This window comes from Microbulbifer harenosus (assembly GCF_005771435.1).
Classification (GTDB): Bacteria; Pseudomonadota; Gammaproteobacteria; order Pseudomonadales; family Cellvibrionaceae; genus Microbulbifer; species Microbulbifer harenosus.
This window is the reverse complement of sequence record NZ_VANI01000006.1, coordinates 1-115,343: the sequence shown is the minus strand read 5'-3', so window position 1 is coordinate 115,343 and position 115,343 is coordinate 1. Positions and strand designations below refer to the sequence as shown.

Below are 115,343 nucleotides of genomic sequence, written 5' to 3'. Positions count from 1 at the left end.
TTCACGGTTTGTTGCTGTGGATCACCTGTTGTTTTTCGCTGGGGGCACTGGCTCAGGATACGGCAGCGGGCGATCACGTCAGCGTGCGCTGGCTGGCGCCGGAGCAATTCGGCCAGGGCCGCGATACTGTCGGGCTCTACTTTGACGTCGATCCGGGGTGGCATGTGTACTGGCGCAATGCCGGGGATTCAGGGGCAGCGCCGAAGTTTGACCGCTCTTCTGCCAGTGCGGAGATCAGCGAGATCCTGTGGCCTTTTCCGGTGCGATTGCCGATCGAGCACCTGACCAATCTGGGCTACGAGGGTGACGTCGCCTATCTGTTTGACGTTGTGCCGACATCCGCGCCGCTGAAGTTGCATGTAAACCTGGAGTGGCTCGTATGCAAGGTGGACTGCATCCCCGGCTTTGGCACCATGAGCCTCGAACGCCCTGTGGGAGACATCGCCCGCTGGTCGCCACAGGACCTGGCTGCCCGGGACCGTTTTCTGTCGCGGGTGCCAAAGAATTCGGCCGAGAGCCCGTGGCAGGTCGACACACTGCAGCGCGACAGCGACCAGTTGAGACTGACACTGCGTCACCATTCCGATGAGTATTTTACTCCGCATGTGTTTCCGTTGGACGGGGCTTTGCTGGTGGCGTCGGCACCCGATGTTCAACGCGATGCTGAACGCATCACGTACTCCTTCGCCCTGATGCCGGGAGCACCAGCCACGGACAGCACCGGCTTTGTGGTGGCCACGACATCGGAAGCCTGGCAATTTGATGATATTCCCATCGACGGGGCGTCGACCCGGAATCCATCGCCGAAATCCGCACCGGCGCAGCCTTTGTGGCTGCTGATTCTTGCCGCCATTGCCGGAGGGGGCATTCTTAACCTGATGCCCTGTGTCTTTCCGGTGCTGTCGATCAAACTATTCGGGTTGATGGGCGGCCGCACGCCGGCACCGGAACGTATTAAAACGGGATTACTTTACAGCGCTGGGGTACTGGCTACCTTCGCCTTGCTCGGCGGATTATTGCTGGCGTTGCGCGCCGGTGGCGCCGCCATCGGCTGGGGGTTTCAACTGCAGTCGGCGCCGGTGGTTCTGGCATTGATTCTGCTGTTCTGGCTGATGGCACTGTCTTTCAGCGGGGTGTATGAATTCGGCCACCGCTTGATGAACCTCGCCGGGCGCAGCCGTGGTGGCAGCTTTGCCACTGGCGTACTGGCTGTATTCGTCGCCGCGCCCTGCACAGGCCCATTCATGGGCGCGGCGCTCGGTGCGGCCACCCTTTTGCCGACCCCATCGGCGATGGCAATTTTTATCGGACTCGGTGTTGGCCTGGCTTTGCCCTTTGCGTTGTTGTGTCTTTTTCCCAGGCTGCTGCGACGTTTGCCGCAGCCCGGTCCCTGGATGGAAACCCTGCGCCAGTTTCTTGCCTTCCCGCTCTACATCACGGTGATCTGGCTGCTGTGGGTGCTGGGGCGTCTCGTCGGGGAAGATGGCTGGCTCTTGGGCAGTCTGGTGCTGCTGGCAGTGGTGTTCGCTCTGTGGCTGTCGCAACACCTGCACCGGATTGGCAAACTTTTCGCGTGGCTGTCGGTGTTCGTGGTGGTTGCTCTCGGGTTGATTGCAGCCGACCATCTGCAGGGGGAGCGTGGGCCGGCGATAACCGTGGGGAATTCCGTGCCGCGGGGTTGGCAGCCCTACGACAGGCCGGCCATTGACGCGGCGTTGGCGCGGGGGCAGGGTGTTTTTATCGATTACACCGCTGCGTGGTGTATCACCTGCCAGGTCAACAAAAAGCTGGTGCTCGATACCGATGAGACTGCTGCGTTGTTTGCAAAAAATAATGTCTATCTTGTACGGGCGGATTGGACGGATCAGGACCCGGCTATTACCGCCGCGCTGGCCGAGCTGGGACGGAACTCGGTTCCGGTATATGCCTGGTATGCTCCGGGAGAAAAGTCGCCGGTGCTGCTGCCACAGATTTTGCAGGCGAGCATGATTGAGGCGCTGTTTGCCGAATCGTCACGCTCAGACAATGAGTAGTTTGATAACAGGTAAATAGATAACAGGTAAGTAAAAGAGAAGAGGAATTCACTATGATCATGAAAAACAATCGTGCACGGCACCTGTTCAACATTGTGTGTGCCCTTATGCTTGCGGTACCGGTGTTGGCGATGGCCGCCGCAACACCCGGCGCCAAGGCTCCGGAATTTTCCGAAGTAGACGCCGCCGGAAAAACCCACAGCCTTGAGAATTACAAGGGCCGGTGGCTGGTGTTGGAGTGGTTCAACAAAGACTGCCCTTATGTGAAAAAACACTACGGCAGCGGCAACATGCAGGCGCTGCAGAAAAAGTACACCGGCCAGGATATCAATTGGCTGACGGTCATCTCGTCGGCCAAGGGCAAGCAGGGTTACCTGGAGCCGGCACAGGCAGCAGAAGTGGCCGCGAGTCACAACCTCAATGCCAGCGCGCCGTTCCTACTGGATGCCGATGGCAGCATGGGTCGCGCCTATGGCGCCAAGACAACACCGCATATGTTCATCATCAATCCGGAAGGGCTGGTGGTTTATGCGGGAGCAATCGACGATAACGACTCAGCCAATCCCGCGGTGATTCCCAGCTCTGCCAATTATGTGGCGGCTGCGCTGGATGCTTCATTGACGGGCGGCGCAGTAGAAGTGGCGTCGTCCCGCGCATACGGTTGCAGTATCAAATACTGAATATTCACTTAGTCGGCGGTACCAGGTACCGCCGAACTGTTCTGCCCGCCGCCTTTTCCTGGTTGCGGTGTTCACTACTTGTCCAGGGCTTGCCCCTTCTGGTGACCATCAAAATTCGATGGTCGCCCGGTTTACATTTGTGGTCAGGCCAAATATAGTGATTCGCCGACAAGAGAGCTGAATTGCCTGTCTTTGTTGTCAATTTGACAATAAGGTGTGTGCCGGCACCTTCCTTTTCACCTTGAGCAAACCAATCCCAAAAACAATAAGTTCACAGGCGCAGAAGTATGATCAGAAATGTAAACGTTTTCATTGTGGGTGTGATGATCGTGGCCGCAGCCCTGGTGGCGACGACGGCTGCCGCCGTCCCGCGCTCCGAGGATATGAGTTGGGCCGAGCGCATGGCCCTGTCCGATATGCAGCGCAATCCGCAGTCCTGGCAAATCGACTTCCGCGAAACGCCCAAATGGAACTACACCCACGGCCTGATGATGATCGCCTATCAGCGGTTATATGAAAAAACCGGGGATAAGCGTTACCTAGACTACATCCGCGACTACGCCGATACCCTGCTCGACAAAGAAGGCAATATCGCGACCTACTCACTCAAAAACTACAACATCGACCACCTGACGCCAGGCCGGATGCTGTTGTTTCTGGAGCAGCAGCACCCCAGCCCCCGTTACCGCAAGGCATTGCAAACGCTGAAAACGCAGCTCGAAGGCCAGCCCCGTACCAGTGAGGGCGGCTTTTGGCACAAGCAACGCTATCCCCATCAGATGTGGCTGGACGGCTTGTATATGGGGGCGCCGTTCTACGCCCAGTACCTGCAGGCAAGCAGCGCTGGATCTGCCGCCTTCGACGATGTTCAGCGTCAGTTCGATCTGGTGATGCGGCACCACATAGACCCTGAAACCGGCCTGCCGTACCACGCCTGGGACGAGCGCCGCGAGCAGAAATGGGCAAACCCGGACAGTGGCGTATCGCCCAACTTCTGGTCCCGCGCCATCGGTTGGTATGTGATGGCACTGGTGGATGCGATCGAGTATTTCCCGGAGCAACACGCGGGGCGGGAGGTCCTTTCCGGTTACCTGCAACAGGTGCTGGACGCCACCCTGAAGTTTCGCGATGACAAAACCAAGCTCTGGTACCAGGTGACGGATCAGGGCGACCGGGAGGGCAACTATCTGGAAGCCACTGGTAGCGTGATGTTTGTCTACGCCATGGCCAAGGGCGCAAATCGCGGTTATCTGCCGGCGCGCTACCGGGCCCTGGCCGAGGAGAGTTACCAGGGCATGCTGGACAACCTGATCCGCATTGACGCGGATGATAGCGAAGTGCACTTGATGCAGAACTGCGCTGTGGCGGGCCTCGGTGGTGACCCCTATCGCGACGGTTCTTTCGAGTATTACATCAGTGAGCCGGTACGGGATAACGACCCCAAAGGTGTGGGTCCGTTCATTCTCGCAAGCCTGGAGCTGGAAAAATAAAGAGCAATAAAAACTGGAGTGAGACAGATGATGAAACCCGTTAGAAACTCTCTCGGCCTTTTGGCCTGTGCAATGAGTGTATTCGTTACTGGCTGCGATAAACCGTCGCCGTCGGATGAGCGAGCTGAGACTCAGGTCTCGCGACCGGCCGCCGCCAATCGTCTGTGGCAGGCCGACCTCGGCAACGGCCACTATCAGAACCCGATTCTGTACGCAGATTATTCCGATCCGGATGTGGTAGCAGTGGGGGATGATTTCTATATGACGGCATCGAGCTTTAATGCCTCCCCCGGCTTGCCGATTCTGCACTCAACGGATCTGGTGAACTGGGAGCTGACGGGCTACGCGGTTGACAAGAACAGCCCAGCGGAACTGTTTGCGAAGCCCCAACACGGCAACGGCATCTGGGCGCCGAATATTCGTTACCACGATGACAAGCTCTGGATTTTTTTCCCAGACCCGGATCACGGTATCTACATGACCAACACTTCCGATCCCAAGCGCGGTTGGAGCGAACCGAAACTGATACTGCCGGGCAAGGGCATCATCGATCCCACACCTCTGTGGGATGATGACGGCCAGGCCTACCTGTTACACGGCTGGGCCAAGAGTCGTTCGGGTAAAAACAATATCCTGACTTTGCACAAAATGTCCGCCGATGGCACCGAGGTGGAAGTGGAGGGTGAAGTTGTCATCAATGGTCACGAGCTGGAAGGCTACCGTACCCTGGAGGGGCCAAAGTTCTACAAGCGCGGTGAGTACTACTATGTGTTCGCCCCCGCCGGTGGCGTACCTGTGGGTTGGCAGTCGGTTTTTCGCTCTAAAAATATCTACGGCCCCTATGAAGACCGCATCGTGATGGAGCAGGGCGACAGTATCACCAACGGCCCGCATCAGGGAGCCTGGGTGCACACGCCGGCGGGTGAAGACTGGTTCATCCACTTCCAGGCGCGCGGTCCCTACGGCCGCATTGTGCATCTGCAGCCGATGCAGTGGAAAGACGGCTGGCCGGTGATCGGTGTCGACGAAGACGGTGACGGCGTGGGCAACCCGGTCACCAGCTACCGCAAGCCTGAAGTGAGCAAACCGAGCCCGGTGAAAACTCTGCCGTTTGTGGACGAGTTTTCCGGTGATGAACTGGCGCTGCAGTGGCAGTGGAATGCCAACTACGACAAAAACTGGTACAGCCTGGAAGAGCGCAAAGGTTACCTGCGGTTGTTCGCGCAACAAAGTGTAGATCCGGAAGGTGACAACCTGTGGATGCAGCCTTCATTGCTATTGCAGAAACTGCCGGCTCCGGAGTTTATTGTGCAAACCACGTTCGATATTCCCGAGACGCTCGGTGAAGCGGATGGCGGCCTGTTGATGTTCGGCGAGGATTACGCCTGGATTGGCTTCCGCAATCTGCCGGGCACCGGTGAGGTGGAAATTGGGGAGGTGAGCTGCCGCGATGCGCGCAAAGATTGTACCGAACACTTTGAGCCGCATGCCCGGGTGAAAGCCGGCGAACTGACCCTGCGTATGACCGTCAGTCACGGCGGGCAGACGGTGTTCAGTTACCAGATGGAAAATGGTCGTTTCCGTGCGCTGGCGGAGCTGTTCCAGGCCCGCCGCGGGCGCTGGGTCGGCGCCAAGGTCGGGTTGTTTGTGCGCACCGACGACGCGGCGCAGGTGAACGCGGAAAACTATATTGATGTAAAAGACTTCCGCTTTATCCAGCCCGCAGGCTGACTGTCGAACAGTAACACAACTTTCCGTATGGACCACTAGTGCCGGCGCTGAGCGGCAAGAGCGCTGGCACTGTAGAGAAACGGTCGGAATCAAGCCAAATTGGGAGAGCGGGGTGCGTCGAGCACCATCAAAACATGCTGTACGCGTTGTTCGACATTACCCTGCAAAAGAGTGTAGGGAGTGCCTCGTGCCGCGAGCTGTTGCTGATACCAACGCTGCTGGGTGAGCCTGAACTCATTGTTGCGCCGTGTCCCATCCTGGACAAATTCAAAATCGGCGGCACATAGGAATACCTGTGCGTAGGGGCGTTCAGCGAGTTGAACCAGCTCCGGTTCGGCACGCTCAAACATGACGAGCGAGTAGAAATACGTGGTGAGTGGGCTGCTGTCGCAAACTAAGAAGCGCCTGGCAGATGCCGCTAGCGTTTCTTCACGGGCAATCTGCTTCTGCGCTATATGTAGCATATCGGAATATTGGAGGTGGCCATTTTGGGCCTCCCACAGCTCGCGACCGTATTCGGCCGCCCAGTGAGTATTAAGTACCTTTGCCAGTGCTGCAGCTAGCGTGGTTTTTCCTGTTGATTCACCCCCCAGAAGCACGATGCGCTCAACGAAGTCGGCATAGACTTCGGGTGCGAGAAACGCGCTCAGTGTATGAGGGTCCTGGCGAAGAGCTGTACCGGAAATGGGTACGATCTGGCGGGCTTTATCAACGCAGCGGTGCACAATTTTAGGGGTATCATTCTCCCGCTCGAGAAAATATCGTGTCAGTTCTTCAGCGAAGCCATCACCGTAATCTTCGCTGGTGAATATCACATCGGGACGATAGTGCAGGAGCTTTTCGCACACCCAGCCCACAAAGTGGCGTGATTCAGTGTCGGGTGCGTCGTTGTCAGGCAGTCGTGGTGCATTGATGCTGTGGTCTTGGGCAAGCTGCTGCAGTGCATGATCGTCCAATACCAATGCCGGCAAATGGGCAAAGCGTTTTTGCAGCCAGTTTCGGCGGCGATTGCTCTCGCAACCAGGAAGTTCAGGCTTGCTCCAGCTGAGTAGAACCAGCTCGTCACATTCTGCTTCCGCCTGGCTGATCAGGTGTTCATGGCCCAGGTGTAGGGGGCTGAATTTGCCAACAACCAGGCCGCGCTTGAATATCTTAGTGTCAGGTAGCATTGGCAACTGCAGACGTTATTTTTTCTGTTGAGGTGATTTGGTTTCGCCAGTAGTAGTAGGCAAGGATCGCGTTAATCCAATAGGCACTGTATAAGAATGCGGTGAGGTAGAGCTCGCGGCTGGCATACAGAGGTACGGCAATGGTGTTGACCAGTAGCCAGAATAGCCAACACTCCAGCTGTCGTTGCATTAGCAGACATTGGCCAATGACACTGAAAACCAGAATTCCGGAATCGAGAAAGGGCCCGTAGGCGTCAGTGAACGTGTGAAGCAGAATCCCATAGGCGGTGGCAACGACTACACCGGTGGGCGCCAATACCGCGACCCTCTTGAAACCTGCCCGACGTATTGATTTTTCCTGCCCTCCTTCACCATACAGCCATTGCCACCAGCCGAATATACTGGTGCCAATAAAAAACAGCTGCAAAACCACGTCGGCGTATAACTTGGCCTGATAAAACAGCATGCCAAATAATACGCAGCCGATGATTCCTGTCCACCAGGTGTGCACGCTGTTGCGCCCAGCGAGAAGAATGGAAATACTTGTTGTTACGCTTGCGGCGATTTCCAGCGTTGTCATTAGTCTGGGACACCTTTGAGGTCGGTTGTGTACTGTAATACTTTGTCTTCGCTATCAATGGCACTGATGGTAATGGCTACTGTACCTAACAATGCTTGTAATGCGCGACGCGCGGCTTCGGCAAAGATCATGGAAGCGGGTGCCAATCTCAGATGCAATGTTGCGTCGCTGTTCTGGTGCAAAGCGAATTGCGCTAAAGGTAATAACCGCAGCGCATGGGTGACATCAATGTTATTTAACCAACGGCCGTTGGTTGCGCGAAAGCTGACGGGTTTCCGGCCGGCCAGGTCGGCCAGTAATGGCCCTTCGGGGTGGTATCTCAATGTGGCGAAATCACCGGTGCGATAGCGTAATAGCGGAAGACAGAAATTGAAACCGCCGCTGAGTGTGATTTCGCCGCGCCCGCCCACGGCGACGGGCTGACCCTGTGGGTCGAGGATTTCCACGTAGAGATCCGGCTGTAACAGCAGGTGGCCATTGAGCGCTTCATCGTACACACCGATTGGGCCAGCCTCGTTCATGGAATAGATATCGAGCACTGGCGCGGAAAAATGATTCTCAAGCTTTTTTTTCATTCCTTCAGACAGCATCATGCCTACGGAAATGAGTGCGCGCGGCCGCGTCTTTAAAGGTAATTTCAATAGTTCCGCAAAGGACAGCGGGTCACCGGTGTAGACTTCGGGGTTCAGTGCGTCTAGATAGGCGGCACGATCTGCAGGGTCTCGCCAGTCGTTGGGGTGCAAATTGATCTTGGCGAGCCCGGATTCACCCAGCTGCGGGGTAACCGACACGTAGGTGAAGCACTGTTGCTGAAAACCGACCAGTACTACACCGACCCGTTGTGGCCCGGGTGTCAACTCGATACCAAAGCGGCGCAGTGCCCGCCGGTGAAAACTCAGATAGCTGGCGGCAACACGGGGGTGTGAGGCGAGCACCAGGGGGTTGCCGCTGGTACCGGTTGTTTGGAAGTTGATCATGCGTTCGGTAGGTACGCTGTCGGGTACGAAGGCTGCAATATCTCGGCTGAAGTCGGCGCGGCTGACGGGCGCAATATCAACAAAGTGTGGATTTCTCCCCTGTGCCCGATAGTAGGGCACTTCGCGCCAGACCCGCGCGACGAAGCCGTCCAACCATAGCGGGCGCTGTTGTGGAGTCCAATCCGGGCGGCGCGTCGACATCTCCTGTTCAAAGGCCTCGAGGGCAATCAAATCCTGGGGCAGCAGGCGATTGCCACTTTGATTGCGATAGTGGGGGGCCTGTGGGTGCTCGCGCAGAAATTTGAGCATTTGGGCACCGGCATCACTCAGAGTGGGATAACGCTCTGGGTCGGTATAGGTGGTCATTCTCGCGTCCACTTATCGGCAGATTCTGCGGCTGCTTTTCGGGCGAGGGCTTCGCGAATCTCGCGGGCGCGGCGTTCGGCCTCTTGGCTTTCTTTTAACAGACGCTGACGTTCGATACTAGACAGTGCACTTAAGCGGTCGCTGGCCTGGGATTCACTTTCGCCTTCCGGGCGAAAGCCCAGGCGCGCCAGTACATAACGGGAAAACTCTTCGCGCCGCTCGGCGTCATGCAGGCACTTGTCTACATGGCTGGATTGAGCGAACTCTGCCATGTCTTGCTGCAGTAAGTTCAGTAAACTAAATCCTTCAAGCTGGGCTTGGCGAAACCACTTGGCGTCGAGCAGCCATACGCACAGCGCTACAAATTGCAGGTGTTTTCGATCTGCGTTTTTGCACCTACTGCCGAAGCCTTTCAATTCCATGGCGCTGGCGCGATAGCCAGCGAGGCGCAAACAATCGCCAACCAGAGAGGCGACCTCGAGCCGCCCCTGGCTACCAATACGCGGTTCGTCGAGAAAATCTGCGGGGCATTCAGTGACTCGCTGCAGGATCGTTTGCAACGGCGGTCCGATCAGTTTCATGGACGGGCTCCATGTTTGGCGAAAGCCCGAGGGAATGGGCCATCGCGACTGGCATCAAGGCGCTCCTGCTTGCGGTCCCCGTAGTGGCGTCGGCTGAACTCACGTGCAAAGTCGAGCAGTTGTGGCAGGTCGTTGACCATGTGAATCTGCCAGCCTTGCTCGATCCGGGCCCGACGCAGATCCTGGCTGACTTTTGTATTGCTCGTCTGCCAGTCTTGCCAGAGGTTGAGTGCCATAGTACCTCCAGCCCGACCACGTTGGAGCGCCTGTGCAGCGACCTCCCAACCGCTGTTGCCGCGCTCGTCGTCGTCGAACATGGTGGTGATGCCGTCATCGGAAATATGCAGGATGTGGCAGTCGCGTTCGTGTTCGGCACGTGTGCTGAAGGTTTCGCGCAGTTTGTGAATCGGAAATGCTGTGGCACCGCCGAGGTGGCCTGTAAGAATACGCAGAATGGCTTCTTCGTCACGTACAAATCCCGGTGTACTGGTGAACTGATTTTTGCCACTCCACAGCGTCGCCTGCACGCGCGAGCCGCCGCGAAGGGCGGACAGGCAGATCACCGCACCGGCGAGTGCCATGTAAGATATGCGTTGCTGCGGGTTTGGCATTGAGCCGGAGCTGTCCACATAGATGTCGAGGTCTATAGGTTTGCTGGCTGGCTCGTTGCCAGGAGCCAATCCATAGTGCCGCTTCATTGTCGTGACACCTGGCACCGCGTGAGGCGAAAGGCTGAGGCTGGCGAGCCAGTCAATGTCATCCAGCGCATCGCCGAGCTCCCAGGCTTCTAGTCCCTCCATCTGCGCTTCCTGGCGCTGAGGTACCTTGGACTTTGGAAAAGGAATCAGGTACGGCAATGCCGCCTCGCGGTAATAGCGTACCGCCATATCAGCATCGCTGAGTTTGAGGCCGGCGGCGCGCAGTATTTCTCCGTATTCGAAGGGTTCACGGCGCTGGCCACGGCCGGGCGTGTTGGCATCGGTCGTTTGGGGAGTTGGGACCTCGGGACTTTTATCGAGGTTGTCGTTGATCAAAGGGTCTTCCACCGGGTGAATCGGGTCTTGCAATTCGCCATCACCATAGTCAACCAAGCCGCAGGGTTCGCAATCGAGGCCGGCTTCCCGGGTGTCGTGCAGACGCTCCAGAGCCGCGGCCTCTTCTTCTGCCGCTTCGTGGAGATAGGGCAGTAGCAAGGCTGCGAAGCGGGCGCCGCCGGTGAGCCAGTCATTGGCGTAAACCCGTACCAGGCGCGCGCCGAGCCAGGAGTGGGATTCAAACAGCGGATCGTCTACCGCGACACCGAGGCTGCCGGATTCTAGTGTCCACAAGCGCTCGTAAATCCGCATATACAGGGCCCAAACGCCCGCTTTGGTCATAGCTGGCTGGCCGGCGAGGAGCTTCTGGTAAATCGTGTGCATCTGCAGGCGGCCCTGGCGTTGCAATCGGTCGTTGATCAGGAGATCTGTATAAAGGTTGGCGACCATCGCCGCATGTTTTTCCAGGGTTGGCAGGCCTTTGCGAATAGTGGCGAGCAGTCGGAAATGATCGCTTGCGTTCGCTGGGGCTAACACATGGTGACCAACTTCATGTGCCAATATTTCCATTGCATAGTCGTCGAGGCCGAGCTTTTGTACTGCTTCGAGATCGATCACCACGCTCTGGTCTGCGAGGCGGATCATGGCAAACGACGTGGTCAAACCTTCCTCGGCTGCCGCCACAGTAGATGCGCATAGCCGCGGATCGGACAAGCGCGTGAACTGGCTCCATACCGCCAGTGCCCGGGGCCAGGCTTCTTGCCATCGAGTCAGCAATTGTTCTGAAACGTCGGGCTTCATCGCCAGGGCACCACATAAATTGAAAAACTGTAGGGTGAATACAGTGCGGCACTATGCTCGTTCCAGGCCAGTTGCAAGTCGTCCCGGCAGAAGCTGTGCTCGACCCGTCCGCGCAGGGTGTGCAGGCCGCCGTCAATCAGGCCTGGGGCAGGTGATGCCGGTGCCTGATAGTCCGTTGCGGCAAGGTATTCGTTCGCACTGGCGGGCAGCAGTAGCGCCCCGAAACTGTCGGCAAGCAACAGGAAATAGCGGTCTTCACTTTTCACCATAAATCCCGCAGCACAAGCGCGCACGCTCGGGGGGGTGGGAAAATGACCGCCATAGCCTGTGAATCTACCCACCTCATGTCCTAAGACATTGGCGTTGCCCGGATTGAGAAGCCATGGGTCGCGTTCCAGCAGGGGCAACTGTTTGGTCAGCTCCCCCTGTTCCGGCAGTCCGAGAATCGCGCTTGCTGCTTGCGGGTGCGCACTGGCCAGGCGCAATGCAGCGAAGCGAAACTGCACGGCTCCGGCGCGCCATGCCGCCAAAACACCGATGTCGGGTAATACATCTCCTCTGATTTGGGGAGCCTGCTCCAGCAACAGCTGCAGCCATTGCTCGGCGCGGGCGCCCTGTGCGTGCAGATTCAACAGTGCATTGCAGAGAGCGCACAGCATCGGAGCCGGTTGAGCGGGCAATATTCCGACCAGCGCAGGCAGCACTTCCTGCCACAATCGGTCCAGCAACCGGCCCCGTGTGTGGCCACCGGCAAGCTCACGCCCCACGAGCTCGAGTGCTACATCGTAAGCGGCACTGGCGACAATACCGCGGCACTCGGGCGCGGCAGCTGCTACAAATGGATCGACGCTGTGCGTCAGAAACTGGCCCAAAAGCTCGCTGTTGAAGGATGGATAGCGGTGACGGGCTTCCGCAGCCCGGGCATTGAAGTCGGGCCGGCCAGCGCGCAGGACCTCTTGAAACTCGGAGCTGATGGTCATTTCTGTGATCGAAGCCAGTGCAGATAATTTGTATAACGCTGATGCAGGTATTTGAGCTTGAGCAGATCGTCGTAGAGGTGGCCATAGAGTTTGCGCCCTTTGCACCACTCGGCAACCAGACGCTCGATTCTGTTGATTCGGGTGCGCGTTTCGCTTTCGCTGACGGACTCCAGGCCGAGGCTGAATTCCTGTTCAAGTTGTGTGATCGGATCTTCCTGGTCAAGCCCCAGCCTTTCGTATTCTGCGTTCGAAAGGTCAAAGAGATGGCGCAACCAGCTGATACTGTCGCAACGGTAAGCGGCATTCTGTGGCAGTGAAAAGAAGGGCGCATCCAGATCGGCGCGGAGTTTGTCGTTGAGGACGAAGGGTAGAATCTGGCGCAGGTCTTCCAGTTCCACTGAATTGTTACCACGGAAATAGGCCAGCGCCTTGGCGTAGACGAGCAGCGTCATAAGGTTGCGCACGGATAGGCCATTCAGGGTCTGACAGCCCAGATCCTTAAGACGGTCGCGCCCGTTGTCGGCAGCGACCAGCTGTGCCCAGTCGACCGCCGACAAACGCGCGGTGTCCTTGGTCATGTATTCAAACTGGGCACCAGCGGTCTCGGAAAGTTCGAACTGGCTGGTAAAAAATTCGAGACGCCGGCGCAGGGGGGCAGGCAGCTCCACCTGCAGTATTTCGCCGTGCATCTGATCGATTTCTGCTTCGCTGAACACGATCTCCTTGGGTACCACTTCCTCCGGGCGGATACCTTCCTCAATACGCACCAGCAGGTCGCTCAGAAAACGTGGATTGAATGCCAGAGCCTGCACGATAACGTCGATGCGATCGCGTAGTGCTTCAATCACCTGATACGTGCCTCCGCCCTGATCGTCATTGGCAGTCAGGTACCAGGCCGATTCGGGGCATTCATAAATGTGGTTCAGTACCTCGGCGTAGTTGTCCCCCATAACCGTCAATAGCGCGCTTTGCGTGCGGGTTGGAATGCGGTTGTACTCGTCGATGATTTTGACCCGCATACCGAGCCAGTTCCGCCATGCGATGCGGATGTCTTCCATACGCTGGGCACCCACCAGATCGGCGGGCAAGGGGTTGCCGAGCAGGTCGGCAATGGTCATCTGTGGATGGCCGTGCTGCATGGCCCGGCGCACTTCCTTAACCGGGTAGCCCGCCAGCACGCCCATGAGAATGGCGCTGGCGGTTTTGCCGCGCCCTGGGCCGCCCACAAAAAGGCATTTTCGCCGGGTTGCGAAGGTCAGCAGTGGCAAAAGTACATAGCTGGAGTAGCTCTGGGCGGAGGGCAGCGTCAGGCGGCGTTTGCTATCGCCCACCACAAAACTTTGCGGTGGGGTGTCGTTGTATTCGATGTCGTAGTGGGGACTGATAATGGCACTGTTGACGACCCAGAAGTAGGCCTGACGAAGCTTTTCATCGAGTGCAACCGCCGTATCAGTGGTATCAAATTCGCTTTGTAGCGGCCCCTGATAGAGGTCGGCAACATCAAAGGTCCGCGAGCGCGGTGTGTCTTTGGGGTTGGTGGGCGCCCGTGAAACGCGCTTGAATATATCGAACGGCATTGACTCTCCCTGTTAGTCATTACTGCATTTCCTGAATATGATTGCGCGAACATTTTTACGTGCTCAAGTTCAAGCCCAGGCCCGCAGGCATCCGATAATAACAACACTGGCTTCCTACCACATCAATTTATGGCGCATTTTGGGGGGGAGGTATCCGGGTGAATAAAAGGTGTTCGGAGTGGTGTTGGCGCTGTTGACTCTTGGGGGCGAGCCTTCCATAGCCACGTTCCCCCGGAAAGTAGAAAGCTAGTTCAAAAATATCAGGAAAGAACGCGGATATTTTTCAACATGGGCTTTCCCTGCAGAGTCATTTAGAAATAGTTTTTCTGGCTTATCTTGAGGTGTGGATGTCCGGCCAAGGATAAGTCTGAACGTCACTGCCAATATAAAAACTCGGATGTGGTGGTTGATTGTAGCCGGTGTTCTGCCAGGCGATGGCAGCGCGGTATTGCGGGTTGTGCATCAGGGTTGGGATACGTAGATCCGTTACATGGGAGGTGGCATAGATGCGCAGGGCGGAGCTGTCGCTCGTGGCCCAGATCACTTCCTCCCGCCAGTCGCCGAACAGGTCCGCGGACAGCGATGGTGTGGCCTTGGTGCCGTTGTTGGAGACCACGTTGGAACCGGTCAGCAGACGTGCGGATGGATCGTAATTGTCGATATGGGTTCCGTCCAACAGCTCCCGTTCACCGTCTCCATCCCACCAGATCAGAAAATTGGTGGAGCCGGGTTTGGAAGCAATGCTAGTGCCATTGGCGTTTAGCAGGCCACTCACCCGCGACGACCAGAACTCACCACCGGGATTACCCGCCCACACATTGCCGGCTACGGCGCGGCCGTTATCGCCGCCGGCGGTGGTCTGAAAGATCACCGAGCCGTTGCTGCCGTCGATCAACCGTGAAGAGGGCTGGTCGCTGTGTTCACCTGGCATGAACACTTCCTGGCCGGGGCGGCTGGGTACAAAGTCGCTCACATGCAGCGCGTCGCCGTGATACAGACGGGTATTCCACAGAGGTTGTCCGTTGGCGCCGATGGCCATGGCACCGAACACGATGTCTTGGCGACCATCGCCGTTCAGATCCGCGATAGACAGGCTGTGGGCGCCCTGGCCCTCATACTGGCTGCCGGCTTGATTCGAATCGAAAATCCAGCGGGTGGCGAGGTTCTGGCCATCGAAGTCCACTGCCCAGATTACCGTGCGGGTGTAGTAGCCGCGGGAGAAAATCAGGCTTGGTGTTTCGCCGTCCAGCCAGGCGGTGCCGGCGAGGAAACGGTCGACGCGGTTGCCATAGCTGTCGCCCCAGCTGCTCACACTGCCGCGTGCAGGTTGGTAGTTGACCGTGTCGATGGCGGCCCCGGTCGCGCCGTTGAAAATGGTGAGGAATTCCGGGCCGGAGAGAATATAGCCGGAGGAATTGCGGTAGTCCGCAGCGGCATTGCCGATCACATTCCCGGTTCCATCCACGGTGCCATCGGCCGTTTTCATGGCCACTTCCGCGCGCCCGTCGCCGTCGTAGTCGAAGGCTTGGAACTGGGTGTAGTGAGCGCCGGCCCGGATGTTGCGACCGAGGTCGATGCGCCACAGACGTTCGCCATTCAGCCGGTAGGCATCAACGTAAACGTTACCGGTGACGCCGCTTTGGGAATTGTCGCGGGAGTTGCTTGGGTCCCATTTCACGATCAGCTCATACTGTCCGTCACCGGTGAGATCCGCGGCGCTGGCGTCGTTGGCGGAATAGGTGTAACCGGAACCACCCGGCGGGCGTTGTAACGGTACATCGAAATAGCCACTGCTATTAAACACCAGCTCTGCGGGGGCGGGCGCGCCCTCGCTGCCATTGGTGATCGCACGCACGGAATACTGTGCACCGGGCGAGGCACCGCTATCAAGAAAGTTGCTCGCGCCGCTAATGACTGCGCTGTTGACCTTCTGGCCATCGCGGTAGAGATTGAAGGCCACCCCGGGATCATCGGTGCCGAGAATGCGCCAGCTCACCAAATTACCGCCACCGGTGGGCACCACCGTAACGCCGCGGGTCAGGCGTTCCATTCGGTAATTGCCGGCGCCGCTGGAGATACATGCACCCGCTGCGGGGCTGTCGCCGGTAACCGTAAGCGAGTCGATATTGGCGAGCCCGTCGCTGCCGTCGGCCACCAGTTCCACACTGTTTTCCCCCGCCTCAAGTGAGACGACCGCACTCGCCTGACTCCAGCTGGTCCAGCCACCGGTGGTGGGGAAATCCACGTTCGCGAGGTTCGTACCGTTGATCCGCACGCTGGCGGGGCGCGCAATACCACCATTGGCGAAGCGCCAGTCCAGAAGGTAATCACTAGCGGAGGTCGCGTTCACACTCCAGCGAATACGCGTGCCGATCAGGTTTTCCGTATTGGCAAAACCGCTGCCGGTAAAGCCGGCGTTGTTGCTGTCGATTGTGCCGTCCACCCCGCAGAAGCCAGCGGCGTTTTCCTGCAGGGTAACTGCGGAGGCGCCGCTCGAAGAACTGCTGCCCGACGAGGAACTTGAGGAAGAACTGGATGAGCTGCCGCCGGAGGAGCTGCTGGATGAGCTCCCTGTATCGCCGCCGTTACACGGTGTGCCGTTTAGCGTAAATGCACCCGGCACCTGCGCCGGTGGCGTTGTGTCGGTTACCTGGATACCGAAGCGTTGGGTGGCGCCGGGAGCGATGGTGCCGTTCCAGTGGCTTGCGGTATTGGACGCGGTGATATGGGTGCCGCTTTGCACAATGCTGGCGTTCCAACCGCCGCTGTGATTTTCGCCTGTACCAATCTCCCATTCCAGGGTCCAGCCGGCAATGGGCGCGCTGCCGGTATTGGTGATGCCGACATCTACCTGGTAGGCGCCGTTCCAGTCGCTGATGGGGTACTCCACGTCGCAGGAGACGGCCTGCTGCGATAGCGCTGGTATTGGCAGCAGCAGGCTACCGGTGGTAACCACGCCCCATACACAGGGATGGAAGCCGGCGCGGAAAAAATTGGGTATCCGGTTCATCGTTTATTTCTCTTGTTATTTTTGTTTCCGCTTTTTTTCTTTTATTTCTGCCGAGTTGGAACCACTGTGAACCTCATTTGATGTTCACAGTGGTTCCGAGTGCGAGTTCTACTCAGTGAAATATTCAGTCGCCACTGCACGCCGGCAGGCTGAAGTTCCCATTGTGGCCACCCTGGAACCCGACGGTTGTGGAACCACCTGGCGCCAAACCGCCGTTCCATGGGGCATTGGAAATGGTCACCACGCGGCCGTCGGGAGAGAGGCTGAACTCACCGCTCCAGCCGTTCACCAGAGTGATCGGCTCGGCAAAGGTAAGCTGGATTTCCCATCCCTGGATTGCCTCACTGCCATCGTTGGTGATCGTGACATTGTTCAGCACGAATCCGTTATTCCAGGTATCTGCGCTGACCGCTTCACAGATGACGCCATCACCACCGCCGGTGGATTCCGCTTCCACGGTGATAGTGATGCTGTCGCTGACTGCGAGTTCTTCCGCGTCCTCTACCGCGCGCACTTCAATCTGATGGTCGCCAAGGCTCGGCGCTGGGATCACCAGGTCGACAGCTCCGTTTGCGCTGGATGTCAGTACACCGTCGACATACAGATTTACCCCGTCCGCATACTGCAGGGTGTATTGCACGGTAATGTCTTCACCTTCCTCGAATGTACTGCCATTGGCGGGAGAGGTGATGCTGACCGCGGGCACAGGAGGGGACTCCACGTCGATGGTAACCGTGGCCGCCGGCGATACAGCGCCCCCGTTGTCGGTGACGGTATAGGTGAATGAGTCCTCGCCGAAGAAGCCGGCATCCGGGGTGTAGAGCAACTCCGCCCCACTGCCGCTCAGGCTGCCGTTGGCCGGTCCTGTTTCCACGGTGTAGGCGGTAATGCTGCCGTCGCTGTCCGCGCCCGAGAGGCTAACCATCACCTGGGATTCAAAACCGGTTTGCACGCTCACATCCTGCGCAGTCGGCGCGCAGTTAACTCCGGAATCACCGCCGCAACCTTCACCAGGTTCCTGGCCCCAGACCAGTTCGCCGTTATCGTACAGTGCGATCAGCGGTGCAGGTGTGCGCTCGCTGTTGTAGTTGTCCCAGGACGGGTCGTTGCTCGGGTCCCAGGGCAGGCCCTCACCGACGGCGACACGGAACTGCGTTTCCTTCTTGGTTTGTGACTGACCACCGGGATAGATATCCACGCCTGCGAAGGAAACTTCCACATAGTAGATGTTGTCTGCCGGGTCGCCCCAGGGGTGCGGGCCGCTGAAACCGCTGGCCTGGCTGTAAGCGCTGGAGAGTTGCAGATCGCTGGCGGAGTGACCCGCGTTTACCAGTTCGGAAATATCTATCCAGTAACGCATGCTGAGGTTGTCAGTCAGGCGTGCCGGCCAGGCACTGCGGTTATGTGGCCGCGCGCTGATCTCCGTGTGACGGGGGCCGCTGGAATTCAGTTTTGCGTCCACAAAAAACTCAGTGTCGCGGTTTTCCGGCGCCGGAAAACTGCCTTCCGCAATCGGGTTGCCGCCGAAATCCAGCCACAGTCGCGCCAGTGCACCGGTAAAGCCGGCGTTATAATCCGTGGCTACTTCGTTCAACACGTAATCGCCGCGATCGTTCTCGAAGTTGTCAGACGTATCCGGGCCACCGACCAGAGCGCCGACTAAGGTGTGCCGGTTGTCTATCGGGTCGGCCAGGCTGTCATTCCAGGAGCCGTGGGCGGTGCGATGGTGTGGGGAGGTGGGATACACGGAGCCATACCCGATCTGGTAGCTCATGTTCATCGGGTTATCGCCGAGCAGGTACTCCATCTGCCCCGCGGCGAAATCGTAGTAGGTCTGTGCCCTGGGATTGCCAGGATCCACTTCGTTCAGATAGTCCGCATAAACGAGCGCGATAAACGAGGTGTTGGAGGTATAGCGCGCCGCGCCCCACTGATCCAGATGCGCCAGGCCACCGGGCGTGTAGGTGACGCGGCTGCCGTTGTAACCGGTGGTCCAGTAATCCAGCCAGCGCTCCGCATCGGCGCGGTACTGTGGATTGTCAGTGAGTTGCGACATGAGCACGTAACTGCCGTAGCTCTTGTCGTCCCAGGCGTGGGTCCATTTGTAAGATTTGATGGTGGACTGTGGCTCGGTGGAAAGGTTGGCGTAGTAGCTGTTGGCCTTATCCAGATAAGACTGCTCTCCAGTAGCGCGATACAGCCACGCCGCGCCCCATACCAGCTCGTCGTTGTATCCGCTCCAGGAATTGTAATAACTGCCGGCGTCGGTGATGCAATCACTGTACTTGCCACGGTAGTTGTCGGCGAAGCTGTACAGCTGCTCCGCGTGCTGCAACAGGTTTGCCGCATAACTGGCATCAGTGGACTCGAACACCATGGAAATCGCAGCCAGCGCCGCCGCGGTCTCCCCCGCCAGGTCCGAGCCGGGGCAGCTGGCATCCACTTTGTAGGAAGGCCGCGCCATTGGCATCACTTCGGCGGAGCCCCACCAGGCGTGGTCGGTTCCGCCATTGCCCACCTGGCCCCAGAGTTCGTTGGGTGCAGTGTGCGCTTTGAGGAAGTAATCCGCGACAAAGCGCAGGTTATTCAGCATATGCGGCAGTTGCCCCGTTTGGGCGTAGGCCCCGCGATTTTCCACCACGCCCCAGGCCAGCATGGTGGCACTCGCTGCCATCGGGAAACCGAACTTTACGTGGTCACCGGCATCGTACCAGCCACCGGTCAGATCCACATTCTGGTCCGCGCCGTCCTGCAACGCGGAATCACCGCGCCACTCGTTGCGGTTCCAGCTGGGGATAGGGCCGGACTGCTGGGCCTCATAGAAATAGATGGACTTCTGCAGGGCTTCGCCGTAGTTGGCGGCATAGGCACCGGAAGAAACAAGTGCGGAACCGGCCAGCGTCGCTGCAATGGCGGCGCTGAGCGGCTTGGTGGCTCTGATCAATCGCATTGTGAGGATTCCTTCTTGTAAATTATTTTTTCGGGCAGGCAGGCTGCCCGGCGAGGCTTTGGCTCGCACAAGAAGGACGTCTTTCGACTTACAACGGGAAAGGTTTCCCCGCCAGCTTTTACATTTTGTGATGCATTACAGCTATCAAACTACGCACAGCGCTTCGTTCATTGCCTTTGTCAGATCAGCCAGGTCTGAAGAGTTGATGATGTATGGAGGCATGGTGTACACCAGTTTGCCGAATGGCCGCAGCCACACGCCCCGCTCAATGAGGCTTTCCTGCAGGGTTCTGTTGTTCACTGGCTGTTTCATTTCCACCACACCGATGGCGCCGAGCACACGCACATCGGCCACACTTTCGGCATTTTTCAATGGTGCCAGTTCCTGCCTCAGCTGCTGCTCTATGTCGCTCACCTGCTGTTGCCAGTCACGTTGCAACAATAAATCAATGCTGGCGTTGGCCACGGCGCAGGCCATTGGGTTTCCCATAAATGTCGGGCCGTGCATGAATACGCCGGCTTCGCCATTGCAGATGCCCTGTGCTACTTCGTCTGTACATAGTGTTGCGGCAAGTGTCATGGTGCCGCCAGTTAGTGCCTTGCCCAGAGTGAGGATATCGGGTGAGATCCCCGCGTGTTCGCAGGCAAACAGTTTGCCACTGCGACCAAAACCGGTGGCGATTTCATCGGCGATCAGCAGCAGGTTGTATGTGTCGCAGAGTTCGCGCACGCGTTTGAGATATTCCGGGGAATAGAAACGCATGCCGCCGGCGCCCTGCACGATGGGTTCGAGGATCACGGCAGCCAGTTGCTGATGGTTCCGTTCGACCAGTTGTTGCAGTTCAGCAATATCTTCTTCCGTACAGGATTCGTCGAACTTTGGTGCCGGTGCCGGGGCAAATATATGCTGGGTGAGCTGGCTGGCGAACAGATGGTGCATACCGTTGACGGGGTCGCAGGTGGCCATGGCGCCGAAGGTGTCGCCATGGTAACCATTGCGGAGTGCGAGTAAGCGGTTTTTTTCCGGTCTGCCCTGGGATTGCCAATACTGCAGAGCCATTTTGATAGCGACTTCGACGGAGACGGAGCCGGAGTCGGCGAGGAAGACCTTCTGCAGTGGCTCGGGGGTGAGTGCGACGAGTTTTTTGCACAGTTCGATGGCGGGCTCGTGGGTGAGGCCACCGAACATGACGTGACTCATTTTTTCCATCTGCGCCTGCATGGCGGCATTCAGCTCGGGGACGTTGTAGCCGTGCAGGGTGCTCCACCAGGAACTCATGCCGTCGATCAATCCGCGGCCGTCTTCCAGATAAATCCTTACGCCTTCTGCTCTGGTGATTGGGTAGACGGGGGGCGGGTTGATCAGGGAGGAGTAGGGGTGCCAGATATGTTTTTTGTCGAATTCCAGATCGATCATTTGTAATTGGTACTTTGGTCTTGTTTGGTGGCGGCAAGGCACCGGGGATGGGGTTTCAGGACCGGGCTAGGCGCCCCCTTCAACCCATCCATGGGCGCTGCGGTGCAAACATCCTGTTTGCGACGCTCCTGAAACCCCATCCCCGGCACCTTGCCTTCGCGTTGTAGAGTTGTGCTTCGTAAAAAGGCCTTTAATTCGCTCTGCCGTCATTCCGGCGAAGGCCGGAATCCAGCGTTGCGAAGTCGTATCAGGCCAGTTCCCGCAGGACTTTCAAGGGTGGTTGGCTTACAGCGCTTCTACACGCCAATGTGCCCGCAGTCCCTACCAGCAGTGCACCAACAAGCGGCCCTAGCAGCCAAAGTCCCGGGTGGAAGTGGAACGGCATATCAAACACCCGCTGCGTAAGCACAGCCAGTGTCGCTTCTGTTCCAAAGGCCGCAAGCAATCCCGCGGCAATCCCGAGCAATCCAAATTCAATCATCAGGCTGCGAACCAGCAATTGCCGGCGGCCGCCCAGCGTACGGATGACGGCGGCTTCCTGCAAACGTTCGGCGATGCTGGCGCGCACACCGGCGATGAGGACCAGTACACCGGCGACGAGCATGAGGGCGAGTACGGATTCCACTGCGATGGCGACCTGGCCGATGGTATCGCGGATGTTCTCGAGGATTTTATCCAGTTCGATGATGCTGACACTGGGGAATTCTCTTACCAGTTCGTTGACGAACAGCTTGTCTGCCGGCGGCAGGTAGAAGCTCTGAATGTAGGTGGCCGGGAAGCTGTCGAGGCTGCCGGGGGCAAACAGCATGAAGAAGTTGGGGCGCATGCTGTTCCAGTCGAGGGTGCGCAAGCTGGTGACGGTGGCTTCGGTTTCGAGGCCGCCGATCGAGAAGCGCAATACATCGCCGAGGCTGAGGCCGAGGCGCGCGGCCACTTCGACTTCCACGGATACGCCTTCTTTCAGGTTTTCGTTCCACCAATCGCCGGCGACGATTTTGTTGTCGGCGGGAAGGGTGTCGGTCCAACTGAGGTTGAGTTCGCGGCGGATGGCGCCGTCTTTCTCGTCCCGCTCGGTGACCGGGGTACCGTTCACGGCAATTAGGCGTCCGCGCACCATGGGGTAGAACTCGGTGCCTTCGAGGTTTTTGCCGGCAATTTTTTGTTTGACGCCGTCCAGTTCATAGGGGGCGATGTTGACCAGAAAGTGGTTGGGCGCATTTTCCGGCAACTGCATTTTCCACTCGTCGATCAACGCCGTGCGGGCGTAGAACATGGCGAGCATGGCCAGCAGGCCGGTGCCAAAGGCGGCAATTAGCAGAGTGTTGAAGCCGGCGCGGCGCTGCAGGCTGCCGAGGGCAATGCGCCAGCTGCCGCCAAGTGCGGCGAGCCGTCCGCGCACCAGCAGACGGTTGATGGCGGCAGCACCGGCCACCAGCAGGCCGAGGCCCGTAAGCAGGGCGAGGGTGATAGCCATGCTGCCGGAGAGCCACCAGATCAGCAGTAGCATGGAGAGTGGGCCGGGGATCAGGCCGAACCACTCGCGTTTGTCCGGGTTGCTCCAGTCCTGGCGCAGGGTCTGCATGGGGTCGGTCTGGGCCAGACGGAACAGGGGCGGCAGGGCGAAACCGATAACGCAGGCGAGGCCGGTCGCGAGCCCCACCAGTAATGGCCGCAACCCGCTGGGCGGTGGCGTGACCGGAAAAAAGCCGGCCAGCAGATTGACCGCCTGGGCCTGGATCAGTGAGCCGATAGCGAGACCGACGGCGGTGGCGATGAAGGCAAGCGCGGTCATCTGGCCGATGTAGATGCCGAGTATCTTGTTCTTGCCGGCGCCGAGACTTTTCATGACTGCCACATAGTTGGCGTGGCGCAGGCCGTAGCGACGGGCCGCAAGGCCGACGGCGACACTGGCGAGCAGCACCGCCAGACTGGCGGCGAGGAACAGGAAGCTCTCGGCGCGATCCAGGGTGCGTGCCACCCGCGGCTGTCCCTCTTCCAGGTCGGTAATGTGTTCGTGCAGGGTGAGCTGCGGGCGCAGCCATTTGACGTAGTTTTCCAGTGCTTTGTCATCGCCGGCGAACAGGTAGCGGTAGTCGACGCGGCTGCCGGGTTGCAGAATGTTGGTGGCGGCGAGATCGTCGCTGTGCATCATCAGACGCGCGCCCATGGAGAAGAGATTGGCGCCGCGATCCGGTTCGTGGTCGATGATGCCGCTGACGGTAAAGCTGCGGTCACCCAGCTGCAGTTGGTCACCAATATCGAGCTGCATCAGCGGCAGCAGGCGCGCTTCCAGCCATACATGGCCGGGCTGAGGGCCCTGCTGCACGACGCGCGATTCGCCATCGACGGTTTGCCGCATTTCGAGGTGGCCCACCAGGGGATAGCCGTCGCTCACGGCCTTGACCGAGGCAAACTGAAATTCATCCCCCGCGGCGAGCATGGAGGCAAAGGTGACCGTGCGGGCCTGCCGCAGGCCCAGTTCGTCGGCCTTGTGCAGCCATTCTGCGCGCACCTCCCGGCTGCTTTTCAGTACCCGCTCGGCGGCCAGAAAGCTCTGGGACTGAATGTGCATGGCGCGGGTGAGCCGATCGGAGAAGTGGGCGATGGCGGTGACGCTGCTCACCGCCAGTATCAGGGCGGTGGCGATCAGGGCCAGCTCGCCGCCGCGCCAATCGCGGCTCAGCAGTTTCAGCGGTAGCATCAGGCAGACACCTCTGCCAGTGAACCGGGCTGGTCGCCGGCGGTGATCTCCCCCGCGTCCATGCGCAGGTGCGCACCGCAGCGCGCGGCGAGACGCTGTTCGTGAGTCACCAGCACCAGGGTAGTGCCGGTCTCGGCATTGAGATTGAACAGCAGGTCGATGACCTTCTCGCCATTGTGAGCATCGAGACTGCCGGTGGGTTCGTCGGCGAACAAAATGCCGTTGCTTGAGGACACATCGTTGTCTGCGATACTGCAAAACGCCCGCGCGATTGCTACGCGCTGCTGCTCGCCGCCGGAAAGCTGGCGAGGGTAGTGGTGCAGCCGGTGGCCGAGGCCGACCCGTTCCAGGAACTCCTGCGCACGCCTGCCGGCATTGCGCTCACCGCGCAGCTCGCTGGGCAGCATGACGTTTTCCCGGGCGGTGAGGCCGGGTAGCAGTTGAAAGGTCTGAAAGACAAAGCCGACGCAGCGGGCGCGGAGGGCTGCACGCTGCTCTTCGTCCATCGCGGTTATTTCCTCGCCGGCGAGCCAGATGCGGCCGTCGGAGGGGCGGTCGAGGCCGGCGAGGAGGCCGAGCAGGGTGGACTTGCCGGAGCCCGATGCGCCGGTAATGGCGAGGCTTTGGCCGGCCTGGAGCTGCAGGGAGATGTCGTTCAACAGAGTGAGCTGGCCTTCACTGGTGGTAACCCGATGGTGGAGGTTTTCGGCTTGGAGCATCACTGACATGGCAAGTCCCTGTAAATTCTGCAAAATGTGCGTATTCAGAAGTGGAGAGTATGACATGGCGGCAGTTTTTTTCCGGCACCTGACCACCGGTTTTATCTCGCGCAGTCTGCTGTTGATCGTTTTGTTATACGCATCGGCAGCCAGTGCGGATGAACAGGGCGAGGTTCGGGATGTCGTCCGAGGGACTTTACTGGTACTGGGGGACAGTATCAGTGCGGCCTACGGGATCGATGAGCGGGAGGGCTGGGTGCAGTTGTTGCGCAACCGGCTGGCGGAGCGGGAGCTGGCGGTGAAGGTGGTGAACGCGAGTGTAAGTGGGGAGACGTCCGCCGGCGGGCTGGCGCGCTTGCCGCGCTTATTGAGCGAGCACAGGCCTGACTGGCTGGTGGTGGAGCTTGGCGGTAATGATGGCCTGCGGGGCTATCCGCCGCGGGCGCTGCAGCAGAATCTGGCGCGAATGGTGCAGCTGGCGCGGGAGCAGGGGGCGGATGTGTTGCTGCTGGGTATGCAGATGCCGCCGAACTATGGCAAGGCGTATACCCAGGCGTTTGCGGCCGTGTATCCAAAGGTGGCGGCGTCTGAGCAGGTGCCGCTGGTACCCTTTTTCCTGGAGACGGTGGCACTGGAGGACGGGGCGATGCAGACGGATGGTATTCATCCCACCGCCAAGGCCCAGCCGGCGTTGCTGGACCATGTGTGGCCCTGCCTGGAAACCATATTGAAAGGCAATGGGAATACACAGTCCGATAGCCTGTGCACTTCCTGATCGGAAAGCGTACAATCGCCGCCTGATTTTTCGGATCACCCGGGGAAAACTCCGTAGTCGGGTCCGTGGCGGTACTGCCGCCGATACAGCTTTGCGAGACACGCCGTGAACCCATCCATGGGGGCTCTTCCGCGAGGTCCCTCTCGCGGAAGGTCTCGCAAAGCTGTATCGGCGTCAGCACCTTCGTATTCCAATGAATTACTTCGTAGCAAATGACGTTTATCGTCGTTTGTGAGATTGAGATTTACCCATGTCTGATCTGGAAAACCGCCGCGAGCGGCTGGAATTCAACAAGCTGCAGAAGCGCCTGCGCCGCAATGTGGGCAAGGCGATCGCCGACTTCAACATGATTGAAGAGGGCGACAAGGTGATGGTGTGCCTGTCCGGCGGCAAGGATTCCTACGCGATGCTGGATATCCTGATGAACCTGCAGAAGACCGCACCGGTGCACTTTGAACTGGTGGCGGTGAATATGGACCAGAAGCAACCGGGTTTCCCGGAGCATATTCTGCCGGAATATCTGCAGTCCATCGGCGTGCCCTACCACATCGTGAACAAGGATACGTACAGTGTGGTGAAGGAGGTGGTGCCGGAGGGAAGGACAACCTGTGGGCTTTGCTCCCGCCTTCGCCGCGGAACTCTGTACGGTTTTGCCGAGGAGATTGGGGCGACCAAGGTGGCGCTTGGGCACCACAAGGACGATATCGTCGAGACGCTGTTTCTCAACATGTTTTACGGCGGCCGCCTGAAGGCGATGCCTCCGAAGTTGCGTGCGGACGACGGGCGCAATATTGTTATTCGCCCGCTGGCATACTGTCGCGAGTCGGATCTGATCGCGTTTGCGGAGCACAAGCAGTTCCCCATAATTCCATGCAACCTGTGCGGCAGTCAGGAAAACTTACAGCGGCAGGCGATCAAAGGGATGCTGAATGACTGGGACAAGAAGTTTCCCGGCCGCAGTGACAACATTTTTGCTGCGCTTACGCGCGTGTCGCCTTCGCAGCTGGCAGACCGGGATCTTTACGATTTCGAGAGCCTGGAGCTGGACCGCTCTAAACCCGCGCCGATGGTGGACGCGCGTTCGATTGAGCAGTATGTGGATTCCTGGATTCCGGAAGATGCTCGCGAAGAGGATCTGGAGACGGAGCGTGGAGAGAGGCCGGCTGAGGCTTCCCAGCCGTTGTACATTGAGGCGCGCAATCTGTAGTGTCGTCTTCGGTCAACAGCGTGTCGGTTTTATTGGCAGCCGCGGTATCTACCGCGGCTGCTTCGTTTTGCAGCGTGGGATTTTCCATGACGTTAATCAGCTTGCGGTAACTGTCGACAAAATCTCGCAGGCTGGCGCTGGGGCCGTGATGGAAGTGTTTCTTCCACAGTTTTGCCATCCGCGGAAGGTCACTGTACTCCACGTTTTCCACCCCCGCAGAGCGATACACGAGCCAGGCGATAGCCGTGGCATAGCGGAGATTAGTGGCGAGCTCGGCGTGGGGGTGCTGCAGGAAGTCCCGTTGGCTGGCCAGTCCGCGGACTTTGGACGCGAGCGCGGGAAAGTTGATCAGGTATTTGTCCCATATCTGACGGTGCGTGCTGGGCGAAATCTGAAAGATACCCATGCCGTGGCGGGAACCCTGCTTGAGATGAAACCCGAGTTCAGACTCCTGGGCCGCGGTGCCGAGCAGCAGGGCCTCCATTCCCGGAGACCAGGCGCGCAGTTGCTTGAGTGTGGGACGAACGACGAGCAAGCGGAGTTCGTCAATGCATATACCCATATCGCTTGGCAATTTCCTTACTTCTCAGCCTGAAAGCACCATCCATGGTGGATTTCGAACACTGGAAATATATCGTCTTTACCACCTTGGTTTAGTTTGCCGATTGAGTAAACGCCAGCGAATAGGTAGATTTGCGCGCAATAAAGACCAATAACGATGGATTCAGCCTATTCTTTCGCCAAAGAAGGCAGGATCTGCCAATTCTGACGGGGAATCTCACATGTCTGGACAGTGGCTTGTCGCCTTAACCTTCGTCGCGTACCTGGCCCTGATCCTGGTCATTGGCGTCTACGCGTATCTGCGTACCAAAGACGCCAGTGATTATTTTCTGGGTGGACGCTCGCTGCCGCCGGCGGTGGCTGCGCTCAGTGCCGGTGCGTCGGATATGAGCGGCTGGCTGTTGCTTGGTTTGCCAGGCGCTGCCTATGCGAGTGGCCTGTCTTCCGGCTGGATCGCCATCGGCCTGTTCAGCGGTATTGTTTTGAGTTGGACAACCATGGCGCGGCGGCTGCGGATTTATACCTATGCGCTCGACGATTCGCTCACGGTACCGGCCTATCTGCATCGCCGGTTCAACATGGGGCATCCCTACCTGCGCATCATCTGTGCCTTCTTCATTTTGCTGTTTTTCCTGTTTTACGTGGCTTCCGGTCTGATTGCGGGGGGCAAGCTGTTTGAAACGGTGTTTGGTTGGGATTATCAGTGGGCGGTGGTGATCGGCGCCGTGGCAGTGATCTCCTATACGCTGTTTGGCGGATTTCTCGCCGTGTCATGGACAGATGTATTTCAGGGACTGTTGATGAGCCTGGCGCTGGTGATCGTGCCAGTGGTAGTGATTTCCGACGAAGGTGGATTGGGCGCAGCCTGGGGAACCATGAAGACACAGTATCCGGAGTTGACGCACTGGATGAGCGATTCCACCGGCAAATCCCTCGGTATGGCGGCGGTTCTGAGCTCGCTCGCCTGGGGCCTCGGCTACTTCGGGCAGCCGCATATCCTTGCGCGCTTCAAGGCATTGCGGCACCCGGATGACATGCCGGCGGCAGCGACGGTGGCTGCAGTGTGGTCGCTGGCGGGCTTTCTCGGTGCCATATGCGTCGGGCTGTTCGGCCACCTGGAGTTGACAGAGACATTGCCGGATGGCGAGCGCATTTTCATGGCATTGGTGGAAACCATATTCCACCCGCTGGTGGCCGGAATTCTGTTGGCGGCGATCCTCTCGGCCATCATGAGCACCGCCGACTCACAGCTGCTGGTGTCATCCGCAGCCCTTGCGGAGGATATGTACCATGTCTGGTTCGGCGAAAGGGCAACGTCGGAAAGTGTCCTCAAGGTTGGCCGCTGGGCGGTTGTCGCACTGTCGCTGATTGCCGTCGGCGTGGCGATGGAGCCGGATTCCAAGGTGCTCGATGTGGTGGCCTATGCATGGGCCGGGCTGGGTGCGGCCTTTGGCCCGGCCATCCTGATCAGCCTGTACTGGTCTCGCATGACCGGGGCGGGCGCCATTGCTGGGGTAGTGGTAGGGGGTATAACCGTAGTGATCTGGAAACAGCTTTCCGGTGGGATCTTCGATATATACGAGCTTTTGCCGGGGTTCGTGCTCTCCTCAGCTGCTATTGTTTTAGTAAGTGCCGTGACGCATTGCCCCGAAGGAATATCCACGCGCCACCGTCAGTTAATGGGGCAGTAGCAGCAATCTGATTGCGACACTGGCGCAGCGATGCGCAATTGGCGGTTGGTGCCGCGGCTGGAGTAATTAGAGTGATCGAAGTACACCTCGGTGATATCACTCGGTTGCATGTAGATGTAATCGTCAATGCGGCCAACCATAGGCTCCTCGGTGGTGGCGGCGTGGACGGTGCCATCCACCGTGCTGCCGGCCCGGAACTGCTTGAAGCCTGTCGCCAGATTGGCGGTTGTCCGGTGGGGGATGTGCGCGCTACTCCGGGATTCCGTTTGCCGGTGAGGCGTATTTACCACACCGTAGGCCCAGTGTGGCGTGGGGGGAATCTGGGGGAGCCGGAATTGCTCGCCAGTTGTTACCGACAGTGCCTGAATCTCGCCCGGCGCGAAAATGCACATTCCATCGCCTTTCCTGCCATCAGTTGCGGCGTTTACGACTACCCTCCCGAACTCGCCGTAGAAATCGCGGTAGAGCAGGTGCAAGTTCATCTGGATCGGGATGGCGGCCCGCGACACGTCATTTTTTGCTGCTTTGAGGACAATATGGCCGAGCTGTATCGAATGCAGCTGGATGCCTGTGTGCGCCGGTAAAGCCGGCGCGCACGGTTTCTGAATTATCGAAGATCTGGTACAAGGATTTACTTGGTACTGTCGTAACAGTCAGGTGGCCGGCGCGAGACTTTCTTTTAAACATTCCACATTTGCCACAACTTATACCCCGCCCGGCTTTGCTGGGAGTCACTCTTCTTTTAGAATTTATCCCTTACGGAATTGCGTGGCGATATACCCGCCTACGGCGCACGAAAGGGAAAATTCATGCAGATTTACGTTGAAACTCAACGCGGCGAACGTTTTCGGGTCACGGAAGGCTGGGCCAGCGCGCCTACTATTTTTGACAATGACTTTTCAGCGGATCTGCTCGCCAGCTTCCCCACCGATGCGCTCGACCAGATTTTCGAGGCATTCCTCGCCCCCAAGCTTCTCAATCACTCCTTTGAAAAGGTTTTTGGCAGCGGCGATTTGCTGCACACCCGGCAATTCCCCGGTGCTCCGGCACATTTTTCTGACGATCACAAGGCGGTATACGCCGCGGTAAGGCAGCATCAGATTCTGGTAGAAGCCGCTCCGTTTGGTGAAGCAGCGTTGAACAATCGCCAGTCGGGCATCCGCCACCAGATTCGCATGGCGCTGCAGAAAATCATCGCCGAGGAGCGGGCCGAAGCTGCCCGCATTCAGGCGGTTCACGAGAAACGCACTGAGCTGGAAAAGGTTGGCGCGCATATAGCGCAGGGTGCCAAAGGCTTCGGACAGGCGGTCTGGAATCTGGCGGTATGGACCAAGGACCTTGCGGAAGTGGCGATGGTGATCAACCCCATCCGCATGCAGACTGAAATGCTGAACGCCGCGTACGACTACTACGCGCACGACAAAAGCTTCGATGCCTCCACCAGGGAATATCTGGGAAATGCAAGAAAAGAAGTGGTCGACGTACTCGGCTTTGATCCTACCACGATCACCGCAGAGCAGTTGGAGCAGGCCTTTGAAGTCGCTCATCTGGTCTATGACGATGCCGGCCTGCGCAGTGACATCGGTCGCTTTGCCAAAGACTATGTAAAAGCTCAGCACAGCCTGGAGATTTCCGAATTTGCCGGCGGTGGTGTATTTGAAATCGCCCTCACCATTGTGCTGGCCGCTTTTACCGGTGGTGTGGGCGGCGCTGCCGCGATGGCCAAGAATGCACGCCTGATGTTCCGCTTCAAGGATGTCGGTGATCTGATGCTGGACTTCGCCAAGTACCAGAAGCAGCGCAAACGGTTGCAGAAGGCACAGAGCGCGAAAGGCGAGGGTACCTCCTTCGACTCCCTGCCGACGGAGGAGGTTACAGTGTCGCCGTTGGCCGGGCCGGAAAGCAGCCCGGCGGCGAGAAAATCCAGATCCCAGAACGACGCGGATAAAAACAAATCGGACAGCGGCGAACAGGAATCGTCCATTGCCAGCGAAGAGGATAAGGCGAGCGGTGCAACTGGCGTTAACGGAGATGGCCAGACCACTCAATGCAATGCGCGCGCCTGTGAAGGGGGAGAGCCCATCAACCTGAAGACCGGTGAAGAGCGTCTTACCCTGGTTGATGCGGTGCTCGACGGTCCGCTGCCACTGACCGTAGCGCGTACCTATCGCAGCAGTAACCACACAGATTCCGGACTCGGGGTTGGCTGGAGTCACACGCTCGCGGAAAAACTCGTGGTGCGGAAATCTCGGGATGTTGTTGAGCTGTACGATGCCGAAGGGAGAGTGATCAGTCTGCCCATTCCCGGTTGCAGCGGGCGCAGTTACAACGTGGTGGAGCAGTTGAGCATCACGCGCAATAGCGCGGACCACTGGATAGTTACACCTTATGGTGCCCCGCAGGGTGTCCAAAAACACTTCAGGTCAGTGTCGGCGGATAGCGATGCGCTACTGTTATCAGAAATCCGCGATGGCTACGGTAACTTCTATCGTTTCCACTATGTGAACAAACAACTCATCTGCGTGGAGAGCAGCCTCAGCGAAGCGCTGCATATTACTCCGGTGGATGGTCGCATCGGTGAGTTGAAGAAAGAAACCCGCGATGGCCATATCTCAACACTCGCCCGCTACGAGTACAGCGATCATGGTGACCTGATCCGTGCAACCGATGCCAATGGGCACAGTGAAGAGTACGAGTTCAGCGGTCACCTCATCAAGAAGCGGACTCTGAAATCCGGATACTCCTTCCATTTCCTGTGGGACAACACTGGGCCCGGCGCGCGCTGCCTGCGCCAATGGGGCGACCCCATTGATGGCAAGGCCACCTATGATTACACCTTTGCCTGGGACGACGACGGCAGGGGCGTATCGGTCACCGATACCCGTGGCGGTACCGAACGCTATCGTTTTAACGATCGCGCACTGCCCATCTATCACCGCGATGCGGAAGGTGCGGAAACACTCTATACGTACAACACGATGGGGCAACCGGTCTCGGTGCAACTGCCATCGGAAGAGGGTATCGACCGCCGCGAAATTTTCGAGTACGACGACCTGGGTCGGCTCACAGCGAAAACCGATGTCGGCGGCGGTGTACATAAGATTGAGTACAACGCTGCGGGGCAACCAGCAAAAGTTACCGACGCCGCCGGTCGTATCTGGCAGCGGCAGTACAACGAACGCGGACAAATTACCGCGAGCATTGATCCGCTCGGACAGGCTACCCATTACAGCTACAACCCCATCGGCCTGATCGGCAGTATCACCAATCCATTGGGGCAAACCACCCGCTACCTGTGGAACCCACAGGGCAAACTGTCTGCCGTACACGACGCATCGGGTCGCTCGCAACACTATCGCTACGACGTTGCCCAGCGGTTGATTGAAGTACAGCATGGGCCTGGGCTCAGCACCCGGTATGAGTACGATGCCCAAGACAGGGTCAGTGCCATCACCGCCCCCGATGGCGGCCGTACCGAATATCGTTACAATCCTCAGGGCCTGATTGCCGAGATTGTCGACCCGGAAGGGCGCAGCACCCGCTACAGCTACGACGGCCTGAGCCAGGTAAAAGCCCGCACCAATCCCGACGGCAGCCAGCTGCAATACCAGTACGACGGCGAGCGCAACCTGATCGGGTTGGTTAATGAGAAAGGCGAGCAATACCAGCTCAAATACGACCTGCGTGAGCGCCTGATCGAAGAAGTGGGCTTTGATGGCCGTGTAACCCGCTACGCCTACAGCAAGGCCGGACATCTGATCGCCAGCCGCGCGGTGACCGATCCCCTCTCCACCGGCAAGAGCGGCAAGGGTGTCGACACCCTGTTTGATCGCGATTCCTTCGGACGCCTGCTTCAGGAAACCACTCCGGACGGCATTACCACATTCCGCTACAACCGCGCCGGCCAGATGACCGAAGCGGAAAATGCCCACCGCAAGTTGCGTTGGCAATACGACGCTGCGGGTCGCCTTATTGGCGACTGGCAGGACCGCGCCGAAATCCGCCACGAGTATGACGCCGCCGGCAATCGTATAGCCTCACTGTTGCCGAATGGAGAAAAGCTCCGCATCGGCTACAACGCTGCCGGTCAGTTCCAGAGCCTGCACCGCACACCGGCGGGCGAAGAAGTGGAACAACTGCTGGCCGAGATATCCCGCGATGAACTGGGCCGCGAAACCCAGCGTCTGCACGGCAATGGCCTCGCCACCGAAAGTCAGTACGACCCACAGGGCCGCCTGCAGAAAATGCGCCTGGGTAAAAGCAGCGGCCCGGTGGAAAACCCTGTATCCGGACAGCCGTTGCTGGTGCGCGCTTACGGCTACAACCGCAGCGGCCAGCTGAGCCAGATAGATGACAGCCTGCGCGGCACCCGCAAATACCACTACGACGCACTCGACCGTCTCACCCAGGTAGAAGGCCCCAACCCGGAACATTTCATTCACGACCCCGCGCACAACATCCTCGCCGCGGCCGCAACCCCGGAGGAAGCAAAACAGCAGGCCAGCGCTACCCAGGTCACCGGCAACCGCCTCAAATTCCGCGGTGATACCCACTACGAATACGACATCCACGGCAACCGCATCGCCGCCCTGCGCGGCAAAGGCAAAAAACTCCAGACCCGCTACCGCTATAACAGCAAGCACCAACTGATTGCCGTCGCTCAATACCGGATGGATGACGCCGGTGAAGCACAGCTGCAGCGCGAAACCCAGTATCAGTATGATCCGCTGGGAAGACGCATCGCCAAAACCGATGCCGATAAACGGATCGAATTCCTGTGGGATGGAGATGTATTGCTCCAGGAAACCACCCGCGACACTAGTACAGATCAGGATCTCAAAGAGCGCAGCTACTACTTCGAGCCGGGCACTTTCAAACCACTCGCCTTAAGCGAAAACGATGAGATCTATCACTATCACCTAGACCACTTGGGAACGCCGGACACGCTGACCAATGGAAGGGGCAAGGTCGCCTGGAGCGTCAGCTACAAGTCCTACGGAAATCTTGCAGTGGCGCACTGCAATGAGGTGGAGCAGCCGATTCGGTTTCAGGGGCAATATTTTGATGAAGAGAGTGGGCTGCATTACAACCGGTTTAGGTTTTTTGATCCGGAATGTGGGCAGTTTACTCAGCAAGATCCTGTTGGGCTTTTGGGGGGAGTAAACAACTACGAATATGTTCGCAATCCAAATAGTTGGATTGATCCTTACGGCCTAAGTTGCAAAGAGGTTATCCCCGATGACTTTGATGTCGTCGAAGATATGTTGGTCAACAATGTTGTCGAACGCAACAACTTCGGAAATTTCGTAGGTGCCTCTCTTGAAGTGTATGATTCGACACCGGCCTTAAAGGAAAATTTATTTGAACACGAGTTGTTAGCGTTACGAGCATATACAGGACCGAATTACGAGCTCATGAATGGGGCGCTTAGGGGAGAAAGACCTGATTTAATTTCTCAGTGGGCACCGGTAAATCGGGCAGCGTCCAGGGCTCTTGAAAAACTGTCTACGGTGCCAGGATATGGATATTCAGGGCGGGTGTTTAGGGGCACCGGCATGAGCGAGGCTGAAGTGCATGATCGTTTCCCTGAGGTTGGAAAGATCTACAAAGATAGAGGGTTTACTAGTACGTCTACTGAAAGCTCCGTCGCTTTCGATGGCTACTTTAAAGGGAATGTTAGGATAACGGCGGAAACTCACAGTGGAATCAGCATTGATTCTTTTAGTGCCACGAATGGGGAAGGTGAGGTCTTGTTTAAACCGGACACTGAGTTTGACATCATTAAAAAAGAGCTTGGCAGTGATGGAAAAACTTGGGAAATTCATCTTAAGGAAAGAGGGTGATCTATGCCAGATTTGCTAATTCCACCCATGTCAACAAGGATGCACGAAGGTTTTGTAAGCAAAAATTCTTGGCTTGAAACCTATTTTGAGTATCGAAGGAGTATTTCTTCGCGGAGTGATCAGGAGTTTTTGGCTAAAAGGTTTCTTTCCGCTATTGGTAAAAACAATAGCGATCTCGCGAATCGTTTTCGAGGATGTTTTTTGGGGCTGGCAGTTGGGGACGCTTTTGGGACAACGTTGGAATTTTCCGAAAGACCAGTCGGCGAAGTTCACCGGGAAATGATCGGGAAAGGACCGTTTAACTTGAAGGCAGGAGAGTGGACAGACGATACGAGCATGGCTTTATGTCTGGCCCATAGTTTGTACGAAAGAAAATATTTTGATCCTGAGCATCAAATGGATTTGTATACAGCTTGGTGGAAGGAGGGTTTTCTAAGCTCAAATGGTAGATGCTTTGATATTGGGAATACTGTTAGTGCTGCACTCGAAAAGTATTCGGTTACAGGGGATGGATATGCTGGAAGTGAGGATGAATATTCTGCCGGGAACGGCTCATTAATGCGCTTATGCCCGGTTGTAATGTTCTACTTTAGTAATCTTTCAAACGCAATAAAGTATTCTGGGGTTAGTTCTAAGACAACTCATGCGAATGAACAGGCTGTTGACTGTTGTCGTTTTTTTTCTGCGTTAATTATTGGTGCTTTTAGGGCGACAAAGAAAGAAGAGCTTCTCTCTAGTATGTATTCTCCTATAGAGTCATATTGGGAATACTTTCCACTTTGTGAGAGGGTTAAAAATGTAGCTGAAGGTTCGTATAAAAAAAAATGTCGAGATGAAATTGATTCATCTGGGTATGTTGTGAGTTCTCTAGAGGCTGCTTTGTGGGCATTCTATAATACCGATTCATTTGAAAGCGGGCTGATTAAGGCGGTCAATTTGGGTGGTGATGCGGATACTATTGGAGCTATATATGGCCAGTTGGCTGGTGCATTTTATGGTGAATTGGGAATTCCATTTAAATTTATTGATAAGTTGGTTAATCCTCACTATTTTTATTTTTTTTCTGATGAATTCGTATCCGGGTACTCTGGTAGAGATGAGTTAATGAGATGTAAGTAGCTTTACATGATGTTCGGATTTGATGGTCAACTTGAAGTTGTGAGCGAAATTATGTGCCCGATCATGCTCCCTAAGGGAAAGGGGACGCAGAATTCTTGCCGGCCCCATTTTGTGACCATTTGGTCTCTTCTGGTTTTCGAGTACCATCGTCCCAAAGCCAATCCCAATAACAACCAAGGCGAGGGTAAACCATGCGTACGGCACAACAATGGTTCAGCGAGTACGGCGAGAGCCATCAGAATCCTACCAATAAGGCCATCCACTGGGTGGCAGTCCCTTTGATCTACCTGACCGTTATCGGACTCTTCTGGTCTATCCCGCAGCCTCAGTGGATGGTGCAGTTGCCCTGGTTGAATTGGGCGGTGGTGGCGCTGGTGCCGGCGATTCTCTTCTACTTGGCGATGTCCCTGCCGCTGGCTCTGGGAATGGCGGTGCTTTCTGGGTTGTGTCTGTGGGTCTGCAGTGCGCTGCAGGCGGCGGCGCAGAGTGTGTTGTGGTGGTCCGTGGGAGTTTTCGCGGTGATGTGGGTGTTCCAGTTTGTAGGGCACCACATTGAGGGTAAAAAGCCTTCGTTTTTCAAGGATTTTCAGTTTCTGCTGATCGGCCCCGCCTGGGTGATAGGCTTTTTGTACCGCAAGCTGGGCATTAATTACTGACCAGGGGTTACTGATTTGCCGATATCCCGGGGCTACCGGGATATCGTTTGTCTGTTTTCACCACTACAAACCGTGTTATGAATTGGTCAGTCGCCGAAGTCTGCAGGACTAGGCGCGTCTCTCAGACCCGGTCGATAATATCATCGTGCCCGCCGCGCGCAGCGCAGTGGGCGCAGCAGTAGAACTTTCCCCCGGCCTCGGTGCCGTGCCCCAGAATCCGGGTGTTGCACTGATCGCAACGGGGAGCCAGTGCCTGAATTGCACATTCAAAGCTATCGAAAGTGTGGGATTCATTGCCGATGGTAATCTCCATCGTCTTGTCGTACTGGTTGCCACAGGTCTCGCACTGATTCATTCATCACCTCCATCGAAGTCCGGGGCGCTGTGGGACCGGACTGTTGTCGCTCGTGTTAATTGCGGAAGCCGCTCACTAAAGCGTAGATGATTTATGGACATTTGGCGGATAGTTCTACACTCAAGGGGAATACCGTTAACTGGAGGTAGATTCCATGGGAGAACGTGAAGAGAAAACGGCCTATCGGAAAAAGATGGATGCGCGATTAAAGGAGTGGACCGCGGAGATCAATAAGCTGGAGGCGAAGGCCGAAGAGGCTGGTGCCGATGCGGAAATCAAATATCGCGACCAGCTCAGTGAATTGCGGTCCAAACGCGATGCGCTGCAGGAAAAAGTGAACCATATGCAGGAGCAGAGTGGTGAGGTTTGGGAGGAGGTCAAGGCTGGGGTCGAAAGCGCCTGGGGTGACCTGAAAAACTCTATCGACCGCGCCCGCAACCGCATGCGCTGATCGCGCTCGCTCAGTCGGAAATTGTCAGCAGGATGGGCTGGCCTCGCTTTGCCCATCCTGTGTGTAGGTTACGTCAGATTTCACTCGCGGTACATCCAGCCGTGTGCAATTCACCGCGGCAGGACAATGCCGCTCACCGGTTGTAGTGCACCGGAACTTCCAGCGTTTCTTTAACCTGCTCCATCACCACATAGCTGGTGCACTCCTGCACCTCCGGAAGAGTGAGCAGCGTTTCGCCGTAGAACTTGCGGTACGCGCTCATATCCGCCACCCGCGCCTTAATTAGGTAATCGAAATTTCCCGACACCAGGTAGCATTCCTGAACTTCCGGTAGTGCGGATACGGCGTTTCGGAACGCTTCGAAAGCGTCCTGCGCTGAGCGGTTCAGGCTGATCTGCACGAACACTACCAGGGCGGCATCAAGGAATTCCGGGTTGATCAGCGCGGTGTAGCCCTGGATCACACCGTCGGATTCCATGCGCTTCACCCGCTCCACACAAGGTGTGGGAGTGAGCCCGACCTGGCGGGCCAGTTCGGCGTAGCTCGTGCGTCCGTTTTTTTGCAGGACACGCAGGATATTGCGGTCAATGGTGCTGAGTTCGTTGGCGCGCCGTTTCATATTTTCCTCAATCTGCCGGGTTGACATGGCCCGAGGTGGAAGTTAGGTTCTGTTTGGCGAAAAAACGTACTTTGCGCCATTGTGCCAGTGGAATCAACTGGCTGTGGTTAAAAATGTACTGAAATCCACTTATTTGGAGTGGTTATACTGGGTAAATCGAACAAAGAAGGGGCGCACCTGATTGCGCTCACGTGAAGTTAGCAGAGTACCCAGGAGAAACATCATGTTGATCGGTGTCCCGAAAGAGATCAAAAACCACGAGTACCGTATTGGTCTGACCCCGGCCAGCGTCCGTGAGCTGGTAGGCCATGGCCACGAGGTGATCGTGCAGAAAGATGGCGGTTCTGCCATTGGCTTTACCGATGAAATGTACGAGCAGGCGGGTGCGAAAATCATCGACACGCCGGAAGAAATTTTTGCCTCCGCCGATATGATCGTGAAGGTAAAAGAGCCCCAGCCCCACGAGTGCGAAATGCTGCGCCCGGGCCAGCTGCTGTACACATACCTGCACCTGGCACCCGATCCCAAGCAGACCGAGCTGCTGGTGAAATCCGGTGCGACCTGCATCGCTTATGAAACCGTAACCGACCGTTTTGGCGGCCTGCCACTGCTGGCGCCGATGTCTGAGGTGGCCGGTCGTATGTCTGTACAGTGCGGCGCGCATCACCTGGAAAAAGCCCAGGGTGGCCTCGGTGTACTGCTGGGTGGTGTCCCTGGTGTTGCACCGGCCAAAGTGCTGATTATCGGCGGCGGTGTCGTCGGTACCAACGCAGCCAAAATGGCGCTGGGCATGGGCGCGGATGTGACTATTCTGGATCGCTCGCTGCCGCGTCTGCGTCAGCTGGACGATATTTTTGGTGGCGCGGTGCGCACTGAGTACTCCACCAACGACGCGATCGAGAAACATGCGCTGGAAGCGGACCTGGTGATTGGTGCGGTACTGATCCCCGGTGCGGCTGCACCGAAACTGCTGACCCGCGACCATATCAGCCGCATGAAGAAAGGTGCAGTGGTGGTGGACGTGGCTATTGACCAGGGCGGTTGTTTCGAAACCTCCAAGGCCACGACTCACCAAGAGCCGACCTATGTTGTGGACGGCGTGGTGCACTACTGCGTGGCCAACATGCCCGGCGGTGTCGCCCGCACCTCTACCATGGCACTGAACAATGCAACCCTGCCGTTCGCGGTTGCGCTCGCCAACAAGGGCGCCAAGCAGGCACTGCTGGACGACGCCAACCTGCTGGAAGGTCTGAACGTGCACGCCGGTATGGTGACTTACAAAGCCGTAGCCGATGTGCTGGGTTATGAATTCGTGGACCCGAAACTGGCACTGCAGAAATCCGCGGTAACCTCTGACCAGGCTGCCTGATGGCGAAAGATATTACGCAGTTAACCTCACGGGTGACTACAAAAGGTTCTCTTCTGGGGCGTCCCCACGCCCCGCTCTGTGAGACCCGGCAGTGTTTATGACTGCCTTTGCAGCCGCGCTTTTTAGCGCGGCTTTTTTCGTTATGGCGGCATCGCGCTATGTGGCGGGAAAAAGGCGGCTCAGCAGAACCGGGAGTGCGGTTTCCACTCGCAGGATTCTCGGTCCCAGATGCACTGGCAGGAAACCCACCTCCTGCAGTTTTTCTACTTCATAAGGAATAAACCCGCCCTCCGGCCCCACTGCCAGCGTGGTCTGCTGCCGAATATCCACCGGGCAGGGTGTGTCGGTTACCGGGTGGGCGACCAGTCTGACGGAGTCTGCGGCGATTGCTGGCAGTTCGTCTTCCACAAATGGCTTGAAGCGCTTGCGCAGTTCAAGCTGCGGCATGGTGGTATCCACCGCCTGCTCTAAACCCAGCAGGCACTGCTCGCGCAGTTGGTCCTCCGCGAGCCAGGGACTTTGCCAATAGGATTTCTCTACGCGATAGCTGTTGATCAGGTACAGTTTTTTTACGCCGAGGGCAGTGGCGTGCTGGATGGTGCGCTTCAGCATTTTCGGGCGCGGCAGTGCCAGTATCAGGGTGAGAGGAAGCGGGGGAGGCGGTGCGCGGTGCAGAGCGATCTCGAGGGTGATTCCCTGTTCATCGCGCCGCAAGACTTTACCTTCACCTATCTCTCCATTCAGCAGCCCGACTTTCAAAGCATCGCCGACTTCTGCGCGATGTACTTCCAGGACATGCTGCAGGCGTCGGCCGCGGATTGTAGCAACTGGAATAGGCTCGGAAGCAGGGGATTGAAAATCCCCGGGTTCCAGAATGATCAGGTTCACGGCGGTCAGCGCCTGGCGCAGGCAACGGCACCCTTGCCGATACCTTCATAGGCACGCACACGCACGTCGCTTCCGGGGTGGGCGGCGGCAAGCTCTTCGGCAATATACTGGGCCAGCTGTTCCACGGTGGTATCGCACTCCAGCAGCTCGCAGCAGTGCGTTGGAATGCTCAGCGTAAAATCTCCCTGGCGCGCGCGGTAGGCGAAGTGCAGGGTGTTTTCATCCTGTTTGATCAGGTCTTCCTGGGTACCCAGGTAAATATCTTTCCAGCGCTGGGCCCACATGGCTTCAAGTGCGCTGCTGCGCTCGCCGTCCAGGTCAATGCGGATGCGCGAGCGGTGGCCGTGGGCAATGCGCTGGCAATTGCCATCGTGTTTCTTCAGGCCGTGGCTGTAATGGTAATAAGGAGTGTCGATAATTTCGGCGGAAAAGTTCAGGCTCAGCTGGTCGACACTGGTAGGAAAAATGCCATCCAGTTGCTGCACACTCCAGGTTGCAGTGGATTCCGGGGTAATGCTCTCCGCAGCTACCAGCGCAAAGGCCTGGGAGGGGCCGCTTACGCGAATAGTTTCGCCGCTATCGAGCTCCCAGATCAGTTCGATCTGTTGGCCCTTTTCTGTGAGTGTCAGATTGCGCGCATGGATGGGGACCAGCAAGCGGTGGTCCAGTTCGCTGTCGAGCCAGTTGCGCAGCGTTTTTTTGACGATGCCAAAATCACACACCATGCCCTGGTGATCCAGCGCGCCATCCAGGGCGGCATTGGCCAGCCAGGTCTCGCCCACGATGCCGCGGCTGTGGTGAAGATAGCTGAAGTCCACGTTGGTAAGGCTGTCGACAAACAGGTGCATATTGATTCCGGCTGGCAATGACATCTTGGCCCGGTTCTGGGCGGAGCACAGTATAGCGATTTGAAAGCCTGAATTGACCTTGTTGCTGGCATTTTGCTCTTCGGGCGTCAGGAATCTGGTTTTGGGGGTGGCACCTGGCGCGTTGAGTCTCTATAATCGCGCCCTCTTCGAGTGCAGCAGTATCGCTCTGTGTGCTCAAGCGTGATGGCGGCCCTTCCGGTCTCCTCGCAATGATCAGCTGTGAACCCCGCCAGGCCCGGAAGGGAGCAACGGTAGCAGTGACATCATGTGCCGGGGGTGTGCTGGTTGGGCTGCCTCCAATCCCTGCTTTTCTCGCTATCTCATCCTCTTTCCTGCAATCCCTTGTTGTTACCCGGTTTGTTCACGTTCTGTGCGTATCCATTACCGCACTGAATTTGCATGCGGCTTGTCTGCGCAAAATATTTCTCCAAATCACCGGTCATAAGGGGAATATTGTGCCGATGTACCGGGGCGCGCTGCGGTATCGTCTCGTGGGCTCGGAAGTGTGTGCTATAAATCGCGACAGTAATTCAAATTTCCTCCCCGGTTCCGGGGCTGGCTCAGCAGATAATTCGAAAAATCGACCAGAGGATGCCGATGAAAAAGCTCGCGTTGGTAGTCGCCGTGGCCGCTTTGGCCGCAGCAGGATGTGATAAGGGGAATGATGAATCCGAAGCCCAACAGGGCCCGGTATCAGCGTCCACTGAAAACGTTGCATACGCCGCAGACAATACTGTAGCCGGGACTGTGGCCCGCGCGGAGAACGTCGCGGATTCGCTCGACGCGGAAGACGCCAAAGCATTTTTGCAGAGTGCGCAGGAGCGGCTGGAAAAAATGGCCGAGGAAGTGAGCCATGCCAGCTGGCTTGCGTCCACCTATATCAATGTGGATTCCCAGTACACCGAAGCGCTTGCGGTGGAGCGCTACACGTCGCTGGCGGTGGAGCTGGCCCAGGAAGCGGCCAAATTCGACGATGTCGAACTGGACCCTGAAACCCGCCGAATGCTCACCATGTTGAAGCAGGGGCTGGTCTTCCCCGCGCCGAACGACCCCAAATTGACCGCGGAACTGGCCCAGATCGGTTCAAAAATGCAGGGTATGTACGGCGCCGGTAAATACTGCCCGGAAGCCAGCAATGGCGAAGAGGGCAAGTGCTATACCCTGACGGAAATGGGCCAATTGATGGCCAACAGCCGCGACCCGAAACTGCTCAAGGATCTCTGGGTTGGCTGGCGCAAGGTGGCGCCGCCGATGAAGCCGCTGTATGACCGTCAGGTGGAAATCGGCAACGCCGGTGCCAGGGAGTTGGGGTACGACAACCTGAGTGTCATGTGGCGCTCAAAATACGACATGGAACCGGATGCCTTCGCCGCGGACATGGACGCCCAATGGAACAAGGTCAAGCCGCTGTACGAAGCCCTGCACTGCCATGTGCGCGCCAAGCTGAACGAGCGCTACGGCGACGAGGTGGTCCCGCCAAATGGCAAGATCCCGGCACATCTGCTTGGCAACATGTGGGCTCAGGAGTGGGGCAATATCTATGACATCGTCAAAGATGACGACATGGAGGCACCCTACGATCTCACCCAGCTGGTGGTGGACTCCGGCATGAGTGAGCAGGACATGGTGAAGGTCGGTGAAAAATTCTTCACCTCCCTCGGTTTCAAACCGCTGCCGGAGACCTTCTGGGAGCGCTCCCAGTTTGTACAGCCACGAGATCGTGATGTGGTGTGCCACGCCAGCGCCTGGAACCTCGACGGCAAAGACGACCTCCGTATCAAGATGTGCATCAACAAGACCGGGGAAGACCTGATCACCGTGCACCACGAGCTCGGGCATAACTTCTATCAGCGCATCTACAATCAACAGCCATTCCTGTACAAGGAAGGGGCCAACGATGGATTCCACGAGGCGGTGGGTGACACGATCGCGTTGTCCATTACGCCGAAGTACCTGAAAGAAATTGGCCTGATGGATGAGATTCCGGGCGAGGACAAAGATATCGGTTACCTGATGCAGCAGGCGCTGGACAAGATCGCGTTCCTGCCGTTTGGTCTACTGGTGGACAAGTGGCGCTGGCAGGTATTCAACGGTGAAGTAAAGCCGGGCGATTACAACAAGGCGTGGTGGAAACTGCGGGAAGACTACCAGGGCATTCAGGCGCCGGTTGCGCGCAGCGAGGCCAATTTCGACCCGGGTGCCAAATACCATATTCCCGGCAATACACCCTACGCCCGCTATTTCCTCGCGCGCATCCAACAGTTCCAGTTCCACCGCGCGCTGTGTGAAGCCGCCGGTGAAACCGGGCCGCTGCACCGCTGCTCCATTTTCAAAAATGAAGCGGCCGGTAAAAAGCTGCGCGACATGCTCGCTATGGGTGCCAGCAAGCCCTGGCCGGATGCCATGGAAGCGCTCACCGGCCAGCGTGAACTCGACGCCTCTGCCATCGTGGATTATTTCCAGCCGCTGATGGTGTACCTGCAAGAGCAGAACGAGGGGCGCGATTGCGGCTGGTGATTGGGTGAAACTATTGACTGAATATTCACAGTCAATAGCGGGCGGGGTTTGAATACGGAGTTTTGACCTTAGTATTTTGTCTGACCTTAAGTACTGACCGGGAGGATGGGCGTTGTCCCTTCTGTCCCGGAAGTCAAGTCAGGTGTAGGCAGTGTATTGCTGTCATCATCTGAGGAATCCGGAGACGCCAGCTGAGCCTGCGAGGTTGACGCCTCCGATTAAAGGATTGAACCCGAGCCAAAATGAGGTTGCTGATGAGCAATATAGATATCGGAATTGGTGCCAAAGACCGCGAGAAAATTGCCCAGGGATTGAAAGGCCTGCTGGCGGATACCTACACTCTGTATCTGCAGACGCACAACTTTCACTGGAACGTAACCGGTCGGCTGTTTCGTGAGCTGCATTTAATGTTTGAGGAGCAGTACACCGAGCTGGCCGTCGCGGTTGATGATATCGCCGAGCGTATTCGCACGCTGGATGTGGTGGCGCCGGGTACTTACAAGGCGTTCGCTGAACACAGTTCCATCAAGGAAGTGGACGGCGTGCCGGCAGCCGAAGACATGGTGCGCATATTGACCCAGGGGCACGAGCAGGTAGTAAAAACCTGCCGCGATGTGCTAAAGGCGGCACAGGCCGGGGACGACGAGTCCACTATTGCGCTGGTGTCAGACCGCATGCGGGTCCACGAGAAAACCGCTTGGATGTTGCGGGCCACCGCGCACTGAGTCGTCAAGCGCTTCCCTATTCAACAAAGCCGGCCTGACCGCCGGCTTTGTTGTTTCCGGCACCCGCTGGTCCATCCGTTTTTATTCCTTCCCACGTTTCTCGTCGTTTCTCCTGCCATTCCCGGGGCTAGTCACAAGCTTGGCTGAATTTTTCTCTTGCGCTTCAGTACTGTGTGGTGCACAGTATTTACTGTGTGACACACAGTATGGGTTGAACAAATGACGGAAGTGCCGGAGAAGCTCGACAGGCTGGTGATGGAGGTTCGCCGCGGCGCGCTCACCCTCGCAGTACTGCTGGCATTGCGCGAGCCGCACTATGGCTACTCGTTGCGGAAAAAGCTGGCCGCACGCGGGTTGGAGATAGACGAGGGCACGCTGTATCCACTGCTGCGCCGGCTGGAAGAGCAGGGCCTGTTGGGCAGCCACTGGCAGCAGGAGGAGGGGCGCAAGCGGCGGTTTTACCAGATCGCTAGTGGTGGCGAAATTGCACTTGCTGCGATGCGCCGCGAGTGGCTGGATCTCAGCAAGGTCATCGACCAGCTGGCGGCGGAATATTGATCGCGAAAACGATTAGGGAGTCGAAGGAAATGGCAAATCAGACAGATTGGTTGCAGCGCTACGTGGACAATGTCCGCACCTATTTGCCGGCGCGCCTGCGGGAGGATGTGGGGAATGAACTTTATTCAGACCTGCAGGATCAGCGGGATGAGCTCGAAGAGTCGCTCGGCCGCATGCCTACCGAGTCCGAAATTCTCAAGTTGCTGAAGCAGAGAGGGCATCCTATGGCCGTGGCTGCGGCGTACCAGCCGCGCCGAACGCTGGTGAGCGAACCGCTGTTTCCCCTGTATCTGCAGGTGCTCAAATGGACACTGTTGGTGCTAGCGGTTCTCGGCGCCGTTGGCACGGTAGGGTCCCTATATGGGGACGAGCATCCGAAGCTGGTGTCTGCCGCCATTGGGTGGTTTGCCGGCCTGTACGAGAGTGGTATTCACGCCTTCGCCTGGGTGACGCTGGTATTTTACCTGGCTGGAGAAGGGCTCAGCTACCGCAGGGTTTTCGCCGACTGGAATCCCCGCACTCTGCCAAATGTGGTAGACAGTGGTCGGCGTATCAAGCGTTTTGACTCTGCGCTGGAGTTTGTGGTGACGTTGCTGGCGATGGCGTGGTTGAACGATATGTGGCTGTTGCCCGGCACCGGTGGGAACTCGTCGCTCTCACTGTCTGTGGAATTTACTACCTTGTTACCGTGGCTCAATTTCGCCCTTGGCGCCAGTGTGTTGATGTCGCTCTATAAGCTCTTTTCCCCGTTCTGGACACGCCGGCGATTGCTCACCGACGCCGCCCTGAATAGTTACTGGCTGGTGATGCTGGCGATGCTGCTCGGCTTGAATGCGCCATTTTCGCTCGAGTGGCACAACGGCGAGTTCTGGCAGCCGAGCCAGGGTGGTTGGCAGGTCGCGATAGGTGTCGTTATCGCCATCACGGCGTGGGATCTGTTTGAGAACATTCGCGGATTGCTGCATGCATACTCAGGGAGAGATGCCGAGAAGCATGTTTGAGAATGCCTGTGCCGGCGCGGACAGTGCGCCGGCCTCGCGCACGAGAATCCCCACCGGTTGCGTCACCACCGGGTCGGCCAATGGTTTGCAGCTCAGTCCATAAGCGCGCATCTGGGTTTCACACAGACTTGGCACCGCACTCACGCCCAACCCCGTCTGCACAAGTCTGCCGATAGTGCTCAGCTGGTTGGCTTCGCACAGCAGGCGGGGCTGTATTCCCTGATCCCGGCTTTGTGCAAACGCCGCGTCTGTCCAACGGCGCACCGCCGATCCTCTGTTCATAGCGATAAATGGCTCGCGCGCGAGGTCCTGCCAGCGCAACGCTTTCCTGCGCTGCAGTGGATGTCCCGCTGGCAGCACCGCCACAAAGCGGTCATCGCCAAAGGGGGTGAAGCGCAGATTGCCCAGATCCTCCGGGCGGAAGCTGATCCCCAGTTCCGCGCGTCCCTCCTGCACCGCGTTCACCACCCGCTCCATCACGATGTCTTCCAGCACGATATTGATGTCCGGGTACCGCTGGTGAAACTCCCGCAACAGCTCGGGCAATTGATTCAATGCAAACGCCGGAATGGCCGCGATGGACAACTGCCCCTGTTGCAGACGGAAGCGCTGCTGTACCGCGTCCAGGGTGTTGTCCCAGTTGTGCAGCAGTTGCTGGGCCCGCTCCAAAAATGCCACACCTTCCGGCGTCAGCGCGAGCTGGCGGCCATCGCGATTGAACAGGGCGCCGCCAAGGGAATCTTCCAGTGCGCGGATGGCTACGGAAATGGCCGGTTGGGAGACATGCAATTGCGCGCTGGCCTCAGCGAGGCTGCGGGTTCTGGCCACCGCCACAAAGGCGCGCAGCTGTTTAACGGTTGTGCCCACCGGTTTCTCCCGCGCAGAAATCATTTAAGTAAAATTTAATATTTGTTAATAAGTTTAAATTAGTTTTAAGTGTCAGACCAAGGCATGATTGTGCCTATGGCGAGAGCGCGAATAATGGTCAACCATTGATTTACCCGATCCGCAGACGTTACCGGCCGGCGATGGAGCCCCAGCGCAAGCATTAACGCAGCAAAACAGCCAGAACACAGAACAAGAGAGAGTCAGCCGCGATGAGCAATCCTGTGCAACCACTTTGGCAACCCACCCAAGCGGCCATCGCCGCCACTCAGATGGACCAGTTTCGCTGCCAGATTAACGAGCTGCACCGGCAGTCGCTGCCGGATTATCACGCGCTGTATCAGTGGTCCGTCGACCACCGCGAGCAATTCTGGAGCCACCTTTGGGAGTTCGGTGAGGTTATAGCCAGTGCGCGGGGCAATAAAATTCTTGGCAAAGACAGTATGCCCGGCGCCGAGTGGTTTCCCGAGGCCCAGCTGAACTTCGCCGAAAACCTGCTGCGTTTTCGCGATGACAAGCCTGCACTGGTTGAACGGCTGGAAAATGGCAGTCGCCGCACATTGAGCTATCAGCAGCTGTATGAACAGGTGGAGCGGTTGGCCGCAGCGCTGGCAGATGCGGGCGTAGGCGAGGGCGACCGGGTGGCGGGTTTTATGCCGAACATCATCGACACCGTGGTGGCGATGCTCGCTGTTTCCAGTCTTGGCGCCATCTGGACCTCCTGCTCCCCGGATTTCGGTATTAATGGCGTGTTGGACCGCTTCGGCCAGGTCGAACCGAAAATCCTGTTTGCCTGCGAAGGTTATTTCTACAACGGCAAGGTCATCGACTCGCTGCCGCGCCTTGCGCAGATCGTCGAGCAGATCGACTCCATTCAGCAGTTGGTAGTGGTACCGGTGGCCCGTTCTTCGGAGCAGACCGCAGTGGATATTGCCGGCCTGGACCGCGCCATCCTCCTCAATGATTTTGTGGAAAAGGCGCCGGTGCGCTCGTTGACCTTCGCACAGACTGCGTTCAATCATCCGCTCTACATCATGTACTCCTCCGGTACCACCGGCGTACCCAAGTGCATCGTTCACGGGGTGGGCGGTACCTTGCTGCAGCACATCAAAGAGCATCGCCTGCACACGGACATTTCCCGTGACGACACCTTGTTCTACTTCACCACCTGTGGCTGGATGATGTGGAACTGGCTGGTAAGTGGCCTCGCTTGCGGCGCCACCCTGGTGCTGTACGACGGCTCACCGTTTTACCCGGCGGCCCAATGCCTGTGGGATATGGCGGATGAGGAAGGCATCAGTGTATTTGGCACCAGCGCCAAATACCTCGCCGCACTGGAAAAGGCCGGCTGCAAGCCGCGGGAGAGCCACAGGCTTGAGCGTCTGCGCGCGGTGCTCTCCACCGGGTCGCCGCTTGCTCACGAGGGCTTCCGCTACGTATACCGGGACATCAAGTCCGATGTATGTCTGAGTTCCATTTCCGGCGGTACCGACATCATTTCCTGTTTTGCGCTCGGCAATCCCACTCTGCCGGTGTATCCGGGCGAGTTGCAGTGCCGCGGTCTCGGAATGGCGGTGCAGGTGTGGAGCGACGACGGCAAACCGGTGCTGGAAGAAAAGGGCGAGTTGGTGTGCGCCACTTCCTTTCCCTGTATGCCCATCGGTTTCTGGAATGATGCCGATGGCAGCAAATATCACGATGCCTATTTCGACAGCTGGCCCGGGGTTTGGGCTCACGGCGACTACGCGGAAATCACTGAGCACGGCGGTGTGATCATTTACGGCCGTTCCGATGCGGTGTTGAATCCCGGTGGGGTGCGTATCGGTACTGCGGAAATCTACCGCCAGGTGGAGAAGGTGGAAGAAGTGCTGGACAGCATCTGCATCGGCCAGGACTGGCGCGACGATGTGCGCGTGGTGCTGTTTGTGGTGTTGCGCGAAGGGCTGACGCTGGATGACGAGCTGATTCAGAAAATCCGCACGACCATCCGCGCCAACACCACGCCGCGCCACGTGCCCGCCAAAGTGATTCAGGTGGCGGATATTCCCCGCACCATTAGCGGCAAGATCGTGGAACTTGCGGTACGCAACGTGGTGCACGGCAAACCGGTGAAAAACCAGGAAGCTCTGGCCAATCCAGAAGCGTTGAAACTGTTTGAGAACCTGCCGACGCTGTCGGAGGGATAATCCCCGCCAGCGCCGACGGAAGAGCGGGCCGATGGGCGCTCAGTTGGTTTTCCGGGCCAGCTCTTCATTCATCTTGGTCAGCGCCATACGGGTGATAAACACGCCCATGACGCACACAAAGGCAATTATCCCGAGACTCAGCAGGCCGGAAAAACTGGTGAATAGGTCGATCATAGCGTCCATGATTGCCTCCTTTTAGTGTGCAACCGCTTGTGTTTGACGGACTCCAGTGTAAAGTGGCGCCCGCTGGTGGTCTTGAGCGAGATCAAGCCTGTGCTGGAATCGCGGTTGGCGGCGCATTTTTCGGCGGAGTGGAATACCTGTTCCGCCATATGTCGCCGCATTGGCGGCATTGTCCCCCGTCTTCTGCGCTATGCCGCGCCAGCTAAACTGCGCTACCCTGTAAGCCAACCCCGTAAACTAATAACGTCACGGAAGATAAGCATGATTACTTACCTGTATTGGGCTGCCGTTATCGCTCTGATTGTATTGAGCCTGTTCATCGGCGGCCGTCTTGGCAGTCTCGGCAAAGGCGCGATCGTCGCTGCCATCATCTTTCTGACGGCGTGGCTCGCTTATTATTTCCACTTTGAACAGGTGTTCGTGAAACGCTTTGGCGGCGTGATGTACATTAGTGTGCCCGATGGGCAGCGACATCTGGGTTCCACCTGGAAAGACGACAATCTCTGGGTGGAGAACTTTGATCCGCGCACCAACGAGTGCATCTTCAGCGAATACTCCAAGGGTAATCTGCTGGAGGGCCGGGTCGTCATCAAGAACTGCAATCCGCTGATGGAGCGCACTGGCACACAGGTGGTGCCGGGGCGCTGAGTCTGCTGGTAAACAGCTGGTAGATAGGAGAGATAGCCCGCGCGGGATGAGCGCTGCGCGGGTGTAAAGACTGGTAAAGTTGCGACTCTCTTCGCAACTTTCTCTCTCCATTAGCGTCGCAGTGGTGATGATTGGCAAGCGGGTTGTAGAGTTGCGCAATTTCCTGTTCGCTCCGAGAGCGGTATCCCCTCCATTTTTAACTGTGGTCCTGATGGCCGCACTACTGTTACTGAGCCCTCAGTATGGCTATGCGCTGCCTTTTTTCGACAGCCTGCCCAAATTCAAAATCCGTGTGCCGGAAGACCGCGAACTGCAGGGCTGGCTGCGCGATCAACTGAATGAACAGCGCAAATCCAGCAGTGTGCTCAAGTCCTACGACGATCCCTTGGATGTCGCGCGCTACGAGCGCGGCACGCTGGAGAAATTACTGAGATCCCGCGGTTACTACGACGGGCGTGTGCGCCAGTCGGTAACGGATGGCGAAATTCTCTACCGGGTGGTGCCCGGGCGTCAGTTCCGGATCAAGTCGCTGGATGTGCGCATGCCCGCGCACCTGAAAGCGGGCTTTGACGGTGTGGGTCTGCAGGAAGGCGATCCGCTGGATGCGGAAAAAGTGACTGCGGGCGTAAAGAAGATTGAGACCTATCTCGCGGAAAATGCCTGCCTGCTCAACGTGGATGTGACCTACAAAGCCACCGTCATTCACAGCGAACATGCCGCACGCGTCCAATACCGGGTGGCGGATAGCCCCGAGGTGCATATTGGCCAGGTACAGGTACAAGGCGTCGAGACAGTAAACGAAGAATTTCTGCGCAAGCGGGTACAACTGAAACCGGGAGATTGTTTCAGCCGCAGCAAGCTGGATGCGGCGAAATTGCGCCTGTTGCGCACCAACCTGATCGCTGGTGTGAATGCCGAGGTATCGGCCCCGTACGAAGGGATGGTGGACATCACTTTTCTGGTGATCGAGCGCAAACATCGCACCGTGCGCCTGGGGGTGGGTTATGCGTCCGATGAAGGCGCCGGCGTCTCCGCCGGTTGGGAGCACCGCAACATTCTCGGGCGCGGTGAAAAAATTGAAGTGGAGACCCGGGTCAGCGAAATCACGCAGTCTCTCACCGGAGAGCTATTGGTACCGCGCTTTTTTCGCGATGATCAGAATTTCACCGCCAAGGCGGAGGCGTCCAACGAAGACCGGGAATCCTATCAGGCCGAGGCCATTACGTTCGGCGGCACCATTTCCCGCCGCCACACCAAACACCGCACCTTCAGTATCGGCAGTGAGCTGAAGTTCAGTGACGTACAGGAAGAGGGGGAGGAGAGTGAAAACTACAACCTGCTGGCGTTTCCCCTGGGTCTGAAAATCGATACAACCGACAACCTGCTGGATGCACACCGCGGCGCCACCATTGCCATGGAGGTGAAACCCTATTTCGATCTCAAGGGCAGCGGCACCCGCTTTGTCAAAAATACTCTGGTGGCCACCGGTTATCTCACCGCCGAGGAGGTTCGCTACGATCCGACTCTGGCAGTGCGTATCAAGGCCGGCGTGATCAGCGGCATCGACAACCTGGATATCCCCGCGGATGAGCGCTTCTACGCCGGTGGCGGTGGCTCCGTGCGCGGTTACGCCTATCAGGCGCTGGGGCCGAGACGGTTGATTCCATCGACCGTGGCGGGTGAACCGCCCACGCTCTCCGACCCTATCGGCGGGCGGGCGCTGAGTGAAGTGTCGTTTGAGGGGCGCTTCCGCTTTACCGAGACCTGGGGGGGCGTGCTGTTCCTGGATGGCGGCAACGCCTACGCCGACCCCCAGCCAAGTTTCGACGATCTCTACTGGGGTGCGGGCATTGGTGTGCGCTATATGACGTCTTTTGCGCCGCTGCGCTTTGATATCGCTTTCCCGCTGGATCGCCGCGACGACCTGGATGACAGCCGTTATCAGATCTATGTGAGCCTGGGGCAGGCGTTCTGATTATGGCGGTGCAACCTGATTCCACTACTTCCGCACGGGAAAAACGCAGACGCTGGCCGCGTGCTCCGCGCCTGACACTGATCTCGGTGGTGCTTCTGTTGCCACTGCTGGGGGCGATTTTCCTCGTGGGCTCGGAAACCGGGCGTATCGCGCTAACCAACAGCGGCCTCGCCATCGCCCGTCACTACTTGCCCGATCTGGAAATTGAAGCCCGGGGCCTGAGTAGCCCACAGCTGGGGTACTGGTATTTCGACCTGCTGCAGGTGCACTACAAGGACAGGCCATTGCTAGAGAGCCGCAAGCTGACCCTGCAGTTGGACATGCAGCGGCTGTGGCGAAACCAGATCCATATTCCCGAGTTGAGCGCGCAGTCCTTCCTGTTCGACAACACGCTACTGGGCGAATATCTGGAGGCCCACGTCAGTGAAGAGGAAGTGGAAGACACCGCAGAAGAGGTGGACGATCCCACGATGCCCGCTATCTGGGTTGAGCGTTTGTCAGTACAACGGCTCACCATCATCGACAAAAGCCTCAAGGATTTTCCCGAGGTAGCGGTGAACGGTGAGGGCAGCTATCGATGGCCGCGCCGGGAGTCGGCGTTGACCCTGGATATTGCGGAGCTTGCTGAATCCGAAAACGGGCACGGGATGCACGTGCGTCTCGAGGGACGCATGCAGAGCGATACGGTGTATGCACTCACCTTGTCGGCCAGTGAGCGGGCCGGTGGATTTTTGCCGCGCACATTGTTGTTGCCGGCGGGCGAAGGGCTCGATGCAGACGGCAAATTCCTGCTGGAACTCGCGGGCGAAAATCGTGTGAGCGTCGCTGTCGAACGCTTCTCCCTGCCGTTGGTGGAGCACCGCTTTGGGCTGGTTGGCCATGCAGACGTCATGCTGTCGCCCTGGTCCGTTGCCACCGATGATCTTACGCTCACCGTGGACGACACCCGCCACACTATTCGCGGCCGTATCGACAGCGAGGCCGTGGACCTCAAGGTACAGTTGAGCCGCCTGCCTGTCGCCATATCCCATCCCTTTCAGGACTATCTGCGCGGCGGCTGGTTGAGCGCCGATCTTGCAGTGAAAGGTCCGCTTGCGCTGCCCAATGCCGACGGCACGCTGGAACTCAAAACATCCTACCAGCAGCAACCTCTGCACCTGACCGGCGACGTGGAAACCATCGAAGACAGGATTTACCTGCGCACCGCGCGCCTGCAACTGGCTGAGGCGCGGCTCGACGTGAGCGGCAGTGTGGATATTGGCAGTGAAGCCATCGATCTGAAGGGACAGCTCGCGCAATTGCCGTTTGCGGAGATCCGGCGAATTCTCGCGTCTCTTGAGGAAACGCGCGATCTGGAAATTCCGTCGGAACTGGACGGTACCATCGCTCAACTGCAGGTGACCGCCGCCGGCCCATGGAAGAATCCGCGCCTCGGGGTCACACTCGATAGCGGCGTGCAATACCTGGAATTCAATACCCGACTGCAAGGCCGGGCCGTGGGTGATCTCAACAAGTTTGCGGTGAGTGACCTGGTGTTGGAAGGTGAAGGGCTCCGGGTAAGTGGCAGCGGTGAAGTAAATGTCGAGCGCAAGGCGGTACAGTTCCAGTTGGACGTTGCGGCGCGTGGCCTGCAGCCCGCGGAGCAGTTCGGGCTGCCGGTGGACGAGGGCACCGAAGTCGATTTGGATGCGGTGGTTTCGGTCAATGGCCCCTGGGACAATCCCAAAATGTCTGCGCGCCTGTCGTCCGATGGCGAGTATCGCGAGTATCGCTACCGTCTGCGCGGCGGTGCGGTGGGCAATGCCGAGGCCATCACCTTCGACCGCTTGCGGTTGGAGCTCTTCACCGGCGTTGCCGATGCCGCAGCCGATGTCAATGGTGGCGATCCGGCCGCAGCCGCTGAGCAGTCGCTGGTGCCGGATGAAGTGCACGAGCCGAGCAAGGATTACCCATTGGAGCAGGCGCGTGCCCCGCTGGAACAATCCCGCCAACGGGCCGCCGGCGTTGCCGCCCTGGCGGCGGATTCTGAGCAGGCGCGCCAGCGCGGCTACGCCTGGCTCGAACTCAACGGTGTACTGCAACCCAAAGCCCAGCGTGCCAACGGAAGTGTAGCCGCGCGTAATATCCCGCTGCGGCTTGCGCGTCTGGCGGGTGTGGATTTGCCGCCATCGCTGCGCGGCGAACTTAGTGTCGACGGCCAGTTCAGCGGGTCGTTCAGCGATCCCGAGGCCACCGCCAATCTCCTCGGTCTTGGCGAATATCGTGGTGAGCCTTGGCAGATGCAGGGGGATGTGAGTTACAGCAAGGCACAGGTCACACTGTCGGAAGTGAAGTTACTTTGGGCCGGACGCAACCAGCTCACCGCTGATGGCAGCCTGAGTGCGGAGTCTCTGGATCTGGAGCTTCGCGCCCAGGCGGTGCTGGCGGATTTTGAAGAATGGATCAGTGCAGACATCAGTGACAGCGGCGAGCTGAACCTTGTGGCTACCGCGCGCGGCACCCCGAAAGATCCGGATCTCGCCGGCGAACTCCGCATTACCGGCCGCGCGCCCGCACTGCGGGACGATGCACTGGTGCAGTCGCCACTGACCCTGGCGCTCACATGGCAGACCAGTGATGGCGATCTGGAGATGAGTCTGGATGCCAGTCACGGGGATCGCACTGCCGCGGACGCCAAGGCCACGCTGGCCATTGCACCCATCCTTGAGCAGTTGTTCCGCGAGAAACCGGCGGGTGAGTCGCCGCCGCTGCCTGTCGATCTTGAGGCCAACGGCACCGCGGACCTGGCGGCTCTCGGCGCCTTTTTCGACCCGGAAATTCACAGCATGCGCGGGCGGCTCGACTTCAGCCTGGTGGCGGATGGTACCAGCGTCGCCCCCAATGCCCGCGGCAAGATCAATCTGCAGGACGGTTACTACGAGCACCGCCCCAGCAATACCCGCCTGACCAATGTCGTGTTCGTCGCTGATCTTACGCCGGAAGCGTGGCAGGTGGTGGAGGCCAGTGCGCGGGATGGCGATCGCGGGCGGATCGACCTGGCCGGCGCAGTGACCTTCAACGCGCCCGCGCCACCGGCGCTGAATTTTTCTGTTACCGCGCGCAATGCGCACCTGCTCAACATGCCGGGTGCCAAGGGCGCCTTTACCGGTGAAATGCGTCTCACCGGCAATACCGAGGATGCGCTGCTCGCGGGCTCCTTGAACCTGCGGCCGTTAGCGGTACAGGTGGAGCACTTTATCGGCAGCAGTGTGCCCGAGATTGACGTGGTTGAGGTTCAGATGGACGGCGGCGAGCAGCAAGAGGGCTCCCCGCTGATGGGCAACATCGCCCTGGCGCTGGAAATCGTGCTGGATCAACAGTCGTACGTGCGCGGGCTCGGGCTTGATTCCAACCTCAAGGGCAAAGTGGAAATCGCGGGGACCGCCGCCGACCCGCAGGCGTCCGGCACACTGACCATTGTGCGCGGAAAGTTCGACCTGCTGGGCAAGAAGTTCGAATTGCAGGAGGGGCAGGTGCAGTTCCAGAACAATATTGCGGTGCTCTATGTAAAGGGCGTGCACACCTATCCGGAGGGCGAGATTACCGCGGAAATTTCCGGTACTACGGATAACCCCAAAATCGAGTTCAGCTCCAACCCGGCGGCGGCGCAAGACGAAATCTTTGCGCAGCTGCTGTTTGGCAAGTCTCTGACGGATATCTCGCCGCTGCAGGCCGTGCGCCTGGTCGGTGTAGTGCGCACTTTACAGACGGGCGGCACCGGCTTTGACCCGCTTGCCAGTACCCGCGATCTGGTAGGCTTGGACAGTCTGGATTTCGAATCCGAGGCCACGGACGAGGGCGATCAGTACTCACTGAGCCTCGGCAAGTACATCACCAGCCGTATCTATCTCGAATTGCAGCGCAGCACCGACCCGCTCAACCCCTGGCGGGCGGAAATGCAGATCGAGCTGCGCAGAAATCTGCGCCTGGATATCAAATCCGCGGATAACGACGAAAGCGGCGGCGGAAGTGTGGAACTGCAGTGGAAGAAGGATTACTGACCGACTATAAAAACTGGACGATATTAAAAAGGATGGGTGAAAACGAAATGGAATATTCGATTGTCGTTCTGGCCGCGGGTTACTCCCATCGCTTTGGCGGTGACAAGCGCCTCGCCAGCATCCAGGGTGAGCCCATGTTATTGCGCACTCTGCAAGCCACCATGGCGGCGGCTTCTACACTTGAGGATACGCAGATACAGGTTGTTATCCGCGCGCGCGACCCGGTGATCGCCAACGGACTCCGCAACATGCCGGTGCAGGTGCTGCATGCACCCGTGTGGCCGGTGGGCATTGGTGCCAGTCTTGCCTTTTGCGTTGAGCAGCTGCAGCGCCAGGGAGCCAACCCCAGAGCCGTGCTGGTGTGCCTCGGGGATATGCCGTTCGTGGAACCGGAAACGATGGTCACGCTGCTGCAGTCCGCGCGAGAGGATCGTATCTGTGTGCCGGTATGCGCCGGTACCCGCGGCTATCCTATCGCCATCGGTCGGCGTTATCTCACCGCACTTTCACGTCTGCGCCGCAGCGGGGTAGAGAAGGTGCTGCGCATCTACAGTGACGCCGTTTACGATGTGGAAGTCCCCGATCCCGCGATCAACTGCGATATCAACCGCCCGGACGATTTCCACGCAGCAGTGCGGCAGGATCTGTTCGGTAAAATTTTTGCATCTCGCGATACAGCGCCGGGTGAGCGGCTGCCATCGCTGTTGGAATAATGAAATACGCCTCGGTAGCCACCGCAAAAAATTCCGCCGGGGACTGTGCGCCGTAGGTATCGAGAACGGACGGCGCGCGCTCCCCGGTGACATCCTGAAGTTCCGCTTCGCCCTGTAGCGCGTGAATCCGCTGGCGCAATTCCGCAAAAGCTTCCCGCATCACCGGCGCCCAGCTCTTGCCGTCGGCACTCTTCGCAAAGGGCGGTCTCCCGTCCACATAGCCGTCCTCTTCGTCCAACTTGTGGGCAAACTCGTGAATCGCCACATTGTGGCCCTGTTCCGGGTGCGCGAGCCCCTGTTGCAGGTCATACCACGACAGCACCACCGGCCCGCGATAGTGCGCCTCACCGGCGCGCGCGCTCAGGTGGGTGGTTTGAATGTGGCCGTCGTAGTGGGTTTCCTCTGCCACATACGCCTCCGGGTACACCAGCACCGTGTACAGATTGGGATAGCAGTTGTTGTCCCGCGCGAGTAAAAGCAAGCATGCGTGTGCGGCAATCACCACCCGCATTTCTTCGGTGATGACGAGACCGTCACAGCCGACAAATTCTTTTTCCCGCAGGAACAAGCTCATATTGCGCTTCAGTTCTTCCTGGCGTTCCTTCGGCAGGTGGCGGAAGAGGGCGAGACGGTCCGCCAGTATCGACGTCTGTTGCCGCGTCAATGGGCGCGAACGCAGGTAGCGCCGGCGCGCACGCTGCCACACCATTGGCACTACCCAGATGAGGATGGCGAACAGGATAATCGCGAAGAACGTTTCCAAACCGGTAACCTGCATAATCTCTGTCCGGCCAGTGTATCCCAATTGGCGCTTGAGTTGACGTCCCCCGAAATTCTGCGACCATGTGGCGCGCCTGCCGTAAACAGGGTTGGTAGGGCAGAATAAAAATGAAAAACAGGCAGGATTGTCAGGGGTTGGGGTTCCGGAAATGAGTGCGAGCGATTCGGGGTTTATGCTGGTACCGCACGGCTATTGCGTGCGGGGCCGGTTGCAGTTGTGGGTTGGGGCGCACTGTGAGGAATTGCCCAAACGGATGTGGGTGCGGTGTACTCCACAGGGCGCAGGGCCGGTGTCCCACTGCGAAGCCGGTTGCCGCGATTTTCCGCTGCAATTAGAGCGCGAGGCGCCTTCCCTGCGTTACACCGTGCTGCTGTTGCCCGTCACCCCCGGTTGCCGCTATCAGGCTTCCCTGTGGGCACTGGACGAGCAGGGCAGGGCGATTGAACTTGCCGATGCGGAGTTCCGCGCGCGCCCGCGCAGTCTCTCGGATGGTTTCAACGTTTGGTACGGTTCCTGCTTTTATGGCAAGGCAGACAAGGGCGCACTGGCGGCGGCCTTTGACGCCCTCCCACAAGACTGTCGCCCAGACGTTTCCTTTCTTGGCGGCGATCAGGTATATCTGGATACGGCGGTGGCAACCGCCGGCTGGGGCTTTGCCCCCATTCCGGGTCTGAGCATCGTCAAATCCCTGCGTCTTGCGGCATTGTATGCCGCGGAAGGTAAGGCGGAACTCGAGCGGATTTTCGCTGCGGAATACCGCGACAACTGGCAACGGGGTCTGCACCGGGTGCTGCGCTCAGGCAATCACCATTTTCTCGCCGGTGATCACGAATTCTGGAACGATTACCCCAACCCGCCGGGATTTTTCTGGGGGCTCGCGATTGCCAGCCTCCGGCAAATCTGGAAGTCGAGCGCGCAAGCATTGTTTGACGCCTACCAGTTGCCCGAGGGCAATGCTTCGGACCAGTTTGCCATTGGCAATGAGCTTGAGTTTTTCTACCTGGATACCTACCTGCAACGGGAGCGGGGAAACAACGCGAGGTTCACCGATGATGCGACTCTTGAGCGCGCGTGTACCTGGCTGCGGGGGCTCACCTGTCCGGGGGTGCTGGTACTGCCCATGCCACTGCTGACCAACTGGCACTGGCGCAAAGGAGGCTGTTTCAAAGCGCGGTTAAAAAATGCTTTTGCGGCCTGGCTGGTGAAACTGGGACTGGGCGACCACTCGCTGGCCGACACCGCCCAGTATGAGCCACTGGTACAGGCATTACACGATTGCCCGCAAGATATTTTGATCCTTGCAGGGGATGTGCACTACAGTCGCCTCACACGCATGGAACTGAACGGAAAGCAGGTGGTGGAAGTGGTATCTACACCGCTGTCCTGTCTGCCGAGCGCGGGTAGCCGGCCCGACACCACGGTGAAAACTTTTCCCGACAGACCCGTCGCGGATATCCAAGCGCCGGTGGAATATGTCAAAACTGGAAGTTACCGCAAGAAATTGATCGGCCATATGTCGGACAACAATTTCACCACGCTGAACTTTTCCCGCGTAGAGAACGGCATCAATGTCCATGTCCGGTGCTGGAATGTCAATGCGCGCAATGCCGATGGCCAACTGACCCGTGACTGGGAACTGGCAGACGTGTTGCTGCGCCGGCGCAGTGTCGCGGTAACGGCAGCGGTTGCACCGGTCAGCGCAACTGCAGGTAAACCGCAGCGCGAACCCGAGACTCTCACTACGGAGGCTCAGGAATAATGGTGCTCAGAACTTTATTCTTATTGCTCGGTCCCGTGCTGGCGGTGGCGTGTTACTTCCTGATGGTTGCTTTCGGCATGTCCTACCTGCCGGCAGTCACCGCAGCCATCACGGTACTTACTGTCGTGTGGTGGATTACCGAAGCACTGCCCATTCCCGCCACGTCCATCGTGCCGTTCGTACTATTTCCGTTGTTTGGCGTCGGGGATCACAAACTGGTGGCGTCGTCACTCGGCAGCCATGTAATCCTGCTGTTGATGGGCGCGTTCATGTTGTCCAAGGCGCTGGAAAAAAGTGGCGCGCACGAGCGGTTGGCACTGTACATGCTGAAACTGGTGGGCATTTCCAGCGGGCGGCGTCTGGTGCTTGGGTTTATGCTCGCGGCAGGGCTGCTCAGTATGTGGATTTCCAACACCGCCACTACCCTGATGATGCTACCCATCGCGCTGGCCATCCTGTCTCGCGCCGACAATCACCGGCTCACGGTGGCGCTGATACTGGGGATTGCCTATGCCGCCAGTCTCGGTGGCGTCGGCAGCCCGCTGGGCACACCACCGAATGTGATTTTCATGGGTATTTATGAAGAGTTTACCGGGCGGGAATTCAGCTTCCTCAGTTGGATGAAAATCGGTTTGCCAGTGGTATTGCTTACACTGCCTCTGATGGCTCTGTGGCTGACCCGCGGCATTCAACTGAATAAATCGCTGGAGGCACCGCCGGTCGGCGAGTGGCGGCCGGAAGAGGTGCGCACTCTGTTGGTTTTCGCCGTGGCGATTCTGTTCTGGGTAACCCGCAACGAGCCTTTCGGTGGCTGGAGCGGCCTGCTGGGTGTGGAAGGGGCCGGTGATAGCACCGTGGCGCTCGGCGCGGTGGTGTTGATGTTTCTGATTCCCAACGGCAAGGGTGGCCATCTATTGGACTGGCCGACGGCGGAAAGTATTCCCTGGGGGATGTTGCTGCTGTTTGCCGGCGGTATCGCCATTGCAAAAGGATTTGTGGTTTCCGGCCTGAGCGAGATGATGGGACAAGCGCTCGTCTCACTCACCGACATGCCGTTGTGGTTGATGTTGGTGGTGTTGTGTCTCTCGGTCACGTTTCTTACCGAAATCACCAGCAATACCGCCACGGCGACACTGCTGATGCCGATTCTCGCGGTGGTCGCCACCAGCGCCGGGCTCGACCCCATGGTGCTGATGATTCCCGCTGCCATGTGCGCAAGCTGCGCTTTTATGCTGCCGGTAGCCACCGCCCCCAACGCCATCGCCTACGGTACCGGCAAGGTGCGGATTCAGGAAATGGTGCGCGAGGGCGCGGTGCTGAGTGTGCTTGCCTCCCTGGTGATCGCGGGGGTGTGTGGCGTGATGCTGTCCTAGCGGATTAGTTGGTCCGCTGCTTATTGATTAGATTTTTGTTTTTTAATTTATTTATTTGGTGGCTTATTATCCTGGGTTTTTCCGCTTTCCGGCATTTCCTTGATCTGCCCGCGGGAATTGGGTTTCCTAATGGTTTTGCAAAATCCATCCAATGTATTGGGAGCAACCGGGAGGTCCCCGAATAATGAAAAAACTATCCGCACTGGCCGTGGCCGGAGTACTGGCTGCCTGCTCGGGAGAGTCCCCGGAGAACACCAAATCCATGAGTGAAACTGTAGAGGCGGCACCCGCCGCACAGACGGCGGCGTTGACGTATCCGCCGACCCGCAAAGACGATGTCATCGATACGTATTTTGGTACCGAGATCGCCGATCCCTACCGGTGGCTGGAAGATGACCGCAGCCCGGAAACCGAAGCCTGGGTGAAAACCCAGAACAAAGTCACCTTCAGCTATCTCGATCAGATTCCTTACCGCGATGCCCTCAAGCAGCGCCTGGAAGCCCTGTGGAACTACGAAAAAGTTGGTTCGCCCTTTAAAGAAGGCGATTACACCTACTTCTACCGCAACGACGGTCTGCAGAACCAGTATGTGGTTTGGCGCAAGAAGGGCGATGGTGAAGCGGAAGTTTTCCTCGATCCGAACACCTTCAGCGAAGATGGCACGACCTCACTTGCCACGCTGGAATTTTCCAAAGATGGTTCCATCGCTGCCTATGCGGTTTCGGAAGGTGGCAGTGACTGGCGCAAGATCTACATCATTAATGCAGAGACCAAAGAGGTGCTCGAAGCACCATTGGTGGATGTGAAATTCTCCGGCATCTCCTGGAAAGGTAACGAAGGTTTTTACTATTCCAGCTACGACAAACCGGAAGGCAGCGAGCTGTCTGCCAAGACCGACCAGCATAAGCTCTATTACCACAAGCTGGGCCAGCCCCAGGCTGAAGACGCGCTGGTATTCGGCGGTAGCGAGGCTCAGAAGCGCCGCTACGTATCCGGCACCGTGACAGAAGACGACCGCTATCTGGTGATTTCCGGCGCTACGTCCACCTCCGGCAACGACCTGTTCATTGTGGATCTCACCAAGTCTGACGCCCCGCTGGTGCCGGTACTGACGGATTTTGATTCCGACACCTACGTAATCGACAACCAGGGCAGCAAGCTGTTCCTGGTCACCGACCGCAATGCGCCCAACAAGAAAATCGTCACCGTGGATGCGGCCAATCCGGTACCGGAAAACTGGCAGGACTTTATTCCCGAGACCGAAAATGTACTGACGGCCTCCACCGGCGGTGGTTACTTCTTTGCCGAGTATATGGTGGATGCGCTGTCCAAGGTCTACCAGTACGACTACAACGGCAAACAGGTGCGTGAAATCGCGCTGCCTGGCCCGGGCAGTGTGAGCGCGCCCGACGGCAAACGCGAAGACAAAACCCTGTATTACACCTTCACCAACTACAAGACGCCATCCACCATTTTTGCGTTTGACGTGGAAGAGGGTAAATCCAGTGTTTACCGCGAATCCGGTGCCAAGTTCGATCCGGCCGGTTACGAGTCCAAGCAGGTGTTTTACACATCCAGGGACGGCACCAGGGTGCCGATGCTGATCACCTACAAAAAAGGTCTCAAGCTCAACGGCAAGAACCCGACCATTCTGTACGGCTACGGCGGCTTCAACATCAGCCTGACCCCAAGTTTCAGCATCCCCAATGCGGTGTGGCTGGAGCTGGGCGGCGTGTACGCGGTGCCGAACCTGCGCGGTGGCGGCGAGTATGGCAAGCGCTGGCACGATGCCGGCACCAAGCTGCAGAAGCAGAATGTGTTCGACGACTTCATTGCCGCAGGTGAATATCTGATTGAGCAGCGCTACACGTCCCGGGATTACCTCGCGATTCGCGGCGGTTCCAACGGCGGGCTGCTGGTGGGTGCAGTCATGACCCAGCGCCCGGACCTGGTGAAAGTCGCGCTTCCCGCGGTGGGGGTAATGGACATGCTGCGCTACCACACCTTCACCGCCGGCGCCGGCTGGGCCTACGATTACGGCACTGCCGAGCAGAGCCAGGAAATGTTCGAGTACCTGAAAGGCTATTCCCCGGTGCACAACGTGAAGGCGGGTGTGAATTACCCGGCGACTCTGGTCACTACTGCCGATCACGACGATCGCGTGGTACCGGCGCATTCCTTCAAGTTTGCCGCCGAGCTGCAGGCCAAACAGTCTGGGGCGGTACCGACCCTGATCCGCATCGAGACCAATGCGGGCCACGGTGCCGGCACTCCGGTGTCGAAATCCATTGAGCAGTATGCGGACATTTTCGGTTTTACCCTGTACAACATGGGCATTAGCGAATTGCCCCAGGGCTGAACCGATTCCGAAAGGACGTTTCGCGTAATTCAACGCAAAACCCGGCAACTGCCGGGTTTTGTCATTTTTACGGCATCGTTGACTGGCAGAATGGCGTAGCATCGGGCTACCTGCCCGTATCCATTCGATTTATCATGCGGAGCTTGTTGTTCAGATGCACAGGATTGCCACTGCGCCTCGCGCGGTAAACACACCCATGCCGTTACAATTTGATCTCGATACCCGCCCGGCCATATTGCCGTTGTATTTCCGCGCCCTGACTGCCCGCAAACCGGGCCGGCTCCCTCCGGGGCAGGAGCGGGTGCTCGCCAGTGTATTGCTTGGCAATCAGGCGGTTGATCCCGTTCATCTGCAGATATACCGCGATGTCTGTGGTTTTGGCCCCGGGCAGCATCTGCCGGCAACCTATCCTTTTGTACTGGCCATGCCTTTGCAGCTGAAACTGCTGGTCAGTGAGGCATTTCCGTTCCCGGTGTTGGGGGTAGTCCATGTGCGCAACAGCATTACTCAGTACCGCCCGTTGCTGGAGCGTGAACATCTGGATATACGCTGTGATCTGGCTGCCGCGGTCGCGGTTAAACGGGGCTATGAGTTTGAGTTGCTGACAAGCGTGCGTGTTAACGGGGAGCTGGTATGGGAGTGTGTCAGCACACTGCTGAGCCGCACGCCTCACGGGGAAGCGAAAGTGTCCAGGCCGTCTAGCGGCAAGAAAGCCTGGGTGGCACCTGTGGACGAGGGCTGTGCGAGCGCGGTCAACTGGCAGGTGCCCGCGGATATCGGCAGGCGTTACGCGCGTGTTTCCGGTGATCGCAACCCCATTCATCTCAGCGCCTCCACCGCAAAAATATTCGGATTCCCGCGCGCCATTGCTCACGGTATGTGGACCAAAGCGCGCTGCCTGGCGGCGTTGGAGGAGGGGGCCTACGCGGGAACCCTGCCGGACCGGTTCACCTTGGGTGTGGACTTCATCAAGCCGATATTTCTTCCGGCAGAAGTCCTGTTTCAGTCCGCGCAGAGCGCGACAGGCACCGGATTTTCGCTCAGCAGTGGCGGCAGGCGCGTGAATCTGACCGGCGCGCTGGTTCACTGTTGAGCCGTGGGCTGCGCCTGCGGTTCTCAGCCGGACCGCAATTAAAGTTAATTACCCAAAGTTAACCCTTCTTAACGCGGCTTTTTCAAGGCGCTGCGGCATTCTATGGTCATTCAAAATGGATGACTCTGATTACGCCGTGAACAAAAAATCCCCTTTACTCCGAACCATCCCGGTGCTGCTCGCCATCACCGTCGGTGGTGTCGCGACCGTCGGCCCGGTATTCGCCGCGGACATCGACGGCAAATCCGTCGCGGGGGAATTGCCCGCGACCGCCACTGACTGGTGGCAGCGTTTTGACGACCCCTTGATGGTGGACCTGGTCGGCGAGGCGCTCGCGGCCAACCCGGATTTGCGCAGTGCACAGGCCGCCCTGCGTGCCGCCCACGCTCAGGGTGTTATCGCCGGTGCCGCACTGCAACCGGAGCTGAGCGGCAGCAGTTCAGTCTCGCGCAGCGACGATCAGAGCCGTTACGGCGCAGGTCTCAGTGCCAGCTGGGAACTGGATCTGTTCGGAGCCAACCGCGACAGTGCCCGCGCCGCTGGGGAAGATATTCAGGCCTCTTCCGCCAGCCTGCAGGATGCGCAGATCTCACTGGCCGCGGAAGTGGCCAGCAGCTATATCGATCTGCGCCGTGCCCAGGCGCAGGCGGATATCCTCAAGCGCAACCTCGCCGCGCAGCGGGAAACGGCAGAGCTCATTGAGGCCCGTTACCAGGTGGGGCTCGACAGCGAACTGGAACTCACCCAGACGCGCCTCAGCCTCGGCCAGCTACTGGTGCAGTTACCGGCGCAGGAGAGTGCCGTCAGCCAATCTATGCACGCCCTCGCGATACTTTCCGGCGCAGAGCCGGATGCATTGAACGCGCGTCTGCAACAGCCCGCCGGAGTGCCTTATGTGGCGCAGCCCCTGGCCGCGGAGAGTGACATTGCGGCCGATCTGGTGCGCCGTCGCCCGGATCTGCGCGCTGCCGAGCACAACGTAGCCGCTGCCGGTTACCGCCGCGACGCCGCCGAAGCCGCGCGCTATCCCAGCTTCCGCCTCGCTGGCGGGTTGGACTTCAGCAGTCTCGACGCCGCGGATCTGTTCGATTCCGCCAGCATGGCGCGCTCGCTGTTGGGTTCCATCAGCGTGCCGATTTTCAACAGTGGCCGCCTCAAGCAGCAGGTCACTGTGCGCGATGCGCAGTACGACCAAGCGGTGAACAGCTATCAGAAAACCCTGCTTGCAGCGCTCGCGGAAGTGGCCGATGCCTTTGCCACACTAGAAAGCAGTGAACAGCGTATCCCGCAGTTGAGCGAAAATCTCACGCTCGCCCGCAATGCGCAACAACTGGCGTTTTCCCGCTACCAGGCGGGCGCAGTAAATTTCCAGACGGTGCTGGATGCCCAGCGTCAGGTATTGAGTGCGGAGCAGAATTTACTGGAGGTTCGCGCAGAAAACTCCCTGGCGGCCATCGGCCTTTACCGCGCCCTCGGCGGCAGTTGGTAGTGGCGATCAAGCGAAAGGGAACAGGGAATTGTGGAGAAAAATCCAATGAATGGCAGTAACGAATCCGTGCGCGACATGCTGGACAAAGCCGGTAACCGCGGACTGTTTGCGGGTGTGTTCAAGCGCGGCAGCCGCGTTAAAGACAACAATGCACCCCACGCACGCGCTGCGAATGCAGTGCGTTTTCCCCACAAAAAATGGCTGATTGCCGGCACCCTCGGTGCCGCCGCACTGGGTGTGTGGGTACTCAGCGGATTTTCCGGTGGCGACAGCCCGCAGTTTTCCACTGCGGTTGTCGGCCGTGGCAATCTGGAAATCACCGTTACCGCCACGGGCAACCTGCAGCCGTTGAATCAGGTTGACATCGGCACAGAAGTTTCCGGCACGGTGGAAACTGTGTCCGTGGACTACAACGATCACGTCAAGAAGGGCCAGGAACTGGCGCGGCTGATCACCGTGCAATGGCAGGACCAGGTGCGCAAGAGCAAGGCCGCGCTCAGTTCCGCAAAAGCGCGCGAACAGCAGGCGGAAGCCTCGCAGATTGAAGCCGCCCAGAATCTAAAGCGTCTGCGGGACCTGAAGCGGGCGACGGAAGGCCGCCTGCCCGCGCAGGCCGAGCTGGAGGCCGCGGAAGCCACTGAGCGTCGCGCCCGTGCTGACCTCGCGGTAGCCGAGGCCAATGTAGACTCCGCCTCGGCAGATCTCGCCACCGCCGAAACTAATCTCGCCAAGGCCATCATCATCTCGCCCATCGACGGCGTAGTGCTGTCCCGGGTGGTGGAGCCCGGGCAGACGGTCGCCGCCTCACTGTCGGCACCGGTCCTGTTCACCCTCGCGGAAGATCTGTCAAAAATGGAGCTGGAAGTGAGCGTGGATGAGGCGGATATCGGCCAAATGGACAAGGGGCTCAGCGCGCGCTTTACCGTCGACGCCTGGCCAGGCCGCGAATATCCCGCGGAGGTTACCCGCGTGAGTCTCGGTTCCAGCATTGTCGATAACGTTGTGTCCTACTCAACCCTGTTGTCGGTGGAAAACCCGGATCAGACCCTGCGCCCGGGTATGACCGCAATCGCCACGATTGTTACCGAATCCAAGCAGGATGTGTTGCTGGTGCCAAATACTGCGTTGCGCTTTACGCCGCCGGCGGAGTTGATACCGGAAGCGGAAAACAGTGAGGGTGGAATAGCACGCGGTCGCTCGCGCGGGGAGGATGGGCCATCCGCTGAGCGCCAGGGAAATCGCGCGGGCGAACGCAGCGGAGAACGAGGCGGCATGCTCGCGCAGCTGATGCCGGGCCCGCGCCGTTTTATGGGCCCGCGCAACCGCAATCAAAGTGAGAGTGCACCGCAACTGCTGAACCGTGGCCCGCGCCGTGTCTGGGTGCTGGAAAATGGCCAGCTCAAGCCCGTGCGTGTGCGTACTGGCGTGAGTGATGGACGCTTTACGGAAGTTGTTGACGGCCCGCTACAAGAGGGCGCGCAAATCGTGACGGGAATGACGGGAGTGCGCGGATGAGTGCGTTGCTGGAATTCTCCGGGGTTACCAAAAGTTATGGCCAGGGCGACGTCGCCTTTCAGGCGCTGCGCGGTGTAGACCTGAAAGTGAACGAGGGGGATTTTGTCGCAGTAATGGGCCCCAGCGGTTCCGGTAAATCCACGGTGATGAACATCATTGGTTGCCTCGACGTGCCCACCACCGGCAGCTACCGCTTTCGCGATGTGTGCATCGAGGATCTGTCGCGCAACGAGCGCGCGCTGCTGCGCCGGCATTTTCTCGGTTTTGTGTTCCAGGGCTTCAACCTGCTGGCCCGTACTTCCGCACAGGAAAATGTCGAACTGCCGTTGCTATACCGCGGCGAGCCTGCAGATGTGCGCGCTGCCGCAGCCAAACGCGCACTGGCGCAGGTGGGCCTTGCGGGTTGGGAGCACCACACCCCGGCGGAACTCTCCGGTGGCCAGCAACAAAGGGTCGCCATTGCCCGCGCGATTGTCACTAATCCGACCTTACTGCTTGCTGACGAGCCCACTGGCAATCTCGATACCCGCCGCAGCCATGAAATCATGGAGCTGCTAGCCTCCCTCAACCGCAACAATGGCATCACGGTATTAATGGTCACCCACGAAGAGGACATGGCGGCCTACGCCCGCCGGGTGGTGCATTTCGTGGATGGGCTGGTAGCGCGCGACGAAGTGCAGGAGCAGGCCGCAGGCCGGTTGCAGGAGCGCGATCATGCTGTGGAGTAGTCTGTTATTGGCGGTGCGCGAAGTACGCCGCAATATTCTGCGTTCGTTTCTCACCGTGCTCGGTATCGTCATCGGTGTATCTGCGGTAATCACCATGGTAACGCTCGGTAATGGCGCCACCGAGTCCGTGCGTCAGCAGGTGGAAAACCTGGGCAGTAATCTGCTGATGCTGCGACAGGCGAGATTTCGTCGCGGTCCGCCCGGCAGTGCCGGTGCCAGCGGTCCACCCCCGTTCAAGCTGAGCGATGTGGACGCCATTCGCGAGCGCATCCCGGGCATTGCCGCTGTGGCTCCGGAAATCGAAGTGAACAGCACCGTAGTGGCCTATGCCAAAAACTGGTCCACGGAAGTGGTGGGCACTACCGCGGACTACTTCCTTGCCGGCAGCTGGGAACTCGCCGCCGGGCGCTTTTTCAACGAGCAGGAGGCAAATAGCGGTGCAACCCTATGCGTGATTGGCGAAACCATCCGCAAGGAACTCTATGGCACTACGGCTATGCCGGTGGGCGAAAGCCTGCGTGTGAAAAATTTCTCATGTGAAATCATCGGTGTGCTGAAATCCAAAGGGCAGGCACCCATGGGCGATCAGGACGATAAAGTGGTGATGCCGCTCGGCGCCGTACAACGCCGGCTCGCCGGCAGCCGCCGCAGCATATCCGACATCATGATTTCCGTGGCGAGCGCGGAACAGATAGATACCGTCAAGTTGCAGCTGACCGCGCTGATGCGCGAGCGGCGGCGATTGGCAGCCAACGAAGACGATGACTTCAACGTGCTGGACACCCGCCAGATCGCCGACACCCTCTCCGGCACCACCCAGGTACTCACTGGCCTGCTCGGCGCGGTCGCATCAGTAAGTCTGTTGGTGGGAGGCATCGGCATCATGAACATCATGCTGGTGTCTGTTACCGAACGCACGCGGGAAATCGGTATCCGCCTCGCCATTGGGGCATTGGAGCGGGAAGTACTATTGCAGTTTCTGATTGAAGCAGTGGTGCTCGCAGCACTGGGGGGGCTATTGGGAATACTCATCGCCACCATCGCCTCAGTCACACTCGCTGCACTGATGGGGCTGCCCTACCATTTCGATGTGGGGATCAACTTGATTTCCTTCCTGTTCTCCGCGGGTATCGGTGTGCTGTTTGGTTATATGCCCGCAAGACGCGCGGCGCAGCTGGACCCAATTGACGCATTGCGGCATGAGTGAAGTGGCGCAGCGAAAACACCAGGTTTTTAAAAGAAAGGCTGCAATTGCAGCCTTTCTAATCGGTGATAGGTTGTATTCAGGTGGCGAGTTTCGAAGCGTTTTTCGGACTGATCAGCTCCGAGAGCGTGGCAAACTCGTATCCCTCTGCCTTCAGTCTTTCGCTGATCACTGGCAGGGCCCGCAGAATATGTTCGCGTCGCTTATGGCGCGGGTGCAGTATTACCACGGCGCCGGGAAAGGCATTTTCAGCCAGCAACTCGGCGATTTCCTGAGGGGCGTCCAGATCTGCGAGGGCGTCTCCGGGAAAATTCCAGTAGTTTGTGTTGGCTTGGCCCTGCTCGAATTTCTCAGGCTGTCGAGCAAAGGATGGAGTGAGCAGGCTTGGGTGGTGTTCGTCCAGGCTGCGCAGAATCCGCGTGGCACCGTCGATTTCCCGCTGAGTGTTGGTAGAGGTGCTTCCCCGGCTTCTTTGGGTTTTGATCTTGCCCCGTTTCTTTGCGCTCTTTGCTTCGTTTGTCAACGCTGGTGTTTCTTGAAAAAATGTGGCCTTGATATCCAGCCGTTCCAGTTCGTCCAGTAACCCTTCATTGCTGCTGGTGCTGGGGAAGTCGTCGAACGCCAGGGCGATGCGGCGGTCCTCGCCGGAAGTGGCTTCCAGCGGGATAGTCAGCACGGCGATGGCCATGGTGCGGCGCAACAGGATGCGGAGGGATTTCATGGTGGACATAAACAGTCAGTCGGTACTTGGTTACTTCCGGGGAACAGCCGATAAATCCATTGAGCCGGCGCGAGGGGGTTCAATCCCTGAGAAAGTAAAAAGCCGTCGGTGAAGACGGCTTTTTATTTGAATACGAGTGCTCAGCGCTCCAGATACTGCAGCTTGCCTTTCACACCATCCCACTCCTCGGCATCCGGCAGTGAGTCTTTTTTCTCGGTGATATTCGGCCATACCTCCGCGAGTTCTGCGTTGAGCTCGATGTATTCCTGCTGGTCTTCCGGCACCTCGTCTTCGGAGAAGATGGCGTTGGCGGGACACTCGGGTTCACACAGGGCGCAGTCGATACACTCGTCCGGGTGGATCACCAGGAAGTTGGGTCCTTCGTAGAAGCAATCTACCGGGCAAACTTCCACACAGTCGGTGTATTTGCACTTGATGCAGTTTTCCCCAATTACGAATGTCATGCTTGTCCCTCGATAGTGCTATCAATAGTGCTGTGCGTTACCGCTGCCGGGCCGGTTCCCATGGCGGGGCCGGGCCCGATTCTGAAAGCAGCGGATTTTAGCAATTACTGGCGCGAATTGTAGTAGCTTTTGAGTCGAATTGGTTGGGTGCTTATAACAGTTTGCGTAGGGCGTAGAGCTGTTCCAGTGCCTGGCGCGGGGTCAGGTCGTCTGGATCCAAGGCTTCCAGCGCTTCCACCGCCGGGTGCGGGCCACTGCCGAACAGGTCTACCTGGGCGGGAGCGGCAACTTTAGGCTGCGCGGCCGGCGCTGGCTTGGGGGCAGGGGCTGGATTGAGGGTCTGTTGGGCTGCAGCTTTTACTCCTGGGCTGGAATCGCGGGTGGTGTGGCCCGCTTCCAGGGCGGCGAGGCGGGCCTTGGCTTCGTCCAGAACTTCCTGAGGGATGCCGGCCAGCTTTGCCACTTGCAGGCCGTAGCTCTTGGATGCGGGGCCCTCCTGGATGCGGTGCAGGAACACGATGGAGTCCCCGTGCTCGGTAGCGTTCAGGTGGATGTTGGTGGCCTCTGGGCACTGCGCGGGCAGTTCGGTCAGCTCGAAGTAGTGGGTGGCGAACAGGGTGAAGGCGCGCACCTTGTCGGCCAGGAAATGGGCGCAGGCCCAGGCCAGGGATAGGCCGTCGTAGGTGCTGGTGCCGCGACCGATCTCGTCCATCAGGATCAGGCTGTGCTCACTGGCGTTGCGCAGGATATTTGCCGTCTCGGTCATCTCCACCATAAAGGTGGAGCGGCCGCCGGCGAGGTCGTCGGCGCTGCCAATGCGGGTGAAGATACGGTCCAGCAGGCCGATGCGCGCGCGGTCGGCGGGCACAAAGCTGCCGCAGTGGGCGAGCAGCGCAATCAGCGCGGTCTGGCGCATATAGGTCGACTTACCACCCATGTTGGGGCCGGTGATCACCAGCATGCGGCGGGCGTCGTGCAGGTCGATATCGTTGGCCACGAAGGGCACGTCGAGAACCTGCTCCACCACCGGGTGGCGGCCGCCCTCGACGTGGATGCCGGGCTGCTTGGACAGCTCGGGTTTTGTCAGGCGCAGCTGGTCCGCGCGCTCGGCCATATTTGCCAGCACGTCCAGCTGGGACACCGCGGCGGCGGCGTTCTGCAGCTCTGCCAGGTGTTCGTTCAGGGTGGTGATGAGCTCCTCGTACAGGAACTTCTCCCGGGCCAGGGCGCGGCTCTTGGCGGACAGTGCCTTGTCTTCGAACTCTTTCAGCTCCGGAGTGATGAACCGCTCGGCGTTTTTGAGGGTTTGGCGGCGGATATAGTCCGCCGGCGCCTTGTCGCTCTGGCCGCGGCTGATCTCGATGTAGTAGCCGTGCACGCGGTTGTAACCCACCTTTAGAGTGGGGATGCCGGTGCGCTCCTTCTCGCGCACTTCCATCTGCACTAAATAGTCGCCGGCGTTCTCGCTGATGCCGCGCAGCTCGTCCAGCTCCTCATCGAAGCCCTCGGCAATCACACCGCCCTCGCGGATCACCACCGGCGGGTTCTCTACCAGTGCCCGCTCCAGCAGTTCCACCGTGTCCGGCCACTCGCCCATTTCCCGGGAGAGCTGGCCGAGCAGGCTCGCATCCGTCTCACTCAATTGACGCTGCAGTTCCGGGAACTGCGCCAGAGACATGCCCAAACGGGACAGGTCTCGCGGGCGCGCCGAGCGCAGGGCCAGGCGGCCGAGGATGCGCTCCATATCGCCGATGGGCTTGAGTGCCTCGCGCAGCGGTTCGAAGCGGTAGTCGGCGATCAGCGCGGCGATGGCCTGCTGGCGCTGTTCGAGGATATTTAAGTTGCGCAGGGGATTGTTCAGCCAGCGGCGCAGCAGGCGGCTGCCCATGGCGGTTTTACAGGCATCGAACACCGACAGCAGCGTGTTGTCATCGCCGCCATTGAGGTTGGTGTCGATCTCCAGATTGCGGCGGCTGGCCGGGTCCAGTGCCACGGTGTCTTCACTGCGCTCGGTGCGCAGGGTGCGGATATGCGGCAGTTCGGTGCGCTGGGTGTCGCGGGCATACTGCAGCAGGCAACCGGCGGCACACAGGGCAGCATGCATATGGCTGCAGCCGAAGGCTTCGAGATCCATGGTGCCGAACTGGCGGTTCAGCAGGCGCAGTGCGCTCTCCAGGTCGAATTCCCAGGGCGCACGGCGGCGCAGGCCGGCGCGGCGTTCGATTTCTGCCGGCAGGATCAGGTCTTCGGACACCAGCAGCTCGGTGGGGCTATAGCGCTGCACTTGTTCTACCAGCGCGTCCAGCGTGTCCACTTCCTGCACCGCAAAATGCCCAGTGCCCACGTCCAGCAGTGCGAGGCCAAACTTGCCCCCGATCATCACAGTGGCCGCCAGCAGGTTGTCGCGGCGCTCGTTCAGCAGCGCCTCATCGGTGACGGTGCCCGGGGTGACGATGCGCACCACCTTGCGCTCCACAGGGCCTTTGCTGGTGGCCGGGTCGCCGATCTGCTCGGCGATGGCCACGGAAACCCCAGCCCTGATCAGCCGCGCCAGATACCCTTCCGCCGCATGGTAGGGAATACCCGCCATGGGAATCGGCTGCCCCCCGGACTTGCCGCGGGCGGTCAGGGTCACATCCAGCAGTTCCGCCGCGCGCTTGGCGTCGTCGTAGAACAGCTCGTAGAAGTCCCCCATGCGGTAGAACACCAGCTCCTGCGGGTGTTCGGCCTTGATGCGCAGGTATTGCTGCATCATAGGGGTGTGTTCGACTTGCTGGTTCGTGCTGACGGTTGCGGGCATGGGTGAGGAATTCTTTATAAATCAGTGGCTTGGTTGTTCTGGTGTGCCGGCACTAAGGGGGATGTGCCTCCTATTGCGGGCTATCGGGCAAGCGCGCAAGGATACCAAAGCGGCAGGGAAACGACTATCAGACCGGTTGGCCTGACCGCCGCTGGCGAAGGATTCGGGAGAGAGGCGGCTCTTGCTGAAGTCTTGGCAATAGCCGCAGTAGATAGAACTTAGTCCGCACTGATCCTGTAGCAGGGAGTGTACTGTCTCCCAGGCAGTTTCATGCGCTGTTGCTTAATAAACGATTCAAGCAGGGTGTCCATGCTGTGCATCAGTGTTGGATCGCCGCACAGCTCGTAAGGGCCGTTTTTCTCGACGTTGCGGATTCCTTCATCTTTCACATTGCCGGATACGATTCCGGAAAATGCGCGGCGCAGGTTGGCGGCGAGCAGGTAGGGTTCCTGATTTTTGTGCAGGGCGAGCCCGCGCATGTTTTCGTGGGTCGGCGCGAACGGGCGCTGGAATTCGGTGGAGATTTTCAGCTGCCAGTTAAAGTAGTAGGCATCGCCGGTTTCCTTGCGGTGTTCCCGCACTTTTTCGATGCCTGCAGCCATCTGCCGCGCGACTTCCTGCGGATCGTCGATGATGATCTGGTAGCGCGTACGCGCCTCTTCTCCAAGGGTGTTGGCAATGAACTGGTCGATGCGGATGAAGTACTCCGCCGCGCTGGCCGGGCCGGTAAAAATAACCGGGAAGGGCTGATCCCTGTTGTCCTGATGCAACAGAATGCCGAGCAGGTAGAGAATCTCCTCCGCGGTGCCCGCGCCTCCGGGGAATACCACAATGCCGTGGCCGGTGCGTACGAAGGCTTCCAGGCGTTTTTCAATGTCCGGCATGATCACCAGCTGGTTGACGATTGGATTCGGCGCTTCCGCGGCGATGATGCCGGGCTCGGTGATGCCCAGGTATTGGCCGTGGCGGTCGCGCTGTTTGGCGTGGCCGATGGTGGCGCCTTTCATTGGGCCTTTCATGGCGCCGGGACCACAACCTGTGCAGATATCAAGATGGCGCAGCGCCAGTTCGTAACCCACTTTCTTGGTGTAGTCATACTCTTCTGCGGAAATCGAGTGGCCTCCCCAGCAGACCACAAGCCGCGGTGTGCGATTGCGATTGAAGGTGCCGGCGTTGCGCAGGATATGAAATACCGCGTCGGTGACGCCCTGCGCAGATACCAGGTTGTAACGCGGGTCCCCGGTAATCTCGCTGTTGACGTAGATGATATCCCGCAATACTGCGAACAGATGCTCGGCAATACCGCGGATCATTTTGCCGTCCACAAAGGCGCCGGCCGGCGCATTGGTGACCCTGAGTTTTACACTGCGCTCGGTGGGGATAACCGAAATATCAAAATCTGAATATTTTTCCAGCAGTTCCTTGCCGTCATCCATGTAGCCGCCGCTGTTCAGTACCGCCAGGGAACAGTTGCGAAATGCCTGGTATTGCGGCCCTCGGCTCTCGTCGCTGAGTTTGTGGATTTCGTACTTGGAGAGAATATCGAACTGCCCGGTGGGTGATACCTGCGCATCGACAACTTCTGAAAACATGCGACCCCCTCGTTAATGTTATGTGCACCTGCAGTATAGGTGATGTAACTGCCGCCTCCGCAAAATCCATCAACCCAGTTTTGGGTGTTTTTTGCTCAGTTCTGGCTTGGTGTAGTTCCCGGCTCCCGGGAAATCGGCCATCAGAATCCCCCTCCTTACTATTTTCCTGACACCAAACATGACTTAACTGTCTTTTTGTCTCTTTTGCGAAATTTATTTGAATTTTTTATTAGTCAGCCATCGCATTCGGCGAATTTTTTCATCAGAATGTCGGAGGAATATCTTATTCCAAGTATTTTTTAGTCCAGTTATAAAGTATGAAACCCAGTGGTTGCGGGTTGCATCAGCAGGAAGAGTAGAGGTGCCACAGAAGCACCTGAAAAAAGCGATGAGTTCCACCGATGGATGGAGCCGTTCTCCGTCCGGGAAACAAGCACAATAACAGCCTGGGAGACTCTCTCATGTTCGATCGAAACGCTTCTGCAAAGAACAAGCTTCAACGTCACTTGTTGGCGATGGCCATTGGTACTGCCGTCGGTGTCGCCTCTCTGGGCACTCCGGTGGCGCTTGCGGCAAACAGCGATGGCGCCATCGTTGGTACGCTTGAGACCACTGAAGCCGCGGTGTCCGGTGTGGAAGTCACCATCCGCAACAAGGACAACGGACTGACGCGAACGGCGAAGGCGGATAGTAAAGGCCGCTATCGCTTTTCGCGCTTGCCGGTAGGCAACTACGAAGTGTTCATCGTGGTTGACGGTGAGCCGCAGGTCCTCGCGCCGAACGTACGCGTAACCATCGGCACCACCACGGAAGTGGCAGAGGATCAGGGTGAGATTGAAGAAGTGGCAGTGATCGGACAGCGCGGCCGCCTGCAGATTGACACCGCCACATCTGAGTCCGGCGTGACGTTTTCCGCGGCGGATCTGGAGATGCTGCCTGTTGGCCGCAGCCTGGAGTCGGTCGCACTGATGGCACCGGGCACGGTTTCCGGCACTGCGTTTGGCGGTGTGTCGTTTGGCGGGTCTTCCGTGGGCGAAAATGCGGTATTCATCAACGGTCTCAACGTCAGCGACGTGGAGACCGGTGTGAGCGCGGGCTCGGTACCCTTCTCCTTCCTCGAAGAGGCCCAGATCAAAACCGGCGGTTATTCCGTGGAATTCGGTCGCACCACCGGTGGCGTGACCAACGCCGTGGTGAAATCCGGTACCAATGAATTCAAATACGGCTTCAGTACCTACTACGAGCCCGCGGCCCTGCGCGGTGGTGGTACCGACGGCTACAACGCGAATGGAGAGCGGGTATCCAGTAACAAGCTCGCCGACAGCGATGACTTCAGCACCAGCTTCTATGCCAGCGGCCCGCTGATCCAGGACAAGTTGTTCTATTACGTGGTGTACGAGCCGCGCAACAACCGCAGCGAAGGGCATACCCTGAATGGTGGCACCACCTGGGAGACCAAAGATGACAGTGCCTTCTGGGGTGGCAAGGTGGACTGGCTGATCACCGACGACCACGCGCTGGAGCTGATCGCGTTTTCCGACGAGCGTGAGTCCGTAACCGATAACTACGACGATGGCGAGTATCTGCAGACGGCCTTTGTTGAGCGCGGTGGCAAGAATTATCTCGCGACCTACACCGGTCAGGTCACCGATAACTTCCTGATTAAGGCCATGTACGGCGAGAGTGAGGGCAACTACGACGCGTCCGACACCTCAGGCTTCGAGTGTGCCTATGTTTATGACAACCGCGTGGATGAGCAGCTCGGTTGCACCACGTCGCGGCAATTCGACGCGCGTGACAATGGTCGCGAGGCATTCCGCCTCGACATGGAATACGCACTCGGTGATCACCTGCTGCGCTTCGGTATGGACGACGAAGTCCGCACTACTGTAATGAATCGCCTTACCACCGGTCCGGACCAACAGTACTACCAGATCTACGATGCCACGCCGGGCGATGCGGTGAACGGCGGTACCGTTGCCGGCGATGCCTATGTGATCGCCTGGACCAAAAACTCCACTGGCGAATTCGAGGCCGAAACCTCGGCGTTTTACCTGGAAGATGTCTGGTCGGTGACCAGCAACATCACCGCTACCCTGGGCGTACGTTTTGACGAATTCGACACCAAGGATGCCGGTGGCAACTCTTTCCTGAAAGTTGACGACATGATCTCCCCGCGCTTTGGCGTGGCCTGGGATATCAACGGCGACGGTTCCTCCAAGCTGTTTGCAAATCTCGGCCGTTACTATTTCCCTCTGGCCAACGGTCTGGTGGCGCGTGAGGGTGGCGGTAGTCTGGACTTGCGCACATACCATGAGCTGGAAGGGTTCACCTCAGAGACAACTGCGTCCGGTTACACCAATGTGACACCGATTCTCGGTGCCCAGATTGGCGATGTTTACCAAGTGGGCAATTCCACGGCCGGCCTCTCGGGCGCTGAGGCGGTAGTCGACAACGACCTCGAGGCCAGCTATCAGGACGAGCTGATTCTCGGTTACGAAAAACTGGTGGCAGAGAGCTGGAAGCTGGGTGTGCGCGGGATCGCGCGGCGCTTCGAAAACGCCATCGAGGATATGAAGATCAATGTAGACGTGGCCGGTTGCGGCAATATTTCCGGTTGGGTGTTCGCCAACCCCGGGCGCGAACTTACCCTGACCCGTGAATGCGACGATGGCCAGACGCGTCAGATCAGCATCGATCTGGCGAAAAACCAGATGCCGGGCCTCGACGGCCAGCCCCTGGGCGGCCCGGTGCCAGAGCGCAGCTACAATGCCATTGAGCTGATTCTGGATCGCCAGTTCGCCGATCGCTGGTCTTTCAATACCTCATATACCTGGTCCCGTTCCTACGGCAACTATGAAGGTGGCGTGAATTCGGATACCGGCAATGATATTCCCGGGTGGACCGAAGCGGGCGATAACGTTGCCTACCTGCTGGGTAACTACGGCCGCCTGCCAAATGATCGCACCCATTCACTGAAAATGCGCGGTATATATGCGCTGACCGACAGCCTGAGCCTGTCGGCATCTTTCAGCATGATTTCCGGTCGTCCGATCAACGCCCGCGCCCAGGGCAACCCCTTCACCGACAGTGAAAGTTACGACTTCAACTATGTATGTGTTGAAAACTGTTCGGGTGATTACACCAATGCCGAGCGCACCTTTGCTCGCCTGAACAAAGGGCAGTATGGCGATCTCGACTGGATCAATACCCTTGACCTGGGTGCGGCCTACCGCACCCAGGTGGCAGGCAGGGACGTGAGCCTGCGCGCGGATATATTCAACGTGTTGAACAGCCAGAGTGTTACCGATGTGGATGAAATCCTGCGCTACACCATGGCCACCAACAGTGACGACTTCCTTTCACCCACTGCATTTCAGACCCCACGAAGTGTCCGCCTGTCTGCCTCGGTAGATTTTTAATCGCGGATTTCTTCCACTTGCCGGGCACTTTCGGGTGCCCATTTTTTTGTATTTCATCGACAATGAACCGACCTTTCCCGTACCTGAGGTAAAACAGCAGAGGTAACAACGTGCGTATTACAGGTTATTGGTTGGCGGCGGTGCTCGGCACGATGCTTTGCGCCTGCGACGGTGCGGATAGTCGTTCGCCGGCACAACGCGTGGCGTCAGACTTTACCACCGATGTGCCCATGGTGCGTGAAGCCATGCTGGACGCATCCTACTGGATCGAGCGCCTCGACCGCGATGATGTGCGCATGGATGCGGCGGCAATCCGGCGTTTCAATAACGCGAGTTTTGAACTGGACGAGCACCTCAACGATCTGGATGAGTTTCCGCAGACGCTGCCGCGCGCACAGGTGCTGAAATGGATTGATGGCGTTAGTCGGCCCGCGTCTTCCCCTCGTTACCATGTGGATGGCCGCATTGTCAGTACCGAGGATTACGCGGCGCTCGAGGCGGCGGTGCAGCGAGAGCGCGTCCCCGCCGAGGTAGATGTGCGCTGGGGTATGGTGGTCGAGCGCGCAAGCATGCGCAGCTTTCCCACGGATACCCGCGTGCTGAAATCACAGGACGATCGGGATCTGGATCGTTTCCAGGAAACCGGCGTGTTCCCAGGCCAGAGGCTGGCGCTGCTGCATGAAAGCGCGGACGGGCTTTGGTGGTTTGCGGTCAATTATCACTACGCGGCCTGGCTGCCAAAGCAGGCGGTGGCGCTGGCGGCGCGCGAGCAGCTGGAGCGGTGGGCCGCCCGCGAGCAGCGCCTGATGGTCACTGGCGCAAGTGTTACCACCAACTATAACCCGAAAGATGCGCGCACTTCCCAGGTCTTGCTGGATATGGGGGTCTCCCTGCCTCTGCTCACCGCAAGGGAGGTTGGACATAATGTACACGGTCAGAACCCCTATGCGAGTTACATTGTCTCGCTGCCAGTCCGCTCGGATACCGGAGCACTGGAATTTGAGCCGGCGCTGATCGGTCGTGGGCGCGATGTCCGCGTGGGTCCGCTGGCCTACCGGCCTTCCAATATCCTGCGCCAGGCGTTCAAGTTTCTGGGTGAACGTTACGGGTGGGGACACGATTACAATGCGCGCGACTGCACCGGTTTCGTCGGTGAGGTGTACAAGTCGGTAGGTATTCTGATGCCGCGAAATTCCGGGCAGCAGGGTGCGAGCGGATTCGCACCCACCAAGACCTTTGCACCCGGCGACCGCGAAGAGCGCTTGACCGCGCTGGCAAATCTTTCCGTCGGCGACCTGATCTATATTCCCGGGCATGTGATGATGTACATCGGCCGTGTAGAGGGCGAGCCCTACGTGATTCACGATGTTACCGGGTTGCGGTATTTTGCCGAGGACCAATCACTCTATACGGGAACGCTTTCCGGCGTCTCCGTTACGCCGTTGACGCCACTGCTTCTCAATCGTGAGAAGAGCTTTGTCGATGGTATTTATGCCATTAAAACCATTATCTGATCGCGAATGCCATGAAAATTGTTGACGTAAAACTCGGAATGTTGCGCGTACCGCTGGTAACCCCGTTCAAGACGGCGCTGCGGACCGTAGAGTGTGTAGAAGATGTAATCGTGATGCTGGAAACCGACACCGGTCACATCGGTTACGGCAATGCGCCGGCAACGGCGGTCATTACCGGTGACACCCACGGTTCGGTGATTGCGGCGATCAAAACCATTTACACACCGATGCTTCTCGGGCGTGATGTGGCAGATCTCAACCGCCTGTGCCGGCAGATTGAGGGTGCCATGATCAATAACACCAGTGCGAAAGCCGCAGTGGAAATTGCGCTTTACGATCTGTTTGCACAGAGCTACAACACACCGCTCTACCGCCTGCTCGGGGGCGGCGAAAACAGTCTCACCACCGACATCACCATCAGTGTGGATTACATCGAGAAAATGGTGGCGGACGCAGAGCGCGCGGTGGCGCGCGGCTTCGAGATTTTGAAGGTGAAAGTCGGTAAAGATATCGGCCTCGATATTGAGCGTATCAAGGCCGTCTATGCCGCGGTAAAGGGCCGTGCGCTGTTGCGCCTGGACGCCAATCAGGGCTGGAGTCCCAAGCAGGCGGTAATGGCCATTCGCGGCCTGGAGGAGGCCGGGGTACTGCTGGAATTGGTGGAGCAACCGGTAAAAGCCGGCAACCTGGAAGGTATGCGGTATATCTCAGAGCGGGTCAAAACGCCAATCATGGCGGATGAAAGTATTTTCGGGCCGCACGAAGTACTGGATGTAATCCAGCGGCATGCGGCGGAAATCATCAACATCAAGCTGATGAAAACCGGTGGTATCTCCAACGCTCTGAAGATCGCGGACCTGGCGGGTCTGTACGATATCGAGTGTATGGTGGGTTGTATGCTCGAAACCAGTATCGGCGTATCGGCTGCGGCACATGTGGCCGCGGCCAAGGCTCCCATCGTGTCCAAGCTCGACCTGGACGTGCCGTCCCTGTGCCAGTACGACCCCGTGGTTGGTGGCGCAACCTACAGGGATGCGGATATCATTCTCAACGAAACGCCCGGCCTGGGTATCGAAAGAATTGACGGCCTGCAGCCACTGGCATGATGCCGCTCCCCTGCAGTGAGTGAAGGACCCCATGACCTGTCTCTTGAAAATGCGCGCGATGCGCGACCAGTTGTCGGTTAATGAACGCAAACTGGCGGATTTCATTCTGGACAACACGCCGTTGCTCCGGGATTACTCGTCTTCCCAGTTGGCGGATGCGGTAGGGGTCAGTCAATCCAGCGTGGTGAAGTTTTCCCAGAAACTGGGATACCGCGGCTATCCCAGCCTGAAGCTCGCGGTGTACGAGTCTTACGCCGGCACCGTGGCCCAGGGCGAAGAGGCGGATAAAAACGGGCATTTTTCTCACGGCGACAGCCCGCTCAGCCTGTTGGGGCAGAAAAAACTTGAGGTGTTGCACAACACAGCAAGTATCAATGAGTCGGAGCAGTTCATGGCCGCGGTGGAGGCGATCCGCGCAGCAAAGTGCATCCAGATCTCCGCTTGCCCTGGCTCCGCCTCTGTTGCGCGCTATCTGACCCATCAGCTGCTCGAACTGGGTTGCTGGGCGGTGTTTGATGAAGGCGGGCAGCTGCAGCAGCGCATTTCCGGTTCTCTCGGTGAGGAGGATCTGTTACTTATTCTTTGCGATTTCGGCGGAGAGGAATCCCTGGTGGAGGTGACCAACCGCGCCCACGAGCAGGGGGTGAAGGTGCTCAGCCTGACGCGCTACAACTACAACGCGGCGAGTATTCACGCGGATGTTCGCCTGTTTGTGGTGCCCTCGGAAGACGAAGAGTCGCTGCAGCGTCTGTTGTTCCGCTCGGCACAGCTACATGTAGTTGAAGGGTTGGTGAGCGGCCTGTTACGTCAGGAGTGAAATGGCTTGTGCGGGCTTGAGCGTGAAGCCCGCACAGCGCTGTGATGTCAGTTTGCTTCCGGGCTGTCGAGCAGCTGCCATTCCATCGAATAATTCCACTGGTCAAAGTACAGATTGCCACCGCGCCACTCTACTTCGCCGCGCTGTGAATCCACCGTTTCCGAGCGGAAGTGTTGTTTTGCCGGGGTGAACTCGCGGCTGTAATCGGTATTGAAAATCAGCCGGTAGCTGTCCATTCCGCCCAGGTAGAACCAGCGCTCGGCCTCATTTTCGCTATCGAGCAGGCCGTGGGTCACATCCATTGGCATCCACCCGTAGGGCGCGAGGTAAAACTCACCCCAGTCGTGCATGGTGTCGAATCTCTCGGGGGAAAATTCCCAACCGGATTGCCAGCGTGCGGGGATGCCGTTTATACGCATCAGCGTCATCAATAGCAGGGTCTGCTGGCCGCAGTCCGCATGGCCTGCACTGGCTGCGTATTCGCTGATATTGCGGATGGTGGAGTATTCCCGTGCGCCAGCCCAGGGAATCTGGTCCACATAGGCAAACAGTTTTTGTGCAATGCGGTAGGGATTGGTTTCATCGCCAACAATCTGTGCGGAGAGTGCGCGCAGCGACGGTGTGAACAGTATGTGGGGAGCGCGTTCGCTGAGGTAGGGCGCCAGTGCATCCGACGGGGCGATGGGTTTTACCGTATCCGGAACAATCTCGGTATGGCTCGATAGGCTGTCGTATGCATAGCGAACCTTAAATTCCGTGGGTGTTCCTCGCTGCGCCTTTCGCTCCAGGTAAATGGTTCGCTGCGGCTGGGTGGCCGGTGCCAGCTGATGGGCGGCGGGCGACGTCGCCAGCAGCTCGATATTTACCTGCCGCCGTTGGATTTCCTGAGGGAATGGCAGCCAGACGCGCACGGTTTCACCCGCTGGCACCGCGTCGCTGTCGACGGTGAGGGTATACGTCACCTGTATGCGCTGGCGAACCGGTGCATCGGATTCGAGAATCTCGCGGTGGTGCGGGTGAAGGCGATAGAGCGGCGCTTTATCAGTAAAGCGTTTGCTGTCGCGGGCGCGGGCCACGGCCTCGTCGGAAAGATGCATGAGGTTGTAGGCCGATCTCACGAAATAGCGCGGCTGCCCGTCAATGAGCATGGATTCCAGTAACCCCTGGGCGTTCCAGCGGTCTACGTCTTCCTGCGTGGCGTCGGGAACGTAGCGCTGGATGGCAGGCAGCAGTTCCTCTGGTGTCAGCGGGAAATCCATTTCAATCCGGCGCATGCGCTCGGCCTCAAATGCCAGCGCACTCAAATCAGCGGTTGTTTGCCCGGCGTTTTCCCGGTTTAACAGGGCGTGAATCTGCCGCTGAGCCTGAGTGTAATGGCCGCTATCGATCTGTTGCTGTACTGCTTCCAGTTCACTGGGCCAACCGGGTAGGGATATTGTCGCAGTCATCATGGAAATCATCAGGCGTGACCGCCACGGATTGGTATTTTTGGGGGGCACTGTGGGCTCCGTGTGATTCGTCGGTCTGGGGCAGGTACAGCAGATGCCTCAGGCCTACATTGAATGAATAATTTATGATATACATTAAAAACCACGATTGATAAATTATTCGCGCGACTGCGCGGCGTCAACCGTAAAACGAGCCCTGGGCGAAAAAGGGCGAAATAATCACAATAAACAGAGGCAGCATATGACCGCGCGAACATTGGCGATGTCATTTTTCCCGATCGCGGTAGTGTTGCTCGCTGCCTGTGAACGTCCGCCCATGGATGCCGACAGCGCTGCACAATATGTCGAGCGTGTGCTTGAAGAAGAACAGGTGCCCGGCGCCGCGGTGGGCATCTGGTACCGGGGCAAACCGCTGCTGTTACAGGGGTTTGGGGTCACCAATGTGGAGCATCCCCGGCCGGTGGATGATAAGACGCTGTTCAAGCTGGCTTCCACCACCAAAGCATTCACCAGCGCAGCGCTGGGACTGCTGGTGGAGGAGGGAAAGATCGACTGGGATGGCCGTGTTGTCGATTATCTGCCCCAATTTCGGCTCGGTGATTCCTGGGTAACTCAGGAGTTTCGGATTGTCGATCTGCTGACCCATCGCTCCGGTCTCGGCCCCGGGGCGGGTGACCTGATGCTGTGGCCGCAGCCCAATCAGTATTCCCGCAGCGATATTCTGGCCGGGCTGGCGCATCTGCCGGTTACCGGGAGTTTTCGCGCGGATTACGCCTACGACAATCTGCTGTATATCGTCGCCGGTGAGCTGATAGCTGCGGTCAGTGGTGTGAGCTTCGAAGACTTCGTACAACAGCGGCTGCTGCAAAAAATGGGGCTGCAGAACTGTTACGCGGGCCCGGTACCGGCAACCGCGAGAGAAAATCTCGCAGATCCCCACAGGCTTGAGGCAGAGGGCCTGGTGGTGGATACACCCAACCTCGCGGGTGACGACCCGATTGTGCTCGCGGCAGCGGGCGGCATGCACTGCAGCGCCGGTGACATGCTCACCTGGCTGCGCACTCTGATGGCGGGTGGCGAGATACCTGGCGGTGAGCGTCTGCTCAGCGAGGAGACTCGTGATCGCTTGTGGCGGCCAGAAACCCTGATGCCATTTTCCCCCGAGCGCGCCACACGCGACGGCGGTCATTTCTATGCCTATGCGCTGGGCTGGCGTGTGCAGGATATGCACGGCAAGCGGGTGATCCATCACACCGGTTCCCTCTCTGGCATGTACGCCTGGGTGGCACTGGTTCCGGAAGAAGACCTGGCGCTGGTGGTATTGATGAACCGCAGCGCCGGTGCCGCGCGCCAGGCACTGATTTACGGCCTGCTAAAACCTTTTCTCGGCGCGCCGGAACAGGATTGGCTGGCCTATTTCCAGAATCTTTACGGCACTCCCGCGGAAGCCGTAGAGCCGGAAGTGCTGCCGCCGCCGGCGGGCCTCGTCGCGGTCGATGCACAGGAGCTGCGCGGGCGCTACCGCGATCCGTGGTTTGGCGAGATGGAAATTTTTGCCGATGGCGGACGCCTGCGCTGGCGCGCGCTGAAGTCCCCACGCCTTACCGGTACGCTCGATTCTGCAGGCGAGGGCGTATGGGCGCTGACCTGGGACGACCGCAGTCTCAACGCCGATGCCTGGCTGATGGCCGACCGCGACGATAACGGCGCGCTGATTCTTACCATGCGGGCGAAATCCCGCGGAACCGACTTCAGTTACGATTTTCACGACCTGCGATTTTCGCGCGTCGCTGCCGGGCGCGATGTGGAAACGGCGCAGGATCCCTGAGGAGAACCCATGCAACGGCGCAAGCTGATCAAGTCCATGCTGGCCGCCCCTCTACTGGGGGCGGCAACGGCAACCGCGAATCCACCGTCAGTAAGCAGCGGCGATGAACCCGGTCGCGAACTGCTGCGTCCCAGGCGCCTGCAGCGCGGTATGACGGTTGGTCTGGTGACCCCGGCGAGCAATGTCTGGGAAGATGAAGACATCCGCTTTGCGTGCGATGTGGTGGCGTCCCTTGGTTTCAAGGTCAAAGAAGGGCAAAACCTCTACCAGCGCACCCAGTACCTGGCTGGACCAGACGAGGCGCGCGCAGCAGATTTCAATGCCATGTTTGCCGACCCGGATGTGGATGCGGTGTTCTGCCTGCGTGGGGGCTACGGCACCCCGCGCATTCTGCCACTGCTCGACTATGAAAATATCCGCCGCAATCCAAAAGTGTTACTGGGCTATAGCGACATTACCGCGCTATTGAATGCCATTTATCACCGCAGTGGTGTCATCACTTTTCACGGTCCCATCGCTGCGCAGAATTTTACCGATTACACTCTGGGCGAATTTTCCAAAGTGCTGATGCACGGCGAGCACCCCGTGCCGTTGGGGGCGCCACCGCCTTTCGAAAGCGCGCCGGGGCGAGTGGAAGACAAAAACCGCATTACCCGTTTTGTTGGCGGCCGTGCCCGCGGTCGCCTGATCGGCGGGAACCTCACTCTGTTGACCACACTGCTGGGCACACCCTTTGAGCCGGACTTCCGCAACAAAATCCTGTTTCTCGAAGATGTCGGCGAAGCGCCTTACCGCGTCGATCGCATGCTCACTCAGCTGTGGCTGACAGGAAAGCTGCAGCAGGTGGCGGGGATCGTATTCGGAAAATTTACTGAAGCGAAAGTGGAGGGCAACAGCTTCAGCATGGAACATGTGTTGCGCGAACGCTGCCTGAACCTCGGCGTACCGGTAGTGCGTGGGTTGATGATCGGGCATGTGGAGGATCAAACAGTGGTCCCGGTGGGGGCCATGGCAGAGCTGGACGGCGATGCGGGTACGCTGGTGCTGCGCGACAAAGTTGTTGCCTGATTCATTCAATTTACGACCGAAAAGAATAAATAAAATATGGCCCCTACCTGGCTCACGTTGTTACCGCCTTTTCTCGCGATAGGTCTTGCGTTGCTAACCCGCCAGGTTTATCTGGCGTTGTTTGCCGGGATCTGGCTTGGATTTTTCCTGCTCAATGGCTCCGGCATTCTGCCCTCGCTGGCGGAAGCGCTGGACGGTGTGCTGGCGGTGCTGGCAAACCCCGGCGATGCGCGGGTGGTCATGTTCACCCTGGTGATTGGGGCGTTCATCATCACCCTCGAGCGCAGTGGTGCGGTCAGCGGCTTTGTGCATTTTCTTGAGCGCAGCCGCTGGGTGACCAATGGCAAGCGCGCGCAGTGGATGGCGTGGCTGGTGGGGTTGGTGATATTCATCGAGTCCAACATCACTGTACTCGTGGCTGGCACCGTGTCGCGCCCGTTGTTTGATCGTTTCCGGATCGCGCGGGAAAAACTCGCCTACATCATTGACTCCACATCCGCCCCAGTGTGCATGCTGATCCCGCTGAACGCCTGGGGGGCTTTCAATCTTGGTCTGCTGGATGGCCTTGGTGTCGACAACCCACTGTCGGTATTGCTCGCCAGTATTCCCCTGAATCTCTACGCGATTTTTGCGGTGGCGTTAACCGCATACACCATTAGCCGGGATTACAACCCGGGTTCGATGGGCGAGGTACAGGCACGCGTATCCAGTAAAAAAGAAGACACTTTGGACATTGCCGGGTCCATAGGCCAGGCGGCGGATATCAAGCCGCGCGCGATGAATATGCTGATCCCGGTGCTCATCCTGATTGCCGCCATGCCTTTGGGGCTCTGGATCACCGGAGATGGAAAACTGTTTCAGGGTTCCGGTTCAACATCTGTTCTGTGGGCATCACTGGCGGCACTGGCTGCAATTTCCGTGCTTGTGCTGATTCAACGCAGTATGACGCTGGACGAGCTTAGTCATACCTGGATGGAGGGTGCCGGGCGCATGTTGCCGCTGGCAATCATTCTGGTGCTGGCACTCGCACTGGGTGCAGTGTCGAAAGCACTTGGCACAGGGCAGTATGTGGCGGGTCTGGTGGGTGACAGTATTCCGCTGGCGTGGCTGCCGACGGTAATTTTTCTGGTATCCGGTGTAATTGCCTTTTCCGTCGGTTCCAGCTGGGGGACCTTTTCCATCATGCTGCCAATCGCCATTCCTGTGGCCTCGGCGCTGGGGGCGGAGCCCGCATTGTTTGTGGCGGCGGTCCTGTCCGGTGGCGTGTTCGGTGACCATGCGTCACCGATTTCCGATACCACCATTGTTTCATCGCTGGCGGCGGGAACCGAGCATATGGATCATGTGCGCACCCAGTTGCCTTATGCGCTGAGAGCGGGTGTCGCAAGTGCTGTGGGTTTTGTCGTGCTCGGTTATTTTCTACTGTAGAAGAAGGACTACGGGTGGCAATGCCACCCGCATTACTTCAGGGCACCTTGTCAGCGAAGTCGTCTGCGCATCAGGGCCAGAGCCAGCAGAGTCAGGACTCCGAAGCCCACGGAACCGCCGCGCTTGCGGCCATTGCGATTGTCCTCCTCAATTTCCTCTTCGGGTTCTTCGTCTACATCACTGGAGTCATCCTCACGGTTGACAACAAACACCGCCGTGGTGCGCGCAGGCACGGTAAATACGCCATTGTCGACGCTGGCCGCTGCCAGTGCTGTATCGGCGGATGCCTGCTGTACCGGGTGCAGGGCGAAGGGCTGGTCTGCGGCTGAGGCGAGCGTGAACTCGACGGTATCGGCAGAGCCGTTGAACAGCGCGAGTATCTGCGAGGTTTCCTCGTCATAGTCTCCGGTCGGGTCGTTCAGGTGCATAGCGATCAGGCCCGGAATCTGTTCCGGTCCGGTATTTTCGAACGACACTACAGACTGTACTGCCTCTGCACTCGGCAAACGGAACAGCCCGCTGCTCGCACGGATCTGCAGCCACTCCTTGAAGACGGCCAACGCAAACTCGCGATCACTCTGTTGTGGTGCGATGGCCGGATTCGCCAAGAGCGGCGCCATCAGTGACCAATTGTCTTCATTCTTGTCTGCAATCGGCAGGCCGATGCCCCAGTTGTCGGTGGCCAGGGAAAAGTCCAGCGCGTTGAACCAGTCGCCGGAGTTGTAGCTGTCGCGGTCCATGGACTTCGAGCGCAGGAACTCCTGGCCGGCGTGAATGAACGGCACACCCTGGGCGAGCAGTACCAGCGAATTGCTGAAGTTTTGCAGGCGCACCCGGTCAGCGAGAGACGTTGTACTGTTGGCCTTGATCTGGATACCGTCGAACAGCGTCTCGTTGTCGTGTGCAGCCAGGTAGTTGATGGACTCCTGTGGATCTGCGGTATAGCCGGTGACCTGACCGTTGTAGACCAGTTCCGCGCCGGTGAGCTCGGTTCCAGTGGAGTCGGTCAAGATGTAGTCGGAGAGGTTGCCTGCGAGGGATAGGCGTACCTTATCTGCCAGTGTTAGCAGGGTGGCGCGCTCGTCGATACCGCCGAATTTACCGTTGCTGTCGGTGAACAGACCGGTACTGAATCCCTGTTCGTCATAGCCGCCAAACGGGTTGCCGCCGCGGGCACTGTCGCGCAGGCGATCGTTGAAGGTGCCTACGCCAGTGCCGCTCATATTCCCCTGGCGCGCCTGCACAAACCGGGCATCGTCCGCCACTTCGCCGAAGTTCCAGCCTTCGCCATACAGATAGATGGCCGAGCCATCGACGCCGTCACTCTCTGTGGTGAGCGCCTGCATATCCGTCGCCACGTTCAGGATATTTTCCTTGCTGTGGTGTCCCATCAGGTCGAAACGGAAGCCGTCCACTTTGTAGGCGGTAGCCCAGGTTTTGATGGAATCGCGCATCAACTTTTCCATCATGGTGTGCTCGCTGGCGGTGTTGGCGCAGCAGCTGCTCATTTCCACAAAACCTTCGTCGTTGCGGCGGTGGTAATAGCCGGGAACGATCTTGTCGAGAATGGAGCGCTCGTACTGGCCATAGGAACTGGTGTGGTTGTAGACCACATCCATCACCACGCGCAGGCCCATGTTGCTGAGCGACTGCACCATCTCGCGGAATTCGAGGATGCGCTGCACCCCGTTCGGATCGGTGGCGTAGCTGCCTTCCGGCACGGTGAAATGCAGCGGGTCGTAACCCCAGTTGAAGCCGTCTTCATCGCGGATGGCATTCACGGCAGCCTGTTGCTCATTGCTGTCGGGAGCGTAGACACCGAGGTCCGGAGTCGTTTGCTGGGCCGCACGGTCTTCATTCACGGTGGCAAAGTCGAACGCCGGCAGTAAATGCACATGGGTGAGACCCGCATTGGCGAGTTCTGCCAGGTGCAGGCTGCCGCGGCCATCTTCGGCGAAGGCCGCGAAGGTACCACGCGCCGTTTCACTGACGGAGTCGTCGCGGATACTGAAATCGCGCACGTGCAGCTCGTACACGCTGATGTCTTCCGGTGCCGCCAATGCCGGTTTCACCAGGGCATCCCAGCCTTCCGGTTTGAGGTCGGCGTCGTTCAGGTCGACGATCTGTGATTTGGCCGAATTGGTAGAGAGGCTCAGGGAGTAGGGGTCTGAGACCCAGTTTGTTTCTATTTTGCGGCTCGCGTAGGAATAGACCTCCACTTCGTACAGGTAAAACTTGCGATTCCAGTCGACGCTGGTGGATGCGCTCCACACGCCGTTGGTTGAAGTCATTTCGATTGAAGTGGTTGGTTCGTACTGATCCGCGGTACTGAACAGGTGCACCTTGACGGATTTTGCGGTGGGCGCCCACAGCGCGAACTCAATGGCATCTTCGCCGACGGTGGCGCCGAGGGTGCCGTCGTAGGCGAAGGCCGCATCGAGCAAGCCCGGTGTTTGCACGCCGGTGGCGTCGACGATCTTGCCATCGGCGTTGTAGATGGCCACCGCGAGCTGGCCTTTCACCAGTGCAGTGATGTCTGTGCTCTCCGGCAGGGTAAACGCGGTGTAATTGGCCAGGTGTGGGAATTTGGCTTCTGCGGTGTTGGACATGCCGCTGGCATTGTGGGTAAGGGCGATTTCCAGATCGCCGGTAACGCCGTCCGGACCCAGCACGAGTGTGGCGGAATCGCTGGCCACCAATTTGGCGCTGCCGCCCTGTGGCAGGCTCACCGGCAATACGATGGTGCTGGCGTCCACCCAGTGGGCCTTGTCGGTTGTCAGATCACCTTTGGGAACGCCGTCGGTGCTAACCACCACGCTTTTGGTGGCGCTGTTAAAGGCAAAGTAGACTTCCTTACCCGTTTCTACGGTGAAGGCGATATTGTTGCCACCGCTGCCGTAGCTCTCGTCCCAGCCCTCGTGCAGGGCCGCTTTCATTTCGTAATCACCCGCTGGAATCTCGCTGGTGATGAACGTGTAAATTCCGTCTCCATCCACATCCTGCATCCAACTGCGCAGGCAGTCTGGCTGCCAGTCGCCGGGGCAACCCAGTTCACTCTGGAAGTTGCCTGTGGCCGTAACGATAGAATGCCTTGTGTTGTCGGTGATCCATTTGCTCTCGTGGTCGTACAGGAACTTGACCGCTCCATCGGAGGCAAGGGTCAGGCCGATATTCGGGCCGCTGGCATCGCCGTTGCCGCCATAATTCTCATCCCAGCCGCCGTTGATGGCGACTTTGTATTCATAAGTGCCTGCCGGGAGCGAAAAAGTGCCCTGCCAGATATCGTCATCGGCATCATAGGTGAGTTGCGACGCGGCGCAATCCGGCTGCCAGTCTCCATCGCAACCGATGGCACTCTGGATGTTGCCGGGAATGTTCACCATGGAAAGCTCGGAGTTGCTGCTCGCGTGGGCGCTGCCGTGGATGGATGCCGAGATGGCCACTGCCAAAAGCGAGGCCGCACGGAAGTGCCCCCGCAGGAGGAAGGGTGCATGCATGATTGAAGACCTGAATTTTGAAATTTAGTTATTGAAATTATCTATGCTGTCGCGGCGCGATCTGACGCCGCCGCTCACCGGTTTATCATCGCTTTGAGCGGCTCCCCTCAAACTGACAGGCAGCTTACGGCCCATAAAAACCGGAATCTGAATTAGAGGTCACAGGTTTGCCAGTGGCATCCCACCCCATGAGGGCGGAGACAAAATATGAACAGGGCGGAGTGGGTCGCTGGCCCGCTCAGGCTCGGGCACAACATTTCTTTACATTTCAGTGCTCCATTTGCGGCCGATTGGCCTAACCAAACATGGAAACCACAAATGAGAATCGGTAACCTGCATAACCTATCTTTTGTGAATATCGAAAGCCGACAGGTGCGACCGTGAGTTTCTCCAGATTTATTGCCGCCTTCCCAAGCCGCACGACGGGCCTCGCCTGTCTGTTATTACTGATTGCCGCGATGGCCGGTTGTGCATCGGATAGCAAATCGGCCCCTGCTCACCGCGAAGTACCGCCACAGCCGGTAGTGATGGAGGTAGTGGAGTGGTCGCCGCGCCGGGTAAACATCGAGGCAGTGGGCACCTCGCGGGCAATGAAGAGCGTTACGCTCTATCCCGAAGTCAGTGGTGAAGTGGTGGAGGTTTCCGCCGCTGCGGGAGAGAAAGTGAAGGCGGGGCAGACCATCGTACGCCTGGACGATCGCGATCAGCGTCTGGCGGTAGAGATCGCCAGTATCGAGCTTGATGATGCGAAAAAACTTTTAAGCCGTTATCAGCGCACCCGCAGTTCCGGCACTGTGACCGAGAGCGCGCTCGACGATGCGCGCAGTGCAGTGGAACGTGCTCGCCTCAACCTCGACCGCGCCCGGGTGGCGCTGGACTATCGCTCTATCAAAGCGCCGTTCGACGGGTATATCGGTATCACTAACCTCGATCCGGGGGCGCGGGTGGAAACGGCTACTGCCATTACCACCATCGATGATCGCAGCAAGCTGCTGGTCACGTTTCAGGTGCCCGAGCTGTTCATGGGACAGATGCAGCACGGGCAGAGCATCGCCGTAGCCACCTGGGCCAACGGCAGCCCCCCATTTCACGGGACGCTGGTGGATATCGACAGCAGAATAAATCCCGAAACCCGCACCTTTGCCGCCCGCGCACTGGTGGATAACAGAGAGGATCTGTTGCGCCCGGGTATGAGTTTTCGCGTATCCCTGGCGCTGGAGGCCGGCCGTTATCCGCTGATTCCGGAGGTGGCGCTGCAGTGGGGTAACGACGGCGCTTTTGTTTGGGGCGTTGAAGAGGGTAAGGTCAGACGCATACCGGCGACCGTGGTGCAGAGGGTGCAGGGCGCGATTTTGGTGGATTCGGATTTGCCAGAGGGCATTCACGTGGTGACCGAAGGCACCCAGCGCATGCGCGAGGGCCTGAGCGTTGCCAATATCGCGGGGTTGTAAAGCGATGAGCGAACAAACCCCAATCCAGTCCGGGAATATTTTCCGCAGCGATATCGCCTCCCTCGCCATCCGTCGGCCGGTGCTGATCCTGGTGTTGAACCTGCTCATTGCCATTGCCGGTATCGCCGCGTTCAGCGCGGTGGAAGTGCGTGAGCTGCCAGACGTGGATGTGCCGATCGTGTCCGTGCGCGGCACATTGCCCGGCGCCTCCCCGGAAACCATGGACGCGGAAGTGGCCAGTATCGTCGAGGGTGCGGTGGCGCGTGTTTCCGGGATCAAGCACATCGAGTCTTCCAGCGAGGAAAACAGTTTCCGCATCCATATCGAATTCAATTCCAGTGTCGATCTGGATACCGCCGCCGCGGATGTGCGCGAGGCGGTGAGTCAGGCGGAGCGCAATCTGCCGGAGGATGTGGAGCAGCTGACGGTGGTGAAGGCCGCGGACCAGCCGGACCCCATCATGCAACTGGCGGTGACCAGCGACACCCTGAAGGACGAAGCGCTCACCTACATCATTGAAAAAGACATCATCCCCGAGCTTATTTCCATCAACGGCGTGGCCGATGTTCCGATTTCCGGCCAGCGCCAGCGGGTGCTGCGGGTGGTACTGGACCCGCTGCGCCTGACCAGTTTCGGGTTATCTGTGAGCGAAGTGGCCGCGGTGCTCGAAGATGCGCCGCTGGATGTGCCTTCCGGCAGCTTTAATTCCGTGGACCAGCAGCTGCTGGTGCGCACCGATGCGTCCACGATTACCGAAGAACAGGTGCGCGATACCATCGTGCGCGGCGATATCCGCATCGGCGATGTGGCCCATGTGACCTTTGCGCCGGAAGATGTGCAGTCGCTGGTGTTCCTCAATGACCGCCCGGTGATCGGGCTCGGGGTGGTGCGCCAGGCCCAGAGCAACACCATCGAGATCAGCGACGCGGTGTACAAAAAAATTGCCGCGCTCAATGCCCGTTTCGACAATCTGAAAATTACCGTCACCGAAGACCGCGCGATTTTTATCAAGGGCTCGGTGAAAGAAGTGGTCACCAGCCTGATTTACACGGTGCTGATCGTGGTTGCCGCCATCTGGCTGTTTTTCGGCAATATCCGCACCACGCTGGTACCCAGCACCGCCATTCCCATCGCGCTGGTAGGCACACTCGCGGGTATCTGGATGATGGGTTTTTCCATCAATATCCTGACCCTGTTGGCGATTGTGCTCGCCACCGGCCTGGTGGTGGACGACGCGATCGTGGTGCTGGAAAACATCCAGCGCCTGCGCGGCATGGGCTTGGGCGCGCGGGCCGCGGCGGTGCTCGGTACCCGCCAGGTGATTTTTGCGGTGCTCGCCACCACGGCCGTGCTGGTGAGTGTATTCATCCCCATTGCACTGCTGCCCAGCACTGCCGGGCGCATGTTCCGCGAGTTCGGCCTGGTGCTCGCCACCGCAGTGGCGCTGTCATCGATTGTGGCGCTGACGCTGGTGCCCATGCTCACCGCGCGTATCACCCGCAACACCGAAAGTACGCCGGGCTTCCCACTGTATCGGCGCCTGGTAAACATCGGTGAGCGCCTGGCCAATATGTATTCAAACAGCCTGGTGGCGTGCTTGCGCCACGGCTGGCTGAGTTTTGCGGTGGCCGTGTCGCTCGCTGTCGGTGCCGGTGGCCTGTACCTGGCAATCGGCAAGGAACTGCTGCCGGCGGAAGACCGCGGCATTATCTACATCATGGCCAATGGCCCCGACGGCGTGGGCCAGAACTATATCGCCCGCCAGGCGGAACATGTGGAGGATGTGGTGCGTCCACTGGTGGAGCGTGGCGATGCCACCGACATCATGTCCCGCGTTGGCCAGTGGGACCCGAACCGCGCGCAGATCGTACTCACGCTGGCGGAGTGGGATCAGCGCAGTATTTCCCAGCAGGATCTGATCCGGGAAATCCAGGGGCCTCTGGACCAGATCCCCGGTGCGCGTATTCATGTTGGCAGCCCCAACAGCCTGAATCTGCGCGGCAGTGGTGGTGGTATCGAAGTGGCGCTGGTGGGCAATGACTACCGTCATATTTACGACGCCGCGCGCGAGATGGCGCGCGCCATGGAGGATCGACTGCCACATCTGAGCCGCCCGGATATCAGTTACCGTCCGACCCAGCCGCAGCTCTCCATCGAGATCGACCGCCGCCGCGCCGCCGATCTGGGTGTGCCGCTCACCAGTATCGCCACCACCCTGCGCACGGTGGTAGACGGGCTGGACGTGGTGGATCTGAACGTGGGTGACCAGGCGGTGCCGATCATACTGGAAACTTCCGACAGCACGATTTCCTCGCCGGAAGACCTGGTCAATCTCTACGTGAAAAGCGAGCGCGGTAATCTGCTGCCGCTGTCGAGCATGGTCACTCTGCGGGAAGAGAGTGTGGCCGCGGAGCTGGATCGCCACGGTCAGCGTCGCGCTATCGAGATCAGCGCGGGTCTGCCGCCAGGCTATCCGCTGGCGACCGCAATGGAGGAAATCCGGAATCTCGCCAAAGAAATTCTGCCGGGGGATGTGGGCATCACCTTCCTCGGTGAAGCGGATTCACTGGAAGAGAGCTCGCGGGAAGTGGCCATGACCTACGCCATCGCCGCGCTGGTGGTGTTCCTGGTATTGTGCGCGCAGTTCGAGGGTATCAGCAGTGCGGTGATCGTGATGGTAACCGTACCTTTCGGACTCGCCGCCGCGGTTTACGCGCTGTTCCTCACCGGTACCACCATCAATATTTTTTCCCAGATCGGGTTGGTGATGCTGATCGGATTGATGGCGAAGAACGGGATTCTGTTGGTGGAATTTGCGGACCAGCTGCGGGACAAGGGTTACAGTGTGTACGACGCAGTAACCGAGGCCGCGCGCGTGCGTCTGCGCCCCATTGCCATGACCATGCTCTCCACCGTCCTCGGCGGCCTGCCGTTGATCCTGAGCAGCGGCCCGGGCGCCGAAGCGCGTACCGCCATCGGCTGGGTGATGTTCGGTGGGCTCGGCCTCGCGGCGCTGTTCACGCTTTACCTGACGCCGGTGGTTTACCTGGGCCTTGGGCGTTTCCACAAGCCGCGCTCGGTGGAAACCACGAAATTGGATGAAGAGCTGCAGGCAGCCAGTCGGTTGTGAACCAAGGCTTCTGGTGGCCGGTGACCCATCGCCAGCTATCTCTAAGATGGAGAGTCTCGTGAATCCCCCCTCAACATCGCTCGCGCTGATTCCGGGTTATATGCTGGATGAGACGCTCTGGAACACGTTCAAAAATTACCTTCCGGAGGGCTGGTCCACCGCCGATGCCTCCCTGGGCGACGGGCAGACGATTCGCGAGATCGCTGCGAATATTGCTGATCGTTTGCCCCTGCGATTCGTGTTGGTGGGATTTTCTCTGGGGGGCTATGTCGCCAGGCAACTGGCCGCGGATTTTCCCGAGCGTGTGGACGCGCTCATCATTGTTGCCAGCTCACTGCGCGACGACACCGAGCAGCAGAAGAAGGTAAAGCGGCAGGCGCTCCAGGCGATTTCGGCAAAAAGTTTTAAAGGGTTGAGCAACACCACCATTGCGCAGTCGCTGCACCCGCGCCTTGCTGCGGATACTGAAAAAATTGCGTTCATCAAAGCAATGAGCCAGCGACTGGGGTACAGCGCGCTGGTGACACAGTCACAACTGGAGCGAAAGGACGTTCCCGCGTCCTCTATCCGCTGCCCGACGTTGGTCATTGCGAGCGCGGACGACGCGTTGCGGTCCCGCGAAGAAGCGGAGGAACTGGTCGCTGCGATTCCCGGCGCCGAGCTGCAAGTGATTGACGATAGCGGCCATATGATTCCGCTGGAACAGCCGCGGGTCCTGGCTGAAACCATCGTCCACTGGTTGTCCGGAAAACATGTTTCTTGACGACTAAGCACTCATTACTCGCTACGGCGGGCAATGCTTCCATACACGAGAATGGAAACCAGCGCGCAGCCACCCAGTAACCAGCAGTAAAGAATGCTCCCCGCCAGCGAGATCGGCGAGATTTTCGCGAGGGAGGAGGCGAGCAGAATCTGCGCGCCGTAGGGCAGCATGCCCTGCACCGTGCAGGAATAGATATCCAGCATGCTGGCGCTGCGACGCGGATCAACGCCGTAGCGCGCGGCCATGTCTTTCGCCAGTTGTCCGGTGAGCAGGATGGCGACGGTATTGTTGGCGGTGCATACGTTGGTTGCCGCCACCGCCGCGCTGATGCCCAGTTCACCGGTTTTGCGCCCCGGCTGTCCGCGGCTGGCGCGCCGGCTGAGCCGGTCGATCATCTGCTCCAGCCAGGCGATACCGCCGCCGGCCTGCATCATCGCGCCGAGTCCGCCGATCATCAGCGACAGGATCAGGATTTCCTGCATGCCGGTGTAGCCCGCGTAAATATCCTGTGACAACCGCGCCACCGTATAGTCCGGCTCCAGCGCAAAGCCGATACCGCCCGCCAGTAGAATGCCCAGAAACAACACCAGCAATACATTCACGCCGGAAACCGCCAGCACCAGCACCACGATATACGGCGCAATGCGCGCGAAGTCATAGTTCCCCGGGCTCGGCATCTGGGCGGTAGTGCCGGAAAACCACAGCCAGGCCAGGGTAATGAGCGCGGCGGGCAGGGCGATCAGCAGGTTCATACGGAACTTGTCGCGCATGGTCACGCCCTGGGTGCGGGTGGCGGCGATGGTGGTGTCGGAAATGATCGACAGGTTGTCGCCAAACATGGCTCCGCCCACCACGGTGCCAATGGTGAGCAGGATAGAGAGATCGGTTGCGTCCGCGAGTCCCACCGCAATCGGACCGATCGCCGCGATGGTGCCCATGGAGGTGCCCATGGCAGTGGCGATAAACGCCGTGATGAGGAAGAGCCCCGGTAGCACCAGAGCCGGCGGGATCACGCTGAGCCCGAAGTTCACCGTCGCGTCCACTCCGCCGATGGATTTGGCGACGCTGGCAAAGGCACCGGCGAAGAGATAAATCAGCACCATGGTGACGATGGTGTTGTCGGCGGCGCCGCGGACGAACGTCTCGATCGCTCGGTTGAGTGGCCCACGTGCCAGCAGTACTGCCAGCGCAATCGCGGGCAGAATCGCCACTGTCGCCGAGACCTTGTAAAAGGCCATGTCCACATCGTGCCACTGGTACCAGAGCCCGGCGCCGACGAATAGAGCGAGGAACAGGGTGAGAGGGAGCAGTGCGAGGGCTGAGGGCGAGATGGGCGATGGCGAGGTGGGCGATGGCGAAGTGGACAGTGGATTCATGGGTACCGCTGGGAATCTGAGTTGATGGCTGCTGGCTAAAAAAGGCGCGGATTCTAAACAAACAGTATAGGGCTGGCTAATTCTGCGGCCGCTTTACAGATATTTACGCTTTTCGTCCATTTCTTCCCTTTAAGCAGGTAATGAGATCCATTATCATCTCTGCCCTTCAGGTATCTGCGAATACAACAGGGATCAGGCAGTAGTGGCAATTTCTCTCGGATCAGCGCGCCAATGGCACTGGATCAGTTCCGCGGTGTGTCTGGTGGGCATGCTGCTGTTTGCCATTACCGGTATCACTCTGAACCATGCCGCGGAGATCCCTTCAACCCCAAAGGTCATCAATCACGAACTCCGTGTGCCGGCAGAGCTGCTGGAAGCATGGAATGGGAGCGAATCCGAAGCGCCGCAACTGCCGGTACATCTGGTGGCATGGCTGGCGGAAGAACACCGTATCCAGATCCCGCGCAATCACCGCGGGGAGTGGGACGGCAGTGAATACTACCTGGCGCTGCCGCGCCCCGGTGGCGATGCCTGGCTGTCGCTGGATGTGGAGACGGGCGATCTCATTTTCGAGAGCACCGACCGCGGCTGGATCGCTTACTTCAATGATCTGCACAAGGGGCGCGATACCGGCAGTGTATGGCGCTGGTTCCTGGATGTGTTTGCGGTGGCCTGTGTGGTCTTCTGCCTGACGGGGTTCTGGCTGCTGTGGAAACAGTCGTCGCGGCGAGTATCCACTTGGCCTGTCACCGCGTTGGGGGTGCTGATTCCCCTGGTCATCGCACTGGTTTTCATTCACTAACGCCTTACTGACGCAAACGATTTTTTTGGGAAAAGACATGGAAATGAAGTTGTTCGGAAAACTGGCTGCTGCGGTTCTGATCGCGGGCAGCTGTATCGCGGGCACCGCGCAGGCGGAAACCCTGCAGGTCAACATCGAAATTCCGCGTCTCAATGTGGCGGAATACCACAAGCCTTATGTGGCCGTGTGGCTGGAAGATGAAGCCCGTAACGCCACCCAGATCGCGGTGTGGTACGACCTGGAAATGCGCAACAATGAAGGCGAAAAATGGTTGAAGGACCTGCGCCAGTGGTGGCGCCGTGGCGGCCGCAGCCTGGACGTGCCAGTGGACGGCATCACCTCCGCCACCTACGGCCCCGGTGAACATGCACTGGAAGTGGCCATCGCGGAGAGCGATCTCGCCAAACTGGCGCCCGGCAAATACCGCCTGCGGGTTGAAGCGGCGCGAGAAGTGGGCGGTCGCGAGCTGGTGGAAATTCCCCTGACCTGGCCTCTGGAAAAATCCAGCCTGCCGTTGTCAGCCAGGGGCGAAGAAGAGCTGGGCAGTATTCGCATCGCTGTATTGCCCTAACTTGTTTATAAGGAAATCCCCATGAAAAAAATGACCATTGCCAGAGTATTGATGGCCAGCCTGATGACTGCCGGTATCGCCATGCAGGCAGAAGCGCACCGCGCCTGGATTTTGCCGAGTTCCACCGTGCTGTCCGGTGACGATCCCTACGTGACCTTCGATGCGGCCGTTTCCAACACCATTTTCTTTCCGGATCACGTGGCCCTTGGGGCCGATGCGGTGACGGCCACCGCGCCCAATGGTGAAAAAGTTGCACTGGAAAATGCGTCCCGGGGCAAATACCGCACCACCTTCGATGTGCAGCTGAAAGAGGAAGGCACCTACAAGATCGGTCTCGCCTCTGCCGGTCTGCGCGCCTTCTGGAAAGACGCTGAAGGCAAGCGCCACATGTGGCCGGGCCGCGGCCAGCAGGCAAACGATGCCGATTTCGCCACCGCGGTACCGAAAAATGCCAAGGAGCTGCGCGTGACCCAGAGTTCCCGTCGTATCGAAACCTTTGTTACCGCCGGTGAACCCTCCGATGCGGTGCTGAAGCCGGAAGGTGTCGGCCTGGAGCTGGTGCCGGTTACCCACCCCAACGACCTGTACGCTGGTGAAGCTGCCAAATTTAAACTGTTGATCGACGGTGAGCCGGCCAAAGGTGCAGAGGTTGTATTGATCCCCGGCGGCAGCCGCTACCGCGACAACCAGGAAGAAATCCAGGTGAAGGCGGATGCCGCCGGTCTGTTCAGTGTGACATGGCCGAGTGCCGGTCAGTACTTTATGGAAGCAGAATACGAAGACAGCAAGGCCAAGGCGCCGGCCACGGTGCGCAGTGGTGCTTACTCCGCGACCTTTGAAGTGTTGCCGATGTAATTGCGGAAGCAGACACGAACGACTCTGGGAGCCGGAAAGTGACCGAATATCAGCGCTTAGCTATTGCACTCGTGTGCACGCTGATCTGGCTCCTGTGGGTCGCCGTTCTGATTGCGCGGCATCGCCGTGAAATACACAGCGCCCGTCGTCAGCAGCAATCACACGCGGCCGGCGCGGTACTTGTTGCCTACGCCAGTCAGAGTGGTACCGCTGCCGCGTTGGCGCGCCAGAGCGCGGAGTATTTGCGCCAGTCGCAGGCGGTGACGGTACTGCCACTCAGCCAGGTTTCCGCGCAGACACTTCAAACCGCCAGCAGGGCGCTGTTTGTTGTCAGCACCTACGGGGAAGGCGAGGCGCCGGACAATGGTCAGCGTTTTGCCAGAACTTATCTGAATGGTGCCGGTGGCGAAGTAACGGCACTGGATCTCTCCCATCTTTCTTATTCCGTTGTCGCCCTGGGGGACAGCACCTACGCGCGCTTCTGTGCCTTCGGCCAGTTGTTGTTCGACGGTATGGCGCGGCTGGGTGCAAGAGCGCTCGAACCCTTGCATAAAATCGACAGCGCCAGCGGTGATGCCAGCCGTACCGCCAGCGCTATATCTGCCTGGTTCGGCCCGTCGCCGACGGCGAAGTCCAATAGGCTCAGCAAACCGACGATCTGGTGGCGGCTGGCTGAGCGCACGCTGCTTAATCCCGGCAGTCCCGGTGCTCCGCTGTTTGAGCTGACCCTGCGCGCGGTTAACGACTGGCCGAAATGGCGTGCCGGCGATGTATTCGTATTGCAGCCGCGCCATGAGCGAAACGTGGTGGCGAACTGGCTCGCGCAGCATCGGCTCGATGCCAGTGAATGGATTGCCGTGGACGGCCGCGGCCAGACACTGCAGGCCTGGCTGCGCGACCGTGTATTGCCGACAGCAGAATTTGACCGGGAAAAACTGCTGCGTGGGGATTTTTCCGAATTTCCCCTGTTGCCCGCGCGCGAGTATTCCGTGGCATCCAGCGGGGAAGAAAAAGCGCTCAAATTGATCGTGCGGCAGCAGTTCAATGCGGGCGGTGATCTCGGGCTCGGCTCCGGCTGGCTTACCGAGTACTGCGAAACCGGTGAATTATTTGCCGGCAGCCTGCGGGAAAACAGCAATTGCCACACCTCAGATCACAGCCGCCCACTGCTGCTGATCGGTGCCGGCAGCGGCCTCGCCGGTTTGCGTGCGCAACTGGCCGAGCGCGCGGGGCAGTCAAATGCAGGAGCTGTGTGGCTGGTATTCGGCGAGCGCTGCCCGGACACGGACCGGCCGTTAACCCGCGAACTCGACACCTGGCTTCGACAGGGAAGTCTTTCCCGTTGCGACCGGGTATTCTCCCGCGGTGACGAGACACAACACCGCTATGTGCAGGAGTTTCTTGCCGCACAGGGCGAAGAATTGTGCTTGTTTGTTTCCCGGGGCGCGGATATTTATGTGTGCGGCAACCGAACCGGTATGGGGGAAGCTGTGCACCGGGTACTCAACCAGTTACTGGGTGAGCACCTAGTCGAGGTGCTGCTGGAGTCCGGACGTTACCGGCGGGATCTGTACTGACAGCGGATTGGGCCGATTTACCAGCCCATGGTTTCACGTACAAACGTCGCCAGCTTTTCACCATTGGCCACATGCTGTGCCGCTCGCGGGTGCTGGCCGTAGCCGGTGTAATCGAAAAACAGCGTGTGCAGTTTTTTGTCCCCGTTTTCTTTCTGAATCTGCGCGACCGCCCGGCGGATATAGTTGGGCCACTTGTCATTGGCGGTAGCGTCCATGCTGCCAAGTGCGCAAATGATATTGGCTTCGGGATAGCGCGCGCGGATATCTCGCACAAATTTCACATAGGCGTCAATCCGCTGCTGATCATTGGGAATCGGTTGCAGGCGCTTCTGCCCGTCCACCAGCCAACTATCGTTCTGGAACAGATTGATGACCACCACATCCGGCGTCCAGCGTTTGAAATCCCACACACTGTCATTGTTGCCCACGCCACTCAGCTGATCGAAATACTCTGGCATAGCGTAGGGAAACCAGCTCACCATGATACCGATCCCGCTGCGGCAGATGGTGTGCAGCTCGGCATTCAACGCACGCGCGGCTACTGCGCCGTAGGCCCAGTACTGGTTCTGCTCTGCGGGAAGGTCGTCGCGACCGTTGTCCGCACCTTCATTGCCCATGCCGCAGCTGATGGAATCGCCGAAAATTTCCATGCGCCGCGTAGGTCTCCGGGGCGCCGGCAGCAGTTTGCCGGTGTCTGACAGCTGCAAGCCTTTGAATTTCGTTGCTCCGTATTCGCCCTCGGTGCGCCTGTAAATTTCCAGCGTATGCTCACCGGGTGGCAGCGCACGGGAAATTTCATAACTGTGCTCGCCCTTGTTGGCCTCCAACACAAATGGGTGAGCGGTATTGCCGTCGATCATCACGTTGTAAAAATTCGAGCCCGTCTCATCGTCGAGCGTCACCCGCAGCGAAGTGCCGGTGAAGTTTGCCCGCACACTACTGCCCGGCCAGGTAAGAACCGGGGCCAGCTTGTTGCTGAAGTCGATACGGCCGGTATATTGCAGTTCCGCGGCATCGGCGGGAATGAAATTGGAGGATTCAGTTGCCGTCGCACAAACTGGTAAAGCTGAAAAACCGCTGAATGTCAGCGCGGCGGCGAATAGGGGCAATATTTTCATCAGAACGGAAAATCTCTTTTAGTGCGTCCTCAATTGGGTGAAGTGATGGTATCCAGAGCCGGGCACCGAGACAACGCCCGCTCTACCTGGGGGGTAATTCACTTCTGGGGGGCGCAAGCCGGACCCTCCTGGTACTCCTGTCACCGATCCATAGCCGCCTTCTTCTCCGTCCGGAGGTCGTACATGTTGTAGTGCACCGCGCCGACGTCCTTGATCATGTGGACTTGCAGGCGCTTAATGGCATTCGTGTCGTACCCGGCCCAAGTTATGAGAGTCCTGATTGTGCGGTGAGTCGGCTTATCGATGTATTTCACGCCATTACGATGATCGGGTACCCGCATCGCAACCGGGTAAAAGAGTGTTGCAAAAAGAGACCAGAGAATTTCCATGAGACGCACCGTTAAAAAGTTTTCCTGCCCCTCCCTTTTGCTGCCGCTCTCGAAAGTTGTGGGTATCGCCAGTATGTCCAAGCAGACGATCTACCGGTTGCGTGAGAAAGGACGGTTCCCAGAGCCGGCCGTCCACATGGGTAAAGTGGTGCGGTGGCGTATGAGCGACATTCAGCACTACATAGCGACCGGCGAGGTCCGCCGGGCTAGTATGACTTCAGATTTAATGCGCTCATCTAGCAATCTATCCTCCTGAAGACCAACATCTTTCTGCGCACCGATTTCTGCGATTCTTGTCTGATTCTTGCCGGTTGTTCGTGCAGTTATGTATGCGGCTATAGCGCCAACTACAGCACCAACTGCCGCTCCTAAAAATATATACATTTCCTTCGGCACAAATCTTCTCCCAAAAAAACTAAGCGTTTACATCGTGATCAGTAGGCATGAGTCCACATCGAGAAGTAGTTTCTCAGTTACTGCGCGGGCTTCGCTCGCCAGGTTGTAAAACAGCCGCTAGCCGGAGCTCTGGTCAGGTTATGCACTGATTAGTGTTGGGTAGTTGCGCCACCACCTATGTCTGCGAGGTCAGGATGGAAGCAGACGCCGACGAGGCCAGAGTCTTCGACTGCCTTCTTCATTTGGTCGGTGCAGAACACATCATAGTAGGAGCCCGCTTTAGAGCGGAATGCCATCGTGCCGGCGGGGAGTTTATCTTCCCGAAACCCCAGATTCTCGACCTCGCCGTATTCGTTGAACACGGTAACAGACTCGTCCAACGCGTCGTACTTCTCTGCGACAGTGAGGGGATTAAAAATGTATCCCGTTCCGCCCAAGTAGGTTACGGGAAGAAACTCTCCGTCCTGCGTCAGGTCGGAGCCGAGTAGGCTGTACGCCTTCTCGTTGAAGAACATACGCCCATTACGGACTGCCACATCAGGAACCAACTCTTTGGTAGTCTCCTCTCCAGGGCCGAAGTCCAGGCACAGGGGCTCTTTCCATACCGAGGAGTACGGGATAGGGGTGCGCTTGATGTGGAACGGGTTGTCCTCGCCAAGTTTGGCGACAACATCGCTGGTTGACATCGTGTAAATGAGGTAACTGTCATCATTGCTGATAAGATGAATCATTGTGACGCGTCCATAATTTGGGGGCGGATTGACCCATTTTGTAAGCGAGTTTCAACTTCTTTTAGGGTCCTCCTCAGGTCAGCGAGGTCCTCAATAATGTCTAGGTCGATCAGGCGTTCAAGCCATCTGTAGTACTTTTTCCTGTGTATCCGGCTGTGCGGCACTGCGTTACGGAGATGGGCCGGCATTTGGCTCGCTGCCGCTGTATTGCGTGGCAGCCAGCACCCGTTACAGGGGTCGTCTATACGGAGCTTGAACCAAGCGATGACTGCCCGTAATCCAGCGGCTTCTTTGTGTGCCCCGGATACAATCGCGTGGGCATCGCAAAGCTCGTGAGGGCGGGGATCGTTGGCTAGCTCCATGTGCTTGCCCAGGCGTGCCGAGTCGTGCTTCTCAGCCTCAAGCTCGTCTCGTGACACACCCCATGCCTCTATTCGGTAGATGTCCAGTTCACACTCGACCTGGGCGACTGTTAGGACTCGATTAAGGTCTGCGCGGGTGGGGTTCTCAATGGACGCGAAGTTTGCGATGGCGCAGTCTACGCGGTCCATCTCAAAGTATTTCTTCGTGAGCATGGCAAAGTTCCTTCTTTAGCTATGTCCTCAGATGGCAGGGTTGATCTTACCCAGAGCCCGGGACGGAGACAACGCCTAGTTTGCGTTGGGGCAATTCACTCTTGGACGGGGCGCAAGCATCTGCTACCCGGGCCCTCCAGTTGCTCCTGCCACCGATCCATAACCGCTTTCTTCTCAGTCCAGAAGTCGTACATATCGTAGCGCTGCGCGTCCACATCCTTGATTCGATGGACTTGCAGGCGCTTAATGGTGTTCATGTTGTACCCGGCGCGAGTTATATGAGTCTTGATCGTGCGGCGAATCAGCTTTTCGAAGTATTTCGCACTATCAAGAGGATTGGTTACCCACATCGCAACCGGGTAAAAGAGTATTCCAATAAGAGACCAGAGAATTCCCATGAAACGCACCATCAAAAAAATTTCCTGCCCCTCCCTCGCCAAGTCACTTTGCTTTTTGCTGTTCGGCTGCGCGCTCGCGCAGGCACATCACTCGCACGCATCTGAGCCCCCCAAATTCGCCATCGCCATCCACGGTGGAGCCGGCACCATTGAAAAATCGAGTATGACGGCGGAACAGGAGCGCGCCTATCGCGCAAAGCTGGAAGAGGCCATCAATACTGGCTATGTAATTCTGGAAAAAGGCGGCTCCAGCCTTGATGCGGTGGTGGCGTCGATTAACGTGATGGAAGATTCGCCCTTGTTCAATGCTGGTAAGGGCGCGGTCTACACCTACGACGGTACCCACGAGTTGGACGCTTCGATCATGGATGGGCGCAATCGCGAGGCGGGTGCCGTTGCCGGCGTCAAGCGTATCGCTAATCCCATCAATCTGGCGCGTATGGTGATGGAGGACTCCCCATTTGTGATGCTGGCGGGGGAGGGCGCGGAGGCATTTGCCCGCAGCCGCGGAATGCCCGTGGTAGACAACAACTCGTTTGATACCGAGCACCGCCGCGAGCAGCTGAAGCGCGCCAAGGAAAAACTCGACAGGGAGAACAGGCAGGACAAGGATTACCGCGCAGCGGTGGATGCACTGCCTGCGCCGTTCAGAATGGGCACCGTGGGCGCGGTGGCGTTGGACCAGCAGGGGAACCTGGCCGCCGGTACATCCACCGGCGGTATGACGGCAAAGCGCTATGGTCGCATCGGCGATTCCCCGGTGATCGGTGCCGGCACCTTCGCCGATAACAAATCTTGCGCGGTCTCCGCCACTGGCCACGGTGAATACTTCATTCGCTATAACGTTGCTGCGGACATCTGCTCCCGGGTCGCCTACCAGAATAAGACCGTGGCCCAGGCGGCGGATGAGGTCATTAACCAGATACTGCTACCGGTGGGGGGTACCGGCGGGGTGATCGTGCTGGATGCGAAGGGCAATATTGCGCTCACTTTCAATACCGTGGGCATGTACCGCGGCAGTCGCGTAGCCGGCGGAGCGGCAGAGGTGGCGATATTCGGGAAGAAATGACAGCGCGCTGAAGGATTTACAAAGATGGCGTCCCCGGCCCGACTCGAACGGGCAGTCCGGACTTAGGAGGTCCGTGGTTTATCCTGTTAACCGACGGGGACGGCATTGCCCGTACGGGCAGGGCGGCCATTCTAGCGGCTGGCGCCGCCGCTGTCATGGTGTGTTCACTTTCGCTGTAACCGAGAGTAACGGGAGTGGCAGATCCGTTACGCAGTATTAGTTGCAGTTGGCCGGTCCGCCAAAGTCCAGGTGTGCCGAAATATTGTCGCAATTTGTTCATGAAACGGGGGTATTTTGACGCCTGTGGAGCCATTGGCCAGACCGGGGTTTCTGCCGGCTGCCGGCCGTATTCTGGACCGGGTGTAACTCCCGGAAAAAGTTGCTTCCACGGTGAAAAAGTTGCTTGACCAGAAAAGCCGGAGCTGGCTAATCTCCGATTGCCTGACGGCAACATAACAACAACAGACAGACAGTTTCTGCCCTGGCAGATCGAGATTGTGGAGTTTTCTATGAGCGGCAACGTTATCGAAAATGACATTGATTTTGATGATTCTGATCCCCCTCTGGCAGAAGAGGTATTGAAGTCAAACAAGAGCCCAAGGGACGCCCGCCGGATGGTCGAAGACAAGCTGGAGGAGATGCGTCTCAGACGGGAACTGATGGACTATCAGTACGACTTTTAAGCCTGGGGCCGGGATATTCGGCGATTCCATAACCTGGACCCGCTCCGGGATACGATAAGGGTGCCACCGGCACCCTTTTCTGTTTTGGTAGGCCTGCTATTGCGGCTTGCCGTCATGCTTTGGTAAGACGCATGGACAGGCCAGTTTCCATGCCCGCCGGTGGGGTGTATATTGGCCGTAATGGTCAGGGTAGAGAAGGATAAAGGGACCTTCAGATGGTGGTTTCCGACAGGTTTGAAAGCCGGGTGACTTCTGAGATTTCCGAGGCTGGTGACGCGGTGATTATCCGCGTAGCCGGCAATTTCGATTTCAATATGCACCGGGAATTCCAGCGCGCCTACCGCAATGTGGCGCCTCCACCCCGGATGTTCCTGGTGGATCTGTCCGCGACCGACCACCTCGACAGCGCGGCCCTCGGCATGCTGCTCTTGCTGAGAGACTATTGTGTCGAGGTGGGACGCGACGGATTTCAACCCGGGGTGGAATTGATGAACGCCAACGCGCACGTTTCCCATATTCTCTCCGTGTCCAACTTCGACCGGATTTTCAGCATACGCTGAAAACTCTCTCCCAATGATGCCAGTCTTCCGGATACTGATAGTAGAACGAGACGCCGGTGAAACCGCTGAACTCCGCGAGCTGATCCTCCACTGGGAATACGCCAGCTCCACAGGTTGTATGCTGCCCGCCTCCATTCACTCGGTAAAAACCGCGGATATGGCGCTGGAGGCTTATGCCGAGTTCCCGCCAAACCTGATTATCTTTGGTCCCACCTCGGCAGAGGAAGTGTCCAGCTGTGAGATTCGGCATCTGCGTCACAGCGGTGGGATCGAACCGGTTCCGATTCTGTTTGTGCAGGATCTTTCCCGCGCGGCAGAACCGCCGCCACCCACTGACTGCGATGACATTCTCACCAAGCCCTACAGTTCGTCGCTGGTGCAGCTCAAGTTAGGCTCCATCCGCCGCTTCTGCGAATTCAGTCGCTCATTGATGGCCCAGCGCGACCGGCTGCGGCGTCATCATGCGGATTTTCTGCAGGAACAGGCCAACGCGCGTGAGATCTTTTCCAACCTCGGCAACGAAAGCTGCCTGGATGACACGCCGGCTATTCGCTACCAGCTGTCGCCGCGGGCGGTACTTAATGGGGATCTACTGGCCGCCACCCACACTCCGGATGGCAAACTGGTATTGATGCTGGGGGATTTCGCCGGCCACGGTCTGGCGGCGGCGGTAGGGGCGGTCCCATTGACGTCCATTTTCTACTCCATGATGCCGCGGGGCTTCTCCATGGGGCGGGTGCTGCGGGAGATTAATCGCAAGCTCTACGATATCCTGCCGCGGCAAATGTTCTGCTGTCTGGTCATGCTGGAGCTTGACCCCCGGCGCAACCACTTGCGGCTTCTCAATGCCGGTATGCCGAGCCCGTGCCTCAAGCGCACCAGTGGCGAGTTGCACCTGTTGGAGTCGCGCCACCTGCCATTTGGCGTGTTGGCGTCCGACCAGATCGACAGTGCCATTGTCAATCTGCGGCTGCTGCCTGGGGACCGTCTCTATCTATGGAGTGATGGTATCCATGAAGCCCGCAACACCAAGGGCGAGCATTTTGGTGAATGCCGCCTGCTGGAGTTGCTGCGAGCCGACCGCGACGGCACGCAGGCATTTGATCAGATCCTGCAGGCCGTCAATGCCCACGCCGCCGAGCAGCACGACGATCTTTCACTGGTGGAGCTGGATCTGACCCACTCTTCACTTTTCCACGGAGCCTGCCCGGCGGCGGATTCCGGCGGTGAGCGCAGGGGAGGGCGCATGGGTAACTGGTCCATTCAGTTTCTGCTGTCGCAGCATGAGTTGCGCACCGCCGATCCGCTGCCGCACCTCCTCAGTGTGCTGGCGCAGATGCCGGGTGCCGCCCGGTTTCAGGAGGATCTTGCTATCGCACTGGGGGAACTCTTCCGCAATGCGCTGGAACACGGCGTGTTGGAGCTGGATTCATCCATCAAGTCCACCGACGACGGTTTTATCCGCTATTACGACCTGCTTGCAGAGCGTCGCAGCCGACTGGATACCGGTTGGGTCCGTATCTCGCTCAGTTGCCGCGAAGGGGAGGACGGTGGAGAGCTGAAGCTGGTGGTGGAAGACAGCGGTGCCGGCTTCCCGGAAATTCGAGAACCCAAAGGCGTCTACGCCGGTCGCGGTCTTGCGCTGCTGCAGACGGTCTGCAGCGAGGTACAGCTGGCTCCGGGCAGTAGCCGGGTAGAAGCGGTCATTCGCTGGGGGCCTGACCCGGCAGAATCCGGTGGATCGCAGCCGAATGTCGTACAAAATCTCTCGGTGCCGGTATAATCGCGCTCAGTTTTTCATCAACTGCGGTGCGCAATGGCGTCTGAACTCTCCAAAAGCCCGGTACCTGATGCCCAGAGTGTGCGCGAACAGTCCCTCGCTGTAAGCGGGCTGGCCTGCGAGCGTGACGGGCGCCTGTTGTTTGAGGGGCTCGAGTTCACCCTGGCGCCAGGCGCTGCGGTGCAGGTAGAGGGGGCGAACGGTGCCGGTAAAAGCACCCTGATCCGCACTCTGATCGGCAGTGCCTCCGACTTCACTGGTACCATTGCGTGGCAGGGCCTGGCCTTTCCCCGAGGGCTCGCGGCGATGCGCGCATCGCTGTTGTACATCGGCCATTATGCCGGTGTCCGGCGCGGCCTCACGCCTCTGGAAAATCTCGCCTGGTATGGCGCGGGGCAAGATGACGCGATGCGCGCGCTGGAACTGGTCGGGCTCTACGGTTTTGAAGATGTGCTGTGCCAGCAGCTTTCGGCCGGGCAAAACCGCCGGGTGGCGCTGGCGCGCCTGTATCTGCCTGATTCCCCCCCTCTGTGGATACTGGATGAGCCCCTCGCCGCCCTTGATGTGACCGGCGTGGCGGGCCTTGAGACGCAGATGAACTGTCATCTGCGGCGTGGGGGGAGCGTACTTCTCACTTCTCACCAGCCAGTCAATATTGCGCCGCTGCAACGGGTCAATCTCGCGGACTTTTCACCGCGGATGGCGGTAGAGGAGGAGTTGCACCGTGCAGTCTGAATCTGTGGGCGACGGCCGCAAGAGGATAGCTGAGCCGGTGTTGAGGCCCGCCGTTCCCGCTGCTGCGCCAGGCTTTTTTACCCTGTTTCGCACCGAGCTGACGCTGGCGGTGCGACGCCGCTCGGATATCGTCAATCCACTGCTGTTCTTTGTCACGGTTCTGGCGCTGATGCCCATTGGTATCGGGCCGGAGCCGGAGATGTTGTCGCGCATGGCGGCGGGGCTGATCTGGGTGATGGCCCTGTTGTCCACGTTGTTGTCCCAGGAATCCCTGTTTCGCAGCGATTATGAAGATGGTTCACTCGAGCAGCTGGCGCTGCAGTCGCAACCGCTGTATTTCCCGGTACTGGCAAAGGTGCTGGTGCACTGGCTGGTGACCGGCGTGCCATTGGCCGTGCTGTCGCCGCTGTTGGGAATGATGTTGAACCTGGGGCAGGCGGGATACTGGCCGCTGCTGTTGTCACTGGTTCTGGGTACCGCGAGCCTGAGCCTGATCGGGGCTGTCGGTGCGGCTTTGACGGTTGCCCTGCGACGGCCGGGCCTGTTGCTGGCACTGATCATTATGCCGCTGTATGTGCCCGTGTTAATCTTCGGCACCGGAACGGTGCAGGCGGCGTTGGATGGGTACGGTTACGGCCCGCAACTGGCGATTCTCGGTGCGATTCTCGCCGCCGCCGCGGCACTCGCGCCGCTGGCTGCGGCGGGAGCCATCCGCATCAGCTTGGAAAACTGACCCGTTTCCGCACCATATGGCGACTGCGGAGCGCCATCTGGGCGAGATACGGGCGTGGAGAAATGGGCGAACATGAAATTGTCCTGGCAATGGTTTCACAGATTGGGATCACCGCGCTGGTTTTATCAGAAAACCAGCGCCTGGCTGCCGTGGCTTGGTGCGGCAGCTCTGTTGCTGCTCGCGGTAGGCTGTACCTGGGGTCTCGGATTTGCGCCTCAGGATGCCAAGCAGGGCAATAGCTACCGCATCATTTATATCCATGTGCCGGCGGCATTTCTGGCGCTTGCCGGTTACTACATCATGGCCATCTGCGGGGCCATCGGCCTGATCTGGAAAATGAAGCTCTCCTTTGTGGTGATGCGCGCGGCGGCTCCGATCGGTGCGGTACTGACGTTTGTCGCGTTGCTGACCGGCGCGGTGTGGGGCAAACCCACTTGGGGCACCTACTGGGTGTGGGATGCCCGTATTACGTCCATGCTGATCCTGTTGTTCCTCTATCTCGGCGTGATGGCGCTGTCTGGTGCCTTCAGCCGTGAGCTGTCCGGCGATAAGGCCAGCGCATTGCTGGCTCTGGTCGGCACGGTCAATATTCCCATTATCTACAAGTCGGTGGACTGGTGGTTCACTCTGCACCAGCCGGCCACCCTCAAGCTGACTCAGGCCAGTACCATCGATCCCAGCATGTTCTATCCGCTGATCACCATGATTGCCGGCTTTTATCTGTTTTACGCCTGGGTGCTGATCCTGCATACCCGAGGCCTGATTCTACAGCGCGAGTGGCGCACCCAGTGGGTCCGCGAATTGTTGGGGCAGTCCGCACCGGCGGCGAAGGCCTGAGCGGAAGGAAAAGACAGCCATGCAATTCCAGTTTGAAAATTTCGCCAGCTTTCTGGCTATGAACGGCCACGGCCCCTACGTGTGGTTCTCCTACGGAGTGACGATCGCAGTCATGGCGGCGCTGGTACTGGTACCGGTACTGCGACAGCGACAGATGCGCGAAGCCTTCCGGCGCCAGCTGCGTCAGGAACAAGCGCGCCGCCGCTCAGAGATTGCCCGTGCGGCATCTGAGACTGCTGCCGCCGACTGAATGATCCGTATCTCGCCCGGCACCGAATTTCTATTTTTGAGAACACAACAACCATGCATCCAGCCCGTAAACAACGCCTGATCCTGGTGGTCCTCCTGGTAGCGCTTTCCTCCGCTGCGGTAGGGTTCGTGACCTATGCCATGCGCTCCAATATGGATTACTTTTATGCGCCCAAGGCCTTCGCCGCCGGCGAAGTACCCTTCGACAAACGTATCCGCGCCGGCGGTTGCGTGGTGCCTGGCAGTATTGTCCGCGATGGCAGTTCTCTGGATGTGCGCTTTGCGCTTACCGATGGTGAAGCCGAGCTGGAAGTGGTGTTCGACAAGATTCTCCCCGATCTCTTTGCAGAGGGCGAAGCGGCGGTGGTGACCGGCAAGTTGCAGGAGGGCGGATTTGTGCGTGCCGACCAGGTACTGGCCAAGCACGATGAATCCTACACGCCGCCGGAAGTGGCAGAGTCCATGAGTGGCGGGGCCAGTTGCCACGGAGACCCCAAGATATGAGCCCGGAACTCGGTCACTTTGCCCTGATTGTCGGCCTGCTGTTGTCGCTGGCCCTGGCGGTGGTACCGCTGCTCGGAACCTATAGCGGGCGGGTGCTGTGGATGGACACCGCGCGCCCGCTGTCGCTGGGCGTGCTCGGGTTTACCGCGCTGTCCTTCGTGTGCCTGACGGTGGCTTTCGTCAACAGCGACTTCTCCGTGGCCTATGTGGCGCAGAACTCCAACAGCATTCTGCCCATGATCTACAAGGTGACAGCGGTGTGGGGCGGCCACGAGGGCTCGATTCTGTTGTGGCTGCTGATGCTGGCTGGTTGGACTGCCGCGGTGGCCCTGTTTAGCCGCCAGTTGCCCGCGGTGCTGGTGGCGCGGGTGCTGTCGGTACTCGGGATGCTGTTGATTGGTTTTTTCCTGTTTATCCTGCTCACGTCTAACCCGTTCGACCGGATTCTGCCTTTCCCTCCCAATGATGGCAGCGACCTGAACCCGTTGTTGCAGGACCCGGGCATGATCATTCATCCACCGCTGCTGTATATGGGGTATGTGGGTTTTTCTGTGGCCTTTGCGTTTGCGATCGCGGCGCTGCTGGAAGGGCGGCTCGATAGCGCCTGGGCCCGTTGGGCGCGTCCGTGGACGGCAGTGGCCTGGTCCTTCCTGACCCTGGGCATCGCGCTTGGCAGCTGGTGGGCCTATTACGAGCTGGGCTGGGGCGGCTGGTGGTTCTGGGACCCGGTGGAAAACGCCTCCTTCATGCCCTGGCTGGTGGGTACCGCACTGCTGCATTCCCTCGCCGTGACGGAAAAGCGCGGCTTGTTCCGCAGTTGGACCATCCTGCTGTCTATTTTCGCGTTCAGCCTGAGCCTGCTGGGTACCTTTCTGGTGCGTTCGGGGGTGCTGACCTCGGTACACGCTTTTGCCACCGATCCGCTGCGCGGCGGATTCATTCTCGCGTTCCTCGCCATCGTCGTGGGAGCATCACTGTTGCTGTTTGCGGTGCGCGCACCGGCGGTCAGCGCGGGCAGTGTGTTTTCCGCGCGTGCGCGGGAGACTTTCCTTCTCGGCAACAACATCCTGCTGATCCTGATCATGGCGGTGGTGCTGACCGGTACCTTGTACCCGCTGCTGGCGGATGCGCTTAACTGGGGCAAGATCAGTGTCGGCCCGCCGTTTTTCAATATGTTCTTTGTGCCGCTGATGCTGGTGTTGTGCCTGCTGCTGGGGCTCGGTATTCATGCGAACTGGAAAGATAGCCAGGTGCGGAAGCTGGCGAGCGCCTGGGCGTTGCCCGCGCTGGTAGCCGCCATCGGTGCGCCACTTCTGACTCTGCTTGCGGGCGATTTCCACTGGGGTGCGATGCTGGGTATTTTCGCCGGATTGTGGGTGATTGCTGCGAGTGTGGCCGATGTGCTCGCCAAATCCCGCAATGCCGATTCACTGTGGGCGGGGCTCAAGCGCCAGCGCGCCAGCTATTACGGCATGCACCTGGGCCACATTGGCCTCGCTGTTTCTGTACTCGGCGTAGCGCTTACCACGGTGTACAGCGTGGAAAAGGATCTGCGCATGTCACCCGGGCAGAGCGCGACGGTATCCGGCTATGAATTCACCTTCGAGGGCGTGCGCCAGGCGCGCGGACCAAACTACCGCGCTTCCGAAGGGGTGATCCTGGTGCGCGAACGTGGCCGCCTGGTGGCGGAGTTGCACCCGCAGAAGCGCAGCTACCTGTCTGGTGGTAATGTGATGACTGAGGCCGCCATCGACACGGGGCTGTTCCGCGATCTTTACGTGGCTCTGGGTGAGCCCATGGACAAGGACAACCCCGGCGGGGACTGGGCGGTGCGATTGCAGTACAAGGCGTTCGTGATATGGATCTGGCTGGGTGCCGCATTCATGGCACTCGGCGGCGCCATCGCTGTGGCCGACAAACGCTATCGCAAGGTAAAGGCAGTGCGCGCAGGCAAAGTCGCTGTTGCCACCGCTCAGGACGGATCCCTGGCTGGCGCCTGATCCGGAACCTGGCCCGTGTGCTATTCCGCGGGCCGAACAAGAAGGAATGAAACAACTGATGGCCAGGCTGAAACTCTTTCTGCCACTGATTATATTCGCTGCGCTGGCGTTACTTTTCTGGCGCGGTCTCTCGCTGAATCCACAGGACATGCCGTCGGCACTGGTCAATAAGCCAGTACCTGAATTTGCGCTGCGGGACGTGGAAAGCGCGCGCGAGCTGAAGAAGGCCGATCTCCCCAATAAACCCCTGTTGCTGAACGTGTGGGCCACCTGGTGTATTTCCTGCCGGGTGGAGCATCCGTACCTCAACAAACTGGCGGAACAGGGCGTGCCTATCGTCGGTATCAATCTCAAGGACGACAATACCGCAGCGCTGCAGTGGCTCGAAAAATTCCACGATCCTTATCTGTTTTCCGTCTCGGATGTGGAAGGGCGCCTGGCGCTCGATCTCGGCGTGTTCGGTGCACCGGAAACCTTCCTGGTGGACGCCGGTGGCACCATTCGCTGCAAACATGTGGGTGTCGTGGACGACCGCGTGTGGCAGACCAAGCTGCAACCATTGTATGAAAAGCTGCAACAGCAATCCTGGGATGAGTTTGCCGGTGAGTTATCAGATTCCCTGCTCGCCCGTTGTCGCTGAGACGGAAGAAAAAAAGAGCCGCTTTATCTGCTGGCTGGGGCCGGTAACCGATAAAGCGGCTTTTTTGCGCGAGCTGGAAATCATCCGCGCCCGCTATCCCGATGCCTCCCATCACTGCACCGCCCTGGTCGTCGGCAACCCCGCGAATCCGGAAATCATGCAGGCGGACGACGACGGCGAGCCCGGTGGCAGTGCCGGTCGGCCCATGCTGGAACTGCTGCTAAAGCAGGAAATCGGCAATGTGGGTGTTATCGTTACGCGCTATTTTGGCGGTACCAAGCTCGGCGTGGGCGGCCTGATGCGCGCCTATCGCGGTGCGGTCGGGGCCGCCTTGCAGGCTGCGGAGCTGAAGCGGCATGTCGCATTGCTGGATCTGCGTATCGCCTGTGATTTTGCCGGAGAATCTCGGCTGCGTTTCCTGGTGGCACAGCTGGGTGGGACTTGCGGTAACGCCGGTTACGGCACTCGCGTTGAACTCGATGTGGTGCTGCCGGAAGACCGCTGGCCGTCTCTGCAGGCGCAGTTGCAGGCCGAAGGTTTTGAGTTGCTTGCGGAGCCCGGTAGCCATCCGTCAAAAACATGACACATGTTTCGTGTCGTTTTGGTGGGCCAGTGCAATACCTTTGATCTTCTGATTTTTCCTGTCTGGGCCAGTGATGCAAGCACATACAAAAAAGGCCCACACTTTCGTGTGAGCCTTTTTTGTATGTGGCGGACCGGACGGGACTCGAACCCGCGACCTCCGGCGTGACAGGCCGGCATTCTAACCAACTGAACTACCGGTCC

At 58.6% G+C, this 115,343-nt stretch carries 88 protein-coding genes, 2 tRNA genes and 1 other RNA gene (1 of these 91 running past the window's edge); 58 read left to right on the top strand and 33 right to left on the bottom strand.

Annotated features, from left to right (window positions below; genetic code table 11):
* The 4 genes from FDY93_RS06285 to FDY93_RS06270 form a co-directional block, all read left to right on the top strand.
* Positions 1-2,033, top strand: partial view of a protein-disulfide reductase DsbD family protein gene (locus tag FDY93_RS06285; RefSeq protein ID WP_138234892.1) — the 3' portion only. The gene continues 85 nt to the left of window position 1, outside the view; 2,033 of the gene's 2,118 nt are visible here — the last part of the coding sequence; the start codon falls outside the window, past its left edge; the stop codon is at positions 2,031-2,033.
* A 59-nt stretch (positions 2,034-2,092) separates the two neighbouring features.
* Complete coding sequence (locus tag FDY93_RS06280; RefSeq protein ID WP_138234891.1) at positions 2,093-2,713, top strand: thioredoxin family protein; 621 nt, start codon at positions 2,093-2,095, stop codon at positions 2,711-2,713.
* 287 nt (positions 2,714-3,000) lie between these two features.
* Complete coding sequence (locus FDY93_RS06275; RefSeq protein WP_138234890.1) at positions 3,001-4,203, top strand: glycoside hydrolase family 88/105 protein; 1,203 nt, start codon at positions 3,001-3,003, stop codon at positions 4,201-4,203.
* Between the two features lie 27 nt (positions 4,204-4,230).
* A complete protein-coding gene (locus tag FDY93_RS06270) occupies positions 4,231-5,934 on the top strand; it encodes a glycoside hydrolase family 43 protein (protein WP_205828085.1) in 1,704 nt (567 codons plus the stop codon).
* Between the two features lie 89 nt (positions 5,935-6,023).
* On the opposite strand, the gene FDY93_RS06265 is transcribed toward FDY93_RS06270, so the two are convergent.
* The 12 genes from FDY93_RS06265 to FDY93_RS06210 form a co-directional block, all read right to left on the bottom strand.
* Positions 6,024-7,103 (bottom strand): AAA family ATPase, encoded by a 1,080-nt coding sequence (locus tag FDY93_RS06265; protein WP_138234889.1) that lies wholly within the window; start codon positions 7,101-7,103, stop codon positions 6,024-6,026.
* On the bottom strand, positions 7,093-7,683 hold the full coding sequence (pnuC, locus tag FDY93_RS06260) for a nicotinamide riboside transporter PnuC (protein ID WP_138234888.1): 591 nt from the start codon (positions 7,681-7,683) through the stop codon (positions 7,093-7,095). The genes FDY93_RS06265 and pnuC overlap by 11 nt, the downstream gene beginning before the upstream one ends.
* Complete coding sequence (locus tag FDY93_RS06255) at positions 7,683-9,026, bottom strand: AMP-binding protein (RefSeq protein WP_138234887.1); 1,344 nt, start codon at positions 9,024-9,026, stop codon at positions 7,683-7,685. Before FDY93_RS06255 ends, pnuC begins: the two co-directional genes overlap by 1 nt.
* Positions 9,023-9,607, bottom strand: coding sequence for a hypothetical protein (locus tag FDY93_RS06250; protein ID WP_138234886.1), 585 nt, complete (start codon positions 9,605-9,607; stop codon positions 9,023-9,025). Before FDY93_RS06250 ends, FDY93_RS06255 begins: the two co-directional genes overlap by 4 nt.
* On the bottom strand, positions 9,604-11,304 hold the full coding sequence (locus tag FDY93_RS06245) for a VWA domain-containing protein (protein ID WP_181954059.1): 1,701 nt from the start codon (positions 11,302-11,304) through the stop codon (positions 9,604-9,606). The genes FDY93_RS06250 and FDY93_RS06245 overlap by 4 nt, the downstream gene beginning before the upstream one ends.
* 134 nt (positions 11,305-11,438) lie before the next feature.
* The gene (locus FDY93_RS06240; protein WP_138234885.1) at positions 11,439-12,422 is read right to left on the bottom strand and encodes a hypothetical protein; all 984 of its coding nucleotides are present in this window, start codon (positions 12,420-12,422) and stop codon (positions 11,439-11,441) included.
* Positions 12,419-13,999, bottom strand: a complete 1,581-nt coding sequence (locus FDY93_RS06235) for an AAA family ATPase (RefSeq protein WP_138234884.1) — start codon at positions 13,997-13,999, stop codon at positions 12,419-12,421. The genes FDY93_RS06240 and FDY93_RS06235 overlap by 4 nt, the downstream gene beginning before the upstream one ends.
* A gap of 331 nt (positions 14,000-14,330) precedes the next feature.
* The gene (locus tag FDY93_RS06230) at positions 14,331-17,009 is read right to left on the bottom strand and encodes a rhamnogalacturonan lyase family protein (RefSeq protein ID WP_138234883.1); all 2,679 of its coding nucleotides are present in this window, start codon (positions 17,007-17,009) and stop codon (positions 14,331-14,333) included.
* Between the two features lie 124 nt (positions 17,010-17,133).
* The gene (locus FDY93_RS06225; RefSeq protein WP_138234882.1) at positions 17,134-19,959 is read right to left on the bottom strand and encodes a glycoside hydrolase family 9 protein; all 2,826 of its coding nucleotides are present in this window, start codon (positions 19,957-19,959) and stop codon (positions 17,134-17,136) included.
* 144 nt (positions 19,960-20,103) lie between these two features.
* Complete coding sequence (bioA, locus tag FDY93_RS06220; protein WP_138234881.1) at positions 20,104-21,375, bottom strand: adenosylmethionine--8-amino-7-oxononanoate transaminase; 1,272 nt, start codon at positions 21,373-21,375, stop codon at positions 20,104-20,106.
* A 247-nt stretch (positions 21,376-21,622) separates the two neighbouring features.
* Positions 21,623-24,076, bottom strand: a complete 2,454-nt coding sequence (locus tag FDY93_RS06215; RefSeq protein ID WP_138234880.1) for an ABC transporter permease — start codon at positions 24,074-24,076, stop codon at positions 21,623-21,625.
* Complete coding sequence (locus FDY93_RS06210; protein WP_138234879.1) at positions 24,076-24,804, bottom strand: ABC transporter ATP-binding protein; 729 nt, start codon at positions 24,802-24,804, stop codon at positions 24,076-24,078. The genes FDY93_RS06215 and FDY93_RS06210 overlap by 1 nt, the downstream gene beginning before the upstream one ends.
* Before the next feature lie 55 nt (positions 24,805-24,859).
* Between FDY93_RS06210 and FDY93_RS06205 the strand changes: the two genes are divergently transcribed.
* The 7 genes from FDY93_RS06205 to FDY93_RS06170 all read left to right on the top strand — a co-directional run bounded on the left by FDY93_RS06205 (position 24,860) and on the right by FDY93_RS06170 (position 36,647).
* Positions 24,860-25,570, top strand: a complete 711-nt coding sequence (locus FDY93_RS06205; protein ID WP_138234878.1) for an arylesterase — start codon at positions 24,860-24,862, stop codon at positions 25,568-25,570.
* A gap of 250 nt (positions 25,571-25,820) precedes the next feature.
* Positions 25,821-26,777 (top strand): tRNA 2-thiocytidine(32) synthetase TtcA, encoded by a 957-nt coding sequence (gene ttcA, locus FDY93_RS06200; protein ID WP_138234877.1) that lies wholly within the window; start codon positions 25,821-25,823, stop codon positions 26,775-26,777.
* A gap of 782 nt (positions 26,778-27,559) precedes the next feature.
* Entirely contained in the window at positions 27,560-29,029 is a 1,470-nt protein-coding gene (putP, locus tag FDY93_RS06190; protein ID WP_138234876.1) for a sodium/proline symporter PutP, read from the top strand.
* 71 nt (positions 29,030-29,100) lie between these two features.
* Positions 29,101-29,613, top strand: coding sequence for an O-acetyl-ADP-ribose deacetylase (locus tag FDY93_RS06185; RefSeq protein WP_138234875.1), 513 nt, complete (start codon positions 29,101-29,103; stop codon positions 29,611-29,613).
* Between the two features lie 225 nt (positions 29,614-29,838).
* A complete protein-coding gene (locus FDY93_RS06180) occupies positions 29,839-34,872 on the top strand; it encodes an RHS repeat-associated core domain-containing protein (protein WP_138234874.1) in 5,034 nt (1,677 codons plus the stop codon).
* A 3-nt stretch (positions 34,873-34,875) separates the two neighbouring features.
* A complete protein-coding gene (locus FDY93_RS06175; RefSeq protein ID WP_246068481.1) occupies positions 34,876-35,991 on the top strand; it encodes an ADP-ribosylglycohydrolase family protein in 1,116 nt (371 codons plus the stop codon).
* A gap of 191 nt (positions 35,992-36,182) precedes the next feature.
* Positions 36,183-36,647: an Mpo1 family 2-hydroxy fatty acid dioxygenase gene (locus FDY93_RS06170; protein ID WP_138234873.1), complete on the top strand. Its 465-nt coding sequence runs from the start codon at positions 36,183-36,185 to the stop codon at positions 36,645-36,647.
* Between the two features lie 121 nt (positions 36,648-36,768).
* On the opposite strand, the gene FDY93_RS06165 is transcribed toward FDY93_RS06170, so the two are convergent.
* Positions 36,769-37,002 carry a hypothetical protein gene (locus FDY93_RS06165; protein WP_138234872.1) on the bottom strand — a complete coding sequence of 78 codons (234 nt, stop codon included), beginning with the start codon at positions 37,000-37,002 and terminating at the stop codon, positions 36,769-36,771.
* 154 nt (positions 37,003-37,156) lie between these two features.
* Between FDY93_RS06165 and FDY93_RS06160 the strand changes: the two genes are divergently transcribed.
* Positions 37,157-37,453, top strand: coding sequence for a sll1863 family stress response protein (locus tag FDY93_RS06160; RefSeq protein ID WP_138234871.1), 297 nt, complete (start codon positions 37,157-37,159; stop codon positions 37,451-37,453).
* Positions 37,454-37,586: 133 nt separating this feature from the next.
* Here FDY93_RS06160 and FDY93_RS06155 read toward each other — a convergent pair whose 3' ends face one another.
* Positions 37,587-38,072: an Lrp/AsnC ligand binding domain-containing protein gene (locus FDY93_RS06155; protein WP_105103798.1), complete on the bottom strand. Its 486-nt coding sequence runs from the start codon at positions 38,070-38,072 to the stop codon at positions 37,587-37,589.
* A gap of 223 nt (positions 38,073-38,295) precedes the next feature.
* Between FDY93_RS06155 and ald the strand changes: the two genes are divergently transcribed.
* The gene (ald, locus tag FDY93_RS06150; protein ID WP_138234870.1) at positions 38,296-39,441 is read left to right on the top strand and encodes an alanine dehydrogenase; all 1,146 of its coding nucleotides are present in this window, start codon (positions 38,296-38,298) and stop codon (positions 39,439-39,441) included.
* 156 nt (positions 39,442-39,597) lie between these two features.
* On the opposite strand, the gene FDY93_RS06145 is transcribed toward ald, so the two are convergent.
* Both FDY93_RS06145 and FDY93_RS06140 read right to left on the bottom strand, forming a co-directional pair.
* Positions 39,598-40,329 (bottom strand): 16S rRNA (uracil(1498)-N(3))-methyltransferase, encoded by a 732-nt coding sequence (locus FDY93_RS06145; RefSeq protein ID WP_138234869.1) that lies wholly within the window; start codon positions 40,327-40,329, stop codon positions 39,598-39,600.
* A gap of 5 nt (positions 40,330-40,334) precedes the next feature.
* Positions 40,335-41,177 (bottom strand): 6-carboxytetrahydropterin synthase, encoded by an 843-nt coding sequence (locus FDY93_RS06140; RefSeq protein WP_138234957.1) that lies wholly within the window; start codon positions 41,175-41,177, stop codon positions 40,335-40,337.
* Positions 41,178-41,391: 214 nt separating this feature from the next.
* On the opposite strand from FDY93_RS06140, the gene ffs reads away from it, so the two are divergent.
* From ffs to FDY93_RS06115, 5 genes are all read left to right on the top strand, one after another.
* Positions 41,392-41,488: signal recognition particle sRNA small type (gene ffs, locus FDY93_RS06135), an RNA gene on the top strand.
* 307 nt (positions 41,489-41,795) lie between these two features.
* Complete coding sequence (locus FDY93_RS06130) at positions 41,796-43,715, top strand: M2 family metallopeptidase (protein ID WP_138234868.1); 1,920 nt, start codon at positions 41,796-41,798, stop codon at positions 43,713-43,715.
* 254 nt (positions 43,716-43,969) lie between these two features.
* Entirely contained in the window at positions 43,970-44,440 is a 471-nt protein-coding gene (locus FDY93_RS06125) for a Dps family protein (protein ID WP_138234867.1), read from the top strand.
* A gap of 219 nt (positions 44,441-44,659) precedes the next feature.
* Positions 44,660-44,998, top strand: coding sequence for a PadR family transcriptional regulator (locus FDY93_RS06120; protein WP_138234866.1), 339 nt, complete (start codon positions 44,660-44,662; stop codon positions 44,996-44,998).
* Positions 44,999-45,027: 29 nt separating this feature from the next.
* Entirely contained in the window at positions 45,028-45,999 is a 972-nt protein-coding gene (locus tag FDY93_RS06115) for a hypothetical protein (protein ID WP_138234865.1), read from the top strand.
* Here FDY93_RS06115 and FDY93_RS06110 read toward each other — a convergent pair.
* The gene (locus FDY93_RS06110) at positions 45,970-46,866 is read right to left on the bottom strand and encodes a LysR family transcriptional regulator (RefSeq protein ID WP_138234864.1); all 897 of its coding nucleotides are present in this window, start codon (positions 46,864-46,866) and stop codon (positions 45,970-45,972) included. The genes FDY93_RS06115 and FDY93_RS06110 overlap by 30 nt on opposite strands.
* Before the next feature lie 230 nt (positions 46,867-47,096).
* On the opposite strand from FDY93_RS06110, the gene FDY93_RS06105 reads away from it, so the two are divergent.
* Positions 47,097-49,070 (top strand): acetoacetate--CoA ligase, encoded by a 1,974-nt coding sequence (locus FDY93_RS06105; protein ID WP_138234863.1) that lies wholly within the window; start codon positions 47,097-47,099, stop codon positions 49,068-49,070.
* A 39-nt stretch (positions 49,071-49,109) separates the two neighbouring features.
* Here FDY93_RS06105 and FDY93_RS06100 read toward each other — a convergent pair whose 3' ends face one another.
* On the bottom strand, positions 49,110-49,253 hold the full coding sequence (locus FDY93_RS06100) for a DUF3149 domain-containing protein (RefSeq protein WP_171018906.1): 144 nt from the start codon (positions 49,251-49,253) through the stop codon (positions 49,110-49,112).
* A 261-nt stretch (positions 49,254-49,514) separates the two neighbouring features.
* Here FDY93_RS06100 and FDY93_RS06095 point away from each other — a divergent pair, with 261 nt between their 5' ends.
* The 4 genes from FDY93_RS06095 to FDY93_RS06080 all read left to right on the top strand — a co-directional run bounded on the left by FDY93_RS06095 (position 49,515) and on the right by FDY93_RS06080 (position 56,629).
* Positions 49,515-49,901, top strand: coding sequence for a hypothetical protein (locus tag FDY93_RS06095; RefSeq protein ID WP_138234862.1), 387 nt, complete (start codon positions 49,515-49,517; stop codon positions 49,899-49,901).
* 211 nt (positions 49,902-50,112) lie between these two features.
* Positions 50,113-51,876 carry an autotransporter assembly complex protein TamA gene (locus FDY93_RS06090; RefSeq protein WP_246068480.1) on the top strand — a complete coding sequence of 588 codons (1,764 nt, stop codon included), beginning with the start codon at positions 50,113-50,115 and terminating at the stop codon, positions 51,874-51,876.
* A gap of 2 nt (positions 51,877-51,878) precedes the next feature.
* Positions 51,879-55,916, top strand: a complete 4,038-nt coding sequence (locus FDY93_RS06085; RefSeq protein WP_138234861.1) for a translocation/assembly module TamB domain-containing protein — start codon at positions 51,879-51,881, stop codon at positions 55,914-55,916.
* On the top strand, positions 55,898-56,629 hold the full coding sequence (locus tag FDY93_RS06080; protein ID WP_138234860.1) for a nucleotidyltransferase family protein: 732 nt from the start codon (positions 55,898-55,900) through the stop codon (positions 56,627-56,629). The genes FDY93_RS06085 and FDY93_RS06080 overlap by 19 nt, the downstream gene beginning before the upstream one ends.
* On the opposite strand, the gene FDY93_RS06075 is transcribed toward FDY93_RS06080, so the two are convergent.
* Positions 56,520-57,407, bottom strand: coding sequence for a M90 family metallopeptidase (locus FDY93_RS06075; protein WP_138234859.1), 888 nt, complete (start codon positions 57,405-57,407; stop codon positions 56,520-56,522). The two genes, FDY93_RS06080 and FDY93_RS06075, sit on opposite strands and share 110 nt — an antisense overlap.
* A 292-nt stretch (positions 57,408-57,699) precedes the next feature.
* Between FDY93_RS06075 and FDY93_RS06070 the strand changes: the two genes are divergently transcribed.
* From FDY93_RS06070 to FDY93_RS06035, 8 genes are all read left to right on the top strand, one after another.
* Positions 57,700-59,169: a metallophosphoesterase family protein gene (locus FDY93_RS06070; RefSeq protein ID WP_138234858.1), complete on the top strand. Its 1,470-nt coding sequence runs from the start codon at positions 57,700-57,702 to the stop codon at positions 59,167-59,169.
* Complete coding sequence (locus tag FDY93_RS06065) at positions 59,169-60,542, top strand: SLC13 family permease (RefSeq protein ID WP_138234857.1); 1,374 nt, start codon at positions 59,169-59,171, stop codon at positions 60,540-60,542. The genes FDY93_RS06070 and FDY93_RS06065 overlap by 1 nt, the downstream gene beginning before the upstream one ends.
* 184 nt (positions 60,543-60,726) lie before the next feature.
* Positions 60,727-62,901 (top strand): prolyl oligopeptidase family serine peptidase, encoded by a 2,175-nt coding sequence (locus FDY93_RS06060; RefSeq protein WP_138234856.1) that lies wholly within the window; start codon positions 60,727-60,729, stop codon positions 62,899-62,901.
* A 196-nt stretch (positions 62,902-63,097) separates the two neighbouring features.
* Positions 63,098-63,994: a MaoC/PaaZ C-terminal domain-containing protein gene (locus tag FDY93_RS06055; RefSeq protein ID WP_171018905.1), complete on the top strand. Its 897-nt coding sequence runs from the start codon at positions 63,098-63,100 to the stop codon at positions 63,992-63,994.
* A gap of 115 nt (positions 63,995-64,109) precedes the next feature.
* Positions 64,110-65,483 (top strand): efflux transporter outer membrane subunit, encoded by a 1,374-nt coding sequence (locus FDY93_RS06050; RefSeq protein WP_138234854.1) that lies wholly within the window; start codon positions 64,110-64,112, stop codon positions 65,481-65,483.
* Positions 65,484-65,528: 45 nt separating this feature from the next.
* The gene (locus FDY93_RS06045) at positions 65,529-66,998 is read left to right on the top strand and encodes an efflux RND transporter periplasmic adaptor subunit (protein ID WP_220446114.1); all 1,470 of its coding nucleotides are present in this window, start codon (positions 65,529-65,531) and stop codon (positions 66,996-66,998) included.
* A complete protein-coding gene (locus tag FDY93_RS06040; RefSeq protein ID WP_138234853.1) occupies positions 66,995-67,726 on the top strand; it encodes an ABC transporter ATP-binding protein in 732 nt (243 codons plus the stop codon). Before FDY93_RS06045 ends, FDY93_RS06040 begins: the two co-directional genes overlap by 4 nt.
* Positions 67,713-68,933 carry an ABC transporter permease gene (locus tag FDY93_RS06035; RefSeq protein ID WP_138234852.1) on the top strand — a complete coding sequence of 407 codons (1,221 nt, stop codon included), beginning with the start codon at positions 67,713-67,715 and terminating at the stop codon, positions 68,931-68,933. Before FDY93_RS06040 ends, FDY93_RS06035 begins: the two co-directional genes overlap by 14 nt.
* A gap of 76 nt (positions 68,934-69,009) precedes the next feature.
* Here FDY93_RS06035 and FDY93_RS06030 read toward each other — a convergent pair whose 3' ends face one another.
* The 4 genes from FDY93_RS06030 to ppnN all read right to left on the bottom strand — a co-directional run bounded on the left by FDY93_RS06030 (position 69,010) and on the right by ppnN (position 74,507).
* Positions 69,010-69,660, bottom strand: a complete 651-nt coding sequence (locus FDY93_RS06030; protein ID WP_138234851.1) for a polysaccharide deacetylase family protein — start codon at positions 69,658-69,660, stop codon at positions 69,010-69,012.
* Between the two features lie 131 nt (positions 69,661-69,791).
* Entirely contained in the window at positions 69,792-70,115 is a 324-nt protein-coding gene (fdxA, locus tag FDY93_RS06025; RefSeq protein ID WP_138234850.1) for a ferredoxin FdxA, read from the bottom strand.
* A gap of 151 nt (positions 70,116-70,266) precedes the next feature.
* The gene (gene mutS / locus FDY93_RS06020; RefSeq protein ID WP_138234849.1) at positions 70,267-72,915 is read right to left on the bottom strand and encodes a DNA mismatch repair protein MutS; all 2,649 of its coding nucleotides are present in this window, start codon (positions 72,913-72,915) and stop codon (positions 70,267-70,269) included.
* Between the two features lie 218 nt (positions 72,916-73,133).
* Entirely contained in the window at positions 73,134-74,507 is a 1,374-nt protein-coding gene (ppnN, locus tag FDY93_RS06015) for a nucleotide 5'-monophosphate nucleosidase PpnN (protein ID WP_138234848.1), read from the bottom strand.
* A 461-nt stretch (positions 74,508-74,968) separates the two neighbouring features.
* Here ppnN and FDY93_RS06010 point away from each other — a divergent pair, with 461 nt between their 5' ends.
* The 4 genes from FDY93_RS06010 to FDY93_RS05995 all read left to right on the top strand — a co-directional run bounded on the left by FDY93_RS06010 (position 74,969) and on the right by FDY93_RS05995 (position 81,366).
* Positions 74,969-77,929 (top strand): TonB-dependent receptor, encoded by a 2,961-nt coding sequence (locus tag FDY93_RS06010; RefSeq protein ID WP_138234847.1) that lies wholly within the window; start codon positions 74,969-74,971, stop codon positions 77,927-77,929.
* A gap of 110 nt (positions 77,930-78,039) precedes the next feature.
* Positions 78,040-79,443: an NlpC/P60 family protein gene (locus FDY93_RS06005; protein ID WP_246068479.1), complete on the top strand. Its 1,404-nt coding sequence runs from the start codon at positions 78,040-78,042 to the stop codon at positions 79,441-79,443.
* Positions 79,444-79,454: 11 nt separating this feature from the next.
* On the top strand, positions 79,455-80,549 hold the full coding sequence (locus FDY93_RS06000) for a dipeptide epimerase (protein ID WP_138234846.1): 1,095 nt from the start codon (positions 79,455-79,457) through the stop codon (positions 80,547-80,549).
* Between the two features lie 31 nt (positions 80,550-80,580).
* A complete protein-coding gene (locus FDY93_RS05995) occupies positions 80,581-81,366 on the top strand; it encodes a MurR/RpiR family transcriptional regulator (RefSeq protein ID WP_138234845.1) in 786 nt (261 codons plus the stop codon).
* A gap of 47 nt (positions 81,367-81,413) precedes the next feature.
* On the opposite strand, the gene FDY93_RS05990 is transcribed toward FDY93_RS05995, so the two are convergent.
* Positions 81,414-82,865: a transglutaminase-like domain-containing protein gene (locus FDY93_RS05990; RefSeq protein ID WP_240914272.1), complete on the bottom strand. Its 1,452-nt coding sequence runs from the start codon at positions 82,863-82,865 to the stop codon at positions 81,414-81,416.
* Positions 82,866-83,055: 190 nt separating this feature from the next.
* Between FDY93_RS05990 and FDY93_RS05985 the strand changes: the two genes are divergently transcribed.
* The 3 genes from FDY93_RS05985 to FDY93_RS05975 are packed head-to-tail and all read left to right on the top strand — an operon-like array spanning position 83,056 to position 87,138.
* A complete protein-coding gene (locus FDY93_RS05985; protein ID WP_138234844.1) occupies positions 83,056-84,642 on the top strand; it encodes a serine hydrolase in 1,587 nt (528 codons plus the stop codon).
* Between the two features lie 9 nt (positions 84,643-84,651).
* Positions 84,652-85,710, top strand: coding sequence for a S66 peptidase family protein (locus FDY93_RS05980; RefSeq protein ID WP_138234843.1), 1,059 nt, complete (start codon positions 84,652-84,654; stop codon positions 85,708-85,710).
* A 36-nt stretch (positions 85,711-85,746) separates the two neighbouring features.
* Positions 85,747-87,138 carry a Na+/H+ antiporter NhaC family protein gene (locus FDY93_RS05975; protein ID WP_138234842.1) on the top strand — a complete coding sequence of 464 codons (1,392 nt, stop codon included), beginning with the start codon at positions 85,747-85,749 and terminating at the stop codon, positions 87,136-87,138.
* Between the two features lie 50 nt (positions 87,139-87,188).
* On the opposite strand, the gene pulA is transcribed toward FDY93_RS05975, so the two are convergent.
* Positions 87,189-90,635: a pullulanase-type alpha-1,6-glucosidase gene (pulA, locus tag FDY93_RS05970; protein ID WP_246068478.1), complete on the bottom strand. Its 3,447-nt coding sequence runs from the start codon at positions 90,633-90,635 to the stop codon at positions 87,189-87,191.
* Positions 90,636-91,015: 380 nt separating this feature from the next.
* Here pulA and FDY93_RS05965 point away from each other — a divergent pair, with 380 nt between their 5' ends.
* From FDY93_RS05965 to FDY93_RS05955, 3 genes are read left to right on the top strand one after another with little or no spacing between them, the layout of a single operon-like run.
* On the top strand, positions 91,016-92,086 hold the full coding sequence (locus FDY93_RS05965; protein WP_138234841.1) for an efflux RND transporter periplasmic adaptor subunit: 1,071 nt from the start codon (positions 91,016-91,018) through the stop codon (positions 92,084-92,086).
* Positions 92,087-92,090: 4 nt separating this feature from the next.
* Positions 92,091-95,216, top strand: coding sequence for an efflux RND transporter permease subunit (locus FDY93_RS05960; RefSeq protein WP_138234840.1), 3,126 nt, complete (start codon positions 92,091-92,093; stop codon positions 95,214-95,216).
* Between the two features lie 58 nt (positions 95,217-95,274).
* Positions 95,275-95,979 carry an alpha/beta fold hydrolase gene (locus FDY93_RS05955; protein WP_220446113.1) on the top strand — a complete coding sequence of 235 codons (705 nt, stop codon included), beginning with the start codon at positions 95,275-95,277 and terminating at the stop codon, positions 95,977-95,979.
* Between the two features lie 14 nt (positions 95,980-95,993).
* Here the strand turns inward: FDY93_RS05955 and FDY93_RS05950 are convergent, their stop codons facing one another.
* Positions 95,994-97,355, bottom strand: coding sequence for a Na+/H+ antiporter NhaC family protein (locus FDY93_RS05950; RefSeq protein ID WP_138234838.1), 1,362 nt, complete (start codon positions 97,353-97,355; stop codon positions 95,994-95,996).
* Between the two features lie 202 nt (positions 97,356-97,557).
* Here FDY93_RS05950 and FDY93_RS05945 point away from each other — a divergent pair, with 202 nt between their 5' ends.
* Genes FDY93_RS05945 through FDY93_RS05930 form a run of 4 tightly spaced genes read left to right on the top strand, consistent with a single transcriptional unit; the run spans position 97,558 to position 101,160 of the window.
* Positions 97,558-98,157 carry a PepSY-associated TM helix domain-containing protein gene (locus tag FDY93_RS05945; protein ID WP_138234837.1) on the top strand — a complete coding sequence of 200 codons (600 nt, stop codon included), beginning with the start codon at positions 97,558-97,560 and terminating at the stop codon, positions 98,155-98,157.
* Between the two features lie 37 nt (positions 98,158-98,194).
* Positions 98,195-98,728 (top strand): DUF2271 domain-containing protein, encoded by a 534-nt coding sequence (locus tag FDY93_RS05940; RefSeq protein ID WP_171018904.1) that lies wholly within the window; start codon positions 98,195-98,197, stop codon positions 98,726-98,728.
* 21 nt (positions 98,729-98,749) lie between these two features.
* Positions 98,750-99,583, top strand: a complete 834-nt coding sequence (locus tag FDY93_RS05935; protein WP_138234836.1) for a DUF4198 domain-containing protein — start codon at positions 98,750-98,752, stop codon at positions 99,581-99,583.
* Between the two features lie 38 nt (positions 99,584-99,621).
* Positions 99,622-101,160, top strand: coding sequence for an NADPH cytochrome P450 oxidoreductase family protein (locus tag FDY93_RS05930; RefSeq protein ID WP_138234835.1), 1,539 nt, complete (start codon positions 99,622-99,624; stop codon positions 101,158-101,160).
* Between the two features lie 17 nt (positions 101,161-101,177).
* Here FDY93_RS05930 and FDY93_RS05925 read toward each other — a convergent pair whose 3' ends face one another.
* Together FDY93_RS05925 and FDY93_RS05920 are read right to left on the bottom strand one after the other, a co-directional pair.
* Positions 101,178-102,278: an SGNH/GDSL hydrolase family protein gene (locus tag FDY93_RS05925; protein ID WP_138234834.1), complete on the bottom strand. Its 1,101-nt coding sequence runs from the start codon at positions 102,276-102,278 to the stop codon at positions 101,178-101,180.
* Between the two features lie 140 nt (positions 102,279-102,418).
* Complete coding sequence (locus FDY93_RS05920; protein ID WP_220446122.1) at positions 102,419-102,748, bottom strand: hypothetical protein; 330 nt, start codon at positions 102,746-102,748, stop codon at positions 102,419-102,421.
* Here FDY93_RS05920 and FDY93_RS19950 point away from each other — a divergent pair.
* The gene (locus FDY93_RS19950; protein ID WP_138234832.1) at positions 102,666-102,923 is read left to right on the top strand and encodes a helix-turn-helix transcriptional regulator; all 258 of its coding nucleotides are present in this window, start codon (positions 102,666-102,668) and stop codon (positions 102,921-102,923) included. The two genes, FDY93_RS05920 and FDY93_RS19950, sit on opposite strands and share 83 nt — an antisense overlap.
* A 289-nt stretch (positions 102,924-103,212) precedes the next feature.
* Here the strand turns inward: FDY93_RS19950 and FDY93_RS05910 are convergent, their stop codons facing one another.
* The 3 genes from FDY93_RS05910 to FDY93_RS05900 all read right to left on the bottom strand — a co-directional run bounded on the left by FDY93_RS05910 (position 103,213) and on the right by FDY93_RS05900 (position 104,779).
* On the bottom strand, positions 103,213-103,794 hold the full coding sequence (locus FDY93_RS05910; RefSeq protein WP_138234831.1) for a hypothetical protein: 582 nt from the start codon (positions 103,792-103,794) through the stop codon (positions 103,213-103,215).
* Positions 103,791-104,369, bottom strand: a complete 579-nt coding sequence (locus FDY93_RS05905; protein WP_138234830.1) for an AHH domain-containing protein — start codon at positions 104,367-104,369, stop codon at positions 103,791-103,793. Before FDY93_RS05905 ends, FDY93_RS05910 begins: the two co-directional genes overlap by 4 nt.
* Before the next feature lie 95 nt (positions 104,370-104,464).
* Positions 104,465-104,779 (bottom strand): hypothetical protein, encoded by a 315-nt coding sequence (locus FDY93_RS05900; protein ID WP_220446112.1) that lies wholly within the window; start codon positions 104,777-104,779, stop codon positions 104,465-104,467.
* Between FDY93_RS05900 and FDY93_RS05895 the strand changes: the two genes are divergently transcribed.
* Entirely contained in the window at positions 104,766-105,836 is a 1,071-nt protein-coding gene (locus tag FDY93_RS05895; RefSeq protein WP_138234828.1) for an isoaspartyl peptidase/L-asparaginase family protein, read from the top strand. The two genes, FDY93_RS05900 and FDY93_RS05895, sit on opposite strands and share 14 nt — an antisense overlap.
* A gap of 25 nt (positions 105,837-105,861) precedes the next feature.
* Here FDY93_RS05895 and FDY93_RS19430 read toward each other — a convergent pair.
* Positions 105,862-105,937, bottom strand: a tRNA-Arg gene (locus FDY93_RS19430).
* Between the two features lie 408 nt (positions 105,938-106,345).
* Between FDY93_RS19430 and FDY93_RS19425 the strand changes: the two genes are divergently transcribed.
* The 11 genes from FDY93_RS19425 to FDY93_RS05845 all read left to right on the top strand — a co-directional run bounded on the left by FDY93_RS19425 (position 106,346) and on the right by FDY93_RS05845 (position 115,140).
* Complete coding sequence (locus tag FDY93_RS19425) at positions 106,346-106,519, top strand: PA3496 family putative envelope integrity protein (RefSeq protein WP_166216369.1); 174 nt, start codon at positions 106,346-106,348, stop codon at positions 106,517-106,519.
* A 245-nt stretch (positions 106,520-106,764) separates the two neighbouring features.
* A complete protein-coding gene (locus tag FDY93_RS05890) occupies positions 106,765-107,079 on the top strand; it encodes an STAS domain-containing protein (protein ID WP_205828078.1) in 315 nt (104 codons plus the stop codon).
* A gap of 13 nt (positions 107,080-107,092) precedes the next feature.
* Entirely contained in the window at positions 107,093-108,862 is a 1,770-nt protein-coding gene (locus FDY93_RS05885) for an ATP-binding SpoIIE family protein phosphatase (protein ID WP_138234826.1), read from the top strand.
* Between the two features lie 33 nt (positions 108,863-108,895).
* Entirely contained in the window at positions 108,896-109,594 is a 699-nt protein-coding gene (gene ccmA, locus FDY93_RS05880; RefSeq protein ID WP_138234825.1) for a cytochrome c biogenesis heme-transporting ATPase CcmA, read from the top strand.
* 37 nt (positions 109,595-109,631) lie between these two features.
* Positions 109,632-110,327 carry a heme exporter protein CcmB gene (gene ccmB, locus FDY93_RS05875; protein WP_421655079.1) on the top strand — a complete coding sequence of 232 codons (696 nt, stop codon included), beginning with the start codon at positions 109,632-109,634 and terminating at the stop codon, positions 110,325-110,327.
* A gap of 78 nt (positions 110,328-110,405) precedes the next feature.
* Positions 110,406-111,164, top strand: coding sequence for a heme ABC transporter permease (locus tag FDY93_RS05870; RefSeq protein ID WP_138234948.1), 759 nt, complete (start codon positions 110,406-110,408; stop codon positions 111,162-111,164).
* Positions 111,165-111,183: 19 nt separating this feature from the next.
* Positions 111,184-111,414: a heme exporter protein CcmD gene (gene ccmD, locus FDY93_RS05865; protein WP_138234824.1), complete on the top strand. Its 231-nt coding sequence runs from the start codon at positions 111,184-111,186 to the stop codon at positions 111,412-111,414.
* A gap of 53 nt (positions 111,415-111,467) precedes the next feature.
* A complete protein-coding gene (locus FDY93_RS05860) occupies positions 111,468-111,917 on the top strand; it encodes a cytochrome c maturation protein CcmE (protein WP_138234823.1) in 450 nt (149 codons plus the stop codon).
* A complete protein-coding gene (locus tag FDY93_RS05855; protein ID WP_138234822.1) occupies positions 111,914-113,917 on the top strand; it encodes a heme lyase CcmF/NrfE family subunit in 2,004 nt (667 codons plus the stop codon). The genes FDY93_RS05860 and FDY93_RS05855 overlap by 4 nt, the downstream gene beginning before the upstream one ends.
* Before the next feature lie 58 nt (positions 113,918-113,975).
* Positions 113,976-114,557: a DsbE family thiol:disulfide interchange protein gene (locus tag FDY93_RS05850; protein ID WP_138234947.1), complete on the top strand. Its 582-nt coding sequence runs from the start codon at positions 113,976-113,978 to the stop codon at positions 114,555-114,557.
* Complete coding sequence (locus FDY93_RS05845) at positions 114,520-115,140, top strand: IMPACT family protein (protein WP_246068477.1); 621 nt, start codon at positions 114,520-114,522, stop codon at positions 115,138-115,140. The genes FDY93_RS05850 and FDY93_RS05845 overlap by 38 nt, the downstream gene beginning before the upstream one ends.
* 126 nt (positions 115,141-115,266) lie before the next feature.
* Here FDY93_RS05845 and FDY93_RS05840 read toward each other — a convergent pair.
* Positions 115,267-115,343 (bottom strand) — tRNA-Asp (locus tag FDY93_RS05840).

Bases quoted from the DNA above. Each gene is read 5' to 3' on its own strand.
- FDY93_RS06280 (WP_138234891.1), top strand. From the start codon at position 2,093: ATGAAAAACAATCGTGCACGGCACCTGTTCAACATTGTGTGTGCCCTT.
- FDY93_RS06275 (WP_138234890.1), top strand. From the start codon at position 3,001: ATGATCAGAAATGTAAACGTTTTCATTGTGGGTGTGATGATCGTGGCC.
- FDY93_RS06270 (WP_205828085.1), top strand. From the start codon at position 4,231: ATGATGAAACCCGTTAGAAACTCTCTCGGCCTTTTGGCCTGTGCAATG.
- FDY93_RS06265 (WP_138234889.1), bottom strand. From the start codon at position 7,103: ATGCTACCTGACACTAAGATATTCAAGCGCGGCCTGGTTGTTGGCAAA.
- pnuC (WP_138234888.1), bottom strand. From the start codon at position 7,683: ATGACAACGCTGGAAATCGCCGCAAGCGTAACAACAAGTATTTCCATT.
- FDY93_RS06255 (WP_138234887.1), bottom strand. From the start codon at position 9,026: ATGACCACCTATACCGACCCAGAGCGTTATCCCACTCTGAGTGATGCC.
- FDY93_RS06250 (WP_138234886.1), bottom strand. From the start codon at position 9,607: ATGAAACTGATCGGACCGCCGTTGCAAACGATCCTGCAGCGAGTCACT.
- FDY93_RS06240 (WP_138234885.1), bottom strand. From the start codon at position 12,422: ATGACCATCAGCTCCGAGTTTCAAGAGGTCCTGCGCGCTGGCCGGCCC.
- FDY93_RS06235 (WP_138234884.1), bottom strand. From the start codon at position 13,999: ATGCCGTTCGATATATTCAAGCGCGTTTCACGGGCGCCCACCAACCCC.
- FDY93_RS06230 (WP_138234883.1), bottom strand. From the start codon at position 17,009: ATGAACCGGATACCCAATTTTTTCCGCGCCGGCTTCCATCCCTGTGTA.
- FDY93_RS06225 (WP_138234882.1), bottom strand. From the start codon at position 19,959: ATGCGATTGATCAGAGCCACCAAGCCGCTCAGCGCCGCCATTGCAGCG.
- bioA (WP_138234881.1), bottom strand. From the start codon at position 21,375: ATGATCGATCTGGAATTCGACAAAAAACATATCTGGCACCCCTACTCC.
- FDY93_RS06215 (WP_138234880.1), bottom strand. From the start codon at position 24,076: ATGCTACCGCTGAAACTGCTGAGCCGCGATTGGCGCGGCGGCGAGCTG.
- FDY93_RS06210 (WP_138234879.1), bottom strand. From the start codon at position 24,804: ATGTCAGTGATGCTCCAAGCCGAAAACCTCCACCATCGGGTTACCACC.
- FDY93_RS06205 (WP_138234878.1), top strand. From the start codon at position 24,860: ATGGCGGCAGTTTTTTTCCGGCACCTGACCACCGGTTTTATCTCGCGC.
- ttcA (WP_138234877.1), top strand. From the start codon at position 25,821: ATGTCTGATCTGGAAAACCGCCGCGAGCGGCTGGAATTCAACAAGCTG.
- putP (WP_138234876.1), top strand. From the start codon at position 27,560: ATGTCTGGACAGTGGCTTGTCGCCTTAACCTTCGTCGCGTACCTGGCC.
- FDY93_RS06180 (WP_138234874.1), top strand. From the start codon at position 29,839: ATGCAGATTTACGTTGAAACTCAACGCGGCGAACGTTTTCGGGTCACG.
- FDY93_RS06175 (WP_246068481.1), top strand. From the start codon at position 34,876: ATGCCAGATTTGCTAATTCCACCCATGTCAACAAGGATGCACGAAGGT.
- FDY93_RS06170 (WP_138234873.1), top strand. From the start codon at position 36,183: ATGCGTACGGCACAACAATGGTTCAGCGAGTACGGCGAGAGCCATCAG.
- FDY93_RS06165 (WP_138234872.1), bottom strand. From the start codon at position 37,002: ATGAATCAGTGCGAGACCTGTGGCAACCAGTACGACAAGACGATGGAG.
- FDY93_RS06160 (WP_138234871.1), top strand. From the start codon at position 37,157: ATGGGAGAACGTGAAGAGAAAACGGCCTATCGGAAAAAGATGGATGCG.
- FDY93_RS06155 (WP_105103798.1), bottom strand. From the start codon at position 38,072: ATGAAACGGCGCGCCAACGAACTCAGCACCATTGACCGCAATATCCTG.
- ald (WP_138234870.1), top strand. From the start codon at position 38,296: ATGTTGATCGGTGTCCCGAAAGAGATCAAAAACCACGAGTACCGTATT.
- FDY93_RS06140 (WP_138234957.1), bottom strand. From the start codon at position 41,177: ATGCACCTGTTTGTCGACAGCCTTACCAACGTGGACTTCAGCTATCTT.
- FDY93_RS06130 (WP_138234868.1), top strand. From the start codon at position 41,796: ATGAAAAAGCTCGCGTTGGTAGTCGCCGTGGCCGCTTTGGCCGCAGCA.
- FDY93_RS06125 (WP_138234867.1), top strand. From the start codon at position 43,970: ATGAGCAATATAGATATCGGAATTGGTGCCAAAGACCGCGAGAAAATT.
- FDY93_RS06120 (WP_138234866.1), top strand. From the start codon at position 44,660: ATGACGGAAGTGCCGGAGAAGCTCGACAGGCTGGTGATGGAGGTTCGC.
- FDY93_RS06115 (WP_138234865.1), top strand. From the start codon at position 45,028: ATGGCAAATCAGACAGATTGGTTGCAGCGCTACGTGGACAATGTCCGC.
- FDY93_RS06105 (WP_138234863.1), top strand. From the start codon at position 47,097: ATGAGCAATCCTGTGCAACCACTTTGGCAACCCACCCAAGCGGCCATC.
- FDY93_RS06100 (WP_171018906.1), bottom strand. From the start codon at position 49,253: ATGGACGCTATGATCGACCTATTCACCAGTTTTTCCGGCCTGCTGAGT.
- FDY93_RS06095 (WP_138234862.1), top strand. From the start codon at position 49,515: ATGATTACTTACCTGTATTGGGCTGCCGTTATCGCTCTGATTGTATTG.
- FDY93_RS06090 (WP_246068480.1), top strand. From the start codon at position 50,113: ATGGCCGCACTACTGTTACTGAGCCCTCAGTATGGCTATGCGCTGCCT.
- FDY93_RS06085 (WP_138234861.1), top strand. From the start codon at position 51,879: ATGGCGGTGCAACCTGATTCCACTACTTCCGCACGGGAAAAACGCAGA.
- FDY93_RS06075 (WP_138234859.1), bottom strand. From the start codon at position 57,407: ATGCAGGTTACCGGTTTGGAAACGTTCTTCGCGATTATCCTGTTCGCC.
- FDY93_RS06065 (WP_138234857.1), top strand. From the start codon at position 59,169: ATGGTGCTCAGAACTTTATTCTTATTGCTCGGTCCCGTGCTGGCGGTG.
- FDY93_RS06060 (WP_138234856.1), top strand. From the start codon at position 60,727: ATGAAAAAACTATCCGCACTGGCCGTGGCCGGAGTACTGGCTGCCTGC.
- FDY93_RS06055 (WP_171018905.1), top strand. From the start codon at position 63,098: ATGCCGTTACAATTTGATCTCGATACCCGCCCGGCCATATTGCCGTTG.
- FDY93_RS06050 (WP_138234854.1), top strand. From the start codon at position 64,110: ATGGATGACTCTGATTACGCCGTGAACAAAAAATCCCCTTTACTCCGA.
- FDY93_RS06045 (WP_220446114.1), top strand. From the start codon at position 65,529: ATGAATGGCAGTAACGAATCCGTGCGCGACATGCTGGACAAAGCCGGT.
- FDY93_RS06040 (WP_138234853.1), top strand. From the start codon at position 66,995: ATGAGTGCGTTGCTGGAATTCTCCGGGGTTACCAAAAGTTATGGCCAG.
- FDY93_RS06035 (WP_138234852.1), top strand. From the start codon at position 67,713: ATGCTGTGGAGTAGTCTGTTATTGGCGGTGCGCGAAGTACGCCGCAAT.
- FDY93_RS06030 (WP_138234851.1), bottom strand. From the start codon at position 69,660: ATGTCCACCATGAAATCCCTCCGCATCCTGTTGCGCCGCACCATGGCC.
- fdxA (WP_138234850.1), bottom strand. From the start codon at position 70,115: ATGACATTCGTAATTGGGGAAAACTGCATCAAGTGCAAATACACCGAC.
- mutS (WP_138234849.1), bottom strand. From the start codon at position 72,915: ATGCCCGCAACCGTCAGCACGAACCAGCAAGTCGAACACACCCCTATG.
- ppnN (WP_138234848.1), bottom strand. From the start codon at position 74,507: ATGTTTTCAGAAGTTGTCGATGCGCAGGTATCACCCACCGGGCAGTTC.
- FDY93_RS06010 (WP_138234847.1), top strand. From the start codon at position 74,969: ATGTTCGATCGAAACGCTTCTGCAAAGAACAAGCTTCAACGTCACTTG.
- FDY93_RS06000 (WP_138234846.1), top strand. From the start codon at position 79,455: ATGAAAATTGTTGACGTAAAACTCGGAATGTTGCGCGTACCGCTGGTA.
- FDY93_RS05995 (WP_138234845.1), top strand. From the start codon at position 80,581: ATGACCTGTCTCTTGAAAATGCGCGCGATGCGCGACCAGTTGTCGGTT.
- FDY93_RS05985 (WP_138234844.1), top strand. From the start codon at position 83,056: ATGACCGCGCGAACATTGGCGATGTCATTTTTCCCGATCGCGGTAGTG.
- FDY93_RS05980 (WP_138234843.1), top strand. From the start codon at position 84,652: ATGCAACGGCGCAAGCTGATCAAGTCCATGCTGGCCGCCCCTCTACTG.
- FDY93_RS05975 (WP_138234842.1), top strand. From the start codon at position 85,747: ATGGCCCCTACCTGGCTCACGTTGTTACCGCCTTTTCTCGCGATAGGT.
- pulA (WP_246068478.1), bottom strand. From the start codon at position 90,635: ATGCATGCACCCTTCCTCCTGCGGGGGCACTTCCGTGCGGCCTCGCTT.
- FDY93_RS05960 (WP_138234840.1), top strand. From the start codon at position 92,091: ATGAGCGAACAAACCCCAATCCAGTCCGGGAATATTTTCCGCAGCGAT.
- FDY93_RS05950 (WP_138234838.1), bottom strand. From the start codon at position 97,355: ATGAATCCACTGTCCACTTCGCCATCGCCCACCTCGCCATCGCCCATC.
- FDY93_RS05940 (WP_171018904.1), top strand. From the start codon at position 98,195: ATGGAAATGAAGTTGTTCGGAAAACTGGCTGCTGCGGTTCTGATCGCG.
- FDY93_RS05935 (WP_138234836.1), top strand. From the start codon at position 98,750: ATGAAAAAAATGACCATTGCCAGAGTATTGATGGCCAGCCTGATGACT.
- FDY93_RS05925 (WP_138234834.1), bottom strand. From the start codon at position 102,278: ATGAAAATATTGCCCCTATTCGCCGCCGCGCTGACATTCAGCGGTTTT.
- FDY93_RS19950 (WP_138234832.1), top strand. From the start codon at position 102,666: ATGAGACGCACCGTTAAAAAGTTTTCCTGCCCCTCCCTTTTGCTGCCG.
- FDY93_RS05910 (WP_138234831.1), bottom strand. From the start codon at position 103,794: ATGATTCATCTTATCAGCAATGATGACAGTTACCTCATTTACACGATG.
- FDY93_RS05905 (WP_138234830.1), bottom strand. From the start codon at position 104,369: ATGCTCACGAAGAAATACTTTGAGATGGACCGCGTAGACTGCGCCATC.
- FDY93_RS05895 (WP_138234828.1), top strand. From the start codon at position 104,766: ATGAAACGCACCATCAAAAAAATTTCCTGCCCCTCCCTCGCCAAGTCA.
- FDY93_RS05900 (WP_220446112.1), bottom strand. From the start codon at position 104,779: ATGGTGCGTTTCATGGGAATTCTCTGGTCTCTTATTGGAATACTCTTT.
- FDY93_RS19425 (WP_166216369.1), top strand. From the start codon at position 106,346: ATGAGCGGCAACGTTATCGAAAATGACATTGATTTTGATGATTCTGAT.
- FDY93_RS05885 (WP_138234826.1), top strand. From the start codon at position 107,093: ATGATGCCAGTCTTCCGGATACTGATAGTAGAACGAGACGCCGGTGAA.
- ccmA (WP_138234825.1), top strand. From the start codon at position 108,896: ATGGCGTCTGAACTCTCCAAAAGCCCGGTACCTGATGCCCAGAGTGTG.
- ccmD (WP_138234824.1), top strand. From the start codon at position 111,184: ATGCAATTCCAGTTTGAAAATTTCGCCAGCTTTCTGGCTATGAACGGC.
- FDY93_RS05860 (WP_138234823.1), top strand. From the start codon at position 111,468: ATGCATCCAGCCCGTAAACAACGCCTGATCCTGGTGGTCCTCCTGGTA.
- FDY93_RS05855 (WP_138234822.1), top strand. From the start codon at position 111,914: ATGAGCCCGGAACTCGGTCACTTTGCCCTGATTGTCGGCCTGCTGTTG.
- FDY93_RS05850 (WP_138234947.1), top strand. From the start codon at position 113,976: ATGGCCAGGCTGAAACTCTTTCTGCCACTGATTATATTCGCTGCGCTG.